The organism is Affinundibacterium amnicola, assembly GCF_014284275.1.
GTDB classification, from domain to species: Bacteria; Pseudomonadota; Gammaproteobacteria; order Burkholderiales; family Burkholderiaceae_D; genus Undibacterium; species Undibacterium amnicola.
This window is the reverse complement of record NZ_JACOFU010000001.1, coordinates 807,402-922,744: the sequence shown is the minus strand read 5'-3', so window position 1 is coordinate 922,744 and position 115,343 is coordinate 807,402. Positions and strand designations below refer to the sequence as shown.

The 115,343-nt window shown below is 44.9% G+C and carries 95 protein-coding genes and 1 tRNA gene (2 of these 96 cut by a window edge); 61 read left to right on the top strand and 35 right to left on the bottom strand.

Annotated features, from left to right (window positions below; all coding sequences use genetic code 11):
- From H8K33_RS04115 to rarD, 5 genes are all read right to left on the bottom strand, one after another.
- A protein-coding gene (locus tag H8K33_RS04115) for a DUF1501 domain-containing protein (RefSeq protein ID WP_186889673.1) crosses the window boundary here: on the bottom strand, positions 1-178 show its beginning. The gene continues 1,268 nt to the left of window position 1, outside the view; only the first 178 of its 1,446 coding nucleotides appear in the window; the start codon lies at positions 176-178; its stop codon lies off the left edge, out of view.
- 10 nt (positions 179-188) lie between these two features.
- Positions 189-2,651: a DUF1800 family protein gene (locus H8K33_RS04110; protein WP_186889672.1), complete on the bottom strand. Its 2,463-nt coding sequence runs from the start codon at positions 2,649-2,651 to the stop codon at positions 189-191.
- 111 nt (positions 2,652-2,762) lie between these two features.
- Complete coding sequence (locus H8K33_RS04105; protein ID WP_222613259.1) at positions 2,763-3,647, bottom strand: flagellar brake protein; 885 nt, start codon at positions 3,645-3,647, stop codon at positions 2,763-2,765.
- A gap of 256 nt (positions 3,648-3,903) precedes the next feature.
- Positions 3,904-6,174 (bottom strand): arginine/lysine/ornithine decarboxylase, encoded by a 2,271-nt coding sequence (locus H8K33_RS04100; RefSeq protein ID WP_186889670.1) that lies wholly within the window; start codon positions 6,172-6,174, stop codon positions 3,904-3,906.
- Positions 6,175-6,422: 248 nt separating this feature from the next.
- Positions 6,423-7,301, bottom strand: a complete 879-nt coding sequence (gene rarD, locus H8K33_RS04095) for an EamA family transporter RarD (protein WP_186889785.1) — start codon at positions 7,299-7,301, stop codon at positions 6,423-6,425.
- Between the two features lie 165 nt (positions 7,302-7,466).
- Between rarD and H8K33_RS04090 the strand changes: the two genes are divergently transcribed.
- Positions 7,467-8,273 (top strand): M90 family metallopeptidase, encoded by an 807-nt coding sequence (locus H8K33_RS04090; protein WP_186889669.1) that lies wholly within the window; start codon positions 7,467-7,469, stop codon positions 8,271-8,273.
- An 83-nt stretch (positions 8,274-8,356) separates the two neighbouring features.
- Positions 8,357-9,100, top strand: coding sequence for a hypothetical protein (locus H8K33_RS04085; protein ID WP_222613258.1), 744 nt, complete (start codon positions 8,357-8,359; stop codon positions 9,098-9,100).
- Positions 9,101-9,142: 42 nt separating this feature from the next.
- On the opposite strand, the gene mutS is transcribed toward H8K33_RS04085, so the two are convergent.
- The 3 genes from mutS to H8K33_RS04070 all read right to left on the bottom strand — a co-directional run bounded on the left by mutS (position 9,143) and on the right by H8K33_RS04070 (position 14,331).
- Entirely contained in the window at positions 9,143-11,791 is a 2,649-nt protein-coding gene (mutS, locus tag H8K33_RS04080; RefSeq protein WP_186889667.1) for a DNA mismatch repair protein MutS, read from the bottom strand.
- A gap of 204 nt (positions 11,792-11,995) precedes the next feature.
- A complete protein-coding gene (locus H8K33_RS04075; protein ID WP_186889666.1) occupies positions 11,996-13,381 on the bottom strand; it encodes a DEAD/DEAH box helicase in 1,386 nt (461 codons plus the stop codon).
- A gap of 155 nt (positions 13,382-13,536) precedes the next feature.
- Entirely contained in the window at positions 13,537-14,331 is a 795-nt protein-coding gene (locus H8K33_RS04070) for an inositol monophosphatase family protein (RefSeq protein ID WP_230408581.1), read from the bottom strand.
- 193 nt (positions 14,332-14,524) lie between these two features.
- Here H8K33_RS04070 and H8K33_RS04065 point away from each other — a divergent pair, with 193 nt between their 5' ends.
- The 3 genes from H8K33_RS04065 (at position 14,525) to purL (ending at position 21,738) form a co-directional block, all read left to right on the top strand.
- Entirely contained in the window at positions 14,525-15,298 is a 774-nt protein-coding gene (locus H8K33_RS04065; protein WP_186889665.1) for an RNA methyltransferase, read from the top strand.
- A gap of 212 nt (positions 15,299-15,510) precedes the next feature.
- Complete coding sequence (locus H8K33_RS04060; RefSeq protein ID WP_186889664.1) at positions 15,511-17,439, top strand: type IV pilus assembly protein FimV; 1,929 nt, start codon at positions 15,511-15,513, stop codon at positions 17,437-17,439.
- A gap of 297 nt (positions 17,440-17,736) precedes the next feature.
- Entirely contained in the window at positions 17,737-21,738 is a 4,002-nt protein-coding gene (gene purL / locus H8K33_RS04055; protein ID WP_186889663.1) for a phosphoribosylformylglycinamidine synthase, read from the top strand.
- Positions 21,739-21,824: 86 nt separating this feature from the next.
- Here purL and H8K33_RS04050 read toward each other — a convergent pair whose 3' ends face one another.
- Positions 21,825-22,061, bottom strand: coding sequence for a hypothetical protein (locus tag H8K33_RS04050; RefSeq protein ID WP_186889662.1), 237 nt, complete (start codon positions 22,059-22,061; stop codon positions 21,825-21,827).
- A 256-nt stretch (positions 22,062-22,317) separates the two neighbouring features.
- A complete protein-coding gene (locus tag H8K33_RS04045) occupies positions 22,318-24,114 on the bottom strand; it encodes a GGDEF domain-containing protein (protein WP_186889661.1) in 1,797 nt (598 codons plus the stop codon).
- Between the two features lie 463 nt (positions 24,115-24,577).
- On the opposite strand from H8K33_RS04045, the gene H8K33_RS04040 reads away from it, so the two are divergent.
- From H8K33_RS04040 to H8K33_RS04020, 5 genes are all read left to right on the top strand, one after another.
- A tRNA-Ser gene (locus H8K33_RS04040) sits at positions 24,578-24,668 on the top strand.
- Positions 24,669-24,935: 267 nt separating this feature from the next.
- Positions 24,936-25,226 (top strand): hypothetical protein, encoded by a 291-nt coding sequence (locus H8K33_RS04035; RefSeq protein WP_186889660.1) that lies wholly within the window; start codon positions 24,936-24,938, stop codon positions 25,224-25,226.
- Between the two features lie 237 nt (positions 25,227-25,463).
- On the top strand, positions 25,464-26,051 hold the full coding sequence (locus tag H8K33_RS04030) for a hypothetical protein (RefSeq protein ID WP_186889659.1): 588 nt from the start codon (positions 25,464-25,466) through the stop codon (positions 26,049-26,051).
- Between the two features lie 232 nt (positions 26,052-26,283).
- Positions 26,284-27,285, top strand: a complete 1,002-nt coding sequence (locus tag H8K33_RS04025) for an ATP-binding cassette domain-containing protein (protein ID WP_246443280.1) — start codon at positions 26,284-26,286, stop codon at positions 27,283-27,285.
- A complete protein-coding gene (locus H8K33_RS04020) occupies positions 27,282-28,016 on the top strand; it encodes an ABC transporter permease (protein ID WP_186889658.1) in 735 nt (244 codons plus the stop codon). The genes H8K33_RS04025 and H8K33_RS04020 overlap by 4 nt, the downstream gene beginning before the upstream one ends.
- A 117-nt stretch (positions 28,017-28,133) precedes the next feature.
- Here H8K33_RS04020 and H8K33_RS04015 read toward each other — a convergent pair whose 3' ends face one another.
- Positions 28,134-28,883, bottom strand: coding sequence for an SAM-dependent methyltransferase (locus H8K33_RS04015; RefSeq protein WP_186889657.1), 750 nt, complete (start codon positions 28,881-28,883; stop codon positions 28,134-28,136).
- A gap of 29 nt (positions 28,884-28,912) precedes the next feature.
- Complete coding sequence (locus H8K33_RS04010; protein WP_186889656.1) at positions 28,913-29,533, bottom strand: Maf family nucleotide pyrophosphatase; 621 nt, start codon at positions 29,531-29,533, stop codon at positions 28,913-28,915.
- Positions 29,534-29,680: 147 nt separating this feature from the next.
- On the opposite strand from H8K33_RS04010, the gene H8K33_RS04005 reads away from it, so the two are divergent.
- From H8K33_RS04005 to H8K33_RS03930, 16 genes are all read left to right on the top strand, one after another.
- A complete protein-coding gene (locus tag H8K33_RS04005; RefSeq protein WP_186889655.1) occupies positions 29,681-30,214 on the top strand; it encodes a YceD family protein in 534 nt (177 codons plus the stop codon).
- A gap of 148 nt (positions 30,215-30,362) precedes the next feature.
- Positions 30,363-30,545 (top strand): 50S ribosomal protein L32, encoded by a 183-nt coding sequence (gene rpmF / locus H8K33_RS04000; RefSeq protein WP_162018712.1) that lies wholly within the window; start codon positions 30,363-30,365, stop codon positions 30,543-30,545.
- Between the two features lie 218 nt (positions 30,546-30,763).
- Complete coding sequence (plsX, locus tag H8K33_RS03995) at positions 30,764-31,831, top strand: phosphate acyltransferase PlsX (RefSeq protein WP_186889654.1); 1,068 nt, start codon at positions 30,764-30,766, stop codon at positions 31,829-31,831.
- Positions 31,832-31,846: 15 nt separating this feature from the next.
- Positions 31,847-32,833: a beta-ketoacyl-ACP synthase III gene (locus tag H8K33_RS03990; RefSeq protein ID WP_186889653.1), complete on the top strand. Its 987-nt coding sequence runs from the start codon at positions 31,847-31,849 to the stop codon at positions 32,831-32,833.
- Between the two features lie 50 nt (positions 32,834-32,883).
- Positions 32,884-33,828, top strand: coding sequence for an ACP S-malonyltransferase (gene fabD, locus H8K33_RS03985; RefSeq protein WP_186889652.1), 945 nt, complete (start codon positions 32,884-32,886; stop codon positions 33,826-33,828).
- A gap of 126 nt (positions 33,829-33,954) precedes the next feature.
- Complete coding sequence (fabG, locus tag H8K33_RS03980; protein WP_186889651.1) at positions 33,955-34,707, top strand: 3-oxoacyl-ACP reductase FabG; 753 nt, start codon at positions 33,955-33,957, stop codon at positions 34,705-34,707.
- Positions 34,708-34,838: 131 nt separating this feature from the next.
- Positions 34,839-35,078 carry an acyl carrier protein gene (acpP, locus tag H8K33_RS03975; protein WP_186889650.1) on the top strand — a complete coding sequence of 80 codons (240 nt, stop codon included), beginning with the start codon at positions 34,839-34,841 and terminating at the stop codon, positions 35,076-35,078.
- 37 nt (positions 35,079-35,115) lie between these two features.
- Positions 35,116-36,357: a beta-ketoacyl-ACP synthase II gene (fabF, locus tag H8K33_RS03970; protein ID WP_186889649.1), complete on the top strand. Its 1,242-nt coding sequence runs from the start codon at positions 35,116-35,118 to the stop codon at positions 36,355-36,357.
- Between the two features lie 87 nt (positions 36,358-36,444).
- Entirely contained in the window at positions 36,445-36,942 is a 498-nt protein-coding gene (locus H8K33_RS03965) for a protein YgfX (RefSeq protein ID WP_186889648.1), read from the top strand.
- 78 nt (positions 36,943-37,020) lie between these two features.
- Positions 37,021-37,623 carry an RNA polymerase sigma factor RpoE gene (gene rpoE / locus H8K33_RS03960; RefSeq protein WP_186889647.1) on the top strand — a complete coding sequence of 201 codons (603 nt, stop codon included), beginning with the start codon at positions 37,021-37,023 and terminating at the stop codon, positions 37,621-37,623.
- 68 nt (positions 37,624-37,691) lie between these two features.
- Positions 37,692-38,339 (top strand): sigma-E factor negative regulatory protein, encoded by a 648-nt coding sequence (locus tag H8K33_RS03955; RefSeq protein WP_186889646.1) that lies wholly within the window; start codon positions 37,692-37,694, stop codon positions 38,337-38,339.
- A 4-nt stretch (positions 38,340-38,343) separates the two neighbouring features.
- Positions 38,344-39,345, top strand: a complete 1,002-nt coding sequence (locus H8K33_RS03950) for a MucB/RseB C-terminal domain-containing protein (protein WP_246443277.1) — start codon at positions 38,344-38,346, stop codon at positions 39,343-39,345.
- A gap of 30 nt (positions 39,346-39,375) precedes the next feature.
- Positions 39,376-40,914 (top strand): DegQ family serine endoprotease, encoded by a 1,539-nt coding sequence (locus H8K33_RS03945; RefSeq protein ID WP_186889645.1) that lies wholly within the window; start codon positions 39,376-39,378, stop codon positions 40,912-40,914.
- 231 nt (positions 40,915-41,145) lie between these two features.
- A complete protein-coding gene (locus H8K33_RS03940; protein ID WP_390319801.1) occupies positions 41,146-41,346 on the top strand; it encodes a glutaredoxin family protein in 201 nt (66 codons plus the stop codon).
- Positions 41,339-41,983 (top strand): ribonuclease HII, encoded by a 645-nt coding sequence (gene rnhB, locus H8K33_RS03935; protein WP_186889643.1) that lies wholly within the window; start codon positions 41,339-41,341, stop codon positions 41,981-41,983. The genes H8K33_RS03940 and rnhB overlap by 8 nt, the downstream gene beginning before the upstream one ends.
- Positions 41,984-41,985: 2 nt before the next feature.
- Positions 41,986-42,777, top strand: coding sequence for a TrmH family RNA methyltransferase (locus tag H8K33_RS03930; protein WP_186889642.1), 792 nt, complete (start codon positions 41,986-41,988; stop codon positions 42,775-42,777).
- A gap of 89 nt (positions 42,778-42,866) precedes the next feature.
- Here H8K33_RS03930 and ppsR read toward each other — a convergent pair whose 3' ends face one another.
- Positions 42,867-43,712: a posphoenolpyruvate synthetase regulatory kinase/phosphorylase PpsR gene (gene ppsR / locus H8K33_RS03925; RefSeq protein ID WP_186889781.1), complete on the bottom strand. Its 846-nt coding sequence runs from the start codon at positions 43,710-43,712 to the stop codon at positions 42,867-42,869.
- Between the two features lie 297 nt (positions 43,713-44,009).
- Here ppsR and ppsA point away from each other — a divergent pair, with 297 nt between their 5' ends.
- The 4 genes from ppsA to H8K33_RS03905 all read left to right on the top strand — a co-directional run bounded on the left by ppsA (position 44,010) and on the right by H8K33_RS03905 (position 49,271).
- The gene (gene ppsA, locus H8K33_RS03920; protein ID WP_186889641.1) at positions 44,010-46,427 is read left to right on the top strand and encodes a phosphoenolpyruvate synthase; all 2,418 of its coding nucleotides are present in this window, start codon (positions 44,010-44,012) and stop codon (positions 46,425-46,427) included.
- A 277-nt stretch (positions 46,428-46,704) separates the two neighbouring features.
- Complete coding sequence (locus tag H8K33_RS03915) at positions 46,705-47,139, top strand: NfeD family protein (protein WP_186889640.1); 435 nt, start codon at positions 46,705-46,707, stop codon at positions 47,137-47,139.
- 56 nt (positions 47,140-47,195) lie between these two features.
- Positions 47,196-48,113 carry an SPFH domain-containing protein gene (locus tag H8K33_RS03910; protein ID WP_186889639.1) on the top strand — a complete coding sequence of 306 codons (918 nt, stop codon included), beginning with the start codon at positions 47,196-47,198 and terminating at the stop codon, positions 48,111-48,113.
- Positions 48,114-48,308: 195 nt separating this feature from the next.
- On the top strand, positions 48,309-49,271 hold the full coding sequence (locus H8K33_RS03905; protein ID WP_186889638.1) for a DNA ligase: 963 nt from the start codon (positions 48,309-48,311) through the stop codon (positions 49,269-49,271).
- Between the two features lie 373 nt (positions 49,272-49,644).
- Here H8K33_RS03905 and H8K33_RS03900 read toward each other — a convergent pair whose 3' ends face one another.
- The 7 genes from H8K33_RS03900 to dapC form a co-directional block, all read right to left on the bottom strand.
- Positions 49,645-51,663, bottom strand: coding sequence for an ATP-binding cassette domain-containing protein (locus H8K33_RS03900; protein ID WP_186889637.1), 2,019 nt, complete (start codon positions 51,661-51,663; stop codon positions 49,645-49,647).
- Between the two features lie 131 nt (positions 51,664-51,794).
- Positions 51,795-52,697 (bottom strand): 50S ribosomal protein L3 N(5)-glutamine methyltransferase, encoded by a 903-nt coding sequence (gene prmB, locus H8K33_RS03895; protein WP_186889636.1) that lies wholly within the window; start codon positions 52,695-52,697, stop codon positions 51,795-51,797.
- 1 nt (position 52,698) lies between these two features.
- Positions 52,699-53,835: a succinyl-diaminopimelate desuccinylase gene (gene dapE / locus H8K33_RS03890; protein ID WP_186889635.1), complete on the bottom strand. Its 1,137-nt coding sequence runs from the start codon at positions 53,833-53,835 to the stop codon at positions 52,699-52,701.
- Positions 53,836-53,841: 6 nt separating this feature from the next.
- Positions 53,842-54,225, bottom strand: coding sequence for an arsenate reductase (locus H8K33_RS03885; RefSeq protein WP_186889634.1), 384 nt, complete (start codon positions 54,223-54,225; stop codon positions 53,842-53,844).
- Entirely contained in the window at positions 54,225-55,364 is a 1,140-nt protein-coding gene (locus H8K33_RS03880; RefSeq protein ID WP_186889633.1) for a PilT/PilU family type 4a pilus ATPase, read from the bottom strand. The genes H8K33_RS03885 and H8K33_RS03880 overlap by 1 nt, the downstream gene beginning before the upstream one ends.
- A gap of 76 nt (positions 55,365-55,440) precedes the next feature.
- Complete coding sequence (gene dapD / locus H8K33_RS03875; protein ID WP_186889632.1) at positions 55,441-56,268, bottom strand: 2,3,4,5-tetrahydropyridine-2,6-dicarboxylate N-succinyltransferase; 828 nt, start codon at positions 56,266-56,268, stop codon at positions 55,441-55,443.
- Positions 56,269-56,325: 57 nt separating this feature from the next.
- Positions 56,326-57,558 carry a succinyldiaminopimelate transaminase gene (gene dapC, locus H8K33_RS03870; RefSeq protein WP_186889631.1) on the bottom strand — a complete coding sequence of 411 codons (1,233 nt, stop codon included), beginning with the start codon at positions 57,556-57,558 and terminating at the stop codon, positions 56,326-56,328.
- A 436-nt stretch (positions 57,559-57,994) separates the two neighbouring features.
- Between dapC and smc the strand changes: the two genes are divergently transcribed.
- The 5 genes from smc to def all read left to right on the top strand — a co-directional run bounded on the left by smc (position 57,995) and on the right by def (position 66,260).
- Positions 57,995-61,507: a chromosome segregation protein SMC gene (smc, locus tag H8K33_RS03865; protein ID WP_186889630.1), complete on the top strand. Its 3,513-nt coding sequence runs from the start codon at positions 57,995-57,997 to the stop codon at positions 61,505-61,507.
- Positions 61,508-61,527: 20 nt separating this feature from the next.
- Complete coding sequence (locus tag H8K33_RS03860; RefSeq protein WP_246443274.1) at positions 61,528-62,607, top strand: cell division protein ZipA C-terminal FtsZ-binding domain-containing protein; 1,080 nt, start codon at positions 61,528-61,530, stop codon at positions 62,605-62,607.
- Positions 62,608-62,637: 30 nt separating this feature from the next.
- The gene (gene ligA / locus H8K33_RS03855; RefSeq protein ID WP_186889628.1) at positions 62,638-64,704 is read left to right on the top strand and encodes an NAD-dependent DNA ligase LigA; all 2,067 of its coding nucleotides are present in this window, start codon (positions 62,638-62,640) and stop codon (positions 64,702-64,704) included.
- Between the two features lie 105 nt (positions 64,705-64,809).
- Positions 64,810-65,694, top strand: coding sequence for a UTP--glucose-1-phosphate uridylyltransferase GalU (gene galU / locus H8K33_RS03850; protein ID WP_186889627.1), 885 nt, complete (start codon positions 64,810-64,812; stop codon positions 65,692-65,694).
- Positions 65,695-65,726: 32 nt separating this feature from the next.
- A complete protein-coding gene (gene def, locus H8K33_RS03845) occupies positions 65,727-66,260 on the top strand; it encodes a peptide deformylase (RefSeq protein ID WP_186889626.1) in 534 nt (177 codons plus the stop codon).
- 720 nt (positions 66,261-66,980) lie between these two features.
- Here the strand turns inward: def and H8K33_RS03840 are convergent.
- From H8K33_RS03840 to map, 3 genes are read right to left on the bottom strand one after another with little or no spacing between them, the layout of a single operon-like run.
- Positions 66,981-67,727: a pseudouridine synthase gene (locus H8K33_RS03840; RefSeq protein WP_186889625.1), complete on the bottom strand. Its 747-nt coding sequence runs from the start codon at positions 67,725-67,727 to the stop codon at positions 66,981-66,983.
- A gap of 35 nt (positions 67,728-67,762) precedes the next feature.
- A complete protein-coding gene (locus H8K33_RS03835) occupies positions 67,763-70,324 on the bottom strand; it encodes a [protein-PII] uridylyltransferase (RefSeq protein WP_186889624.1) in 2,562 nt (853 codons plus the stop codon).
- Positions 70,324-71,154, bottom strand: a complete 831-nt coding sequence (gene map / locus H8K33_RS03830) for a type I methionyl aminopeptidase (protein WP_186889623.1) — start codon at positions 71,152-71,154, stop codon at positions 70,324-70,326. The genes H8K33_RS03835 and map overlap by 1 nt, the downstream gene beginning before the upstream one ends.
- A gap of 372 nt (positions 71,155-71,526) precedes the next feature.
- On the opposite strand from map, the gene rpsB reads away from it, so the two are divergent.
- From rpsB to H8K33_RS03730, 20 genes are all read left to right on the top strand, one after another.
- Entirely contained in the window at positions 71,527-72,270 is a 744-nt protein-coding gene (rpsB, locus tag H8K33_RS03825) for a 30S ribosomal protein S2 (protein ID WP_186889622.1), read from the top strand.
- Between the two features lie 139 nt (positions 72,271-72,409).
- The gene (gene tsf, locus H8K33_RS03820) at positions 72,410-73,291 is read left to right on the top strand and encodes a translation elongation factor Ts (RefSeq protein WP_186889621.1); all 882 of its coding nucleotides are present in this window, start codon (positions 72,410-72,412) and stop codon (positions 73,289-73,291) included.
- Positions 73,292-73,490: 199 nt separating this feature from the next.
- The gene (pyrH, locus tag H8K33_RS03815) at positions 73,491-74,207 is read left to right on the top strand and encodes a UMP kinase (RefSeq protein ID WP_186889620.1); all 717 of its coding nucleotides are present in this window, start codon (positions 73,491-73,493) and stop codon (positions 74,205-74,207) included.
- Between the two features lie 108 nt (positions 74,208-74,315).
- Positions 74,316-74,876: a ribosome recycling factor gene (gene frr, locus H8K33_RS03810; protein WP_186889619.1), complete on the top strand. Its 561-nt coding sequence runs from the start codon at positions 74,316-74,318 to the stop codon at positions 74,874-74,876.
- 43 nt (positions 74,877-74,919) lie between these two features.
- On the top strand, positions 74,920-75,675 hold the full coding sequence (gene uppS / locus H8K33_RS03805; RefSeq protein WP_186889618.1) for a polyprenyl diphosphate synthase: 756 nt from the start codon (positions 74,920-74,922) through the stop codon (positions 75,673-75,675).
- Positions 75,676-75,718: 43 nt separating this feature from the next.
- Positions 75,719-76,543 (top strand): phosphatidate cytidylyltransferase, encoded by an 825-nt coding sequence (locus tag H8K33_RS03800; protein ID WP_186889617.1) that lies wholly within the window; start codon positions 75,719-75,721, stop codon positions 76,541-76,543.
- A gap of 38 nt (positions 76,544-76,581) precedes the next feature.
- Positions 76,582-77,769, top strand: coding sequence for a 1-deoxy-D-xylulose-5-phosphate reductoisomerase (ispC, locus tag H8K33_RS03795; protein WP_186889616.1), 1,188 nt, complete (start codon positions 76,582-76,584; stop codon positions 77,767-77,769).
- Position 77,770: 1 nt separating this feature from the next.
- Positions 77,771-79,144, top strand: a complete 1,374-nt coding sequence (gene rseP / locus H8K33_RS03790; RefSeq protein WP_186889615.1) for an RIP metalloprotease RseP — start codon at positions 77,771-77,773, stop codon at positions 79,142-79,144.
- A 70-nt stretch (positions 79,145-79,214) separates the two neighbouring features.
- Entirely contained in the window at positions 79,215-81,569 is a 2,355-nt protein-coding gene (gene bamA / locus H8K33_RS03785) for an outer membrane protein assembly factor BamA (protein ID WP_186889614.1), read from the top strand.
- Positions 81,570-81,636: 67 nt separating this feature from the next.
- Positions 81,637-82,155 (top strand): OmpH/Skp family outer membrane protein, encoded by a 519-nt coding sequence (locus H8K33_RS03780; RefSeq protein WP_246443271.1) that lies wholly within the window; start codon positions 81,637-81,639, stop codon positions 82,153-82,155.
- A gap of 2 nt (positions 82,156-82,157) precedes the next feature.
- Positions 82,158-83,252: a UDP-3-O-(3-hydroxymyristoyl)glucosamine N-acyltransferase gene (gene lpxD / locus H8K33_RS03775; protein ID WP_186889613.1), complete on the top strand. Its 1,095-nt coding sequence runs from the start codon at positions 82,158-82,160 to the stop codon at positions 83,250-83,252.
- A 1-nt stretch (position 83,253) separates the two neighbouring features.
- Positions 83,254-83,772, top strand: a complete 519-nt coding sequence (gene fabZ, locus H8K33_RS03770) for a 3-hydroxyacyl-ACP dehydratase FabZ (protein ID WP_186889612.1) — start codon at positions 83,254-83,256, stop codon at positions 83,770-83,772.
- Between the two features lie 2 nt (positions 83,773-83,774).
- On the top strand, positions 83,775-84,563 hold the full coding sequence (lpxA, locus tag H8K33_RS03765; RefSeq protein ID WP_186889611.1) for an acyl-ACP--UDP-N-acetylglucosamine O-acyltransferase: 789 nt from the start codon (positions 83,775-83,777) through the stop codon (positions 84,561-84,563).
- 14 nt (positions 84,564-84,577) lie between these two features.
- Positions 84,578-85,726, top strand: a complete 1,149-nt coding sequence (lpxB, locus tag H8K33_RS03760; RefSeq protein WP_343043779.1) for a lipid-A-disaccharide synthase — start codon at positions 84,578-84,580, stop codon at positions 85,724-85,726.
- A gap of 68 nt (positions 85,727-85,794) precedes the next feature.
- Positions 85,795-86,580: a TatD family hydrolase gene (locus tag H8K33_RS03755; RefSeq protein WP_186889610.1), complete on the top strand. Its 786-nt coding sequence runs from the start codon at positions 85,795-85,797 to the stop codon at positions 86,578-86,580.
- Between the two features lie 15 nt (positions 86,581-86,595).
- Positions 86,596-87,282 carry an ankyrin repeat domain-containing protein gene (locus H8K33_RS03750; RefSeq protein WP_186889609.1) on the top strand — a complete coding sequence of 229 codons (687 nt, stop codon included), beginning with the start codon at positions 86,596-86,598 and terminating at the stop codon, positions 87,280-87,282.
- An 8-nt stretch (positions 87,283-87,290) separates the two neighbouring features.
- Entirely contained in the window at positions 87,291-87,809 is a 519-nt protein-coding gene (locus H8K33_RS03745; protein WP_186889608.1) for an energy transducer TonB, read from the top strand.
- Between the two features lie 252 nt (positions 87,810-88,061).
- Entirely contained in the window at positions 88,062-89,306 is a 1,245-nt protein-coding gene (locus H8K33_RS03740; protein WP_186889607.1) for a sensor histidine kinase, read from the top strand.
- A 1-nt stretch (position 89,307) separates the two neighbouring features.
- Positions 89,308-90,093 carry a LytR/AlgR family response regulator transcription factor gene (locus tag H8K33_RS03735; protein ID WP_186889606.1) on the top strand — a complete coding sequence of 262 codons (786 nt, stop codon included), beginning with the start codon at positions 89,308-89,310 and terminating at the stop codon, positions 90,091-90,093.
- A gap of 7 nt (positions 90,094-90,100) precedes the next feature.
- On the top strand, positions 90,101-91,621 hold the full coding sequence (locus H8K33_RS03730) for a DUF4407 domain-containing protein (RefSeq protein ID WP_186889605.1): 1,521 nt from the start codon (positions 90,101-90,103) through the stop codon (positions 91,619-91,621).
- A 230-nt stretch (positions 91,622-91,851) separates the two neighbouring features.
- Here the strand turns inward: H8K33_RS03730 and H8K33_RS03725 are convergent, their stop codons facing one another.
- Together H8K33_RS03725 and H8K33_RS03720 are read right to left on the bottom strand one after the other, a co-directional pair.
- A complete protein-coding gene (locus H8K33_RS03725; RefSeq protein WP_186889604.1) occupies positions 91,852-92,658 on the bottom strand; it encodes an alpha/beta fold hydrolase in 807 nt (268 codons plus the stop codon).
- A gap of 1 nt (position 92,659) precedes the next feature.
- Positions 92,660-93,970, bottom strand: a complete 1,311-nt coding sequence (locus tag H8K33_RS03720) for an O-acetylhomoserine aminocarboxypropyltransferase (protein WP_186889603.1) — start codon at positions 93,968-93,970, stop codon at positions 92,660-92,662.
- Between the two features lie 279 nt (positions 93,971-94,249).
- Between H8K33_RS03720 and H8K33_RS03715 the strand changes: the two genes are divergently transcribed.
- Positions 94,250-94,702 carry a CBS domain-containing protein gene (locus tag H8K33_RS03715; protein WP_186889602.1) on the top strand — a complete coding sequence of 151 codons (453 nt, stop codon included), beginning with the start codon at positions 94,250-94,252 and terminating at the stop codon, positions 94,700-94,702.
- A gap of 155 nt (positions 94,703-94,857) precedes the next feature.
- On the top strand, positions 94,858-95,850 hold the full coding sequence (locus H8K33_RS03710) for an NAD(P)/FAD-dependent oxidoreductase (RefSeq protein ID WP_186889601.1): 993 nt from the start codon (positions 94,858-94,860) through the stop codon (positions 95,848-95,850).
- A 917-nt stretch (positions 95,851-96,767) separates the two neighbouring features.
- Here H8K33_RS03710 and H8K33_RS03705 read toward each other — a convergent pair.
- The 3 genes from H8K33_RS03705 to H8K33_RS03695 form a co-directional block, all read right to left on the bottom strand.
- The gene (locus H8K33_RS03705) at positions 96,768-97,880 is read right to left on the bottom strand and encodes a YbdK family carboxylate-amine ligase (protein WP_186889600.1); all 1,113 of its coding nucleotides are present in this window, start codon (positions 97,878-97,880) and stop codon (positions 96,768-96,770) included.
- Position 97,881: 1 nt separating this feature from the next.
- Positions 97,882-99,069 (bottom strand): cation:proton antiporter, encoded by a 1,188-nt coding sequence (locus H8K33_RS03700; RefSeq protein WP_186889599.1) that lies wholly within the window; start codon positions 99,067-99,069, stop codon positions 97,882-97,884.
- 370 nt (positions 99,070-99,439) lie between these two features.
- Positions 99,440-100,750 carry a hemolysin family protein gene (locus tag H8K33_RS03695; RefSeq protein ID WP_186889598.1) on the bottom strand — a complete coding sequence of 437 codons (1,311 nt, stop codon included), beginning with the start codon at positions 100,748-100,750 and terminating at the stop codon, positions 99,440-99,442.
- A 290-nt stretch (positions 100,751-101,040) separates the two neighbouring features.
- Here H8K33_RS03695 and H8K33_RS20055 point away from each other — a divergent pair, with 290 nt between their 5' ends.
- Both H8K33_RS20055 and H8K33_RS03685 read left to right on the top strand, forming a co-directional pair.
- Positions 101,041-102,678, top strand: a complete 1,638-nt coding sequence (locus H8K33_RS20055; protein ID WP_186889597.1) for a methyl-accepting chemotaxis protein — start codon at positions 101,041-101,043, stop codon at positions 102,676-102,678.
- A gap of 236 nt (positions 102,679-102,914) precedes the next feature.
- A complete protein-coding gene (locus H8K33_RS03685) occupies positions 102,915-104,837 on the top strand; it encodes a diguanylate cyclase (RefSeq protein ID WP_222613257.1) in 1,923 nt (640 codons plus the stop codon).
- 156 nt (positions 104,838-104,993) lie between these two features.
- Here the strand turns inward: H8K33_RS03685 and H8K33_RS03680 are convergent, their stop codons facing one another.
- The 7 genes from H8K33_RS03680 to nosZ form a co-directional block, all read right to left on the bottom strand.
- Positions 104,994-105,617 carry a nitrous oxide reductase accessory protein NosL gene (locus tag H8K33_RS03680; protein ID WP_186889595.1) on the bottom strand — a complete coding sequence of 208 codons (624 nt, stop codon included), beginning with the start codon at positions 105,615-105,617 and terminating at the stop codon, positions 104,994-104,996.
- A 3-nt stretch (positions 105,618-105,620) separates the two neighbouring features.
- On the bottom strand, positions 105,621-106,154 hold the full coding sequence (locus tag H8K33_RS03675) for a nitrous oxide reductase accessory protein NosL (RefSeq protein ID WP_186889594.1): 534 nt from the start codon (positions 106,152-106,154) through the stop codon (positions 105,621-105,623).
- Positions 106,151-106,966: an ABC transporter permease gene (locus H8K33_RS03670; protein ID WP_186889593.1), complete on the bottom strand. Its 816-nt coding sequence runs from the start codon at positions 106,964-106,966 to the stop codon at positions 106,151-106,153. Before H8K33_RS03670 ends, H8K33_RS03675 begins: the two co-directional genes overlap by 4 nt.
- A gap of 21 nt (positions 106,967-106,987) precedes the next feature.
- Positions 106,988-107,935 carry an ABC transporter ATP-binding protein gene (locus tag H8K33_RS03665; protein WP_186889592.1) on the bottom strand — a complete coding sequence of 316 codons (948 nt, stop codon included), beginning with the start codon at positions 107,933-107,935 and terminating at the stop codon, positions 106,988-106,990.
- On the bottom strand, positions 107,910-109,178 hold the full coding sequence (locus H8K33_RS03660; protein ID WP_186889778.1) for a nitrous oxide reductase family maturation protein NosD: 1,269 nt from the start codon (positions 109,176-109,178) through the stop codon (positions 107,910-107,912). The genes H8K33_RS03665 and H8K33_RS03660 overlap by 26 nt, the downstream gene beginning before the upstream one ends.
- Positions 109,178-111,820 (bottom strand): NosR/NirI family protein, encoded by a 2,643-nt coding sequence (locus tag H8K33_RS03655; protein ID WP_246443268.1) that lies wholly within the window; start codon positions 111,818-111,820, stop codon positions 109,178-109,180. The genes H8K33_RS03660 and H8K33_RS03655 overlap by 1 nt, the downstream gene beginning before the upstream one ends.
- A 105-nt stretch (positions 111,821-111,925) precedes the next feature.
- Entirely contained in the window at positions 111,926-113,845 is a 1,920-nt protein-coding gene (nosZ, locus tag H8K33_RS03650; RefSeq protein WP_186889591.1) for a TAT-dependent nitrous-oxide reductase, read from the bottom strand.
- A gap of 279 nt (positions 113,846-114,124) precedes the next feature.
- On the opposite strand from nosZ, the gene H8K33_RS03645 reads away from it, so the two are divergent.
- Positions 114,125-114,520 carry a c-type cytochrome gene (locus H8K33_RS03645; protein WP_186889590.1) on the top strand — a complete coding sequence of 132 codons (396 nt, stop codon included), beginning with the start codon at positions 114,125-114,127 and terminating at the stop codon, positions 114,518-114,520.
- A gap of 144 nt (positions 114,521-114,664) precedes the next feature.
- A protein-coding gene (locus H8K33_RS03640; RefSeq protein ID WP_186889589.1) for an FAD:protein FMN transferase crosses the window boundary here: on the top strand, positions 114,665-115,343 show its 5' portion. 353 nt of this gene lie beyond the right edge of the window; the window shows 679 of its 1,032 coding nt (coding positions 1-679); its start codon is at positions 114,665-114,667; the stop codon falls past the right edge of the window.

Below are 115,343 nucleotides of genomic sequence, written 5' to 3'. Positions count from 1 at the left end.
CGCCATATAAAAATAAACAAACTAAGGCTTTGTAGTCGCTGACATTACTTTGTGCCGCGGCAGATGCAACTGTGGCTAGATTGATCGCAAATGGGGTAGCAACACCAAATGCTCCAGCGGAGCCAAGCAGGGACGAGATGCGCATAAATTCTCGTCTGGATACGTTAAAATTTGACATAGCGCTATCCTTATTTTTGTACCAGATATTCTGGGGATGCCATCGTCAGATAGATGCTCATATAGACACGATTGAGTTTGGCTGTATCGATTGCTGTTTGCGTTGTCGTGGGAATTGCGATTGAATTGACTGCTGCAATAATCTGCCCACGCAAGGTACTGCTCATTTGATTTGCCATCAGTAATAAATTGACTTTATCGAGCAGTTGATCTGGCGTTGTGGCTAATGCAGCCAAACTTGCGTAATCACCTTTGACATCGCGACTACTACCAGTGCCATTGGCAATTGTATCGCGCATAAAATTCAGATAGCCAACCACGGAAGTTTCGGCAGTAATCTGCATTTCTGGTGAGACTAATTGTGCGCTTGCAATACTTGAATTGGGTGGCACATAGCCAGGTCGATAGAAATTAAATACCGATGGTGAACGCATTGGGGTTTGCCCTAAGCCAGATAAGGGATCATCGAGACTGGTTATGCGATAAAAACCCGATGTAGATTTCGCTCCAAAGGCACGTAACCAATTCGCGAGTCTTAAAATTGGCTCACGTAATTTTCCGACGCCAGCATTTCCTAAAGAGGGATCATTTCGCGCTTCGACGTCAAGTAATATGGCTTTAATGACTGCTTTCATGTCACCACGCACTCCTTGTCCATTATTGTTAAACGCGGCTGATACTCTCGCAATATACTGAGGGCTAGGATTGCTGGTGACTAATCGCTGGATAAGCTGTTTGCCGATAAACGGAGCGACATTTGGGTGGTTAAATAATGCATCTAAAGCAATCTTGAGGCTTGCTTCAGGATTCGCTGGTGCTTGATTTGGAATCGTTATTCCAATAAAGGATTTAGGGCTAGTCGAATGGAAGCTTGGATAGCTTTGCATAGGCTGCCAATCACGGTTGACATCCGCAGATCCACCATAAAAACGATTGCTTGTTTTGTCTGGGCCCGCCCAACTCCAGCCAGTAAACACCTTAGCAAGCCCGCTGATGTCTGCATTATTATAGGTTTCTACGGGTCTGCCATTTTCAATCACATAGCTGCCATCTTGGTTAAGTTTGTACAGTCCGGTTGTAAATAGCTGCATTACTTCACGTGCATAATTTTCATCAGGTATGCGGGTACCTGATTCTTTCTGATTGCGTAAAGATGTCAGGTAAATTCCCATCATCGGATGTAGGCTTACAGCCTCAAGTAATTCACGAAAATTCGTAAATGCGTGGGTATTTAAGGTATCGTAATAACTTGCAACGCCGCGTGGGTAGTTCGCCACGGTGCTGTCTTGAAAGGATACAACCATAATTTGTGATAGCGCAAAACTAACCCGTTGTCGTAATTGATCGTCACCTTTTACTACTTGCTGCCAAAACGATTCAAAGAAGTGGTTTTGATTCAAATCGCTCAGACCTCGTGGCAAAGTGGCCGCTACTGAATCCATATAATGTCGGTGCAAAGTTTGTGGTGCGATAAATTGAGTATTAATCCAATTTCTAAATCCCAAGTTGCTTAAGTTTGTAATAGCCGCATTGTTTGCACCAAATGTACTTTGATGTAGAAATCTTGCTGCTTGTGCTGCTGATGGTTGAACAACATCAGTATTAGATACTCCAATTAAAGCGTCAATAAGGCCATTCGCGACGCTGATATCATTGGGAGTAATTGTCGCAGCGATCGACATACCTTTGGTAATGGAGTCGCTTGGACTGATATAGCTAATGCCCTTGGTTATGGCGAAATCTTTACTGACAATTGTTTTATTTTCTATCAGTTGTGCAACCCATCCAAAATTTGCATCACCTTTGTAAGTGTGAGCTGCATCGAGCATGGTGTGTATCAAGGTTCCTCGGGTCGCTTCTCCATTATCTAATCGCTGAGTCCAATAGTCCAAGCCACTTTGATCTGGATTTGGTCTTCCTAGGACGTTTTTATAAATGATTTTAACGAATTCATTATTCGTTAACGAAGCGGAGTATCCAGTTTGAGCTGAGTAAAAAATTGCGGCAGAGTAGAATGATTCACCAATTTCATTCAGAGACATTCCAGCCTTGAATCTATCAATCCAATAACTCAGGCCTTCTGCATCGGGGACACGATTAAAATAGGCAATGTAGAGTTCTATTAACGCGCTTAGTTCTACTTCTGTAATGGTTTTTGCCTTGACTGGAATCGTCAGGTTGATTGAAATATCACTAAAATTGAGTAGTTGAATGCTGGTGGCTAGTCGAATATCCCCATCGTTTCCGACATTATCGATTACTTTAATTTCGCTAGTGCCGATGGTGACCGTGTAGTTTGATCGCGGACCGTTAAAGCTGGCAATGCTAGTACCGACGATAGGCGGTGCTTGATACTTTATGGGGGTTGGATTCAGTGATTTTTGTTCACTAGTCGGATCGCTGCATGCGGTCAATAAAATGACGCAAAGTGCAGTAAAGAAATGATTGCGACTTAGTTTTTGTAGAGTAATCATATTGCATTCCTTGCAAATTTCAGCATGAATAATGATATTTCCAAGTAGTCGCCCTTAAGGTGACGCTATCTGCGATGAAGTCTGGCCGATCTATATTGGTTCTGATAGTTTTTACTCGATTTCAGCGAGTGTTTGATGTACGAAAGACGACAAGATGATTTTTGATTGTGTAGGCATCTCTACAAACTCAAATCCATAACGAAACTCTTTTGAGTTCTCCGTTTCGACGATTGATCTAATGACAATGGGTAAACTTAAATACGCATCTTCACCAGCGGTAGTTACCTTAAACTTAATAACTCCGGTATCATTTTTTTTGCCGACCTGGTTTTTAATCAACCCGGAAGTGCCTCCCATGCTGATGTCGCTCAGCACAGCTGCTGCGGTTTGTTCAGGATCACCTATCGTGATTGATGCGATGATTTTGACTATCGCTCGTGAGCTTTTGCGAATCGCTGTGCAGCGAACGATTTTTGGATATGACAAGTGCAGATAGGCATGTGGTGTGTAGACTGATTTCAATGCTGACGCGGTGAATGCATATGCCTTCTTACCTGGAAATGCGCGTACGATGAATGTTTGCCCGTCTCGAATGAGCGCTCCGCGACCATCAATTTTTGGTGATGTCACTAGAATCGATTGATTTTTTACATAACCGATCAGCTTTACAGTGTAGCGAAGTGATGGATTATCGTGAACTTGTAGAAAAAAAGTTTCTCCAACATGCCAACGTACGCTATCTAAATCAAGCATTACTGACTCTTTGTTTAAGTCAGTATTGTTAGTGTTTTGGTCCGCAACAGCGGGCGATAAGACGGGATCAAGTTGTGTATTCGTTTTTGCTGTTGGCTGTGAAAAAGAATTTGCCTGGCTTGCTTTTGGAAGTGGTTTTGAATTTTCGGGAGGTATATCTGGCGATGATTGCTCTACATAACCATCTTCAATAATCTGATTAAATTCGTCCAAGCTGGTAATGACTGCTCCAGCGTCGTGCATAGTATTTCCCCAAGCATCTAAAATTGCCTTTGGTAATGCATGCCCAAGTTTAATTTGTTCCTTATCAACTGGAGTTAATGTCCCTAGGTGGTTCATTGTTTCACTTTGCGGAGAGTCTTGAGTAGAGGTAATTGTATCTCGGATATAGGGTTGCTAAAAAGAAAAATGCTTAAAAAAAAGCCGCACTTTGGACTGAGTGCGGCTTTTTTCTGATAATCGGTATGTGGCTGTATACATTTACCCACGAACTGTATCGTTACTCTACATTTTCTGCACCCTGAGGAACGCAATCTACGAAGTAGCCACGTTTGCCGTCAACTTCAGCTTTAACTAATCCATGGCAATCCGTCTCGAAGCCAGGGAATTGTTCATTGAATGCACGTACGAATTTTAGATAATCAACAATTGTCTTGTTGAAGCGTTCGCCTGGAATAAGCAAAGGAATGCCCGGTGGATAGGGCGTTAACAAAATTGCTGTAACTCGACCTTCCAATTCATCAATCGACACGCGTTCAATTTCACGATGGGCCATTTTCGCAAAGGCGTCAGAAGGTTTCATTGCTGGTTGCATATCGGATAAATACATTTCTGTCGTCAAACGTGCAACATCATGCGCTTTGTAAACTTCGTGAATGCTTTGGCAAAGGTCACGTAACCCCGCGCCTTCATAGCGTGGGTTTGCTGTAGCAAATTCCGGCAAGATGCGCCACATCGGTTGGTTCTTGTCATAGTCATCTTTGAACTGCTGCAACGCAGTCAATAAAGTATTCCAGCGGCCTTTAGTAATGCCGATGGTAAACATGATGAAGAACGAGTACAGGCCGCATTTTTCAATGATAACGCCGTGCTCAGCCAAATACTTCGTGACGATAGAAGCTGGAATACCAGTTTCGCCAAATTTACCTTCGAGTGATAAACCTGGGGTAACGATAGTGGCCTTGATCGGATCGAGCATGTTGAAGCCCGGTGCGAGCTTGCCGAAACCATGCCAGTCATCTTCAGCATGGATCATCCAGTCTTCTTGCGTACCTACACCGTTTTCGGAAAGGTCTTCTGGTCCCCAAACCTGGAACCACCAGTCTTGTCCCCATTCCTGATCAACTTTGCGCATCGCACGACGGAAGTCTAGCGCCTCCAAAATAGATTCTTCTACCAGCGCTGTGCCGCCCGGTGCTTCCATCATCGCTGCGGCGATATCGCAAGAAGCGATAATCGAATATTGTGGCGAAGTTGACGTATGCATCAGATAGGCTTCGTTGAAGCTATCCTTGTCCAATTTGACGGTCTCAGATTCACGCACCAAGATTTGTGAAGCTTGTGAAATACCTGCCAGCAATTTGTGTGTAGATTGCGTCGAGAAAATCATCGATTTCTTCGCACGTGGGCGTTCTTTGCCAATCGCGTGCATGTCTTGATAGAAGCTGTGGAAGGTCGCGTGTGGCAACCAAGCTTCATCAAAATGCAGTGTATCGATCTCGCCATCGAGCATGTCTTTTAAAGTTTCAACGTTGTACAAGACGCCATCATAAGTTGATTGTGTAATCGTCAAAATACGTGGTTTCTTATTTTTTGCTTTGCTCGCAAACGGATTTGCTTCAATTTTCTTGCGTATGCTTTCCATGGAAAATTCTTCCAATGGAATTGGTCCAATAATACCGAGGTGATTGCGAGTCGGCATCAAGAAGACAGGAATAGCGCCGCACATGATGATGGAGTGCAAAATCGATTTGTGGCAGTTGCGATCCACCACCACGATATCGCCAGGTGCTACGGTCGAATGCCAGACCATCTTGTTCGAAGTCGACGTGCCGTTGGTGACGAAATAGCAGTGATCCGCATTGAAAATACGTGCAGCATTACGCTCAGATGCCGCGACTGGACCTGTATGGTCAAGCAATTGACCGAGTTCCTCCACCGCATTGCAAACGTCGGCGCGCAACATGTTCTCACCAAAGAATTGATGGAACATTTGACCGATAGGTGATTTTAAAAACGCCACACCACCTGAGTGACCTGGGCAATGCCAAGAATAAGAGCCATCGTTTGCATAATGAACTAATGCGCGGAAGAATGGTGGTGCCAAGCCATCTAAGTAAGATTTTGCTTCACGAATAATATGGCGAGCCACGAACTCCGGCGTATCTTCAAACATGTGAATGAAGCCATGCAATTCGCGCAAAATATCATTTGGAATATGGCGTGAAGTACGCGTTTCACCATACAGATAAATTGGGATGTCGGCGTTCTTGTAACGGATTTCTTCAACGAAAGCGCGCAAAGGTTTCAGAGCAAAATCGCTTTCTTCATCGGTGCCTTCACCGAACTCTTCATCATCGATGGATAGAATAAAAGCAGAAGCGCGCGATTGCTGTTGGGCGAACTGAGATAAGTCGCCATAACTGGTCACACCCAGAACTTCCATACCTTCTTTTTCCATCGCATCGGCAAGTGCACGAATACCAAGGCCAGAAGTGTTTTCAGAACGGAAGTCTTCGTCAATGATGACGATGGGGAAGCGGAATTTCATTTAGGTCTCCAAAAAGCCTGTTACGGGAGACGCCTGGGCCAGTGTGTTAAACCGCTTGCGCGCCGAAAAAATAAAGATGCGAATTTTCGCAGAAATGCTGTTGCAGATGTCAAAAATATTGTCACATTTTGCGCAGATCGGCTGTAAATCCGACAAATTTCATCCTGCTGTCATAATATCTGCAAGATGTATTTCAAAATTATCATTAAAAATAAAGATTGATGTGGTCTTTGCTCGAAAAACATTAGTTATGAATGTTTCCGTGAAAAGTTGTTATGCAGACTATCCGCAGAGTAAATCAGTAAGCCTAGCCAAATTCCCAAAAAAACCAATAATCGTTCATGGCTAAATTGTTCGTTGTAGAGCCACACGCCAATGAATAATTGTATGGTCGGTGATATATATTGCATCAATCCTAGAGTCGCTAAGGGAATGCGGCGCGCTGCTGCGGCAAACATTAAAAGAGGAATTGCCGTTATTGGGCCTGCTGCGATAAGTAGGCTTTGCGTGTAACTTGTCTCTTGCAAAAACGCGCTTTGCCCTTGCCACATCAGATAGCTAAGGTAAGCAAGTGCAAACGGAAATAAGATCATGGTCTCCAGCGATAAGCCTTCCAAGGCTCCGAGTGCTGCGGTTTTTCTGAGTAGGCCATACATGCCAAAAGTAGATGCCAACACTAAGGCGATCCAAGGTGGGTGACCCGTTTGTATACTCAACCAGGCAACGCCAATTCCAGCGCAGGCGATCGCAAACCATTGCACCGCGCGCATACGTTCTTTGAGTAAAAGAAAGCCGAGAAAAACACTGACCAAAGGTGTCATGAAATAACCCAAACTGGCATCGACAATTCGGTCATTATTGATTGCCCAAATGTAGAGAAACCAATTTGCGGAAAGCAGCAAGGCGCTAGCTGTAAAACCCGCCAATAATTTGGGCTGGCGCAGAAGCTCATGTAGCCAAGCCCATTGCCGACGTGCGCTCAAAACGAAGAGTAGAAAAACTAAAGCCCAAATCATGCGATGCAATAGAATTTCTATCGATGGAATACTTTGTAGTGTTTTAAAGTAAATGGGAAATAAACCCCAAGCCGAATAGCAGGCTGCGGCGTAAAGTATGCCTTTGCGCATCATGAGAAAGCTTTTGAAATTGAAAGAAGCCAAGATTATCGCAGTTAAGCGAATTCGCTGCTGCCGATGTTTTGCTATGCGTTCAGCTATTGAGTTCAGTGGAATGATACCCAACTGAGAGTCATCGCGTGGTATTGACCACTCTATTGATGAACAAGGATTGCCATGTGGTTGTTAGCTTTTATTATTCTTGCACTGATTGTTGGTTTCTTTGTGTTACCAAGAATACGTTTGCATTATGTTTTGACCAAAGCTTTTCCTTCTGCGTATTCGAAAATATTGCGACAGAATGTGCGTGGCTATAGCCGCATGCCAACGCATCTTCAGATGCAATTGAAACGGAAGATTCGTCAGTTCTTGCATGAAAAGACTTTCGTTGGATGTGCCGGTTTGGAGATAACGGATGAAATTCGATTGACGATCGCAGCAAAGGCATGCCTGCTGTTGTTGAATCGGGAAATCGCGGTTTATCCTAAACTTACACATATCCTAGTCTATCCCAGCGCCTTCATTGCACCAAGGCAGCAGCTTGCTGCTGGTGGAATTGTCACGCATACCAATCAGACTCTTAGTGGCGAGTCTTGGAGCGATGGTCGTGTCATTTTGGCGTGGGATCAGATCATCACGAATACATTTCAGGATGATTTTGAGCATGATGTGGTGATTCATGAATTTGCCCATCAACTTGATAGTGAAGATGGTAGTGCAAATGGCGCACCTGTATTGCAAACGACAGCGGCGTATCGTAGTTGGTCGCAAGTGATGGAGCAAGAATTTACACGATTGCAAAACGCCTTAGCAAATAATGAAATGACCTTGATTGATCCTTATGGTGCGACCAATCCAGCAGAATTTTTTGCAGTAAGCAGTGAAACTTTTTTTCAAAAAAGTCACCAGCTAGCGCAGTATCACCCAGCTTTGTTTGCGCTCTTGAAAGCCTATTATTGTGTGGATCCACGCGAATGGGGTTAATCATTGTTTCTTCGCTTAAACCTAGCTTGTGAAATTTTACTATTCTCCAGATAATGAGATTTTTTGCAGATGTGGAATCGAAAGTGCTTTGTAAATCCCAAAATAATTTTAAGCTCGTCTTTGGCGAAGCTTGGATCGCTTCTGTCGTGTTATCGGTTTTTGTCATCGTATTTACTTGTGCTGTTAAGGCAGCGCATGCGCAATCTTTGCCATGCCCAAAATCACTGAGTTGGAAAGATGCGACACGGCTACAAAGAAGCTCTGTTCAGGGGACGGTCACCACTAGGACGGAATGGAAGAAATACAGTAATGCAACTACCGCGGAGCGACAAGTCGATGGTGTGAAAATGCAATTGATTGACTTAGGTAAGGGCACTTATTTAACGTTTGGAAATCCACGTCCAAGTCCGAAAGATTTTGACCAATTTCTGAACAGTGTTGCTTCGCCGATGTGGGAGTCTGATACCGCAAGTTTGCCGCGATTTGCAACGCCATGCGTATTAAAGAGCAACGAAAGCGTGCCGTTTAATGAAAAGGATTTTATCTATTGGAAGAACGCGGTGGCGCAATCTGATATGAAGATCTTTGGTTCGCTGAAACGTCAGGGCTTTACCGTCGTCTATGCAATGGAAATTCAGCGTGGAGCAAGCAGTGATCAACTCAGTAGTTTATTTGGTACTTGGGAATACCAAGCAAAGTTGGATGCATTTCCCGATACTCATGCTGTGCATGGTTGGCATCTTTTTCGGGACGCCGAGTTCATTGAAACGATATCCTCGACAAGCAAATTAACGCTAGGTGAGCTGCTGTCGCGGTTCACAAAATAAAAAGCTGAGCGGCTTTACAATAGAGTCGCAAAGCCGGATAACTTAAACGATGGATTTTGCCAGAGCCTTGAGTTTGTACAAGGCATCAAGTGCCTCACGTGGCGTCATCGCATCTGGGTCGATTTCGTCAACAGCAAACAATAAAGCGGAATCTAGTGTCGAATTGACGAGGCTTGCTTCAGCTGAAGAGTGTTCCTCAATGGCTGCACCAGAGCTGCTTGAAAATAAATCAAACTGCGGCGTACTCTGTAAAGATTGTGCTTCCAAATCCGCTAGATGCTTACGTGCTGCGCGGATTACTGGTTGCGGAATTCCTGCCAACTGCGCAACCTGTAGACCATAACTTTGGGATGCAGGGCCAGCTTGTACCGCATGTAAAAACACGATATTTTCTTTGTGCTCGATTGCTGATAAATGCACGTTTTCTGCACTAGGATGTATATCTGGTAACTGCGTCAATTCAAAATAATGGGTCGCAAATAAAGTAAAGCTTTTTGATGTCATGATCAGATGCCGTGCGATCGCCCATGCCAATGCCAGACCATCAAAGGTCGACGTACCACGGCCGACTTCATCCATCAAAACCAAAGAATTTTCTGTCGCGCCATGCAAAATCGCCGCCGATTCTGTCATCTCCACCATGAAGGTAGAACGTCCACCGGCAAGATCATCGGCCGCACCGATACGTGTGAAAATACGATCAATGGGTCCAATAGTCACTTGGGTTGCGGGCACATAACTACCGATATAAGCGAGTAAAGTGATCAGCGCAGTTTGGCGCATAAAGGTCGATTTACCGCCCATGTTCGGACCGGTGATCAATAACAGTTTGCGTTCAGCAGATAGCTGGCAATCATTCGCAATAAAGCGTTCGATCTGATTTTCAACCACAGGGTGGCGACCTTGTACGATATCTAAAGTCGGTTCGCTGACTAACTGCGGTGCGCACCAGTTATTTTTCATCGCGTGATCGGCCAGACTGACCAAAGCATCCAATTGCGCGATTGCATGTGCAATGGTTTGCAAGGTTTGAATATGCGGCAACAAATCTTGTAGCAGTTTTTCGTACAACACTTTTTCACGAACTAGCGCACGTTCTTGCGCAGACAATGCCTTGTCTTCAAAGGCTTTCAGTTCAGGTGTGATGTAACGCTCGGCATTTTTTAAGGTCTGACGACGGCGATAATTATCGGGCACTTTATCTGCTTGACCATTCGTGACTTCAATGTAAAAACCGTGCACTTTATTGTATTCAACCCGCAAATTCGCAATGCCAGTACGCGCGCGCTCCGAGGTCTCTAGATCAATCAAAAATTGACCTGCGTTTTCTGAGAGCGAGCGCAGTTCATCGAGTTCAGCATCAAAGCCTGTCGCTATCACGCCACCATCGCGTACCATCGTTGCGGGCTGTGGCATCAGCGAACGTTCTAGTAACTCTAGACATTCACTTGGTGTTGCTAGATTGCTCAAAGATTGCGCCAGTAACTGAGGTTCATTATTCTTCAAACACATCGACACATAAGTTCGAACGGTGCCAAGATGCTGAACGCCATCACGTAAAGCTGCAAGATCGCGTGGACGTGCAGAAAGCAGGGCGATGCGTGTGGTGATGCGTTCTATGTCAGGTATTGACGTTAAGGTGTTCGATAGGCCCGTTGTCGCATCTGCTTGCAATAAGGCATCGATAGCCTGATGCCGGCTGCGCGCGATTTGCTGGTCACGTCGTGCATGATGTAACCAATGACGCAATAAGCGTGAACCCATCGCAGTGCGACAGTGGTCAAGCAAAGAAAATAAAGTCGGTGATTCTTGACCGCGTAAAGTTTCGGTTAATTCCAGGTTGCGACGTGTGGCAGTATCGAGTCCGATAAACTCGTTTTCAGACTCCACACTAAGTGAATTGACGTGTTTTAAACCGCGCCCTTGAGTCGATTCGGCATAACGCAAAAGTGCGCCAGCAGCACCCAAAGCTGCGCCAAAATTCTCAACGCCAAAACCCGTCAATGTGGAAGTCGCGAGTTGATCTTGTAAAGACTTTTGACCTTGCTTCAAGTCGAAATGCCAGTCAGGTACTTCAGAAAATTTTCCCGGCAATTCATGACGAAATTCTTCCAGCATTAAACCACCAGCAGAGACTAAAACTTCGGCAGGTGAAATGCGTTCTAATTCTTGTTGCAAGCGCGCTTGTAGCGATTTTTCATCAGTACTAAATTCCATCAATTTCAAAGCACCGCTAGCTAGAGACAACCATGCCAAGCCGATGTTGACAGTCTTGCGTTGGCTTATCAGACACATCGCCAATAAAGGACGTTCTGCTTTTTCAGGTAGTAAATCAGTATCGGTTAAAGTGCCTGGTGTGATGACGCGCATGACTTTGCGTTCTACCGGACCTTTACTTGTGGCAGGATCTCCAACTTGTTCACAGATCGCCGCTGATTCACCTATTTTTACCAATTTGGCCAGGTAAGGTTCTATAGAATGAAAAGGAATGCCCGCCATCTTGATCGGCGCTCCATTCGATGTCCCGCGTTGCGTTAAGGTGATGCCTAATATGCGAGAAACTTTTTCTGCATCTTCAAAAAACAATTCATAAAAATCGCCCATGCGATAGAACACTAGGGTATCGGGATAATCCGCTTTGATACCTAGATATTGCTTCATCATTGGGGTGTGGGTTTCGGTGGTAGCCATATTTTATTGATGTTTTGTAAGTTGAATGCGAGAAAAATCGAATTCTTTTTGAAATTTCTTGAGGTGCGAAATCATAGCGCAAATACGCTCGAAGTCAGTGTAATTGACATGGTTTTTTTAAGCTTTGGCTTTATTAATGAAAAACGGGCAATGCTCACACATTTGCCCGTTTTGTCTTACTAATTACTGCAACACAGCTACCAATTAAGCGCCGCCGCGACCGCCTGAACGACGTGGTGTACTTTGCTTAAATGCGGGTTTTGCGCCAGCAGGTTTAGGGCCTGCATTGCGTGCGACATTGCTACCAGCTGCCTTCGGCGCGCCTTGTGGGCGGCTTGGCGTTTTGCCGCGATTGCCCCCGCCATTGACACCACTGCGGCCATGACCCTGCGCAGGATTTGGGAAACTGCGCAATTGTATTGGTTGTGCTTTTGCGTGTGGGTCGGGAATGAAACCGTCAATAATTTCCTGTGGAATTTGGCGTTTGATAAATTTCTCAATATCGGCCAAGAGTTTGAATTCATCGACGCAGACTAATGACACGGCCTCACCAGTAGCACCTGCGCGACCTGTACGGCCGATACGGTGTACATAATCTTCCGCGACGTTTGGCAAGTCGTAATTGACGACGTGTGGCAATTGATCGATGTCGATACCACGGGCGGCGATATCGGTTGCAACTAAGACCGTTAAGCTACCATCTTTAAATTCTGCCAAAGCTTTGGTGCGCGCGGATTGACTCTTATTGCCGTGAATCGCCATCGCATTAATTTCGTCGCGAATTAATTGTTCCACCAATTTATTCGCGCCATGTTTGGTGCGAGTAAAAACCAAAACTTGCGTCCACTTATGTGTCTTGATTAAGTGCGCCAGCATCGCTTGTTTTTTATCGCGATCAACCGGATGGACTTTTTGTGCAATCACTTCGACGGTGGAATTGCGGCGAGCAACTTCTATCATTGCGGGATTATTCAATAATTTATCCGCAAGCGTTTTGATGTCATCAGAGAATGTGGCAGAGAACAATAAATTCTGACGCTTCGCAGGAAGTATCGCTAATACTTTTTTGATGTCATGGATGAAGCCCATGTCGAGCATGCGATCTGCTTCGTCCAATACCAAGATTTCGATATGGCGTAAATCTATCGTGCCTTGCTGATGATGATCGAGTAAGCGACCTGGTGTTGCTACCAAAACGTCGACACCTGTTTTGAGTAATTTGACTTGTGGATTGATACCGACGCCGCCGAAGATAACGCCAGAATTGAGTGGTGTATGTTTGCCATAAGTGGCGACGCTTTCTTCAACTTGTGCCGCCAGTTCACGGGTTGGTGTCAAGACTAAAACACGGATATTGCGGCGATCGGTTTTATTTTTTGGAGCAGGTGAGCTGCGCAACAATCGTTCTAAAATTGGCAGAGTAAAGCCAGCAGTTTTGCCTGTGCCGGTCTGCGCGCCAGCAAGTAAATCACCGCCTTTGATGACCGCAGGAATTGCCTGCGCTTGTATCGGTGTAGGAATGGTGTAGCCGTGTTCGCTAACAGCGCGAACGATGGACTCGGAAAGACCGAGATCTGAAAATGTGGTCATGCTAATTTCTATATGAAACAAACTTCCCGCAGGGAGCGGGAAAGGTTTGGGTGCTGCTTGTAATAATTTTTATGCTGCGCTGTGATGTCGCTGCGATGCTTATTTTTGCATTTACACATCGTTTTCTGTTTGAAAACGATGTGTTGAAAGTCGTTTTATTTTGCGAAGGCTTGTAAGGCATTGACCATTTGGCCGAATACTTTTGGTGTGCCTGCTAATACGTCACCTTTGTACAGATAATCTGATTCGCCAGAGAATGTGCCAACGATACCGCCAGCTTCAGTCACGACTAAAGAACCTGCAGCGATATCCCATGGTGCTAAACCTTTTTCAAAGAAACCATCTAAACGACCCATGGCGACGTAAGCCAAATCCAAAGCGGCAGCACCTGGACGGCGCAAGCCTTGGCATTTTTGCGTCATGATTTTGTACATTTCCATGTATTCATCAAGACCAGCCATGTCGCGACCAGAGAAGCCAGTGCCGATTAAGGCATCAGCGATCTTGTCGCATTTGGTCACGCGGATACGTTTGTCATTTAAAAATGCGCCGCCGCCTTTGGATGCAGTGAACATTTCATTGCGGCTAGGGTCATAGATAACAGCTTGTGTGATGACGCCTTTTTGTTGCAGGGCAATGGAAACGCAATACTGTGGAAAGCCATGGATAAAATTCGTCGTACCATCGAGCGGGTCAATGATCCAGACATTTTCATTGTCGTCATGCAGATTTTTGGATGCGCCGGATTCTTCAGCAAGAATCGCGTGATCTGGATAAGCGGAAGTCAGCACCTCAATAATCGCAGCTTCGGCAGCGCGATCAACTTCAGTTACGAAATCGTTGTATTGCTTTTCGCTGACTTGGACGCGGTCCACATCAAAAGAAGCACGATTAATAATAGTCGCGGCACGACGAGCGGCTTTAATTGCCGTATTGAGCATTGGGTGCATAGAGTTTCCGTTAAAATGGCGGCAGCTCAGCCTTGAGTCTGGACTAGACCAAGGTCGTAAAGTTGTCGCACAAAGATGAATTAAAGAGCGGGGCGCTGTGAATTACGATTGAGTCATTGTAGAATTGATCACATAAGCAAATCGCATCAGCAACATAAACAACAAAAATTAACGCGCAATCGCGCTATTTTAAATGAACTTAGCTATTTCTGATACATCTGTTTTTAGTCGCCTGCGAATTATCTTGGTCGATACTAGTCATCCCGGCAATATTGGTGCAGTAGCCCGCGCTATGAAAACCATGGGATTTTCTGATTTGCGTCTGGTTAATCCACGCTTTGACGATGCTCTCACCAATCCTGATGCGATCGCTTTTGCGAGTGGGGCGCAAGATATTTTAGCGTCAGCAAAAGTGGTCGATAAGATAGAAGACGCTTTAGTGGATTGTCACTTTGTCGCTGCTGTAAGTGCACGTTTGCGTGAATTTTCGCCTCCAGTTATTGTTCCTCGCGATTTTGCCGATAAATTAGTTGGCACGACTCAGCAAAATGTCGCTTTAGTATTTGGTAGCGAACGCTACGGCTTACCGAATGAAATCGTGATGAATTGCAATGTCTTGATTAATGTGCCTGCTAATCCTGATTATTCTTCTTTGAATCTTGCACAAGCGGTTCAAATATTGGTTTATGAATGTCGAATGCGCGCAATGGAGACAATGTTGCCTCAAGGACAAAACCAGGTAATCGGCTTTCAAGGCGAAATGGCATCTTCTGAGCAGATTGACGGAATGTATCAGCACTTAGAGAAAGCGCTGATTGCGATTGAATTCTTGAATCCGGATAATCCGAAAAAGTTAATGCCAAGATTGAAACGCCTATTTTCTCGAGCTCAACTAGAAACTGAAGAAGTGAATATAATGCGCGGAATTGCAAAGAGAATCTTGGATTGGAAGAAAAATCCAGACTAGCTTTTTAGGCAGTAAAGAAATTGCTTGAAAGAATAGTTGATTTGATTAAGTAATTGATTTTTGCAGTATTTTTGTTTGAAATTTGACTATTTTTAAACAAAAAACGATGCAATTTACTTTGAATCTCAATGTAAAAGAAGTAACATCGAAGATAGTTAAACTCAATCGTGCTCTCGTAAAGCGTTTAACTTGGCTATATATATATAAAGGACATGATTATTTTTCATTGTTGGCGTCAGTTTTTTCAATGCTTATTGATGGTTGCTTGCCTGTTTGGAGCGACTACGTCTGTGTTCGCGCTTGGCTTAGGTGAATTGCGTGTGCGCTCATCATTGGGACAGCCATTATTGGTTCATTCCAATGTGATGGGCGCTGAAACCGAGAGCTTAAATCCAAGTTGTTTGCGTGCGCGTGTTGTATCGATGGATGGTGCATTTATTGCCAGTGCAACTATTTCTATTCATCAAAAGCAGAAAATGCGTGCGCTCAGTTTCTCAACGCAGCAGGCGATCAATGAGCCGGCGATCAATTTAATCATTGATATTAATTGTGAAACGCAGTTGCATCGTGAATTCTCGATATTGCTTGATCCACCTAATGTCTCAGTTGATTCTGCCAGTATTGCGCGTGATCCTTCTCCGTTTGCTAGGACCGATACGCCACAGATCTCTTCCCAGACTTTTACCGATGTAGCGCCTACAAATGCATCGTCGTTGAAGTCCACAGAAAAAAAACAAAAACAAAGAAGCGCAGAGGCTTTGCCAAAAGCATTGAATGAAGAAAGCCCAGTTCCGCAGAAAAAGAGTAAAAATCGAGTCGAGAAGAGCATCGCATCGAATGTTCCAGCTAAAGATGTGCTGAAGTTGTCTGATGACATCGTTTTACCGGATTTTCCGCAGGGATTAAGAATGAGCGATATTCTGAGCTCCTCATCTGGTCAGCAGTTAGTGGAAAATAACCAGGAATTACGCGCTGCACAGGCACGTATGGCGGCAATCTTGCGTGATGAAGTGGCACCAGTGGCGCCAGCACTTCCGAACGTAGTCGATAGCTCGGAAATTGCAAGTTTGAAGCGAGAAACAGAGAAGTTGCGTCAGCAAAATTTACAAGATAAATCGGCGCTTGCGCAGTTGCAAAGCAAATCTGGTTTTGATTATTGGGTTGTGATACTTGGATTGATTGCGATTTTGGCTATTGGCATTATTTTGTTTTTGCTCGTCTATATCCGGAAAAATTTGTCGGCACAAAACGCTACATGGTGGGAAGATAGTGAGCAAACTTTGGAGAGCCAGCCAGAGAAAATTGAAGACGTGATTAATAGTTTGCAGGCTAGTTATGATGGCAAATCAGGTAACACAGCACCTAAATCTGAACCATTAAGTAAACAAGTTAGCGATGTGAAGGTCGTTGCAGAATCTACCGAATCGGAACAAGTGAATGCTCAGGAAAGTCAAGTTGGTAAGCCGGTGAGCCGAACGCCGAGTCTTGAAGAAACAAACAGTAGTATTTTTAATTTCTTTGCGCCACGTGGAAATTCTGTCAAGGTTGAGGAAATTTCTGATGTTACACAAGAGGCAGAGTTTTGGATTTCAATGAATGATCCGCAAAGGGCGATTGAAATTTTAGCCGCGCAGGAACAGCTTGAGCATCCAGATTCACCAGTACCTTGGCTATTTTTGTTGGATTTGTATCGCACAGTAAATGATCAGCAAAAGTATGATCGCTTGCGTGATCGTTTTATTGTGTTCTTTAACGCAAATATTCCTGAATTTGAGACGGATTTGTCGACATTGCCAAGTCGCCACTTAGAGGATTTTCCGCATTTAATGCAAAAAATCTGTGAAGCTTGGAATGGAAATAATATTATTTCTTATCTTGAGAGTTTGTTGGTTGATGATAGGGAAGGAAAGCGGGCAGGATTTGATTTGCCCGTTTATCGCGATATCTTGATGTTGTTAGGTATTGCCCATGAACTCGATAGAATTATGGCAATTGAAGGCCCGGTGAAAGAGATGCGAAGTGAAGTCGACGTGAAGCTTCCGTTGGAGGAAAATGTCACTGATCCGATAGCAGAAACTGAGTTTGGGACGATAGAATTTGAAACGATTGATTTTCCACGTATGGAAGTGAATAAGAAATAGAGTAAGTGGAGAGGGTATTTTTGAATTGCCCGTTTGTTATCTTCTGATTGTTTTTTATGATTTAGATAAAATTTATTTTCCATAGATGAGAAAACGAAAAGCGACCGAAATGGTCGCTTTTTTTATGGATTGAATTTGACCAGCGTCGAAATCCATCGCAGATCTCGCTGGAGCGAAAACCGACATCAAGGTATAATCGCGCTTTCCGTTTCAACCCGCGATGTGTCTGAGCTCTTTCGTGATATTGCTAGCGCGAACTTCAGAAACCAGCCACTTTGCCTCAACTACATTCACGCCATGTTGATATTGCCAGGCTCTAACGCCCTGTCTGCTTTCCGAACTAAGAATTTATTGTCCCGCTTGCAAGCTGTCGATGCCAACGTCGTTGGGGTTACTGCGCGCTACGCTCATTTCGTCGATACATCTGCACCTTTGAGTGAGATTGACGTCAATCGCCTCAAAGCACTTTTGGTCTACGGTGATGCATTCACAGGTAGCGAAGAGGGCGATAGTTTTGTCGTGATTCCGCGCTTCGGTACGATTTCACCATGGGCATCGAAAGCCACAGACATCACACACAATTGCGGCATGCAGCAGATCAAGCGCTTAGAGCGTGGTGTGCAATATTTTGTACAAGTTAAGTCTGGATTGTTAGGTGGTGCAAAAAAACTCGCCGCTGATTCTAAGCAAGGTGTGATCGCTTTACTGCATGACCGTATGACCGAAATGGTATTGGAAGATTTGAATGCTGCCAACGGTTTGTTCACAGAATTAGAAGCGAAGCCTTTAGAGCATGTTGATGTTTTAGGTGGTGGTAAAGCAGCTTTGGTTGATGCTAACACCGCATTAGGTTTGGCTTTGTCAGATGATGAAGTTGATTATCTGGTTGACGCATTTACGACCGCAAAGCGCAATCCAACCGATGTCGAATTGATGATGTTTGCACAAGCGAATAGTGAGCACTGCCGCCATAAAATTTTCAATGCTGATTGGACTATTGACGGTGAGAAAAAAGATATCTCGCTATTCGGCATGATCAAGAACACGCATTTACTGCAACCAAAAGGCACGATCGTTGCCTACAGCGATAACTCTTCCATCATGGAAGGTGCGACGGTTACACGCTTCTATCCAAACGGTGCTGCGAACGGGAATGAATACCAAGCTTCAACTGAGTTGACGCATACTTTGATGAAGGTGGAAACACATAATCACCCAACCGCGATTTCTCCATTTCCAGGCGCATCGACTGGTGCTGGTGGTGAGATTCGTGATGAAGGCGCGACTGGTCGTGGTGCAAAACCAAAGGCTGGCTTAACTGGCTTTACGGTTTCCAATTTGAATTTGCCTGGCAATGTACAAGCTTGGGAAAACGCAACGGATGTATTGAGCGGTAACGCAACGACACAGCAATATGGCAAACCAGATCGTATAGCCTCACCTTTGCAAATTATGATTGAAGGCCCGATCGGTGGCGCTGCGTTTAGCAATGAATTTGGTCGCCCAGTTTTGGGCGGTTATTTCCGTACTTACGAACAAAATGTTGGTGGTACCGTTCATGGCTACCACAAGCCTATTATGATCGCTGGCGGTATCGGTAGCATCAATGATAAGCACACGAAAAAATTTGATTTGCCTGTCGGCAGTTTGTTGATTCAACTCGGCGGCCCAGGTATGCGCATCGGTATGGGCGGTAGTGCCGCTTCATCGATGGCGACAGGTACTAACACCGCGGATTTAGATTTTGATTCTGTGCAACGTGGCAATCCAGAAATGGAACGTCGTGCGCAAGAAGTAATTAACTCTTGCTGGCAACTCGGTGACAATAATCCTATCTTGTCAATTCATGATGTGGGTGCAGGTGGTTTGTCTAATGCCTTCCCAGAAATCACGAACGACGCAAAACGCGGTGCGATTTTTGATTTGCGTAAAGTACCTTTGGAAGAAAGCGGCATGGCGCCGAAAGAAATCTGGAGTAATGAATCGCAAGAACGTTATGTGTTAGCGATTGCGCCAGAAAGCCTGCCTTTGTTCCAGTATTTCTGTGAGCGCGAACGTTGTTTATTCGCTGTCGTCGGTACTGCAACCGAAGAGCGTCAACTAAAAGTCATCGATCCTCTGAACGACAATGCGCCAGTCGATATGCCGATGAATGTCTTGCTCGGCAAACCACCAAAAATGCATCGCGAAGTTGAGCATGTCAAACGTGATTTCCCAGCGATAGATTTAACGGGTATGGATTTGAAAGTCGTTGGCGAGCGCGTGTTGAGTTTGCCGACGGTCGGCGATAAATCTTTCTTAGTTACGATTGGCGACCGTTCAGTTGGCGCGATGTCGGTACGCGATCAAATGGTCGGCCCATGGCAAGTACCAGTCGCGGATTGTGCTGTGACCGCGATGAGTTTAGAAGGTCATTTAGGTGAAGCAATGTCTATGGGTGAACGTACACCATTGGCAGTTATCGATGCGGCTGCATCGGGTCGTATGGCTGTGGGCGAATCGATTACGAATATCGCTGCAGCACCTATCTCCAGCATTGAGAGCATTAAGCTCTCAGCGAACTGGATGGCCGCTTGTGGTCAACCTGGTCAAGATGCGGCTTTGTTTGATACGGTCAAAGCCATCGGTATGGAACTTTGCCCTGCGCTGGGTATCAGTATTCCGGTTGGTAAAGATTCTTTGTCCATGCGTACCACATGGAAAGATGAGGGCGCTGATAAGTCTGTCACATCCCCTGTGTCTTTGATTATTTCTGCATTTGCGCCCGTGTATGACATCCGTAAATGCTTAACGCCACAAATCAAATTGGACGCTGGCGATACTAGCTTGATTTTGATCGATCTTGGTCGTGGCAAGAATCGTTTGGGAGCATCGGCTTTTGCACAAGTTATGCAAAAGCTTGGTGATCAGACACCGGATGTGGATAGCGCAGATGATTTGAAAGGCTTCTTCGCGGCGATTCAAACTTTAAATCAAGACGGCAAAATTTTGTCTTACCATGATCGTTCTGACGGCGGTCTGTATGGCACATTGTGCGAAATGGCGTTTGCGGGTCGTAGCGGTTTAGCGATCAACCTCGACATGCTGACGATGGAAAGTGAACACGCAGCGGATCAAGGTGATGCGAAAAATTGGGCAGGGCAGGTTGCTGAACGTCGTAATGAATTAACTTTACGCGCTTTGTTTAACGAAGAGCTTGGTGCAGTTATTCAGGTACGCACTGAACAGCGCAGCGAAGTGATGGACGTGTTACGTGCACATAATCTGGGTGCATGCAGTCACGAAATTGGTAAGCCAAATAATAGCGGTATCATTTCTTTCATGCGCGACGCGAAAGAAATCTACAAAGAATCTCGCAGTGCTCTGCATCAAATCTGGAGCAAAACCAGTTGGCAAATTGCCCGCATGCGCGACAATCCAGATTGCGCCGACGCCGAGTATGCACGTTTGGCGGATGAATCCGATCCAGGCATGCAACCGAAAGTGACTTTCGATGCGCAAGCAGATGTGGCAGCACCGTTTATTGCAACAGGCGTACGTCCGAAAGTCGCCATCTTGCGTGAGCAAGGTGTGAACTCACATATTGAAACCGCCTACGTGATGCACAAAGCAGGCTTCACTGCGGTTGACGTTCACATGAGTGATCTGATAGCTGGTCGCGCTAAGCTTTCCGATTACAAAGGCTTGATCGCGGTCGGTGGCTTCTCATACGGTGACGTCCTGGGAGCTGGTGAAGGTTGGGCGAAGACGATTTTGTTCAACGCTATGATGTCCGAGCAGTTCTCTGAATTCTTCCATCGTAACGATACCTTCGGTATGGGTATTTGCAACGGTTGCCAGATGATGAGTAATTTGAAGTCCATCATTCCAGGCGCGACAGCTTGGCCGAAATTCACCAAGAATAAATCCGAGCAATTTGAAGGCCGTTTCTCGATGGTTGAGATTCTCGAATCTAAATCGATTTTCTTCCAAGGTATGGCGGGCACACAAACACCAATCGCAGTGGCGCATGGCGAAGGTTTTGCAGATTTTTCAACCACAGGCGATATCAATGCTGTACACGCAGCGATGCGTTTTGTTGATCATCATGGTCTGGCAACGGAAGCTTATCCTTACAATCCGAATGGCTCACCACGCGGCTTAACTTCCGTTACGAATGATGATGGTCGTTTCACAGTGATGATGCCGCACGCAGAACGTGTATTCCGCAGCGTTTTACATTCGTGGGCACCAGAATCCTTTGGTGAAGATTCACCTTGGATGCGTATGTTTAGAAATGCGCGGGTTTGGGTAGGCTAAATTTCAAGGTGATGTAAACGCAGAACAAAAAACGCAGAGTTAGCTGGAAAGCGCTCTGCGTTTTTTATTGGTGGTGATGCAACTACTTACTTTTTGCCTAAAGGGTCGTTCGGCGTTGCTGCACGTGGCATATTGATTAAATCATCTGATGAAACGGTTTTTACGTCAGACGTTGAACGCGCATTCTTTTTCTGTGGAATTGTGCTGCCTACACGATATTCTCGTTCAACAGCGACTTTTGGCGAATTTGGATCTTCGGTTTCAACACTAGCACATGCGGTGAGGGTGGAAAGTAATAGAAGGCTAAGTAAAGTTTTTGTCATAGCAAATTCGCTTTATAGAAGGAAGAATATTAAACTTTTCTGCGTTGTTTTATGAGATTCGCTGGGACACCTCGGTAACAACATCGCGTAAGGCTATTGCTGTCACAGAAGCTTGTCAATAGTTTTAGGTAAATAGGAAAAATTACGAGGAAAAATAACGACAGCTCAGTAGATATGGCTGCGAATTTGTGTATATAAATCTTGATTTATATTATTTACTTCTGTCCGATTCTGACAATCTGTAAAACGAATTTTTTTATGGGTGGACTGTCGTTTCCTGCCGGCGGTCAATAAACAAGCTATTTCCTGGCAAGCGCTTCGCTTGTTTTTTTGCTTCAGCCGCAGCAATCGCGATTTGATGATGTGAAACATACTGTCCGATGTTCGCATTAATGACCCCTAATGACAAACTAATTAAGGGGTAAAAAACTTTTTTCCCTTGCCGGTCTTCACTGATGTAGCCGCCTCGATCCCGGTCTTCATTGCTATAAAAGTCGGAAATAGCGGTTTCAAATGCGCGTAAAATATTCCTGCAACGTAGTTCCCAATCTTTACTTTGAAACACAATAATGAAGTCATCTCCTCCGATATGTCCGATGAAATCTTTATCGCTGGAGCAGTGTTGAACAATAATTTTACTGCTCATTTGAATGACTTCATCACCGCGTTGGTAGCCGTAGACATCATTAAATGGCTTGAAATGATCGAGGTCGCAATAACATGCCGTAAATGGAATTTCTTGCTGAATTAATTGGTCAATATGACGATTGATCGCCACATTCCCGGGTAATTGCGTCAATGGATTTGCATAGCGTGCCGCCTCGATTTGCATTTTGGTGATTTCCCGCATGAGATCGGGTCCCGTCGCTAACCCAACATAGCATCCATTATCGACAACAATGATCCCATTGATAAGATGTTCGGGATCTGCTTCAACAATCATATGGCTGACTTGTTGAAGACTAGTATTTTGCTCGACGATTAATGGATTGCAATCCATGAATACTTTGCAGGGTTTTTTGCCATAGAGTTCACGTTGAAACGGCCTTGAAAATCGGTCAATCATATTGTGGCGATTAATGATGCCAATAGGCAGATGGCCGTCAACAACCGGTATGATTTTTAATTTTGGATCTGCTAGGAATAAATTTTCAACTGCATTATTGAGCGTGGTGGAGCTAATAGTTGGAGGTGTTTTAATTAAATTTTTAATTGTCACTGCTATTTCGCTTGTATCAATCAAGATCGACGGAGTTCTATTTTTCTTTACGGAAATCGTTTTCGCCACTTCCGCTGAAATCGATTTTGCTGGGCTCGCATGAGGTTTTGCGATGTGATATCCCTGCCCACAGGCCACGCCTAAGTCCAATAAAGTCAAAAGCTCGGCCTGCGTTTCAATTCCCTCAGCAACTACTTTTGAACCAGATTTTTCTGCAATGCTTTGAATTGAACGGACGAACTGACGTTTGACAGAGTCTTTATCAATTCCTTGAATGAAATGCATGTCTATTTTGACGAACTCTGGTTGTAGTTCTGACCATAGACGCAAGCTAGAAAAGCCTTCTCCGAGATCATCAATCGCAATCTCAAATCCCATGTTTCGGTAGTGTAAAACTGCTTCGTACAGCAATGCGTAATCGTGCGTTGGTTGATATTCGGTAAGCTCAATGATGACACGTTCAGGATTAATTCCTATCTCATGTATGTAGTCTAAAGTCTCACCATGTTTTGCATCGCGTTGAAGCAGACATTCAGGGCTCACATTGAGAAATAATTTCCCTGGGAGGTTCAATGCTTGAAATTGTTCAAGAACAATGCGTCGGCAAAGATGTTCAACAGTCACACTGAGCTTGTGCTCGGCAGCTGCTTGAAATAAGTTGATCGGTGAGTGCAAAGCACTGTCTGATGGCCCCCTAATTAGACCTTCATATCCAAGAATATGACCACTTTCCATGTGAATGATGGGCTGGAAGCGTGCGCTGAGTTGTCGTTCGCGAATAATTCGATGTAATTGAAATAAGACCGTATTTTGCGTATGGACCTGATCAATCATGGGGAATATCTTTGCTTCATAGCAAAGAGTGGTGTCGGAAATAAGGCTTAATCCGTGTTCCATAGAATAAATATTTGCCGATTGGAAATTGCCGAGTCAAATTTAACTTTCGGTTCAAATAGCTTAGCGAGCGATTGTGACCGGGATATTTCATCCTATTAAGTTAGTTAAATTTTTTGAATAAATATTTCCATCGTTTCATACAAATGCAGTTTTTTCTTACATCAGAAGCTTGCGAGAGATTTGTTTGTACGATAGCTACGGCGGTTTAGAAGCCAATTTCTAATGATTAAATAGGTATTATTTATGTGGGGAAATATTCTTTATAGCCTTATATATCTAAGATATAAAAAGAAAGATCTAATGAAATCGCGGCTTTTCAGAGGGAAATTGCCAAAAAAACAGGCTACCAAACAGTTTTGAACTTTGCTACAATCGCGAGCTTGACTATGTTTGGTAGTTTGGAAAGATGGCAGAGTGGTCGAATGCACCGGACTCGAAATCCGGCATACGTTTATGACGTATCCAGGGTTCAAATCCCTGTCTTTCCGCCAAAACACATCAGTCGATTATTTGGCGAAGATCAAAAGTCGTGTGAGAAGGTCAAGCTAGAATGAATTTTTCGTTAAAAAACTAGGATAGTGAAGAAAATGATTCTGATGGAGTCACTTCTAAAAAGTTGCTTGGCGTAAAATTGTTCAGGAGTAAGGAGCATGCGTAAACATGCTTTATGCATGCAAAATTATAAATAACAACCAAACCGATTTGGTCTTGGTGCATACAGATAATTTTTAACTGTATTTTGTGAAGAGTGAGAAAAAATGGCAAACCTTTTAGACTTAAAGTCAGATGATTTTGACTATAACCCAAATAATCTTCTAGATACTTTGATTAAGCAATTGCATTTAAAAAATGACGCTGCTTTGTCTAGAGCTTTAGAAGTTGCTCCACCAGTAATTAGTAAAATCCGTCATCACCATCTGCCAGTTGGCGCATCGTTGTTGATTCGTATGCATGAAATCAGTGATTTGAGTATCAAAGATTTGCGCGCATTGATGGGCGATCGCCGGGAAAAGTTCCGTATTGGCGATCAGGTAATTCGCGTCGATTAATTCGATTGCGCTGTCGCCAGCACGGGGTTAAATCTGAATTGATTTAACCCCGTTTTCATTGATGGCCGTTCATTAATGATTGATGGCGATACAGTGTTTTAAGAGTCGCCAGACTTTGTGCAGTTTTGTGTACAAATTTTGCTATCACCGATAGACATTGTTTTACTCGTTAATTCGATGTGTTAGCATGTGGAAACATATCGATGCAAATGATGTTACTTCTCTATCGAGGTCATTATGTCTGTTCAAGTCACAGGAGCTTCCCGTCTTAGTCAAGAGCACAAGATGCGCCTTTATCCTACCAAAATTATCAATATCATCGGTGGTCCGGGTTGCGATAAGTCGCTTTTTTCATCTGCAATTATTCTAAATTTAAATTTACGCAATAAGTCAGTAGAGCAAATTCCTGATTATGCAAAAGCTTTGGTGTGGCAAAAGAATTTTGATGCGCTTAAAAATCAATACCAAGTTGCGCAGCGACAATTTGAAATGCTTGACCTCTTAGATGGGCAAGTTCAGTACTTGGTTACGGAATGTGCATTGATGCAGGTACTGTATTACAACGAAACATATACTGAAAATATTTGTGATGTCACCAAGACACGTCAGCAGATACTTAGTTGGTATAACAAGCACGATAATATTAATATCTTGGTTGAGCGTGGAGATAAAAAGTACGTGCAAACAGGACGTTTTCAGAATGAAGAAGACGCGCGTAAAATTGACCAAGCTTTACATGAAATGCTTTTGCGTGAACAAATTCCGTTTATCGCTATGGCACCTGATATTGCAGTCATCAATAATTTCGCAAGAGCTTTGCTTTGATGTGATTGAGTCATTCGAGTATTTTTAACCCTGGCTCGGTTTGAAGAATCAATGTCCTTAAGCTAAAACGTGGCAGCCTTCTTTTCGCCACGTATTTCCTATCTCTCAAGGTGCGTGGAAGTTGTCCGCCTTGGTCTCTGATTTTTATTTCATCGCGTATTTTCTAATACTGATCGCATTTTTGCGATCATTCATCACTTTTTACCAATTCATATTCCTATCAATTTACTATTTGGCTAGTACATTGAAGCATTTGGTTTTAGTCGCACTCAATGGCGTTCAATTGCGTTTAAACGTATTTTTAGTGGAGATGAATATGGTGGGTGACTTAGCGATACAAATGACTAAGGTGCGGAAGCGATTTGCTTCTCATGAAGTGCTTAAAAATCTTAACCTAGCAGTGCCACAAAAAAGTATCTTTGCATTTCTTGGTAATAATGGTGAGGGCAAATCAACGGCGATTCGATTAATGGTCGGACTATTGCGACCCGATAGTGGCGATATTCAAGTTCTAGGGCGTAGTATTTTCTCTGATCGCCAATCGATATTGCGAGACATTGGGTGTCTAGTTGAGGCGCCTAGTGCTTATCCAAATTTAACTGCAACTGAGTTCCTAAAAATTGCTTGTCTAATTAAAGCGCTGCCTAATCAGGAAATTGATCGGGTCTTAGAATTAGTTAGTTTACGCACTGACTCGGGGCGTTTGATCCGGCATTTTTCTTTGGGTATGAAGCAGCGTTTGGCTTTAGCCCACGCTTTGCTTGGGCGTCCACGTCTATTGATTTTGGATGAGCCAACAAATGGTTTGGACCCCGCAGGAATACAAGAGATTCGCCATTTAATTAGTAGCTTGCCTGAGCAGGCGGAATGCACCGTGTTCGTATCGAGCCATCAACTCGATGAGGTGGAGAAAATCGCGAGCCATCTCGCTCTACTGAAAGACGGTGAGGTGCAATTTCAATGTAAGTTGGATGAGATTTATGCGACGCAGGTTGGCGCGCTCTCATTGAATGTGGATGACGCAGTGCAGGTGGCGAGCCTGCTTCACACGAACGAGTTTCGCACGCAAGTGATAAGTGCAACCCAGCTTTTGGTGACCGAGATCTCACAAGAATTTGCATATCGCGTTAATGCCTGTGTTGTTCAAGCAAATTTTCGCTTGCATGGATCTAGTTTCGAAAAACCGTCATTGGAGCAATGGTTCCATCAACAAACGCAGGCGAGGGTAGCATGATTTTTACTTTGATTCGGGTGGAACTCTTAAAGGTGAAGCGCTCTTTAGCGTTATTGATGATGCTGGCCTGTCCATTGATGGTGGCGATTCTTTGTTTTGGCGTGCAATTAAAAACCAATAAAACGGGCGTGATTCGATGGGATATGTATTGGGCTGGAAATACCGCAATTTGGGGGTATTTTATGTTCCCACTGTATTTGGCATTAATTACAGGTTTATTGAATGGGAATGAGCATAAAAATGCAACCTGGCGTTTGATGTTGACGCTGCCGATTCAATCCCGTCAATTATTCTTGGCGAAATTTGCGCTTGCTGTGATTTTTATGTTTGGTGCAAATTTGGCCTTGATATTGATGACCTCGTTGGCGATTTTTGTGTTTGGATTATTAGGATTTTCTACTTTGCAGGCTTTTGAATTTGATTTCTTGCGGTTTATTTTCTTTGCCTGTGTTAGTGCGCTGCCGATTTTGGTATTTCAGCATTGGATTAGTTGGCGTGTGCAAAATATTGTCGCACCATTAGCCGCAGGAGTAATTGCGACGATGGGAATCGTTCAGATTGGGCAGTCAGAAAAATGGGTCTATTATCCTTGGAGTTATGTTATGACAGCCTTAAACGCGACATCAATTGATGTACGTCATCAGGCGATTATTTTGGCAAGCACGGTTGCAGTTTGCCTGCTTGGGATATTGACGTATTGGATAGGGCGCCGCGGCGTGGAATTTGAGTAAAACTGTTGCGGAAAGATGTGTGTGGATAAGGTCGAATATGAGCTGGTACAGCTAATGCAGTTAATCTAGCTACTGTAATTTAATCATCTCGATCTTATCCATGAGCATTGCCGGAACTTAGGCTAAAAATAAAAATACTGTCGGTTTTTTATGAAAGTCTGGTGCTGCTTTTGTTTGTAATTGTTTTTTCCAATCGCCAGCAGATTTGGTTTGAATTGATTCAGTTGGTAGACTCAAATCTGTGGCAACGCAGATCAGTGTTTGCTGATGGCAAGTGCCGGCAAGTGCTTCAAGCATTGGCGTGTTTCGATAAGGTGTTTCGATGATTAGCTGTGTCTGCTTTTCTTTTCGTGAACGGTCTTCGAGTTCTTTAATGCGTTTTGTTCGTGCCGCAGAGTCTGTCGGTAAATAACCGTTGAACGCAAAACTTTGCCCGTTTAGTCCACTTCCCATTATCGCGAGTAGAAGAGAAGACGGACCGACCAAAGGGCTAACCTTGATGTTGTGTTGATGAGCGAGTCTAACCAGATTGGCTCCCGGATCGGCAACTGCAGGAACGCCAGCTTCAGATATTAGCCCGATGTCATTTCCAGCGAGTAATGGGGCTATCAATGTTTGTAATGCTTCGTTTGGTGTATTGACGTTGAGTTCGCTAATGTGTAATTCTTGGAGGGGTTTGGCGAGCGGGTGAAATTGGTTGAGGATTTTTAAGTAGGCGCGAGTGGTTTTTGCGTTTTCTGCGACGAAGTACTGTAATTGCGAACTCATCCTTTGCACAGTTTCTGGAATGATGTGCGCTAGTGGGTTGTCTTGCGAAGTTTCAGATAATCCGAGCGTATTTGGAATGAGGTAAAGGGTGCCAGTCATATTTTCCTTGTTCTTGCTGTAATGTCAGTCTATTTAAAAAAATCCACTTTGAGATTGCGTAACATGCTAGTCAATGCAATAAGTGGTAGGCCTGTCAATGCTGTGGGATCATTGCTTTGCACTGATTCTAATAAGGCGATCCCCAGTCCTTCATTTTTTGCGCTGCCCGCACAGTCGTAGGGTTTTTCGATATGGAGGTAAGCATTAAGTTCGGCGTCACTTAAATTGCGAATCTGGACGATGGTTTTGCAGTTTTCGATTTGTATCTGATGGTGTTGATTTTCCGCATGATTGTGCAACACGCAAAGAGCGGTGTGGAAAATAACCGTTTTGCCACGCATGGACTGTAGTTGGCGTAAAGCGTTGTGATGATCGCCAGGTTTGCCAATTTGTTCTCCATCAAGTGTTGCTACTTGGTCAGATCCGATAATTATGGCGTCTGGATATTGCAGGGAAATTGCTTCCGCCTTTTCTTGTGCTAATCTGATGGCAGTTTGATCAGGGCTCTCGTACTCTTTGGGGCTCTCATCAATATTTGGGGTGATTGAAATAAACGGCAGATGTAATCGAGCCAAGAGCTCTTTGCGATAGACGGAACTTGAGGCAAGTATAATTTGTTGTTTTGATACGTTTGATGATATTTCGGCCATAATTTGTATTTATTTTTGTTTGAAAAACGCTATTTTTTTGAAAATCAAAGAAAATTTCACAGCCTTAGCTAGGCTAAATGCGCTAAGGCTTTGACTAATAAGGTGTAATCCTGTTATTATCGCAGGTTTTCTGGGTCTAGAAATCCTATGCAAGCATTTGTCATCGACGCTTTTACGTTTTGTCAGCACCGTGAACAACGTGAGGGTAGTACAAAAATTGCTGATTTTCCGCGTTTATCAGTGGAATGTGCAAATGGTGATGGCGCCTTGAATTGGTCTTTGCAGGGCAGTGTTAATCAATTGGGTTTTCCTCAATTGACACTGACAGTCAATGGCCAACTTCAATTGATGTGCCAACGTTGCTTGACACCATTTGATTTCGCAATAGACTCACAAGCAGAATTAATTCTCGCCAAAGACGATGATCATGCCGACGAAATTGAAAGCATGCTCGAAGATGACGAGATTGATGTAGTAGTAGGCAGCAAAACATTTAATGTCATGGATTTGATTGAAGATGAAGCGTTGCTGGCAATACCCCAATCGCCCAAACATGCAGTATGCCCTGATGTAGTTGGTTCATTCAATCAATCAGAGGCAGCGAACGATGTAAATGCGGTAGATACAGCGAGCACAAGTACTAAAGTGTCTCCATTCGCTGTGCTGAAAAAGTTGCAATGAAAAGTAAGTGGGCGTACCTAGTGGCATTATTCTGAAAAAACACTCAGGTCGAAGTATTGTTAGGGATTCTTGAGCGGCAAAAAAGATTTGATTGTCGATTCAAGTGTGTTAAATTTTAGAAACATTTTTTGAAGTATTAGGAGTTATCATGGCCGTTCAGCAAAACAAAAAATCACCATCCAAACGTGGTATGCACCGTTCACACGATTTCTTGACTGCACCACAGTTAGGTATCGAGCCAACAACAGGTGAAACACATCTGCGTCACCACATCAGCCCAAATGGCTTTTACCGTGGTCGTAAAGTATTGAAAACTAAGAACGACGAGTAATTTGTTCTTAGCGATAAAGCGGCGTTGCGAGTCTCGTACTTGACGCCGCTTTTTTTTATTCTAAAAAATGTTCAAAACCAGCATTAGTTTTTGTTCATTTCCATCTTTCATTTTTTTCTTCGGACGTAAATCGCACGTAATTCGTGCCTAATTGGGTGATTGTTTGCCACATTCTTGATAAGATTAGTCTCTTGAAGTGAAAAAATAGTAACAAATACATGACAATAAAAATTTCAATTGATTGTATGGGCGGTGATTTTGGCCCATCAGTCACTGTAGCGGCAGCAGTTTCATTTGCGAACCGCGAGCCTGATGTTGAATTTGTTTTGGTAGGGCAGGAAACTGTCTTGCAAGCAGAATTAAAAAAACTAGGCGCGCTAAATCATTCACGATTATCGATTGTGCATGCGAGTGAAATGGTGGAGATGGATGATCCCATCGAAATTGCCTTGCGCAGAAAAAAAGATTCCTCCATGCGGGTCGCTCTAAATCAAGTGAAAGAAGGGCTGGCGCAAGCTTGCGTTTCGGCTGGTAATACCGGCGCCTTGATGGCGGTGTCTCGCTATGTCCTTAAGACCATGCCTGGCGTTGATAGGCCTGCGATTTGCAGCATTTTGCCGAATCAAAAAAAACTACCCACTTATATGCTGGATCTGGGGGCGAATGTCGATTGCGAACCTTTGCATTTGCATCAATTTGCGATTATGGGTTCTGCATTAGTCGCCGCACTTGAAAATAAGCCACGCCCCACAGTTGGCTTGCTGAATGTTGGTGAAGAAGATATTAAAGGTAATGACGTGGTGAAACGCACGGCGCAATTATTGCGCGCGGATCATGAGCGCGGCCTTTTGAATTTCTACGGCAATGTTGAGGGTAACGATATTTTCAAAGGTACTACTGACATCGTGGTGTGTGATGGATTTGTGGGTAATGTCACCTTGAAAGCCGTAGAAGGTTTGGGACGTTTTGTTAAAACCACGATGACGGACGCATTTAAAAGTAATCCGCTGAATATATTGGGCGCTTTGATCGCACGTGGCGCTTTGAAGCATATTTCAAAAACCATGAATCCGTCGAATTATAATGGCGGCAGTTTATTGGGCTTGCGTGGTGTTGTGATTAAAAGCCATGGCGGTGCAGATAAATATAGTTACGAGTGGGCGATACAACGTGCATTCGATGCAGTAAAAAATGATGTGCTTGCGCGCATCACAACATCCTTGGCGGAATTAATGCCAGTGCCCGCAGAGGCAAGTACAGCTAGTTCCGGTTCGACTGAACAATAAAACAGATAAAGACGCATGACTTTCTATAGCAAAATTATAGGCACAGGAAGCTACCTGCCACCGAGAAAAGTAACGAATCACGAATTAGCAGCGCAGTTGGCTGAAAAGGGAATTGAAACTTCCGATGAATGGATCGTATCGCGCAGCGGTATTTCGGCGCGTCATTATGCCGAGCCGAACGTCACCTCCAGTGATATGGCAGTTGAGGCTGCCAAACGGGCACTTGATGCTGCTGGTTTGCAAGCTAATGATATTGATCTCATTATTTTAGCGACTTCGACTCCAGATTTTTTTGGCGGATTCCCAAGCACGGCTTGTGTTGTACAGAATAAATTGGGCATCACTAACGGTGCTGCTGCGGTTGACGTGCAAGCAGTGTGTAGTGGATTTATCTATGCGATGGCGATGGCAGATAGCATGATCAAATCTGGTTCGCATAAAAAAGCGTTGATTATTGGTGCTGAAGTATTTTCGCGTATTCTCAATTTTGAAGACCGCACTACTTGTGTTTTATTTGGTGATGGTGCTGGTGCTATCATCATGGAACAGTCTGAAGAGCCTGGTGTGCTAGCGACAAAATTGCATGCCGATGGTAGTCATGGACATATTTTGTGTGTGCCCGGAAGTGTTAACGCTGGCGTGATAGCTGGCAGCGCTTTTCTGTATATGGATGGTCAAGCAGTCTTTAAATTGGCTGTTAACGTACTGGAGAAAGTCGCTAATGAAGCTTTGGAAATTGCCGGCATGGATGCCAGTCAAATTGATTGGTTGATTCCGCATCAGGCCAATATCCGTATCATGCAAAGTACGGCAAAAAAACTGAAGTTACCTTTGGATAAAGTTGTTGTTACTGTTGATCAGCATGGCAATACTTCGGCCGCTTCGATACCCTTGGCATTAGATGCTGCAGTACGCGATGGTCGCGTCAAAAAAGGTCAGATTGTGATGCTAGAAGGTGTTGGTGGTGGCTTCACGTGGGGTGCTGCTCTAGTCAAGATGTAACGTTGATAGCATTGTTGTTTTCATTTAAAAATACGTAGAGTAAAAATATTATGACGCAATTTGCATTTGTATTTCCAGGTCAAGGTTCACAAGCAATCGGCATGTTAAATGGTTTTGCTGGTAACCCTGTGGTTCAAGACACGATTGCAGAAGCTTCTGATGCTTTGCAGATGGATTTGGGAAAATTGATTTCCGAAGGTCCAAAAGAGGATTTAGATTTAACGACGAATACACAGCCGGTGATGTTGACTGCAGCTGTCGCGACTTATCGTGCATGGATCGCTGCTGGTGGTAAGCTGCCTTCTATTGTTGCTGGCCATAGCTTGGGTGAATATTCGGCTTTGGTTGCAGCTGGCGTGATTGCGTTTAAAGATGCCGTGCCTTTGGTGCGTTTCCGTGCACAGGCTATGCAAAGTGCAGTGCCAGTAGGTCAGGGCGGTATGGCTGCTATTTTGGGTTTGAGCGATGCAGATGTGATTGCTGCATGCGTAGAGGCTGCCGCCTCAACCTCTGAGGTTGTCGAGGCGGTGAATTTTAATGCGCCAGCACAAGTGGTGATTGCTGGTAGTAAAGCTGCGGTTGAACGTGCTTGTGAACTGGCAAAAGCAAAAGGTGCTAAACGTGCTTTGCCTTTGCCTGTATCTGCACCATTTCACTCTTCGTTGCTGAAGCCAGCTTCGGACCAGTTGCGTGGGTATTTGGCGAATGTTTCATTCTCCGCACCCGCGATTGCATTGATTAATAATGTTGATGTCGCGATTGTCACTGACCCAGCATTGATCAAAGATGCGTTGGTGCGTCAAGCGGCAAGCCCTGTGCGTTGGGTTGAAACGGTAAATGCGATTGCTGCATCAGGCATCACGCAATTGATCGAATGCGGCCCAGGTAAGGTGTTGGCGGGTTTGACTAAACGCATCAATGGTGATTTGCTCGGTGATGCGATCTATGATCAAGAAACACTGGAAAAAGTATTGGCATCTTTAGGCTCGAACTAAGTTTCAATTAGGTTTTAATTGAGCTTCAGCTAAGTTCGAGCTAAGTTCGGGTGAATAATTAAATTCATTAAATAACAAACTGTGACAGCAGCATAGCTGCCAAGTCTGAAAAAATAGTGAGGGAATATGACGCAGCAATTAGCAAATCAGGTGGCATTGGTAACAGGCGCTTCTCGTGGAATTGGTAAGGCAATCGCGATTGCTTTAGCGCAAGCGGGCGCAAAAGTCATTGGCACTGCAACTTCGGAATCAGGTGCGCAAGCGATTACAGCCTATCTGCAAGAAGTAAATCCTGAGGAAGGTAAGGGTGTCGCATTTAATGTCAATGACGTAGAGCGTTGCAGTTCATTGGTTGATGAAATTCAAAAAGAATTCGGATCTTTGTCAATCTTGGTCAATAATGCGGGCATCACGCAAGATCAATTGGCGATGCGTATGAAAGAAGATGATTGGGATAGTGTGATTTCTACCAATTTGAACTCGGTCGCACGTTTATCTCGCGCTGTTTTGCGTGGCATGATGAAGGCCAAGCATGGCCGCATTATTAACATTACTTCCGTGGTTGGCTCCTCTGGCAATCCAGGTCAAATGAATTATGCTGCTGCAAAAGCGGGGGTGGCTGGTATGAGTCGTGCCCTTGCATTGGAAATTGGTAGTCGTAATATTACCGTTAATTGTATTGCGCCTGGTTTTATCGATACGGATATGACTAAAGCTTTGACCGATGATCAGAAGGCAGCGATCCTGAGCCAAATTCCTATGGGTAAATTGGGACAGCCAGAAGATATTGCGGCTGCAACGGTATTTTTAGCTTCACCACAAGCTGGTTATGTCACAGGAACAACAATTCATGTGAATGGTGGCATGTATTTGTGTTAATATAATTGTTGTAAATTAAGCGAATTTCGCTGAAATTGAGCGGAGTTGGCGGTGCGGCATCTAAAAATGCTCTTTTCGCGCGCAAACCTGATAAAATGCGCGCACTTTCTGTAACCACTAATGGAGACCACATGTCTGATATCGAACAACGCGTTAGAAAAATCGTCGCTGAACAATTAGGCGTCGCTGAAGCTGACATCAAAATTGAATCTTCCTTTGTAGATGATTTGGGCGCAGACTCACTCGACACAGTTGAGTTGGTCATGGCTTTGGAAGATGAGTTCGAAATGGAAATCCCTGACGAACAAGCAGAAAAAATCACGACTGTTAAACAAGCTATCGACTACGCAACTGCGCACGTCAAAGCTTAATTCTGTCGGATTGCTTTATTAATTCCAGGAGAGACGCTTGAGCCTTACGAGTAAACGTCGAGTTGTAATTACTGGCCTTGGTTGTGTGTCTCCTGTCGGCAATAATATTGCCGACACATGGGTAGCCATCCTCGCTGGTAAATCTGGTATTGCCACGATCACCAAATTTGATGCGACGCCATTCACCACCCACTTTGCTGGGGAAGTGAAGGGTTTTAATATCGAAGATTATATTCCTGCCAAAGAAGCGCGCAATATGGATACTTTTATCCATTTTGGTATCGCTGCTGGCGTGCAAGCTTTTCAAGATAGTGGCATCACCGTCACTGAAGAAAATGCGGAACGTATTGGTGTGATTGTCGGTTCGGGTATTGGTGGCTTGCCATTGATCGAAGAAACTAAAGAAGTCTTGATTGCGCGTGGCCCACGTCGCATTACGCCCTTCTTTGTGCCAGCATCTATCATCAATATGATCTCAGGTAATTTGTCGATCAAGTATGGATTGAAAGGTCCTAACTTGGCGATTGTTACTGCTTGTACCACAGGTTTACATTGCATAGGAAATGCTGCACGTATGATTGAATACGGTGACGCGGACGTGATGATTGCTGGTGGTGCGGAATCAACGATTTCTCCTTTAGGCTTGGGCGGCTTTGCTTCTGCCCGCGCTTTATCTTCTCGCAACGATGACCCGTCGACAGCTTCACGCCCTTGGGATAAAGACCGTGACGGTTTTGTCTTGGGCGAAGGTGCTGGCGTGATGGTGTTGGAAGAGTACGAACACGCAAAAGCGCGCGGTGCCAAGATTTATGCAGAAGTGTTAGGTTTTGGTATGAGCGGTGACGCTTACCATATCACGACACCGACGGTCGATGGGCCACGTCGTAGCATGGTCAATGCATTGAAAAATGCGGGATTAAATACCGAGCAAATTAGCTATTTGAACGCACATGGTACTTCTACGCCTTTAGGTGATAAGAATGAAACTGATGCGATCAAAGCAGCATTTGGCGATCATGCCTATAAAATGACGATCAATTCGACTAAGTCGATGACGGGTCATTTGTTGGGTGGTGCTGGTGGTTTGGAATCGGTTTTGTCTGTATTGGCTGTGCATAATCAAGTTTCGCCGCCGACAATCAATATCATGAATCAAGATCCAGAATGTGATCTCGATTATTGTGCGAATACGGCACGTGAAATGAAGATTCAATACGCAATGAAAAATTCATTTGGTTTTGGCGGTACGAATGGTACTTTGATTTTCGGTAAAGTTTAAATCCAAAAATCATCGTTCTTTGCTAGCTGTCATTAAAAAAACACCACATAATGTATGTGGTGTTTTTTTTTTTTGATAAGGCATTCTATGCGTGTGCTTGCTTCAGTTCTGGTTAAGCCTTCCATCCAAATAATGTGGATAGTTCGCTTTATGCTCGTGATGTCTTTCGGCAGCGTTTTTTATCTTGCTCTGGTGAGTAATCAGGAGCAGATGATTTATCTTTTTTTTGCGCTATTAGTGGCAATTTTTGTGTTGTTTTTGCGGTCTTTGCATCAGGGTGTTGGTGTGGCACGACCGTATCATCTTGAAATTGACGATTGCGGAAATGTTTTGATTCGTTCCATCGATGTGAACTGCACTTCTCAATTTATGGCTGCGAGGATGAAAAAATTTGTTATTGTTTGGAGGCAGCTAATTGTTTTGTGCATCGAAAGTGAATCTGGCGTTCGTAAATTTCTGTTAATTTCGCGGGACTCGGTTGTGGATGATGGTTTTCGTCGGCTGACTGTGGCGGTAAATTACTGCGCACATCGAAATTTGAACTCCGTTGATGGTTTGAATAATTTGTCTGATGGGAACTTTTGAGTACGAATTGCGTCAAACCAATAGTAGTAATTATCTAACCGAAAATAATTAAGAATTCAGCAAAATGGGAATGTTTGTGTGACAAGTGAACGCGATATAGATCAATTATTGGTTGAGCGAGTTCAGCGTGGAGATAAAAAGGCATTTGAGCTTCTGGTTTCTAAATATCAAAGGAAACTTTATCGGCTCGTGTCTAGACTCGTCCATGATCATGCCGAAGCTGAAGATGTAGTGCAAGAAGCGTTTATTAAAGCATATCGCGCGCTGGCGAATTTCAGAGGGGATTCTGCATTTTATACTTGGTTATATAGGATAGGAATTAACACAGCGAAGAATTATCTAGTAACGCAGGGACGGCGAGCTCCCACTTCAACAGATGCCGATGTGTCTGAAGCAGAGAGTTTTCATGATGCAGACGGCTTGCGAGATATTAATACGCCAGAATCTCTGATGGCTAGTAAGCAGATCGCTGCAACAGTAAATGCGGTCATGATGTCTTTGCCTGAAGAGTTGCGCAATGCGATTACGCTGCGTGAAATTGAAGGATTAAGTTACGATGAAATTGCAGAAGTGATGCTTTGCCCGATAGGGACTGTTCGTAGTCGAATTTTTCGAGCAAGAGAAGCGATCGCAGAAAAATTGCGGCCTTTAATTGGTACCTCGATAGATCAACGATGGTGAATTTTTGTGTCGAAATTAGCATGGTAATGAAGTTAAAAAAATAAATGAAGTTGAACTGGGAAGAAAAAATGAATAAGCGCAATCATGACGAACTTGTATCTAGCCTGCTAGATGGGGAAATGTCTGATACTCAATTGGATGAGTTGATGGCTCAATTGAAAACGGATGAGGGTAGACAAATTAGACAAGCATGGGATAACTATCATCTGCTCGGTGATGTTTTGCGATCTGATGACCTGGCTGTTTCTTTTAGCGCTGATTTTTCTGCAAAAATAGCCGCGTCACTGGATGCCGAGCCGGTGCTTGTTGCACCGAAGTCGCTTCAAACGTCGATTAGCGATGCAAGTCGCTTGCAAAAATCCCGATACTGGGCACTTACTAGTGTAGCGGCAACCATCATGTTAGGTTTTTTGATGGCTCCACAAATTATTCCTTTACTCCGCTCCTCTGGTGTGCCTGATTCCTCCTTGGCGAAGCAAGACCAGGCTGATCAGTTTGCCGCACCGGGACTAAAGTTGGCATCGAATTCAAATGCAACTCAGATGTCTAAGGACGTTGAATTCGCCCCTAAACTGGAGAATCAAGTGGAAATGTTGCGTGACCCACGTTTAGATAGTTATTTGTTAGCGCATCAAAAGGCATCGCCGAGTTTAGATAATGGTGCTCGTTATATTCAAAGAGCTAATGTTACTTCTTCCACTGAGTCGGAAAAATAATCTTATGTGGTTTCGACATTTTCTTTTGGTAGTCGCCCAGTGTCTATTGTTATTGCCATATTCTGCTGCGCATGCCAATACTGGTGAAGAGCGTGAGCTCATGAAAATGCTGCAATCTGTTCAAATTGCAGCAAAAAAAACCAGCTATTCCGGCACCTTTGTTTATCAGCAGGGAAATCAAATCCGAACTTCTAGAATCACTCATGGATTTGATGGTGAAACGGAAGTTGAAAAGTTAGAAATTTTAGATGCGAAGCCTAGGGAATACATACGTCGTGATGGTGAAGTTTCTTGCTATCTGCCTGAAAGTAAGCTGATACAGGTCGAAAAAAATCTTAGCCAGGAAGAGTTTCCAGCTCTATTAAATCAAAATGTGCATTTGTTACCCGAATCATATTTGATCAAAAAAGCGCAGATGAGTCGTGTGGCTGGCGTTGAGTGTCAGGTGATTAATTTTCAGCCTAAAGATAGTTTGCGTTACGGTTTTCGCTTATGTGTCGAAAAGAACTCGGGGCTTCTATTAGGAATGCAAACACTCAATCCTCGCAGTGAGGTCATTGAACAAATCGCTTTTACGCAGGTTTCTCTCGGTGAAGTTGATAAGCCAAAGTTGAAACCCAGCTTTGGAAATGTATCACAGTGGCGAGTGGAAAATATGACGGTTCAGGCGAATGTGAATTCCGGATGGATAGTTAAGAATTTACCCAATGGATTTAAAAAGACTCTTGAAACTAAACGATTCATTCCTATCTCAGGCAATGCGTCTGGCACAGATGCAAATCAAACAAAATCACACCAAGTCGTTCAAATGATGTTCTCAGATGGTTTGTCGACAATCTCGGTCTTCATTGAGCCCAATAGTGGTAGTCGAACTGAAGGAAGTTTACAACAGGGCGCAATGACGATTATGGGGAAACGTCTTGGTGAAAATTGGTTGACTGTGGTTGGGGAAGTGCCAAATGCGGCAATTAAACAAGTGATCAATTCAATCCAATTTAAAAAATAGTCCAACGCAAATCAGATTCATGGTGACAATATGAAAAAATTACGGTCTTTTCCTGTTGAAAAACATATTTCTATATTAATTTCTTCTGTACTGATTAGCGCCTCCGTTTTTACGGCCGCTAGTCTTTTAAACACATCAAATAATGTCAATGCACATGCTGCGATTACGCCACAAGCAACCGCAGTGGCGCCGACTGCTGCACCTGCTCCTGTCTTAGTCACCGGCTTGCCCGATTTTACGCAGTTGGTTGAGCGTACAAGTCCTGCTGTTGTTAATATTCGCACGACGCAGAAAATCTCACAAATGCAAGGTGACCCATTTAGTGGTGACGATCAGGCCGAGGAATTTTTCCGTCGTTTCTTCGGTATGCCCGTACCTCAACAAGCACCAAGAAATCGTCGTCAAGCACCTCGCCAGCAAGAACAAGAAGTACCGCGTGGTGTTGGCTCTGGCTTTATTGTGAGTCAGGATGGCTATATTTTGACCAACACCCACGTCGTCGAGGATGCGTCTGAAGTTTATGTCAAATTGACGGATAAACGTGAATTCAAAGCGAAAGTGATAGGAACTGATCGCCGCACTGACGTTGCAGTGTTGAAGATAGAAGGTAATAAATTGCCTAAAATAGCTATCGGTGACTCTGACAAAATTAAAGCGGGTGAATGGGTCATCGCGATTGGTTCGCCATTTAATCTCGATAACACCGTGACTTCGGGAATTATTTCATCCAAGGCGCGTGACACGGGCGATTATCTGCCTTTGATTCAAACTGACGTTGCAGTCAATCCGGGAAATTCCGGCGGGCCTTTGATTAATATGCGCGGTGAGGTAATTGGTATTAATTCGCAAATTTATAGCCGCTCAGGCGGATACATGGGTATCTCGTTTGCGATTCCTATTGATGAAGCGATGCGCGTAGTTGAGCAGTTGAAGACCTCTGGTGTTGTTTCTCGTGGTCGAATCGGTGTGCAGAGAGGCGAGCTAAGTAAGGAAGCCGCTGAAACGCTTGGTCTGAGTAAGTTGCAGGGTGCGCCTGTGGCGAAAGTGGAACCTGGTGGACCGGCGGAAAAAGCGGGTATCCAGGAAGGCGATGTGATTTTGAAGTTTAATTCCACCACGATAGAAAAGAGTAGCGATTTACCGCGCATCGTTGGTGCTGCCAAACCTGGAAGTAAGGCGACCGTGACCGTCTGGCGTAAAGGTGCTGCGAAAGACATTATTGTTACAATTGGTGAAGCCGAAGCGGATAATCCATCTCAAAAAATAGAGAAGAAAGCAAAGCGCGAAAAAGCTGACAATTATCTGGGGCTGTCTGTGTCAGATTTATCTGATGCGCAGAAACGTCAAATGCCAGGTGGAAATGGCGTCGTTATTGATAACGTTGATGGACTTTCATTGGTGAGTGGTTTGCGTCCAGGTGATGTTATCTTGATGATGAATAATGTCGAGATAAAAGACGCCAAACAATTTGATGCTATGGTCGTCAAGCTTGATACCAAAAAATCCGTGGTTCTTTTGGTGCGCAGAGGCGAGGCGTCACAATTCCTTGTGATTCGACCTGCCGGTTAGTAAATAATGTAATTCTAAGCTAGCCTAAGTCTACTTTTTAGGCGCAATTTACGTTGAGGTAAATGAAGCCGTGCTGTAATTTGCAGCGCGGCTTTTTGCTTTATACGCAATTCAACTGGAAACATCATTGAAGGCGATATAATCTGACTTTATCGCTTTGCTGTTTTTTGAGTTAACTCCATGCCATCTTTCACGCTTTATTCTCGCAGCTACTGTCATTTGTGTGATGACATGCTGCTGCAACTAAAACAGTATTTGGATGACGTCGACATTTCGATAGCTATCTTGGATGTGGATGCTGATGAAGAATTACTGACACGATTTGATGAATTAGTGCCAGTACTGTACGGACAAAAAGAGGGCGCAGAAGCAATACAGATCTGCCATTATTTTTTGGATGTGGAAAAACTGAAAGCCTTCTTGCATGACTAAGAAAACAAAAGAAAACGCCGATCAAAAACAAGAAAATCTCTCTTTGTTTTCCTTATTTGATGACGAAGGCGAAATTATTTGCGGTGTCGATGAGGCAGGAAGAGGTCCTTTAGCTGGGCCAGTGACTGCTGCTGCGGTAATACTAGATCCTTCACGTCCGATTATCGGCTTACGAGACTCAAAAAAACTCAGTGAAGTACAACGTGATGCGCTAGCAATCGAGATTAAAGAGAAGGCATTAGCGTGGGCAATCGCAGAATGTTCAGAGCAAGAAATTGATACCTTAAATATCCTGCAAGCGACCATGTTGGCGATGCGACGCGCGGTCGAGGCTTTAAAAATCACCCCTACATTAGCTTTGATTGACGGTAACCGTTGTCCGGTCATGGCGGTACGATCTGAAGCTATCGTTAAAGGTGACGATAAAGTTCCTGCGATTTCTGCTGCATCAATTTTAGCTAAAACTGCGCGCGATCACCTATTGGCGCAGTTGCATGTGCAGTATCCAGAATATGCCTTAGATCAGCATAAAGGCTATCCGACTGCCTTGCACTTAGAACGACTCAAACAGCATGGCGTGTCGCCCATTCATAGAAAATCCTATGCGCCTGTGAAAGCGCTTTTGAAAGACCTGTGACGATGAAACAAATTAGTTCACGCGATAACGCTTTATACAAAGAGCTCAAACAGTTAGCAGGTAGTGCTAGTGCACGGAAAAAAGCCGCAAAGACTATGCTCGATGGTGTGCACCTTTGTCAGGCGTTTTTGCAGCATCGTGGTGCACCTGAGTTATGTGTCGTCTCTGCCAGTTGTATTGATCATCATGAAGTCGCTGGTATTGTCGCACTATGTGAAGAAGACGGTGCTGATTGCATCGTATTGCCGGATAATTTGTATCAGGCTTTGAGTCAGGTGGAGAATGGCGTTGGTATTCTTTTTGTGATTGCAGCGAATCAGGAGCAAGCGCCATTGCGATTATCCGTGAATGCGGTTTTACTCGATAATTTGCAAGACCCTGGGAACCTTGGATCTATTTTGCGTAGTGCTGCTGGGGCCGGAATTCAGCAAGTATTTTGCAGTCCTGGCAGCGCTTCTGCATGGTCGCCAAAAGTTTTGCGGGCAGGTATGGGAGCTCATTTTTTAGTGGAAATATTTGAGAATGTCGATTTACACGCTTTGATCAGTGCGTCGGATATTCCAGTATTGGCGACCAGCTCGCATACCGAAACGACGATTTATCAAATTAACTTAAATCGCCCGCTTGCTTGGTTGTTCGGACATGAAGGGCAGGGTGTTGATCCTGAATTAATGGTCTTAGCGACTGACACCGTAACAATCCCGCAAAAGGCCGAAATTGAATCTTTGAATGTGGCTGCGAGTGCGGCGATTTGTTTTTTTGAGCAAGTCCGGCAACAGATTGCAGGTGCTTAAAAATAGATCCGCTAGATTTGCTAGATTTGCTTATAAAGATTTCTGTAAAAAGCTTGAAGTAGAAAACGCTACTTCAAGCTTTTTTATTTTTACAATCGAGAATCAGGTTTTACTTCTTGCAAAATCGTGGTGGCGATTTCTTCTATGGATTTTGCGGTAGAAGACAACCAGCGTATACCTTCTCGTTTCATCATCGCCTCGGCTTCATTTACTTCGTAGCGACAGTTTTCTAAAGACGCATATTTACTGCCCGGGCGGCGCTCATTACGTATTTCAGATAAGCGTTCTGGTGCGATACTGAGACCAAATATTTTTCCTTTAAATTCAGGTAATGCTGATGGTAATTTGCCGCGCTCAAAATCGTCCGGAATTAAGGGATAGTTCGCTGCTTTAATGCCATATTGCATCGCTAAGTAAAGCGTAGTTGGCGTCTTGCCTGAACGCGAAACTCCGACCAAAATCACATCGGCTAGCGAAAGATTTTTATTCGATTGCCCATCGTCGTGTGCCAGCGAGAAATTGATCGCTTCAATTCGGTTTTTGTATTCTTCAGTATCTGCAATATTGTGGCTACGCCCCACTGTATGGGTAGACTTAATACCTAGCTCTTCTTCTAAGGGAGCAACGAAGGTTTGAATCAAATCCATATGCAAGCCTTTGGATTTGAAAATCACATTTGCTAAATCTGGCTTAACCAAAGTGGAGAAAACAATAGGGCGATTCCCTGTCAGTTCAAAAGCTTCATTAATGCGGCGTACTGCATCTTCCGCTTTTTCAATGTCATCAATGAACGGCAAGCGAACTTGTTTAAATTTTAGATCAAATTGCGTGATGACTGAATGTCCGAAGGCTTCGGCCGTAATGCCTGTTCCGTCAGAGACAAAAAAGACAGTACGATTGGCAACAGGAAGAACAGGTGCTTGGTGATCTGGCATAGGGGAATTGGTCAAATGTGTCGTCAAATTGTGGGAAGAAATTGTACAGTAATCCATCCAAGCAAAGGGAAATGTATGGCGAATTTGACAGGGTAGATATATCAATTAAAAAATCCACAAATTTTATAAGCTAAATGTGAATTTTGCAGCGCACAAGGTAAAATGCTATCCCATATAAGCGTTGGTGCTGGTAACAGAATAATAAAACAAGCTTGCATAACAACGAATCAATGCGCAAATAGCTGGTGCGCAACGAAGCAGTGCGAAAGATTTCTTATCATCAAAAAAGAGGTTGTTATGTCTAACGCAGCAAATACCGAAGCAACTTATGTTGCCTCGTTCGAAAACTTACGGATGACCGATGTTGATTCCGTCGGTGGTAAAAATGCTTCACTTGGCGAAATGATTAGCCAGCTTGCTTCTGCAGGCGTGCGTGTTCCAGGTGGTTTCGCCACCACGGCACAAGCATTTCGTGATTTCTTATCGCATAGTATCGATGGTGGTTTGCCATTGGCGCAGCGCATTGCAGATCGTCTTGCTACTTTGGATATTGAAGACGTCAAAGAATTGGCGAGAGCCGGTGCTGAAATTCGTCAATGGATTATCGACACACCTTTCCAGCCACGCTTGCAAAAAGAAATCGAAGAGTTCTATAACAAACTCGTCGCAGACTCAACTGCAGAAATGTCGTTCGCAGTACGTTCTTCGGCAACCGCTGAAGATTTGCCAGATGCCTCTTTCGCAGGTCAACAAGAAACTTTTCTCAACGTCGTTGGTATCGACAATGTGTTAGAAGCGATGAAGCATGTATTCGCGTCTTTGTACAATGACCGTGCAATTTCTTATCGTGTACACAAAGGCTTCACGCATGCGGAAGTCGCTTTGTCTGCTGGTGTGCAACGCATGGTACGCTCAGATTTGGGCGCGGCTGGTGTGATGTTCACGATAGATACTGAGTCTGGTTTTAAAGATGTGGTGTTTATTACTTCTAGCTACGGTCTTGGTGAAACGGTCGTGCAAGGTGCGGTGAATCCGGATGAATTCTATGTGCATAAACCAATGCTGGAATTGGGGAAATTGCCAGTGATACGTCGTAATATCGGTTCCAAATTGATCAAAATGGAATTCACCGGCGAAGCCAAAGCGGGCCGTTCTGTGAAGACGGTCGATGTGCCCATCGAACTGCGTAATCGATATTCTTTGAACGATACTGAAGTGGTTGAATTAGCGAAGTACGCTGTGATCATCGAGAAACACTATGGCCGTCCTATGGATATCGAGTGGGGCAAAGACGGTCGCGATGGCAAACTCTATATTTTGCAAGCGCGCCCAGAAACGGTGAAATCACAGCAAAAAGCAACCGACGCACAGCAACGTTTCAAACTCAAAGGTACGGGCGCAGTATTGGTCTCAGGTCGTGCGATCGGTCAAAAAATTGGTGCCGGTCGTGTACGCGTCATTCACGATCCATCCGAAATGGAACGCGTACAACCAGGCGATGTACTGGTCGCGGATATGACCGATCCCAACTGGGAGCCAGTCATGAAGCGTGCTGCCGCCATCGTCACCAATCGTGGTGGTCGTACTTGTCACGCGGCGATTATCGCGCGTGAACTCGGTGTGCCAGCGGTAGTTGGTTGCGGTGATGCGACGGATCTTTTGAAAGACGGCACCTTAGTCACTGTGTCTTGCGCTGAAGGCGACGAAGGTAAAATTTACGACGGGTTGATTGAAACCGAAGTCACAGAAGAAGTTCGTGGTGAGTTACCGAAGTTGCCATTGAAAATTATGCTGAACGTCGGTAATCCACAATTAGCATTTGATTTCCAATCGGTACCGAACGAAGGTGTGGGCTTAGCGCGTTTGGAATTCATCATCAATAACAATATCGGCGTGCATCCAAAAGCAATTTTGGAATACCCAAATATTGATCCAGACTTGAAAAAAGCGGTTGAATCTGTGGCACGTGGTCACGCATCACCAAAAGCCTTTTACGTTGATAAATTAGCCGAAGGTGTCGCAACCATCGCCGCAGCTTTCTGGCCTAAAAAAGTCATCGTACGTTTGTCTGATTTTAAATCCAACGAGTACAAAAAACTGATTGGTGGTACACGCTACGAACCGGATGAAGAAAATCCAATGTTAGGTTTCCGTGGCGCTGCACGTTATCTCGCCAGTGATTTCGCCGAGTCTTTCAAGATGGAATGCACGGCAATGAAACGCGTGCGTAACGACATGGGTTTGACTAATGTCGAAATCATGGTGCCTTTCGTACGAACTCTAGGCCAGGCAGAAAAAGTCGTGAATCTGCTCGGTAAGAATGGTCTCAAACGTGGCGAAAATGGCTTGCGTTTAATCATGATGTGCGAAGTCCCTTCGAATGCGATTCTTGCTGAAGAGTTCTTAGAATTCTTCGACGGTTTCTCTATCGGTTCCAATGATTTGACGCAATTAACTTTAGGTCTAGATCGTGATTCCGGTATGGAGCTGTTAGCAGCAGATTTTGATGAGCGCGACCCTGCAGTCAAAGCAATGCTGTCACGTGCAATTTCTGCTTGTCTCAAAGCAGGTAAGTACGTTGGTATTTGCGGTCAGGGACCTTCTGATCATCCAGATTTTGCGGAATGGTTGATGCAAGAAGGGATAGAGTCAATTTCGCTCAATCCTGATTCTGTGATTGATACTTGGAAGCAGTTGGCTGTGGTTGCTAAGTAAATTATTGAAGTAACTTCTCAGTAAATTCGGGCGCGAAGATTCAATTGAGTCTTCGCGCTTTTTTGTTGAGTAAAAATGATTTCATCATCACGTCATTTTTTTAAAGTAGAGTGAACTCATCAAAACAAGAAAAAACACAGAATTAGTAACTCCTCGAATTACCTGCAAAAAACCCTCCACATCTTCGATGTCGAGGGTTTTTTTGTCTGTGAAATACCGATGACAATTTGTTAGTTATCGGGCAAACTGTTGCAATTCTTTATAAGGAGAATATCAAATGGAAGCGTGGACTTGGTGGTTAGTATTGGCTGGCGTGGTGATTATTCTTGAGTTGTTCACAGGGACTTTTTATTTGTTGATGTTTGCGGTTGGTTTGGTCAGTGCTTCAATAGCGTCGTTGTTGATCAGCTCAGTGCAATTTCAAATGTTGATTGCTGCAGTCATCGGCAGTGCGGCAACATTGACGCTGCATAATAGTAAGTATGGTTGGAAAGAGCGGCGCGAAACAGCAAGCGATCCGAATGTGAATATCGATATCGGTCAGCAATTAAAAGTTGATGATTGGCAGGATCAGGGAAATGGTGTTTTTGTTGCCAGAACAAAATACCGTGGTGCCATGTGGGACGTCGAATTACGCCATGCTGCTGGTGAAGTTGGGATGTATGAAATTGAAGCAGTTGAAGGAAGTCGCTTAATTGTTCATCCAGCCTGAAAAACGGATGTAAGTTTTCTCTACAAAGAATTAAACAAAACAATAAAGGAAATAAAATGGAAAATTCTAGCTTTGTCGTGATGGTGTTGTTTGTCTTGGCCTTGGTCTTTATCATGAAGACAATCAAGGTCGTACCCCAACAAGATGCATGGGTGGTCGAGCGACTCGGTAAGTACCATGCGACCTTAGGCCCAGGCTTAAATATCGTTGTGCCATTTGTCGATCGTGTTGCTTATAAACATGTGTTGAAAGAGATCCCACTCGATGTGCCGCCACAGGTTTGTATCACCAAAGATAATACGCAATTACAGGTCGATGGTATCTTGTATTTTCAGATTACCGATGCAATGCGTGCTTCTTATGGCTCGTCTAATTACATCGCGGCGATTACGCAGTTGGCACAAACCACGCTGCGTTCTGTGATCGGTAAAATGGAATTGGATAAAACCTTTGAAGAGCGTGATCACATCAACACAACGATCGTGAATGCGATTGATGAGTCTGCTGCGAATTGGGGCGTAAAAGTTTTGCGTTATGAGATTAAAGATTTGACGCCACCAAAAGAAATTCTGCATGCGATGCAAGCACAGATCACTGCGGAACGTGAAAAACGTGCCCTGATCGCTGCTTCGGAAGGTCGTAAGCAAGAGCAGATTAATATCGCAACTGGTGAACGTGAAGCATCCATCGCCAAGTCTGAAGGTGAAAAGCAAGCGTCGATCAATCGTGCTGAAGGTCAGGCAGGCGCGATTTTGGCAATCGCAGAAGCAAGTGCTGAAGCGATTCGTCAAACTGCCGCAGCGATTCGTGAGCCAGGTGGTGCAGATGCGGTGAATTTGAAAGTGGCTGAGCAATATGTAGCGGCATTTGCGAATTTGGCGAAGACGAACAATTCCATTATCGTACCTGCGAACATGAGTGATATGAGTGGCTTGATTGCTAGTGCAATGCAGGTGGTGAAGGCGCAGAAGTAATTCTCATGGTAAGACAACTTAGCTAAGCCATTTTTGTTCTGCCAGATTAATTCAGGCAAAAATGAAAAAAACAAAACCACCGACTTCATTCATGATCGGTGGTTTTGTTTTTTTGCTACAGAATATGAAGTTTTAGTGTTATTTAATCTAAATATTTTTATACTTAAATATCTTAAAACACCTTAAGGTAAAGATATGAACGCGTATAAAAAGAAGTTAGTTAAGAGAGTAAACAGCTCGCAGCCAGTACGTCGTCAGCTTTTACTCCTGTCACTTATACCTTGGAATTTATTGACTGCTTCGGCATCTGCCAAGACGCATTCTGCTATAGAACCAAATACTAATTCGCCAGAAAGTGATGCGCTCAAGAGAACTAACTTAGCCTTAGTTTTGCCGCAAACTTTATTGGACGTACGCCAGCTTGGTGCAAATATTTCCGATTATTTAATGAGTGAAAAACTGGATGGTGTACGCGCTTATTGGGATGGCAAGCAACTTTATTTCCGCAGTGGGAGAGTCATTAACGCACCTATTTGGTTCATCGATAAATTTCCTACACATGCTTTAGATGGTGAACTGTGGATGGGGCGCGGGCAGTTTGAGCGTTTATCCGGCGCAGTGCGGCGTAGTCAGGCAAATGAGGATGAGTGGCGCCAAATTCGATATTGCTTGTTTGAGTATCCCTTAGCGCAAGGTGATTTTGATCAACGTTTGCAAAGATTGAGCGGCATAGTGGAAAAACTACAAATTCCGTGGCTGCAAGTCATTCCGCAAGAAGCCGTTAAGTCAGTGGAGCAAGTCGAGACCAAACTCAAACAGCTAACACTACAGAAAGCAGAAGGCTTAGTCTTACATCTGGCCAGTGCCGAGTTTCAATCGGGGCGCAGTGACTTCGTCTACAAGCTAAAGCCACAATTTGACGCAGAGGCCAAGGTAATTGCCATCATCGGCGGGCAAGGAAGACTACAAGGCATGATGGGGGCTTTGCTGTTAGAAACGCGAGATGGCAAACAATTTAAACTGGGCACCGGATTTGATGATGAGCAAAGAAAAAAACCACCAGTGATCGGTACTTGGGTGACATACCGATATCGGGATTTAACATCAAATGGCCTGCCTAAATTTGCTAGTTTTGTACGTGAATATCAATCTGAGTAGCCGCTACTAAAATTCCCTCCCTTTCAAGGCATAGGTATCTACACAAGTTGGCGTGCGATGAAATAACCCTTCCCCCTATCAATTGTTTGGGGAAGGTTGGGATGGGGATGAGTTTTAGTTGTCCGATAAAAACTACTGATTGCGTCACTATAACCCATCTCCACCCTAGTCCTCCCCTTGAAAGGGAGGGGACTTTTAGTGATGCTCCGACTTCTGTAAATACCTACGCCGTGAAGGTGAAGGCGCTAAATGCACAAATTTTTAGCATCAAAACTAAAGTTGGCGCTTTTGGAGTCAGGTTCGGCATGATGGTGAATGTGTTTTGGTCTTGTTCAAAAAGTCGTCATTTCACCGCGGCTAACTAATACAAGCCTTATACTGCAGCTTCCAAAAATTCTTGTTGTTCCAGCCAATCGATTTCTAATTGATTAAGCTCTTTCACCACATAGGCTTGATCCAATAAGAGATTTTTTAGTTTCTCTTTATTCGCCTCGTCGTAGATGGCGCTGTCTTCCAAGTGCTTGCTATAGTCGTCCTTCTTCACATTTAATTTAGCCATTTGTTCTTCCAGACGTTTGATTCTGGCTTCGATTGGCTTGCGCAATGCGGTGATGCGTTGGCGCTCTTCTGCGTCACGACGTTTGCGTTCTTTTTCATCGACTGGTGCACTTGGTACAGGTTGTGCTTGGGGCAGTGCAGCGGCTTTCTCTTTGGATTTGACGGGAAGGCCTGCAGTACTCGCGTTCGTATTTGCATTCGCAGCTGCGGCTGCTTGTTCTAGTTTGGTTTTGTAGAGCCAATCTTTGTAATCGTCTAGATCACCGTCGAAAGGTAAGAGCTTGCCATCGGCAACGATGATGAATTGATCAGTCGTGGCGCGTAATAAGTGACGGTCATGTGATACCACCACCAGCGTGCCTTCGAATTGCGCTAAAGCTTCGGTTAAAGCTTCGCGTGTCTCCAAATCTAAGTGATTGGTCGGTTCATCGAGCAGTAAGAGGTTAGGGCGCTGCCACACAATCATTGCCAATGCTAGTCGTGCTTTTTCACCGCCTGAGAAAGGCGCGATTGGACTCGTCACCATACTGCCAGGGAAGTTAAATCCGCCCAGGAAATTGCGCAATTCTTGTTCACGCACATCCGGTGCGATGTGGGCTAAATGCCAGAGTGGAGATTCATCGTGACGTAGCATTTCGACTTGATGCTGGGCGAAATAACCAACCGATAAACCTTTGCCCGTCGTGATCGTGCCCGTTAATGGCGGTAACTCGCCCATGATGGTTTTGATCAATGTGGATTTACCTGCACCGTTAATCCCTAACAAACCGATACGTTGACCGATTTGCAAAGAAAACTTCACATCACCAACGATTTTCTTTTCGGTAAAGCTATGATCAGTTTGTGACTCGATGCGATAACCGCAATCGACGTCATCCATGACCAGCATAGGATTTGGCGCACTCAACGGTTCGCGGAATTCAAATGAAAACTCTGCGGCTGCACGCAAAGGCGCCAATTCTTCCATTTTTTCCAAGGCTTTGATACGGCTCTGCGCTTGTTTTGCTTTGGACGCTTTGGCGGCAAATCGATCAATGAAAGACTGCAAATGAGCACGCTTGCGGCTTTGTTTTTCGATGGAACTTTGCGCGAGGATTAATTGCGCTGCGCGTTGACGTTCAAACGCAGAGTAGTTGCCTGAATAACGCTTGAGCTTGCGTTCATCAATATGCACGACAACATTCACGACACCATCTAAGAAATCTCTATCATGCGAAATGATAATGAGTGTACCGGCATAACGTTTGAGCCAGTCTTCCAACCAGATAATCGCATCCAGATCCAAGTGATTGGTTGGTTCATCAAGCAGCAGTAAGTCGGATTTGCACATCAATGCCTGTGCCAGATTTAAACGCATACGCCAACCACCAGAGAAGCTGGCAACTGATTGCTCCATCTGCTCAATCGTGAAGCCTAATCCCAGCAGCAATTGTTCGCCACGTGAACGCACGGTGTAGGCGTCAGCATCCGACAAGGCACCGTAGACTTCACCAATCGCAATCCCATTATCATGTGACTCTGGCTGCGCTTCGAGTTCGGCTAATTGTGCCTCTAGTTTTCGTAGTGTGACGTCACCATCAATCGCATAATCAATCGCGCTGCGTTCCAGAGGTGGCGTTTCTTGCGCGACATGCGCTAATTGCCATTTAGCTGGAAATTCGATGCTACCTTGATCCGGATGCAGCTCACCGCGCAGCATGGCAAACAGACTGGATTTGCCAGCGCCGTTGGAACCAATCAGACCGATTTTATCGCCTGGATTAAGTGTGACATCGACGCTGTCGAAAAGGGGTTTAGTACCGCGGGCGAGGATGACCTGTTGAAGACGTATCATTATTGACTAACAAAAAAATGGATATTAAAAATCGGGTATAAAAATAAAAATGCTCAAAACGCTTTTTTTGCCAGCGTTTTGAGCGATGAAGCTTTTGCGTAACGAATCTAACGCGAATTGATTGGTGCGCTTTAATTGCCCTCTTGTAGCTGTTCAGCGGTGAGCATAAAAACCATGTCATCACCGGCACTGGTAGACAACCAAGTCAGACCATATTCGGCAAACGCCTCATCAGCGAACACGCGTTCATTGCCAATTTCGACCATCAAGATACCATTTGGTTTGAGGCGTGATGCGGCACCCGCTACAATCTTGCGGACCAAATCCATGCCATCGTCGCCACCTGCCAGTGCAATTTGCGGTTCATGCAAATATTCTTTCGGCAGTTTACTCATCGAGCTGGAATTGACATATGGTGGATTGGTAATGATCATGTCGTACAGCTTGTCAGGAACATTGTTGTACAAATCGGATTCGATCAAGGTGATACGATCTTCCAGTTCGTAAGTCGCGACATTTTTCCGCGCGACTTCTAAGGCATCTTTTGAAATATCAACAGCATCCACTTGCGCGTTTTCAAAAGCATCTGCCAACATGATAGGCAGGCAGCCAGAACCCGTGCATAGCTCCAAGATGTCGGTGACTTCTTCAGGATCTTGTACCCAAGGAGTGAAGCGTTCTGGAATGAGTTCTGCGATAAAGGAACGCGGTACGATGACGCGTTCATCGACATAGAAATTATAGGTACCCAACCATGCTTCATTCGTAATGTAAGACGCTGGAACGCGGTCGGTGGCGCGGCGTTCAATCACGGCAACTGCCGCATCAATTTCATGCGGTAACAGGCGCGCATCCAAGAATGGTTCGATTTTATCGAGCGGCAATTTCAAGGTGTGCAGCAGCAGGTAAGCAGCTTCGTCTAAGGCATTGGCGCTACCATGACCGAAGAATAATTGCGCCGTATTGAAACGTGTCACGGCATAGCGCAACAGATCGCGTAGCGTTTGGAAAGGGAGTGTATTTGCGTTCGTCATGTTAATTGGTGCCTAGTAAGAGATTTTCTAATGCGCGGCGATAGATGTTTTTGAGTGGATCAATGTAACGCACCTCGATGTGCTCATCGATTTTGTGGATGCTGCCGTTCGGCGGACCAAACTCCACGACTTGTGGACAGATTTTGGCGATAAAACGTCCATCGGATGTGCCGCCTGTGGTGGATAATTCTGTCGTTACACCAGTTTCATCTTTGATCGCTTTTGCCAGCGCATCACTTAAATTGCCTTTCGGCGTTAAGAATGGATGACCACCTATAGTCCACTTTAAGTCGTAATTAAGTTGATGTTTGTCGAGAATGGCATGCACGCGTTGTTGCAAACCTTCGGCAGTGCTAGCTGTGGAGAAACGGAAATTGAAATCGATCACAACTTCACCCGGAATGACATTGGATGCACCAGTGCCGCCATGAATGTTCGACATCTGCCAGGAGGTTGGCAGGTAGTAGTCATTGCCTTGATCCCAAACTTCGTTCACCAGTTCTGCCATCGCCGGTGCTGCTAAATGGATAGGATTTTTTGCTAGTTGTGGGTAGGCGATGTGACCTTGTACGCCTTTAACTATAAGTTTGCCGGACATCGTGCCACGTCGCCCGTTCTTGATGGTGTCACCGAGAACATCGCTCGAAGTTGGCTCGCCGACGATGCAGTAATCGAGTTGTTCACCACGTGCTTTGAGTTGATTGCAAACGATGACAGTGCCATCTGTTGCCGGGCCTTCTTCATCGCTGGTGATCAAGAAGCCGATGGAGCCATTGTGATCAGGATGGGCTGCGACGAATTCCTCCGTCGCGACAACGAAGGCAGCGATTGAGGTTTTCATATCGGCGGCACCACGACCAAATAGCTTGCCATCTCTATGCGTAGGGGCAAATGGTTCTGATTGCCATTGCGTTACCGGACCAGTCGGTACCACATCGGTGTGGCCTGCGAAAACGACTAAAGGCTGGGTCGTACCGCGACGTGCCCACAGATTCGTGACATCACCAGATTGGATGGTTTCGCAAGTAAAACCTAATGGTTTCAACAAATTGATTAAGGTGTTTTGACAGCCTTTATCCTCTGGCGTGACAGAATCCAATGCGATTAGTTGCTCAGTGAGTGCGAGAGTTTTGCTCATGAAAACTTAGATTTCTTTAAAAATGGTTTGATAGAGTTGATCATTGAAACCAACGCTGACGTATTGACGTTCATCGTCATTAATTTGCAAAACAGGGCGCTTAACTAAAGACGGATTTTCTAGTATCAAGGCAATGGCATCGTCTCGGTTATCGGCGCACGATTTTTGTTCGTCGGAGAGAGCACGCCAAGTTGTGCCTTTGCGATTGATTAAGGTATCAAGCTCAATTTTTTGTAGCCAGGTTTCAACTTGCGCTTGGGTCAAACCATCCTTTTTGAAATTATGAAATTCAAATGGAATCGCTTGTTGTTCTAACCAAGTGCGGGCTTTTTTTACCGTGTCGCAGTTGGGAATGCCAAATAAGCGGATATTGATGTTTGCAGTCTTCATTACATGTTTAAATTAAATTCGGTAAAAGTCGCGTCGGTGTTCTTTTCTGGCTCAGCTTCTTCTTTTGCTTTTTGCGCTAAAGCCGTGTCATTGTTCAGCAACCACAATAAGTTATTGGCCGAGTCGGCATTGGCTAAGCCTTCCTCTTGTGTAATCAATCCGTCCTTGATTAATTGCAGTAGAGCGCGTTCAAAAGTTTGTGAACCTGGCGCCAAACTCTTCTCAATCGCTTCTTTGATTTGGAAAATATTTCCCTGCTCAATTAATTCGCCCACATAGCGTGTGTTCAACATGATTTCTACTGCAGGGCAGCGACCACCATTGACTGCTTTGATTAGGCGTTGTGAAATAACTGCCTTGATCGCTGAAGCCAAATCTAAGAGCAGAGCGCTACGGTTTTCGATTGGGAAGAAACTAATAATACGGTTTAAGGCTTGATAACTATTATTTGCATGTAAGGTGGCGACCACTAAGTGACCAGATTGAGCGTAAGCGATTGCTGCCATCATGGTTTCTAAATCACGAATCTCACCGATCAAAATAACATCGGGCGCTTGACGCAATGAGTTGCGAAGTGCCGTCTTTAAACTATCGGCATCTGTTCCGACTTCACGTTGATTGACGATGGATTTTTTGCTTCTGAACAGATATTCAATCGGATCTTCAATCGTTAGAATATGTCCCGTCTTGGTCTCATTTCGGTAGTCGAGCATGGACGCAATCGAAGTGGATTTGCCGGAACCTGTAGCGCCAACAACCAAAATCAAACCACGCTTTTCCATTATTAGCTCGGCCAATACTGGCGGCAGATGTAATGAGGTAAATGCTGGGATATTACCCGGAACAAAACGAAACACGGCGGAAGTCGAGCCGCGTTGTTTAAATGCAGAAAGACGGAAGCGGCCAACGCCTGCCATGCCAATACCAACATTGAGCTCACTATCACGCTTGTATTGAGCAATCTGTTCAGCGGAAAGAACTTCCGCCAGCAAAGCCATAATATTTTCTTCATCCATCTTCTGCTGATTGATGGGGAGGAGATTGCCATTGATTTTCAGATGTATCGGTGAGTTGATCGCGAAAAACATATCCGACGCGTTTTTGTCTTTCATCAATTGAAACAAACGATCCATTGCCATGATAATTCCTCTGTGAAGATAAAAAGGTGTAATCCTAATTTTTTTAAAATGATGACTTTGCTCTAGTGCGATCTAATTAAGCACCGCGTAATAATTCATTGATGCTGGTTTTAGAGCGTGTTTGTGCATCCACACGTTTCACGATGACAGCGCAATACAAACTGTATTTGCCACATGCTGATGGCAAATTGCCAGATACCACGACAGAACCTGCCGGAATGCGACCATAAGTAACTTCACCAGTTGCGCGATCATAAATCTTAGTGGATTGGCCGATATACACACCCATAGAAATCACAGAATTTTCTTCGACGATGACGCCTTCGACGACTTCGGAGCGCGCACCGATGAAGCAATTGTCTTCGATGATGGTTGGATTGGCTTGCATAGGTTCTAATACGCCACCGATGCCAACGCCACCAGATAAATGCACGTTCTTACCGATTTGCGCACAGGAGCCAACTGTTGCCCATGTATCGACCATGGCACCTTCATCGACATACGCGCCGATGTTGACGTAAGAAGGCATCAACACGACATTCTTACCGATAAAACTACCGCGACGTGCGACCGCTGGTGGGACTACACGGAAGCCACCTTTAGCGAAATCTTCTGTGGTGTAATTCGCAAACTTCGTCGGCACTTTGTCGAAAAATTGCATGTGCTCGCCAGATGGCATCACGATATTGTCTTCCAGACGGAAAGACAGTAATACGGCTTTCTTTACCCATTGATTGACATGCCATGCACCGTCAATTTTTTGCGCAACGCGTAGACTACCGGAATCAAGTTGTTCTAATACATGCGCAACTGCTTCACGCAATTCCGCTGGTGCATTTTTTGGTGAAAAACTAGCGCGGTCTTCCCATGCCTGATCGATGATGTTTTGTAATTGCTGAGTCATGACGTTATTTGAGTAAAGTGAAAGTAAAAAATTGAATACGAAAATGATGATCTGGAACTATCGGGTGTGATTAAGTTCCATTAATTGTTTTGTGTAAGCAGCGATTCTTTGCGCCGCTTCCATGCATTCCTCAACTTCGGCGACCAAGGCCATGCGAATGCGATTACTGCCCGGGTTGATGCCATGTGCTTCTCGAGCTAAAAAGCTCCCCGGCAACACTGTCACATTATAGTCTCGGTAAAGACCTTGCGCGAACTCCGTATCAGAGATTTGAATATGCTTATCAACGCCTGCCCACAGGTAAAAAGCAGCGTCTGGTAAAGCAACATCAAGGACTTCTTGTAAAACAGGGGTGACCTGTGAAAATTTCTTGACGTATAAAGCACGATTTTCTATCACGTGTTGTTCATCATTCCATGCCGCGATCGACGCTGCTTGTATGCTAGGCGACATGGCACCGCCGTGATAGGTGCGATATAGCAAAAATTGTTTAATGATATTGGCGTCACCGGCAACAAAGCCTGAGCGCATGCCAGGAACGTTAGAGCGTTTGGAGAGACTGGATAAGGTGATTAAACGCGGATAATCATCGCGACCTAATGCACGTGCTGCAGCCAAACTACCTAGCGGTGCTGTTTCACCAAAGTAGATTTCTGAATAACATTCATCGGCAGCAATCACAAAATTATAGCGATCCGATAATTCAAATAATTCTTTCCAGTCATTCAGTGTTAACACTGCGCCAGTCGGATTGCCTGGTGAGCAGACATACAGCAATTGTGTGCGTTGCCAGATAGATTCAGGAATTTGGCTAAAGTCCGGCGCGAAATTTTTTGCCGGATTCGCATTCGCAAAATAGGGCTCCGCACCAGCCAAGTAGGCCGCACCTTCATAAATTTGATAGAAGGGATTTGGGCACATCACGATAGGTGCACCGTGGCTATTCTTGCTTGGATCAATCACCGCTTGCGCTAATGAGAATAGCGCTTCACGTGAGCCATTGACGGGCAAAATCTGCGTTGCAGCATCTAAAGCGGGAATGTCATAGCGTTGCGCTAACCAATTGCTGATCGCGATGCGCAATCCTTCGATGCCATTAGTCGATGGATAATTGGCTAAACCATTCAAATTGGCAATTAAGGCATCTTTAATCAATTGAGGCGTGGCATGCTTAGGTTCGCCTAAGCCAAGACTGATAGGGTTGTAATCGGGATTGGGGGTAATGCCAGCAAACAGGCGTTTTAATTTTTCAAACGGATAAGCTTGTAGTTTTTCTAAATTGGGATTCACGGAGAAATTCACTTAAAAATACGGAGAAAATAGGATTTCAAATTAAAACGATAAAAATGTGGCAAGCTAATTAAGAGTTTCCAGCTTTGAGCGACAGATGCCTACGCATTTTTAGATTGCAGCAGAGACGTATTATAGCCGCGCTTGGCTTATGCTAAGCGGGCAAGTTCAAGGAAGTTTTGCCATTCCTTCACTTAAAGTGTCAAGACCGAAGTTTTTTAGCGTCGCCTACTTGCCAAAATCTGCAAAACTAGGCCGTCAGAATGTTATGATGTGCAGCCTTACTTGTTCGAACAATAAGTAAATCGTCATCTATTATGATGTTTTTTGTAAAAGCAAAAGACAAGTTGATAGCATGTCAGAAGCGGATTGAATTTGTGCATCTTGGTCTAAAATTGGTCTAAAATTGGTCTAAAAATCGATAAATAAAAATAACGTGCGCTTAACTTCTATTAAATTAGCTGGATTTAAATCCTTCGTAGATCCCACTCACTTTCATGTTCCTGGCCAATTAGTCGGTGTGGTTGGCCCGAATGGCTGCGGCAAATCGAATATTATCGATGCCGTGCGCTGGGTCTTGGGCGAATCGAAAGCCTCTGAATTGCGTGGGGAATCCATGCAAGACGTTATTTTTAATGGTTCAACGCATCGTAAGCCTGCCGGACGTTCCTCAGTCGAACTGATTTTTGACAACAGTTTAGGCAAAGCGGCCGGACAGTGGAGCCAATACGCCGAGATCGCGGTCAAACGGACATTGACGCGTGACGGTACGTCAACCTATTACATCAACGGTCAGCCAGTGCGCCGCCGTGATATTCAGGATATTTTCTTAGGAACTGGCCTGGGGCCGCGCGCTTACGCGATTATCGGTCAGGGTATGATTTCCCGCATTATCGAATCTCGCCCGGAAGAATTGCGCGTGTTTTTGGAAGAAGCTGCCGGCGTGTCACGGTATAAAGAACGCCGCCGCGAAACTGAAAATCGCATTCACGATACGCACGAAAATTTGGTGCGGGTTGAAGATATTCTGCGCGAGTTAAATAATAATTTAGAAAAGCTCGAAGCGCAGGCTGTCGTCGCCAACAAATATCATTCTTTACAGGCAGACCAAGAAGAGAAACAAAAATTATTGTGGATGTTGCGTAAGCGCGAAGCTGCAACTGAGCAAAAGAAGCATTTCGCTGAAATTGAGAAATGCCAGCTTGATCTGGAAGAACAAACGGCCAAGTTACGCCATGTCGAATTAGAACTCGATCAAATGCGTCAGACGCATTATGCCGTCGGCGACAAGATGCATCAGGCGCAGGGTAATTTGTATCAAACCAATGCTGAGATTGGCAGTCTTGAAGCGCAGATTAAATTCGTGATTGAATCTCGCGCACGTTTGCAATCACAATTAAATTCCCTATCAGCGCAACGCGATCAATGGCAGCGTCAAGGTCAGCAATTCCAAGATGATTTATCTGATGCCGAAATGCACGTCGAAGAATTGGCGATGCGTAGCGAACAAGCACAGGAAACAGTAGCGCAACAAAACGAAAAAATCCCGGCGCTAGAGCAAGTCTGGCGTGATGCGCAACTCAAATCGACCGAGTCGCGCGCCAAAATCATGCAGATGCAACAGCAGATAGAACTCGAATCTGCGCATCAACGCAATGCTTCGAATATTCTGAACACTTTAGCGGTACGCCGTGAGCGTCTGAATCAAGAGAAGCAAGGCTTGGTCATCCCGGACTCTTCGCATTTACAAAATCTGGCACTGCAACTCGAAGAAAAAAAGCAGATGCTAGAAGAAACGACGATGCACCTGGAAGAGGCGCAAGAGCGCATGCCACAGTTGGAGGAAGAACGTCGTTCGTCACAAGAACAAGTCAATAAAGACACCACACAATCTGCCCAACTCGATGCGCGTTTGGCGGCCTTGAAATCGCTACAAGAAAAAGTAGAAAGTCAAGGCAAGGTTCAACCTTGGCTGGCAAAACATGAATTAGAAAAGTTGCCGAAGTTATGGCAAAAAGTGCAGATAGAAAACGGCTGGCAGACTGCATTGGAATCCATCCTGCGTGAGCGTACTTCCGCCTTGGAAATGTCGAATTTGGAATGGGCGAAAGCCTTTTTCAATGATGCACCGCCAGCGAAATTGGCACTGTATGCGCCACAAGTCATCGCCCCCGTAGCTGTGGTGGAAGGCTTGAAGCCTTTACTCAGTCTGTTGCAACTCAATGATGCGGGTGTCCGTAGCGTGATGCAAGATTGGTTGCACAATGTGTATATCGCGCCAGATGCACCAACCGCATTTGCCGAACGTGCGAAGTTGCCAGCGGGTGCTAGTTTCATTACCAAAGAAGGTCATTTAATCAGCGCGAACAGTGTGCGATTTTACGCTGCAGATTCTGAACAAGATGGCGTACTCGCACGTCAGCAAGAAATTGAAAATATTACCAAGCAAGCTCGCGCTCAACACTTGTTGGCCGACGAAGGTAAAACCCGTGCAGTGCGTGCGGAAGCCTTATTAAGTCAGGCGACTCAGGCTTTGCAAGAACTACGCGTACGCGTCGCTGGTTTGACGCAAGCGGTGCATGGTCTGCAAATTGAGTACATGAAATTAGCTGAAGTCCAAGAGCGTTTCAATCAGCGTAGCACGCAGATTCATTCAGACTTGGCAGAAATTGCAGAACAAGAGCAAGAGCAACAAACAGCACGTGCAGAATCGGAAGCGAAATTCGAAGAGCTCGATATCGCCCTAGCGGAAATGCAGGAAACGCATGAAGATGGCCAGACTGCTTTCCTTGAAAAAGAGCAGCATTTGAATGATGCACGTTCTCGTCTGCGTGATCTGGAATTAGCAGCGCAAGAAGCAAGTTTTGCCGAGAAAACCCATCGCGTCAAAATGGAAGAACTCAAGCGTAGTATTGCCACCGCTTTAGAGCAATCTTCGCAATTGTTCGCGAACATGCAGCAAGGCCAGCTCGAACTAGAAAGCATGGATGAGCAAACCGCGCATGCTGGTTTGCAAACTCTGCTGGAAAAACGTAGCGATCAAGAACGTATTTTGGCTGATGCACGTCATGAGCTCGATCAATTAACACAAAAATTGCGTCATGCAGAAGAATCGAAAATGCAAGTTGAGCGCAGCTTGCAACCACAGCGTGATCGCATCGTCGAATTGCAATTGAAAGAGCAAGCGGCACGCCTCAATCAAGAGCAATACGAAGAACAATTGCGTAATTTTGAAGTCGATGAAGCAGCGCTCGAAGAGAAGTTGCATGACGACTTGAAGCCATCGTATTTGCAAGGCGAGGTCACGCGTTTAACCAATGCGATCGCAGCACTTGGCGCAGTCAATCTGGCGGCGCTCGACGAGTTGGCGCAAGCAACTGAACGCAAAACTTTCCTCGATGCGCAGTACGCCGATTTGACGGAAGCGATCACGACTTTGCAAGATGCGATTCACAAAATTGACATCGAAACTCGTGACTTGTTGCAAGACACTTTCAATCGTGTGAATCATCATTTTGCTGAATTGTTCCCGATTTTGTTTGGCGGCGGTCAGGCAAAATTGATTATGACAGGTGACGAGATTCTTGATTCCGGTGTACAGGTCATGGCGCAACCTCCAGGTAAAAAGAACGCGACGATTCATCTGTTGTCGGGTGGTGAAAAAGCATTGACAGCGACAGCTCTAGTGTTCTCTATGTTTCAATTAAACCCAGCGCCATTCTGCTTACTCGATGAGGTCGATGCGCCTTTGGATGACTCAAATACTGAACGTTTCTGTAATATGGTGAAACGTATGTCTAGCAATACACAGTTTTTATTTATCTCCCACAATAAGATTGCAATGGAAATGGCGCAACAATTGATTGGTGTCACCATGCAAGAGCAGGGGGTTTCTCGAATCGTTGCGGTCGATATGGAATCGGCGGCAAGTTTAGTTGGTGAGGGTTAAGCGGTATGTCAGAGTTAACGATGAGTTTGATCATTGCAGGTGTTGCATTTGTAGTGGTGGTTTATATTTATAGTAAATGGCAGGAATATCGTGCACGGAAAAGCGTAGACCGCGCCTTTTCTGGCGGACATGATGATGTCTTAATGAGTGCGCGTGATGACGCGGATTTGATTCGTCAAGAACCGCAATTTGATCAAGACGATTTGAGTGGCATTGGCGACACGGACGAAGACGCAACTGCTGACACTTCCAATGCCGATCAGGTTTATAACAGTAAGCCGGACTTTGATGCCACGATGTATGGTAAAGAATTATCGGTGGATGATCTGATCGATTGCGTTATTCCACTCGAATTCGAAGCACCGATTCGTGGTGAGAAATTGCTTAAAGAAATCAGCGATTTGAAATACGTGGGACGTAAGCCAGTGCATTTCATTGGTTTAACCCATGATGGAAAACGCGATGAAATCGCGCATGGCGGTATTTACACTGCGCTGTTTGCTGGCGTACAAATGGTCAGTCGTAGCGGCCCTTTGAATGAATTGGAATATTCCGAATTCGTCAGTAAGCTGCGTGAGATCGCCGATCGCTTCAATGCGCATTCCGATGTGCCCGACATGAATCGTGTGATGTCGAATGCGCGTGAATTACATCAATTTGTTGCGGAACACGATGCACAACTGAGTGTCAATGTCTTATCCAATGGCGCACCTTGGGATATCACGACTTTATTGGGCGCTCTAGAAAAGCAAGGATTTGATGTACGTCCAGATGGTCGCTTGGTAATGCCGGATGGTGATGTCGGTAATTTGTTTACGCTGTCGACCAATGTTAGTGCCAGTGAAACTGTGACCTCTAAATTGACCTTGTTACTGGATGTGCCTTGTGTATCGCCAGATTTAGAAGGCTTTGGTGTGATGGCAAAATGCGCACGATCCTTAGCGTCACGTCTGGGCGGAACAGTCGTTGACGATGGAAATAACCCAATTTCTGATCAAGCTTTAGCAGAAATCGCCGATCAAGTGCGCGATTTTTGTAATGCGATGGCGGTGGCCGAGATTCCGGCTGGATCACGTCGCGCCAAGCGCCTGTTTAGTTAATTGAGTAGTTAATTAGTAGAGCGCTTCATCATGCAAAATGATTTATTTGCTGGCAATGCAGCTTCGCAGGCTGGGCGAGAACAAGAGTCATTGCCAGACTTGGCACAGCGTTTACGTCGCGAGTTGACGCAACATGGCTATAACTATTACACCCTCGATGCGCCCACGATACCCGATGCGGAATACGACAAGCTCTTTCAGCAATTGCAAACGCTAGAGGCACAACATCCTGAATTAAAAACGAGCGACAGCCCTACCTTGAGAGTGGGCGGCGCGATATTGCCGGAATTCTTCCAGGTTCAACATGCGGTAGCGATGTTGTCTTTGAATAATGGTTTCGAAGACGACGATGTGATCGCGTTTGATCGTCGTGCGCGCGAGGGATTAGAGATCATCGATCAAGATATCGAATATGCGATAGATCTAAAGTTTGATGGCTTAGCGATTAATCTGCGTTATGTGAATGGCGTATTTACGCAGGCGGCGACGCGCGGTGACGGCTATACCGGTGAAGATGTTACCGAAAATATTCGAACAATCCGTAGTGTGCCTTTACGTTTGCGTTGTGAGAATCCACCGGCAATTCTGGATGTGCGTGGCGAAGTTCTCATGTTTAAGGCTGATTTTGATAAATTGAATCAACGTCAACGCGATCTTGGTGCAAAAGAATTTGCTAATCCACGGAATGCGGCTGCAGGTAGTTTGCGCCAACTCGATTCAAAAATTACTGCACAACGTAGTTTGCGTTTTTTTGCTTACGGTATCGGTCTGTTAGAGGGGGCCGATTTGCCTACTTCGCATCGTGCTTTGCTCGATTGGTATCAGAGCATGGGCATTCCAACGTGCGAAGAAAAAGCCGTTGTTAATGGCGCGCCAGCATTGTTAGATTTTTACCGCAGCATACAAGAGAAGCGTGCGCAATTACCGTATGAAATTGATGGCGTTGTATACAAAGTCAATCGCTTCGATCAGCAAGCAACATTGGGATTTGTGTCCCGCGCACCGCGTTTTGCGATTGCGCATAAATTTCCCGCAGAAGAAGCTTTAACTACGGTACTCGATATTGAAGTGCAAGTTGGACGCACGGGGGCGATTACGCCAGTTGCGCGTTTAGCGCCGGTTTTTGTGGGCGGCGTGACGGTAACGAATGCGACGCTGCACAATGAAGAAGAAATTCAACGTAAAGACGTACGCGTTGGCGATACGGTGATTGTGCGTCGCGCCGGTGATGTGATTCCCGAAGTCGTTGCCAGTGTTCTAGAAAAACGCCCAGAACAAACTAGTGTGTTTGTGTTGCCGAAACAATGTCCGATTTGCGGCTCTGATATCGTCAAGTTAGAAGATGAAGCGATTGCCCGTTGCTCCGGTGGTTGGATCAAATGTGCGGCACAGCGCAAAGGCGGCTTGTTTCATTTCGCCTCACGTAAGGCCTTGAATATCGAAGGCTTGGGCGAGCAATTGATTGAGCAGTTGGTCGACAAAAACGTAGTGACGACAGCAGCGGATTTTTATAAATTGGGTTTGATGGCTTTGGCTGAACTTGACCGTATGGCAGAGAAATCGGCGCAGAACGTGTTGGATGCACTAGAGACCTCCAAATCGACTACCTTGCCGCGCTTCATTTATGCGCTAGGTATACGCCATGTCGGTGAATCGACGGCCAAAGATTTAGCCCTGACATTCGCTGATATGGAAGCATTGATGGCTGCGACAGAGGAGCAACTATTACAGGTCAATGATGTAGGCCCTGTCGTTGCGCAATCGATCATCCGGTTTTTTGCCGATCCTTTTAATGTCGAATTGGTGCGTCAGCTGATTGCTTCGGGAATACACTGGCCCGTGATAGAAAAAATGGATTTGAGCACAGCCATATTTGCAGGTAAAACTTTGGTGCTGACTGGAACCTTACCGACTTTGAGTCGCGAACAAGCAGGTGCCTTGATCGAAAAGAATGGTGGCAAAGTGGCTGGCTCGGTTTCCAAAAAAACCAGTTATGTCGTAGCTGGTGAAGACGCTGGTAGCAAGCTATTAAAGGCTCGTGAGTTAGGCGTTGCTGTTTTGTCTGAGGAAGAATTGCTTGCGCTTTGTAATGCATGAAGATCAGTGACTAGTAGCTTGGTGCTGAGCAAAGCGAAGCCCATCAATAAGTAGTATCGAATTCGGTAAAAATATAAAAAGTAAAATTATAGGGAAAAGACATCCATGCGAAGAATTAGAAAGGCCGTTTTTCCAGTTGCGGGATTTGGCAGCCGATTTCTACCAGCGACCAAAGCGCAACCTAAAGAAATGTTGTCGGTCGTTGATAAACCATTGATTCAATATGCTGTTGAAGAAGCGGTCGAAGCTGGTATCACGGAAATGGTGTTTATTACAGGTCGAAACAAACGCGCGATTGAAGATCATTTCGATACGGCGTATGAGCTAGAGCATGAGTTAGAAGCTGCTGGTAAAAACGCGCTCTTGGATATTGTTCGCAGTGTTATTCCAAGCAATATTAATTGTATTTATATTCGCCAGCCCGCAGCCTTGGGTTTGGGGCACGCGGTATTATGCGCCCGTCCTGTGGTTGGTGAAGACCCTTTCGCTGTTTTGTTAGCGGATGATTTGATGGATGTTCGACCAGGACAAAAAGGTGTTACCGCACAAATGGCTGCACTTTATGCGCAAGAGGGTGGCAGCATCGTTGCGGTACAAGAGGTATTGCGTGAATTTACCAATCAATACGGCATTGTAAGTGGCGAAGCCTATAAACCCAATTTAGAACGTATGTTGGGCATTGTTGAAAAACCGAAACCAGAAGAAGCGCCGTCGACACTGGCAGTAGCTGGACGTTATGTTTTGTCGGCGAACATTTTTAATTATTTAGAAAATCTCGGCAAGGGATCTGGCGGTGAGATCCAGTTGACTGACGGGATTGCCGCGATGCTCAAAGATGAACCTGTGTTTGCTTATCGCTGTGACGCAAAACGTTACGATTGCGGTTCTAAATTGGGTTACCTCAAAGCCAGTGTTGCGCTCGGCTTAAAACACCCAGATGTGGGCGATGAGTTTGCCAAGTATTTGCATGAATTGATGGGTTCGAAGTAATTATTTTTGACGCTAATCGGAGATAGGTAGCCATGATTAATCCAATTTTAAAAATGGGTGACCCACGCTTACTCAAGGTGTCGGATGTCATTCAAGAATTCGATACTCCTGCTTTACATCAGTTAATTGCGGATATGTTTGAAACGATGCAGCACGCCAACGGCGCAGGTTTGGCAGCACCACAAATTGGCATCAATCTGCAATTGGTGATCTTTGGATTCAAACAAAATCCACGTTACCCCGATGCGCCGAATGTGCCTGAGACGGTTTTGATCAATCCTGTGTTGACGCCTTTGTCGGATGAAACTGATGATGCTTGGGAAGGGTGTTTGTCGGTGCCGGGTATGCGTGGCTTGGTGCCACGTTGGAGTCGTTTGCGGTATGAGGGTTTTGATCAGTATGGTCAGAAAATTAGTCGTGATGTGGATGGTTTCCATGCGCGGGTTGTGCAGCATGAGACCGATCATTTGAATGGTGTTTTGTATCCTATGCGGATTAAGGATTTGACTAAGTTTGGGTTTACTGAGGTTTTGTTTCCTGAGTTGGATCCTGGTGAGGATGATTGAGGTTCTTGTTGCTTAGAATTCCTTGTCGATTCTAATTGATTTTACTGTTTTCATAACGTTCGCAGGTCGGGTGTGGCCCGACAGCCAATTACCTTTTTTGCTTTGCCAAAAAAGGTAATCCAAAAAAGGCGACCGTAGACTCGCCCTGCGGGTGCTTACGCTACGCTTCGGCATAATTTGTGCATCCCAAAAAATGGGAAAGTGTTGAAACTCGCTACGCTCAGACAACAACACTTTCTTATCCATTTTCTGTGAAGCACAAATTACATCGTCTCAAACGGGGGTAGGTCAAAAACAAAATCAAAAACAACGACTTACAACTGTTGTTGGAAGAATGAACGACCGTAGGTATTGATTGTTTTGGTGTTGCTGTTGCTTTTGACATTCATCCACTTCTGACACTGCCAATTGTGCAGGACAGAAAATGGATAAAGAAAGCTTCGTTGTTTGAGCGTAGCGAGTTTCGAAGCTTTCCCATTTTTTGTCCTGCACAATTGGGAACCCGAAGGGCAGTGGCAGCGTGGTCGCCTTTCTTTGCTTCCTTTCTTTGGCGAAGCAAAGAAAGGGAGTGGCTGTCGGGTCACTCCCGACCTGCAAACGATGAGCTAGAGTGAAGTCAAAAAAAACCAAGACACCCTTAGTTAGTAGACTTCAAAAAACAAAAAAAGGAGCCAGCAATTTAAGCCAGCTCCTTCATAAAAAATCCAAAAAAACAAAAAATCAAAACGGTTCATCATCCCGCAAATACCGCCATTGCCCTTCAGGCAAATGCCCCAAACGTACTTTACCAATACGCACACGTTTCAATCCAACAACGCGTAATCCCACCATCTCACACATACGACGAATCTGGCGTTTTTTGCCTTCTTTGAGGATGAACTGTAATTGGTCTTCATTCATCCAGCGTACCTTCGCGGGAATCAGTTTCTTTCCATCTAAGCTTAAGCCGTGATTCAGCAAGCGCAAATCGCCAGCAGGTAATTTGCCTGGTTTGGTGTACTCAACGCGTACCAAGTATTCTTTTTCAACATCGGTATTTTCACCAATCAAGGTCTTGGCAACGCGGCCATCTTGCGTCAAGACCAGTAATCCAACCGAATCAATATCCAGTCGTCCTGCTGGTACTAGGCTGCGCAGTTGTGTTGGGTGAAATTCGTTTTCGACTTTGCATTCGCTCCAGCGATTTTCTGCTTTGACTAAAGCGATCGCTGGTTCATAGCCGTCTTCTGCTTGGCCACTGACATAGCCAACAGGTTTGTTGATGAGTATGGTTACGCGCTTAGATTGCTCGGCTGCGGCTTGGCGTTCTACGGTAACTTTTTGATCCGGAAAGACTTTGCTGCCAAGTTCGGATATTACCTTGCCATCAACGCGCACCCAACCTTTAGCGATCCATTCATCGGCTTCGCGGCGTGAGCAGAGTCCTAGTTCGGACATGCGTTTAGAGAGTCTTAATTGTTCTGTCATAGCGAATATTTCTTTTTATTGATTTGAGTGTTCATCTAGATGCGTAGTGCATCTAGTAATTCAGATTCAAATTGAATTTGATTTTTCGGATTCTGCAACGCTGCACCATCGACCAGAAATACATCTTCTACACGTTCGCCCAAAGTCATGACTTTGGCTGTGTGTAAATTGATTTTGTATTTGGCGAGGACGCCAGCGACTGAGTACAGTAAGCCATTTCTATCGTTTGCGGAAATCGATAACAGGAAGTATTGTCCTTTGTCGTCGGGACGCAATTCCACTGTCGGCACCAAAGGAAAATTGCGTGACAAACGTGACAGTCGACCTTGATTCGGTGTGCTCAATGGAACCTGCTTTGCCAATACTTCTGCCAATTCATGCTCGATCAAATTAATGATGTCACGATAATTACTGGCGAAAGCCGGCTCGGTCACCAAAAAGGTATCGAGTGCATAGCCACTTTTTGTTGTATGAATTTTTGCATCGAGAATCGCAAAATTTTTACTGTCGAAATAATTGCAAATCCGCGCAAAAAGATCCGCTTGATCTGGCAAATAAACCGTGACTTGCAAGCCTTCACCGATAGGTGCGACACGGCACTTGACGATGGGTGTCGGGCTGCTGATTTTGTCGTGTAATACGCGCGTTTGCCATGCGATATCAGACGCGTCGTGACGTAGGAAGTAGACGATATCTAGTTCATTCCACAGCTTGGTATGCGCATTGTTTTCTATGCCAACTAAGCGCAGTGCCTTGAGCGCTTCTTCCTGACGGTTTTTTAGTTCACGGTCGGTCGACGGTGTTTCCCCACCAAGTACGCGTAAGGTAATTTTGTACAAATCTTCTAGCAACTTGCCTTTCCAGGCATTCCATACTTTTGGACTGGTGCCACGAATATCGCATACTGTGAGTAAGTACAGAGCGGTTAGGTGACGTTCATCTTTAACCAAATTTGCAAATGCCTGAATCACATCAGGATCGGAGAGATCTTGTTTTTGTGCGACTTGCGACATTGTTAGGTGCTGCTGCACTAAGAAAATCACTAACTCGGTATTGTCTTTGGAAATGCCGTGATCAAAGCAAAACTTACGTGCATCGCTCATGCCTAAAACAGAATGATCACCATTTCTTCCCTTGGCGATATCGTGAAATAGTGCTGCGATATACAAGACCCAAGGCTGATTAAAATTCGCCATTAATTGACTGCAAAACGGATATTCGTGCGCATGTTCGGTCATGGTAAATCGACGCAAATTACGCACGACCATCAGAATATGCTGATCAACGGTATAGGCATGAAATAGATCATGCTGCATTTGTCCGACTATGCGACGGAAGTTGGGCAAATAGCGACCAAGAATACTAGTTTGATTCATGCTGCGCAGTACGTGCGTAATGCCACGTGGCGACTGCAGAATTTGTAAGAACGTGCCGCGATTGAAAATATCGTGACGGAATTCTGCATCGATCAGATTGCGTGCATGCCATAAAGCGCGTAGTGTCTTTGCGGTCATGCCTTTCAGGTTGGCGTTTTGTGATAACAGCAAAAACACTTCCAGCATGGCGGACGGTGTTTGTTCAAACACATTTTCTTCGACGATATCGATTAAGCCGTTGACTTCGTTAAAGCGTTCGTTAATGACTTGCGCCTGGTGCGGCAAGGGAAATAGTACCGCTTCGATATTTTGGAGCAAGATGGTATTGAGCTGCGTGACTGCCTTGGCGGCCCAGTAATAGCGCTGCATCAAATATTCACTAGCGCGGCGCGATTCAGTGGTTTCAAAACCAAAGGTGGCGGCGATCGCGTTTTGCAGATCAAAAACCAAGCGATCTTCACGACGACCAGCTTGTATGTGCAAGCGCACGCGGATGTCTTTGAATGCGCGTTCATTGCGTTTGAGTTGATGCGCTTCCGTCGCGGTGATCAAGCCATGCGCGGCAAGTTCAGCCCATGAGTCACCTAGTTTAGCGGCTTTTGCTACCCATAAAATGACTTGTAAATCGCGTAGTCCGCCTGGACTTTCTTTGCAGTTCGGTTCCAGGCTGTATGGTGTGTCTTCGTATTTGACGTGACGCTGATGTAATTCCAGTAGTTTGGCCTGAAAAAACTGTTGAGGATTCATTGCCTCATCGTAGCGATTTTTCAGCTCACGAAAACTATTGCGGCTGCCCGCCAAAAGACGTGCTTCGAGCAGCGCTGTTTTGACGGTGATGTCGGCGGCCGCTTCGGTCATGCATTCGTCTATCGTACGTATGCTATGTCCGATGTCTAGGCCAATATCCCAGAATATTTGCACCAGGCTTTCGAGTTTTTCTCTGAGTGCTTTATCCGGATGATCGGCCAGCAGAATCAAGACATCGACATCGGAATATGGAAATAGCTCGCCACGGCCATAACCGCCGACTGCCACCAAGGCGAGCTCTTTTGGAAAATTAAAACTTTTCCAAATTTCACCTAGGTTAGCATCGACGCAGCGACACAAATCTTTGAGCAGAGTTTCAGCCTTCGGTTTATCTTTGAAGGATTGAATAATGACTTGTTGTTCAGCCTTGAGCTTTGCTTTGAAAGCCATGGCATTCGCGATGGCTGTTTTCATTAGGCTGTGGCTTGTGCTGTAGCTTGTTTGGTGATGAAGGCAGGTGGAGGTGGTGAACCAGCGGATAAGGTCAATACTTCATAACCAGTTTCCGTCACCAAGATCATATGTTCCCATTGCGCTGACAGGCTGCGATCTTTGGTCTTAATCGTCCAGCCATCGTTCATTTCACGAATTTCGCGGCGACCTGCATTGATCATCGGCTCAATGGTAAAGATCATGCCTGGTTTCAATTCATCCAATGTTCCAGGGCGGCCATAATGCAGAATTTGTGGCTCTTCATGGAAAACCTTACCTATGCCATGTCCGCAGAATTCGCGTACTACGCTGTAGCCAGCTTTTTCTGCATGTTGTTGGATGGCATAACCAATATCGCCTAAATGATTGCCGGGTTTGACTTGTTGTATACCCAACCACATGCATTCGTAAGTAATTTCGCTCAGGCGTTTCGCCAAAATGGATGGCTCACCGATGAAAAACATGCGGCTATTGTCACCGTGGTAGCCATCTTTGATGACCGTAATATCCAGATTAACGACGTCGCCATTTTTTAATACTTTATCGCCCGGAATGCCGTGGCAGATTACATCGTTGACGGAGGTGCAAATCGCTTTTGGATATGGTGTGTAGCCAGGAGGGCAATAATTTAATGGTGCGGGAATAGATCCTTGTACATTCGACATGTATTCATGGCACAAGCGATCAAGTTCACCAGTGGTGATGCCCGCTTTGACGAAGGGTGTGATGTAATCAAGTACTTCAGATCCTAAACGACCGGCAATGCGCATGCCAGCGATATCTTCAGCGGTTTTAATAGAAATAGATGACATGCGTTCTCTGCAATCAGAAGGTGAATAGGGGAATTAGTGGAATTTAAGAGTGAATTATAGACGAGGAGTAACAAGCGCGCTGTGATGGCTCTAGAATAATCCTTATTTTTTTGCGAATTTATTTCTCGTGTTTTTGAATACGTGGCGTGTTTATGAGCCCGAGTGAAGCTGGAGTTTATTGCTAGACTTGATTAATGTCGGCATTTCGAGTTACAATAGATGGTTAGCTTGATCAAATTGCATGCTAATAAAAAGTAGCCGTAAATAAGTTTGTTTCTTAAAGAACGAATCTGGTCGAAAAGGGTGTTTCTCACTCGATATAAAAAGTTGAGGAATCACTGACTCGATTCAAGACCTAACCCTGGAGTTATTATGTCTGTAACAATGCGTGAAATGCTAGAAGCTGGTGTCCATTTCGGTCACCAAACCCGTTTTTGGAATCCAAAAATGGCACCGTACATCTTCGGTCATCGCAATAAAATCCATATCATGAATTTGGAAAAAACATTGGCGATGTATCAAGAAGCAATGAAATTCATCCGCCAATTGTCCTCTAACCGTGGTACGGTTTTGATGGTTGGTACTAAGCGCCAAGCGCGCGAATTGATCGCTGCAGAAGCAAACCGTGCTGGTATGCCTTTCGTTGATCAACGTTGGTTGGGTGGTATGTTGACTAACTTTAAAACAGTTAAAACATCTATCAAGCGTTTGAAAGATATGGAAGCATCTGTGCAAGATGGTTCTGTAGAAAAATTGTCGAAAAAAGAAGGCTTGATGTTCCAACGTGAAATGATCAAGTTGCAAAAATCTATCGGCGGTATTAAAGATATGGGTGGCGTTCCTGATGCAATTTTCGTGGTTGACGTTGGTTACCACAAAGGCGCGATCACTGAAGCTGCTAAATTGGGTATCCCAGTGATTGGCGTAGTTGATACTAACCATTCTCCAGCTGGCGTTACTTACATCATTCCTGGTAATGATGATTCTTCTAAAGCGATTGCTTTGTACGCTCGTGGCGTAGCAGATGCAATTTTGGAAGGTCGTGCAAATGCAGTGAATGAAGTGCTTGAAGCTATTAAACCAAGCGACGAGTTTGTTGAAGTAGAACAGGCTTAATTTCACACCGCGACTTTTTATTGATATTAAGCGCGGTGTTTGAAAAGTAAAAAAGGGGCCAACGCGTGTTTGCCCCTTTTTTTAAATCGAATTTATATTGAAATGTGCATCTTGTGATGCAATGAATTAGGAGAGAAACATGGCAGCAATTACAGCAGCGATGGTGGGCGAATTACGTGCAAAGACAGACGCGCCAATGATGGAATGCAAAAAAGCATTGACGGAAGCAGAAGGTAACATGGAGCGTGCAGAAGAGATTTTGCGCGTTAAATTGGGTAGCAAAGCTTCTAAAGCAGCTTCCCGTATTACAGCTGAAGGTGTTGTTGCATCTTTCATCTCTGGTGGTGTTGGTTCTTTGGTTGAAGTTAACTGTGAAACTGACTTCGTGACTAAGAATGATGACTTTATCGCTTTTTCAAACAAAGTAGCGAAATTGATCGCTGAAGCAAATCCAGCTGATTTGGCAGCATTGGCAGCATTGCCATTGGAAGATGGTACAGTAGAAAGCGTTCGTGCTGGTTTGATCGGCAAGATCGGTGAAAACATGTCTATCCGCCGTTTCCAACGTTTTGAATCTGCAGCTAAAGTAACTTCATACCTGCACGGTACACGTATAGGCGTAGTTGTTGAATTTGACGCGGCTGATGAGCAAATCGGTAAAGACGTAGCGATGCACATCGCAGCGATGAAGCCAGTATCTTTGTCTATCGAACAAGTTCCTGCAGAATTGATCGAAAAAGAGCGTTCAGTTGCTTCTTTGAAAGCAGCAGAATCTGGTAAGCCAGCTGACATCGTTACGAAGATGGTAGAAGGTTCTATCCAGAAGTTCTTGAAAGAAGTTTCTTTGTTGAATCAACCATTCGTCAAAAACGACAAGCAAACAGTTGAGCAAATGTTGCAAGCTGCTGGCGCATCTGTAAAAGCATTTACGATGTTCGTCGTTGGTGAAGGCATTGAGAAGAAGCAAGATGACTTCGCTGCAGAAGTGGCGGCGCAAGTTGCTGCTGCTAAACAAGCGTAAGCAGACTTAAAAAGAAAACGGGCCGTAAGGCCCGTTTTTTTAAGAGCCGTGTTTGTAATGCCATAAATAACAAATCTTGCCAGTGCAAGCGATTATCGCAAGTGTTTTACACCGAGACTTTTCTTTGGTTTCTAGAATCAGAGTTGACCTCACAGAATTTTTGCAATAATGTCTTCCCAACTTTAAAGGAGCCCAGATCGTGACTAAACCAGCTTATAAGCGTGTGCTTTTAAAACTCTCTGGTGAGGCTTTAATGGGTGATGATGCCTATGGCATTAATCGCGCTACCATTGAGCGTATGGTGGCTGATGTCGCCGAAATTTCCCGTATGGGCGTTGAATTAGCCATCGTGATTGGTGGTGGTAATATTTTCCGTGGCGTTGCGCCTGGTGCGCAAGGCATGGATAGGGCGACAGCTGATTACATGGGGATGTTGGCCACGGTGATGAATTCCCTTGCTTTGGGCGATGCGATGCGTCAGGTTGGTATCACTGCGCGCGTCATGTCTGCTATCGCGATTGAACAAGTGGTTGAGCCTTATGTACGTCCTAAAGCTTTGCAATATTTGGAAGAGGGGAAGGTTGTCATTTTTGCCGCTGGCACAGGCAATCCCTTCTTTACTACGGATACAGCGGCTGCCTTGCGTGGTTCGGAAATCGGTGCTGAATTAGTCTTGAAAGCCACCAAAGTTGACGGCGTCTATACAGCAGACCCGAAAAAAGACCCAACCGCGACTCGTTACACGACTATTTCCTTCGATGAAGCGATTTCGCGTCATTTGCAAGTCATGGATGCGACAGCTTTCGCTTTATGTCGCGATCAGAAGTTGCCGATTAAAGTATTCTCTATCGTTAAGCCGGGTGCTTTGAAAAATCTGATTCTGGGTGGAGACGAAGGTACCTTAGTCCACGTATAATGCGCGGTTTCGGATTGCAAGGTGATCTTTGCTGATTCACCAAACTTAATTTGTTTTGAGGTCAATGAGAGCGTAAGCTCTCATTCTCATTTAGTTCAGGAGTAAATCATGACAGTTGCCAGTGTTAAAAGTAGCGCCGATCAGCGCATGCAAAAATCTATTGAAACCTTGAAGGCAGATTTATCCAAGGTTCGTACCGGCCGTGCTCATCCAGGCATTCTGGATCACGTGATGGTGGATTACTACGGTTCACCGACGAATATCTCGCAAGTCGCCAACATCACTTTGATCGATTCTCGTACCATCGGTGTACAGCCTTGGGAAAAGAAAATGTTAACTGTGATCGAAAAAGCGATCCGTGAATCTGATTTGGGTTTAAACCCAGCCTCACAAGGCGATTTGATTCGTGTGCCAACGCCACCGTTGACCGAAGAGCGTCGTAAAGAGATGGTGAAGCTGGTTAAGACGGAAGGTGAAGACGCTAAAATCGCTGTGCGTAACATCCGCCGTGACGCGAATGAGTCATTGAAGAAATTGGTCAAAGATAAGGATATCTCTGAAGATGATGAGCGCCGTGCGCAAGATGATATTCAAAAATTGACAGACAAGTTTGTCGCGGAAGTGGATAAGCTTTTGGCTGAAAAAGAAAAAGAAGTGTTGACCGTTTAAGCTTCGGCGTCTTTTCTTCTTTTTTATCCAATCCCGGAGTTTCATGAATCATTCAAGCTCAACGAAAACAGTCCCTGATGCGGGACTGATGCCGAAACACATTGCCATTATTATGGATGGCAATGGGCGTTGGGCTACTAAGCGTTTTTTGCCGCGTGTCGCCGGACATGTTAAAGGCGTTGATGCGGTGCGTGGCATCGTTGAAGCCTGTATCAAACGTGATATTCAGTTTTTGACTTTATTTGCATTCAGCTCTGAAAATTGGCGACGTCCTGCGGATGAAGTTTCTTTGCTCATGCGTCTGTTTGTAACGGCTTTGGAAAAAGAAGTTAAGAAGATGCATGACAATAATATTCGTTTGAAAATTGTCGGCGATCTTTCACGTTTCGATCTTCCATTACAACAAGCAATTCAGCAGGCACAAGAATTGACTGCTGCGAATACGCGTTTAACTGTAACGATTTGTGCAAACTACGGTGGCCGCTGGGATATTGTTCAGGCGGTTAATAAATTGACGTCAAGCGGCCAATCTCCAACTGACGTTACCGAAGAAATGCTGGAGTCACAATTGGCTATGGCTTACGCGCCAGAGCCTGACTTGTTTATTCGTACAGGTGGCGAAACGCGGATCTCTAATTTTCTGTTGTGGCAGCTCGCCTATACGGAACTGTTTTTTACTGATACCTTTTGGCCTGATTTTAATGGCAAGTCTTTAGACGAGGCAATTGCCTCTTACCAATCGCGTGAACGACGCTTCGGCCGCACTAGTGCGCAACTAGTAGAAGGTACACAAGCTTGAAGGCTTTGGTATTTAACTTTTTTAATCATCACGGATTGCTCCTATGCTAAAAACAAGAATTATCACAGCCATTGTGTTGCTAGCTATCTTGGTGCCCATCGTATTTTCTGGATCTAGCCTTGCATTTACAGCAGCAGCGGCGATTTTTCTTGCTGCTGCGATGTGGGAGAGTCAGCGCTTGTTTAATAAACCAGGTGCCATTCTTATCTCTGCGGTCTGGGCTTTTGCATTTGCCTATCTGACTCTGCAAAATACTAATTTTTCATTGCAAACGCTTTTTACTGTCTGCGTTTTATTCTGGGTTTTTGGCTTGATTCCGAGCTTGAAGTTCGGCCTACCAGATATCAATAGCTTCGCCAGTGGCTTGATTAGTGGCGTTTATGCGATCGCTATTTTTGGATGTTTCGTTGCAATGAGTTACCTGTTCGGCAAATCAGCGAAGCTGTTGCTGTCGGTTTTGGCCTTGGTTTGGATTGCTGATATCGGTGCGTATTTTGTTGGTAAGGCGATTGGTAAACGCAAACTTGCGCCAACGATTTCTCCAGGTAAATCATGGGAAGGAGCCATTGGCGGTGGTGTATTGGTACTCTTGTTCGCACTTCTTTGCGTTGCCGTTCCTTCGCTATCAGAAACCTTGCCAGCTCGAATCTACACGGATCAAGGGCCAGTCGCATTAGCTATTTTGATGATATTCATCGCCATTGCCAGCGTCATCGGTGATTTGTTTGAATCCTTATTGAAGCGTCGTATCGGTATGAAGGATAGCAGTAGTTTGTTACCTGGACATGGCGGCGTATTGGATAGAATTGATGCACTTATTCCGGTATTGCCTCTCGCTGCGATGTTTGTGGCGCTGTGGAATTTGTGATCAAACACAGAATTAATTAATCAGCCTCGTCGAATTGTATGCAAAAACAAAGTATCTGTATTTTGGGATCGACCGGGTCCATCGGGATTTCCACATTAGATGTGATTGCCCGACATCCTGATCTTTATCAGGTTTTTGCATTAACTGCACACACACAAATTAATAAGCTGGCTACTCAATGTCAGCAATTTCAGCCTCAGTTTGCGGTCGTTGCGAATGAACAATTGGCGCGAGATTTACGTGAGTTACTAGCGCAGTTTTCATCGAAAACACAGGTCTTGTGCGGTGCCGAAGCTTTGTGTGAAGTCGCTAGCGCTACTGACTGTGATGTGGTGATGGCGGCAATTGTTGGTGCCGCAGGTTTGCCTGCTTCGCTCGCCGCAGCACAAGCAGGCAAAAGAATTTTGTTGGCGAATAAAGAAGCCTTGGTCATGTCTGGGCAATTGTTTATTGATGCCGTTGCTAAAAGTGGCGCGACCTTATTGCCAATTGATAGCGAACATAATGCCATTTTTCAATGTCTGCCTTATGGATACCAACGCGATTTAAATGCTAGTGGCATTTCCAAAATCATCTTGACCGCTTCCGGTGGTCCGTTTCTTCATCGTGAAATTTCTACCTTGTCACAAGTGACTGCAGCGGAAGCAATAGCGCATCCTAATTGGGTGATGGGGCGAAAAATCTCGGTTGACTCTGCCACCATGATGAATAAGGGGCTGGAGGTCATCGAGGCACATTGGTTGTTTGGCGCTGCGATCGATAAGATAGAAGTCTTGATTCATCCGCAAAGTTTGATTCATTCTATGGTTTCTTATGTCGATGGTTCCTTGCTCGCGCAGTTAGGTAATCCCGATATGCGTACACCCATCGCTTATGGCCTTGCCTATCCAGAACGAATTTCGTCTGGGGTCGAGCCATTAGATTTAAGTCAATTTTCGCAGTTGAATTTCTTTAAGCCTGACTTTGAGCGGTTTCCGTGTCTGCGTTTGGCCTATGAGGCATTAAGAGCAGGTGCATCGGCGCCTACCGTTCTAAATGCAGCAAATGAAATCGCCGTTGATGCGTTTTTAGCAGACAGACTTGGTTTTATGCAAATTGAAACGGTGGTTGCAGAAGCTTTATCGCGTGTTCCAATGCAGAGTTTGTCAGATTTAGAGTCAATTCTCGAAATTGATCGTCAGGCACGTGTTTTTGCAAGTAGTTACGTTGCAAAATTAAGGGCATGAGATGACTTTTCAATTTCTTCAGACAGTGCTGGCATTTGTTTTCGCGCTTGGCATCCTCATTATCTTTCATGAACTTGGGCATTTTTGGGTCGCTCGGCTATGCGGGGTCAAAGTTTTGCGATTCTCTGTTGGAATGGGTAAGCCGCTGTGGATAAAAAAGTTTGGTAATAGTGAAACTGAATGGACTTTGTCAGCTATTCCATTAGGTGGTTATGTTAAATTTTATGATTCGCGCGAAGTTGATGGTTCTCAAGCGACTCCACAAGACCTAGCCGGTGATTTCTCACGTAAATCGGTGTGGCAGCGTATTGCGATTGTCGCTGCGGGGCCAGTTTTTAATTTCATTTTAGCCATCGTCTTATTTGCCGCCTTATTTTTACATGGCACACCAGATCCTGTCGCAAAATTGCGTATCGCTTCTGAATCATCCATTGCTTATGTCGCTGGATTACGGCAGGGCGATTTGGTGCAAAGTATTAATGGTGAACAGATTCAATCGTGGTCAGATATGCGATGGAAATTATTGCAATTGGGCTTGGATAAACAAGAAGTACGTATACAAGTGACGCGCAAGAATCTCGACCGAAGTTCTAGTCTTGACCAATTGGAATTTAAACTACCTTTATCGCAGTTAGATTCTGCTGATTTTGAGTCGGATTTTTTACAGAAATTAGGCATGGAATTTTTCCGCCCTCCAGCGATACTCAATGACGTCGTTGTTGGTGGACCTGCCAGTAAAGCCGGCTTGAAACCTGGTGACCAAGTCATTCAAATCAATGATCAAGCGGTTTTAGATAGCCAGGCATTTCGGGACATCGTCAACGCATCTCCGAATAAACCGTTGACGATGTTAGTGCTTGGCTCTGGGCAAGAATTTGAGGTGGTAGTAACGCCTGAAGCTGTGGAAGAAAATGGTAAATTGATTGGTCGGATTCAAGTCGCTCCGCGTGGTCAGTTGGAAATGACAGTGTTATCGTATTCTGCTTCAGAGGCGGTCTATCGCGGAGCAGTACGCACTTGGGATACTAGTGTTCTGACGTTGAAAATGATAGGTAAAATGCTGACCGGCGAAGTGTCGTGGCGCAATATCACAGGTCCAATTACGATCGCTGATTATGCGGGACAGACTGCAAGAGTTGGATGGATTAGCTATCTACAATTTATTGCATTGATCAGTATTAGTCTGGGCGTCATGAATTTGCTACCTATACCTGTGTTAGATGGCGGTCATTTGTTGTATTATTCGCTGGAAGTTTTAACGGGGAAAGCAATCCCTGAGAAATATGTAGAGATGGCACAGCGAGGAGGGCTAACTGTGCTGTTGTGTTTAATGCTTGTCGCTTTTTTTAATGATATTGTCCGACAGATGTCATAATACGCAGCTTATTCATTGCTGTATTGTAAAAGCTGCAATCAAGTAGAAATTTGAGACTGAAAAAACCCCAATGAAATTACCATTAGAGAATTTAACTTTGCCAGCATTTCCTCGTCACCTCCTCGCCACAGCAGCCTTAGCTTTGTGTTCCGGTCATGCCCTAGCAATTGAACCATTTACAGTCAAAGAAATTCGTGTCGAAGGTTTGCAAAGAACTGAAGCTGGAACAGTCTTTAGTTATTTGCCCGTTCGCGTTGGTGAAGTTTTTAATGATGCGAAAAGTATTGCGGCGATTAAAGCCTTGTTTGCAACAGGCTTTTTTAAAGATGTACAAATCGAAGTGGAAGATGGTGTATTGGTGGTTTTGTTGGATGAGCGTCCAACCATTTCAACTGTTGATTTCACAGGTACAAAAGAATTCGAAAAAGATCAACTGGTCAAAGCGCTAAAAGATATCGGCGTTGGTGAAACCCGTATTTTTGATAAAGCGACAGTTGATCGTGCTGAGCAAGAATTAAAGAAACAATATTTGTCACGTGGCCTATATGGCGCACAGATTACGACTACGATTACGCCAATCGAACGTAATCGTGTGAATGTGACGTTTGCGGTGGATGAAGGTGATGTCGCCAAGATCGCGCAAATCAATATCATCGGTAATAAAGCATTTTCTGATGGTGAATTGAAAGAAATGCTCACCTTAAGTACACCAACTTGGTTTAGTTGGTATTCGAAAGCAGATCAATACTCTAAACAGAAGTTGTCTGGCGACGTCGAGACAATACGTTCGTTTTATCAGAATCGTGGTTATTTAGAAATGCAAGTCACTTCGACACAAATTTCGATTACACCAGACAAGAAACAAGTTTATATCACGGTGAATATTGATGAAGGTGACAAGTATAAGGTCACTGATGTCAAGATTGAAGGTGAAACCTTTGGACGTGAAGATGAACTAGCTTCTCTCATGCTTTTGAGAAAAAATGAAACCTACAATGCAGGTTTGTTGACAGCAAGTACTAAGCGCATTTCTGATCGCATGGGTAATTTTGGTTACGCATTTGCTAACGTGGTTGCAAACCCATTGGTTGATAAAGAGAAGAAAGAAGTTGCATTTACAATCTTTGTTGATCCGGGAAAACGTGTCTATGTACGTCGCATTAATCTTGCTGGCAATACACGTACGCGTGATGAAGTCATTCGTCGCGAATTCCGACAATTTGAAGGATCTTGGTATGACGGTGAAAAGATCAAAGTATCTCGTGATCGCGTCGAATACTTAGGCTTCTTTAAGGAAGTTACCGTCGATACGCCTGAAGTGCCAACCAGTATTGATCAAGTTGATGTGAATTTGAGTGTGACAGAAAAACCGACTGGCAATATTATGATTGGTGCTGGTTACTCCAGTGCTGAAAAAGTCACAATTACCGGCTCGATTCAGCAGGTTAATGCATTTGGTAGTGGCGATACGATTGGTTTAGATATCAATACCAGTAAATATAATCGCACTATTGCTTTGACCCACGTTGATCCTTATGTAACCGATGACGGCATTAGCCGCAGTATTGATGCCTTCATTCGTACTTCTTTGCCGCCAATTGGTGCTTATGGTTATTACCGTATTCAATCTTCAGGTGGTAATCTGCGTTACGGTATTCCTTTCTCTGAACTTGATACGGTATTTTTTGGCGTTGGTTTAGAGCGTTCAAAAATTGATACTTATACAGATAGTCCTTATCGCTACTTGAAATATGTTGCTGATTTCGGTGGCAATGATATCGTTAAAGATCCTGCTAACCCATTGTATGGTGTCGGTAGTGCGACGAATGATTCCATTCCCTTATCCGTGGCATGGCAACGTGATAGCCGTGATAATGTACTGACGCCGTCAATTGGTCGTTATCAAAGGATTAATCTTGAGCTTTCTGCTTATGGTGAGTTCAAATACTATCGCGCGATCTATAAGCACGAATATTACAAACCAGTTTATCGTTCGGTAATTTTGGCGATGAATGGCGAGATTAATTACGGTCATGGTTTAGCAGGCAAGCCTTACCCCGTGTTTAAGAACTTCTACGCAGGTGGTATCGGATCTGTCCGTGGCTATGAACCTGGTTCTTTGGGGACGAAAGATCCTCGCGGCGATACTTTAGGTGGTGCCACGCGTGTCGTCGGTAATGTAGAATTACAGATTCCTTTCCCGGGTGCAGATAAATCTTTGCGTTGGTTTACATTCTTTGACGTTGGTAATGTCTTCGATGAAGGTCAGAAAATTCGCGCTCAGGATATGAAGACTTCTATCGGTATGGGTATTAGCTGGATTTCTCCGATGGGGCCTTTGAAATTGAGTTTTGGTAAAGCTTTAAATGCTAAACCTGATGATCGACGTCAGGGCTTCCAGTTCACGATGGGAACGGGTTTCTAAAATTGGTTTGAGATTGCGTTTGCGATTTGCTTGTTGGTAATTTGAAGTTCGTAATGTGGAGAATATTTTGAGTCACATATCTAATCCGTCCAAATTGATGCGCAATTTCTTTTTCGGCGCAGCTTCTTTACTAGCTTTTGCGCAAGCGCAGGCGCAAGATTTTAAAGTCGCATTTTTTAATGGACAGCGTGTCTTAGATGAATCCGTTCCTGCAAAAATTGCGTCTTCGCGTATTGAGCAAGAGTTCTCAAAACGTAAAAAAGAACTGGATGAAGTCAACGAGCGTTTCCGTAATGCTTATCGTAAATACGAAAAAGATGCACCAAGCTTGTCGGAAGTTGAACGCTTGCGTCGCCAACGTGAGTTGACAGAATTAGATCAAGACTTTAATCGTAAGCAGAGAATTTATAACGAAGACTTGGCACAGCGTCGTCAAGAAGAAGCAATCGCTTTGGGTGAGCGGGCTTTGAAAATTGTGCGACAAATTGCAGAAGCAGAGAAAATTGATATCGTGGTGCAAGACGCTTCTTATGTGAACCCACGTATCGATATTACAGATAAAGTACTGAAAGCACTTTCCAAATAAAAATGACAAATAAAAGCATTCGACTAGGGGAGTTAGTCGATCGCTTCGGTGGTCAGTTAATTGGTAATCCTGATATTCAGGTCGTCGGCATTGCCCCATTAAGTGATGCGAGCGATCGTCATGTCACCTTCCTCTCAAATTCAAAATTCAGATCGCAAGCAGAAAAGACGAAAGCGATCGCTTTGATCTTGTCTGAACAAGATCATCAGCAACTTGGTGATACTTACGCCGGCGCTCGTATTGTTACCGCGAATCCTTACGTGTATTTCGCAAAGGCCGCGCAGCATTTCTTCGACTTGAATTCTATCGCTGTGCAGCTCGGAATACATTCTTTGGCATGGGTTAGTCCGCAAGCGGAAGTTGCGGCAACCGCCAGTATTGCAGCCCATGTATCGATTGAGGCTGGTGCTGTCATTGGTGAGCGTGTAGTGATTGCTGCAGGTGTTTCCATTGGTCGTGGTGTTGTGATTGGTGATGGTAGCCAGATCAATGCCAATGTCAGTATTTATAATGACTGCATCATTGGAGAGCGCTGCGTTATCCATTCAGGTGCGGTGATAGGAGCCGATGGGTTTGGCTTTGCGAATGAAAAAGGCAAGTGGATTAAGATTCCACAAACAGGTCGCGTGGTGATTGGTAATGATGTTGAGATCGGTGCGAATACCAGCATAGATCGCGGCGCATTGGCTGACACTATTATTGAAAATGGCGTTAAGCTCGATAATCAAATTCAAATCGGCCATAACTGTCATATCGGTGAAAACACTGCAATGGCTGGCTGTGTCGGTGTGGCGGGTAGTGCCAAGATAGGCAAAAACTGTACGTTTGGTGGTGCTGCAATGGTGCTCGGACATTTGACGATTGCAGATAACGTCCATATTTCATCCGGCAGCATGGTGTCGCGATCTATTCACGAACCAGGTCAGTACACAGGTTTTTATCCTTTGGCAAAGAATGCCGATTGGGAAAAGACTGCTGTGATCGTACGCAATCTCGATAGTATGCGCGACAAGCTTAAACAATTAGAAAAGACTGTCAAAGCACAGACATCACAAGTAATTACGCAACATTTAAATACCTCTAACTCAGAAGAATAGTATGGAAAACATCGATAAGACCCTGGACATCAATCAGATTAAACAGTATTTGCCACATCGCTATCCGATGCTGTTAGTTGATCGCGTATTGACATGGGAAAGTGGTAAGACGATCACTGCAATTAAAAATGTCACCGCTAATGAGGAATTCTTCAACGGCCATTTCCCAAATAAACCGGTGATGCCTGGTGTATTGATGGTGGAAGCGATGGCGCAAACTGCGGCGATTTTGTCATTTTTAACGATGGGTAAAAAGCCCGATGAAAACACCATCGTGTATTTTGTCGGTATCGACAATGTTCGCTTTAAACGTCCAGTAGGTCCTGGTGATCAATTAAAAATGGATGTTGAGATTCTGCGCGTAGCGCGTGGCATTTGGAAATATAAAGCAGTGGCAACAGTCGACGGTCAATTAGCGGTAGAAGCGGAATTGATGTGTACTTTGCGCAGCACTGGTGATGACGTCAAGGTCGCAGCGCCAACAGCAGAAACTTCTAGCGAAACTCCTGCAGGAGCTTAAACATGGCTATTCATTCCACCGCAATCATTGATCCTAAAGCGCAGCTCGATTCCAGTGTGGAAGTCGGCGCTTATTCAATTATTGGTCCGAATGTTCGTATTGATGCAGGTACTAAGATTGGACCGTATGTCGTGATCGAAGGGCATACGACAATTGGTAAAGATAATCAGTTCTTTCAATTTTCTTCGATCGGTGCTGCACCTCAAGATAAAAAGTACGCAGGAGAACCAACGCTCTTGACGATTGGTGATCGCAATGTGGTGCGCGAATTCTGTACTTTTAATTTAGGTACGGTACAAGATGGCGGCGTGACTAGTATTGGCGATGATAATTGGATCATGGCCTATGTGCATATCGCGCATGATTGTCACGTCGGAAATCGCACAATCTTTGCAAATAATGCGGCTTTGGCCGGGCATGTACATATTGGTGATTGGGTTATCTTAGGTGGATTTTCTAATGTTCATCAATTTTGCAAAATCGGTGCACATGCGATGGTTGGAATGAGTACCAGCTTGACACAAGACGTACCACCATTCGTCATTTTGAATGGCAATCCAGCGGCGGCGCATGGTATCAATATTGAAGGATTGAAGCGTCGTGGTTTTAGTCGTGAGCAGATATCTGCGATTCGTCAGGCCTACAAAACATTGTACAAATCAGGATTGACTTTAGAGGAAGCAAAAGCGACTTTGGATCAGGAAATCGCTGAGCAAGTGCCGGAAATTGCTGAGCATATTTCTGCATTCCGGAATTTCTTAGATACCTCAACGCGCGGTATCGTGCGTTAATTTTTAGGGCAAACGTGACGCGTCCTATTATTTCTATGGTCGCCGGAGAAACCTCTGGTGATATGTTGGCAGCCCGCTTATTGTCGGGCTTACGTCCCCAATTGCCATCGTCTCTTATGCATGGCATTGGCGGTAAGCACATGGCCGAATTTGGATTTCATAGTGATTTTCCTATGGAAAAATTGTCTGTGCGTGGCCTGTTTGAAGTATTGATGCACTACCGTGAGATTTCAGGCATTCGTCAACAACTGATGGCGCAGCTATTAGACGAAAAGCCCGATGTATTTATCGGTGTCGATGCACCTGATTTTAATTTGGATTTAGAGGTTCAACTCAAACGTGCTGGCATCCCAACGATGCATTACATCAGTCCATCAATTTGGGCTTGGCGTGGCGGCAGAATTAAAAAGATCGCCGAAGCCGTCTCACATATGTTGGTGATCTTTCCTTTTGAGGAAGAAATCTATCGAAAAGCGGGTATTCCCGCGACTTATGTCGGACACCCTTTGGCGCAGGTGATACCGATGCAACCTGATGTGGAAGCTGCACGCGAGGAGTTAGGCTTAGAAGCCGATGCTCGTGTGGTGACGATTCTGCCAGGTAGTCGTATGTCAGAATTAAAGTACAACACGACGGCATTCATCGCCACCGCAAAGCTGTTGCTACAACGTGACCCGCATTTACAGTTTTTAGTGCCGATGGTGGGGCCAAAACAGCGTGCGTATTATTCTGAATTGGTCTTAGCCGCTGAGTTAGATGAAGTGCCTATTTTGTTGATGGACGGGAAATCTCATACAGCAATCGCAGCGGCGGATGTCGTTTTGGTGGCGTCAGGCACAGCTTCATTAGAAGTTGCCTTGTACAAAAAACCCATGGTCATCGCTTATAAAATGATGGCGGCATCTTGGCATGTGTTAAAGCATATGGGCTATCAGCCTTGGATAGGCTTGCCAAATATTATGGCGGAAGAGTTTCTGGTGCCAGAATTTCTTCAGTCAGCAGCGACACCACAACATATGGCGGACGCACTTTGGCAGCAACTTAATGATGTCGCTCTGCAAAAGCGCTTGCATCAGCGCTTCACGGATATGCATCACGATTTATTGCGTGACACAGCAGGTATTTCCGCTCAAGCGGTGCTTAATCTTATTCACGCTGTTTAAGCGTATCTCACATTATTTGAACACGCAGTTTCATCATTGTTGTTCAAGCTCTGCAGGAATTTTCTACCATGTATATCGACTCTCACTGTCATATCAATTTTCCGGAATTAGCCGAACGTATGCCGGAGTTATTGCAGCGTATGCAGGATAACGGCGTCACACATGCGCTCTGTGTATCAGTTGATTTACCTGATTTTCCGCAGGTGTTGGCCTTAGCTGAACAGTATCCACATATTTATGCTTCAGTTGGCGTACATCCCGATTACGAAGATACAGAAGATCCAAGTGCAGAACGTTTAGTGGAATTGTCGCAGCATCCAAAGATTATTGCGATTGGTGAAACTGGCTTAGATTATTTTCGTTTGAAGGGGGATCTCGAATGGCAGCGGGAACGTTTTCGTCAGCATATTCGCGCTTCACGTATCAGCCGCAAGCCTTTAATTATTCATACCCGTGCCGCTGCCGAAGATACGATACGAATTATGCGGGAAGAGGGCGCAGGCACTAACCAGGGCGGAGTTGCAGGTGTGATGCATTGTTTTACTGAGTCGCTCGATGTTGCAAAAGCGGCAGTTGATATGGGTTTCTATATTTCTTTCTCTGGTATTTTGACGTTCAAGAGCGCAAAAGATTTGCAGGCGGTGGCAAAAGCATTGCCTATCGAACGCATTTTGATAGAAACCGATTCACCCTATCTGGCACCAGCGCCACATCGCGGCAAAATGAATGAACCTGGATTTGTGAAACATGTGGGTGAGTTTTTGGCCGACTTGAAGCAATTGCCGCTCAAGCAGGTGCAAGAACAAACGACACAAAACTTTTTTGATCTCTTTAAGTTCGCACAAGTCAATTAAGGAGCATGAAAATCCATGCGCTACTTTAGTCAACTTAGCCAAGTTACTGTTTGGATTTCTTTATTCTTCTTCGCGCTATCTGCGTGGGCGCAGTCATCGTCATCATTTTCGGTAGCAGAAAAAATTATTCGTGCAGCTCGATTTGATGATGTGAGTACGATCAAAAAATATGCAGATCAACAAGGTGATATCAATCTTGCTGAGGCTGTTCGTGGCGAGACTTTACTGATGATTAGTGTGCGTGAAAATTCGCAGCGGGTTTTTGACTACTTGTTGATGCATCCGAAAATTCATCTAGATCAACGAGCCAAGAATGGCGATACGGCGATCATGTTAACGGCGTATCTTGAACAAAAAGATAAACTACAACGTTTAATTGACGCGGGTGCCCAAGTTAATCAAGCGGGGTGGACAGCATTGCACTACGCAACGGTTGTAGGAAATCTTGAGATCGTTAAGATCTTATTAGAGCACTATGCTTACATTGATGCTGAAACCCCCAATAAAACCACACCATTAATGCTAGCAGCGCGTCGTGGTGAAATGAGCGTGCTTAAGTTATTGATTGATGAAGGCGCGGATATTTCTTTGAAAAATATGCTGGGTTGGACTGCGCATGATTTTGCAGTGGAGTCAGAACGACGCGATATCGCAGCATTGTTGCAAGAGTTGATGCAGGCAAAAACAAGTGAGCGCAAATAGGTGTGAGAATGGCAATCAACTATAAACCATACCGATTTCTGTTGATGCTTAGCTTATTCTTGACAGCATGTGGAGCCCCTAAGACGGATCCCTTGAAGACAGATACTGCGGCAGAAAAAACAAAAGGCGCAGAGCAAACTCCCAATAAGCTTGATTCTCAAGTAGGTGTGAAATCTAATGCGAAAACCTTGGCTGCCTATCAGGTGGAATTGGCCAATCATCTTTCTCGCGTGAATGTCGCGAAAGTCTATGCAGGTAATCCTCAAGCCTTATTGCGCTCTGTCATCGTGTTGAGATTTTCTCTCAACTCCCAAGGAAGTTTAATGAGTAAGGCCATCGTGCGAAGCAACAAAGATAGAGAAACCGAAGCGACTGCTTTATCTAGCTTGGTCAAGGCGCAACCATTTCCTATGCCGTCGGCACTACTCTTAAAGCAAGGTAAGCTCGATTTAGTTGAAACTTGGTTGTTTAATTCAGATGGACGTTTTCAATTAAGAACGATCGCTTTGCCACAGGCGAATCAATGAGTATCTAAATCTGAACTGTCAATCAATGAGAATTCATCTCGCAGTCGTTGAATGATCCGCTGGTACAAAAGGCGTGACATCATTTCTCTGCGTTAGTCGCCTGACAAACTCTGTACAGATTGAGCACTAGTTGAACTTTTTTACGCCAATAAACACTGGTTTTATCTCTATTTTTTGTCTTTCATCGGATAATACGCGCACTTTATTTGATGTTTACTTATGCTGAACGACATCTAATCTACGGAGAAAAATATGTTAACCAGTCTGTTTTTTATTGCACGTATCAGCTTTGGTTGGGGCATGGCTGCCCTCATTATTATAGTAACTTTAACTGAGGTGATTTTTCGGGTTGGTCATTTAAACGGCATCGAAATTTTGCCTTTAGGTGCCGGCTTTTTTGCAATGATAGGCGCGTTTTCGCATATCCGTCGCGTGCGTCTGATTACCATGGACGTGAACGCTGCAACGCTGTCGAATCGTCAACGCCGTCAGATCGAAATTCCTTTAGATGCCAATGCGGCATTTGCTTTGATCGAAGCGGCGATCAAAGAATTACCAGGAGCGGAGCGTTTAGAAAGCGCGGCAGATAGCTTACAACTGCGTGCCAAAGTAAAACGTATTCATCCCTATCACAATGATTTTTTAAGTGAAACTAAGTTGTTTCAATGGTTGGAGAGCGGTAATAATCAAATTCTCGCAACCGTGTCACCAGGCACAGAAACTTGCAGTGTTACTTTGATTTGCGAACCAGATCGTGCGGCTTGGACCGATTGGTTTTTGGTCGATAACGGTACCAATCTCGAAAACGCTGAAGCGCTGGGACGTGCTATTTCACGTCGTATTGCCGATAGCCGAAAACAAGAGAAAGCAAGCACACAGCAAACTGTTACAGAGAAAGAACTGACCGTCGCTAAATTGAATCTCTTGCACGCACAAGTGGAACCGCACTTTCTGTACAACACTTTGGCCAGCGCCCAATTGCTAAGCCGTTCTGATCCAGCAAGTGCGGATGTCATGTTGGGTAACTTGATTACCTATTTGCGCCATTCTTTACCGAAAACTGAAGATGCGCCATCAACCATCGGTGCTGAGCTTGAGCGCGCTAAAGCCTATCTCGACATCATGAAGATTCGTATGGGTTCACGTCTCAATTTTCAGATCGAAGTGCCAGAGTATTTGAAACCAGTTTTATTCCCCACCATGATGATGCAAACGCTGGTCGAGAATGCGATTAAGCATGGATTGGAACCAAAAACGGGTGGTGGCACGATTTGGATCTTGGCGCGTGCGCATGAAAATAATGTGGCCGTCACGATCGCTGATGATGGTCGTGGTTTTAGTGCGGAAGGTGCGGGGACTGGCATAGGATTAAGAAACGTACGTGAACGTTTGCGCCTGGCTTATGGGAATAACGCCAACTTCCATATTGTGGCGAATTTCCCAAGCGGTGTGGCAGCGACGATCACAGTCCCAACCAGTTTTCTGCAGGGAGAATAAGATGCCTAAATGTGTCGTAGCCGAAGACGAAAGTCTGTTGCGCGAAGCCTTGCTAGAACAACTGAATAAAGCCTGGCCGAATTTAGAAATCGTTGCAGCATGTGATGATGGTGCAAGTGCACTAGAAGCCATCGTCGAAAATCAACCCGATGTCGCTTTTCTGGATATACGCATGCCGGGCTTGACCGGTATAGAAATCGCAGAAGCAATGAAGGAAAGCAGCCCGCATACGCAGATTGTTTTTGTCACAGCGTATGATCAATATGCGATTGATGCCTTCGACAAAGGGGCGGTTGATTACTTGTTGAAACCGGTGACTTACGATCGCCTCTCGGCCACCGTGCAAAGGCTGCAAAGTCGCGCGATGAAAGACTTCAATGCGGTAGCTAGTTTGCTGCAACAATTAAACCTTGGCGACACTAAAAATATGCAAGCCGCATTTCAAGGAACACAAAAAAGTGATCCGCTAGTTTGGCTAACCGCGAGTTCAGGCGCAGAAACTAAACTCATCATGGTTGATGACGTTGCTTATTTTAAAGCCGACAATAAATACACAGTCGTGATGACTGCCGAAGGTGAATCCCTGTTACGCAAACCTATACGTGAATTACTAGAATTGCTCGATGCAAATATCTTTAAACAAATTCACCGTTCCACCATCGTTAATCTAAAAGCCATCGCCTCGATTGCGCGCGACGATACAGGTAAGGGCATCGTCAAGCTGAAAACGCGGCCCGAGACTTTAACCGTCAGCCAGCCCTTCATGGTTTTATTCCGCAATATGTGAGGTCACTATGTATGCATCAGTGAATTCTGCCGCCGCAACTCAGCGCTGGCAGTGGCAGCGTGCAGCCCTAAGTTTTTTGGCCTTGTCCGCTGCAGTGCCGTTGGAAGTATTGGAAGAACGCGATCAGCAGGGCGCTTATCGTTTTACCCGTGGACGGCATAAGTATTACGGGATCGGATCGCTAGTCATCTTCTTCGCGATTTTTTCTGGCTATGGCATGGGACATATGCTGGCGACCATGAGCACAATCTCTGCTTGGGGGGCGGTACTGGCTGGTGTTATTTGGGCGATATTCCAATGGTGTTTAGAACGGCAAATGTTGATTAGCATTCGTGCCGATGCAATTTGGTGGAAGAAGTTGTTCGGTTTAAGTTGGCGCGGATTGTTAGCATTACTCTCTGCGTCGACGATGGTATATCCCTTTTTTGTCGAGAGTAATCGCGCCGAGATTGATGTCAAAGTCGGCGAGATGGCGCGCACTCGGATGATTGATAATGTGCAGTCGGCGCAATTGGCGGTTGGCTTGCCAGCTTTGCGTAACGATGCAACAAGGGTGGAAGGTGCAATTAAACAAGTTGATTTGCTGTTGGCAAGTGAGCCACCTGATTTAGCAGCGTATCGACAAAAAGCCAGAGCCTGCTGGCAAGCGTTTGCTAAAACAGATTTTTCATTGCAACGCCAATTACGCCCTTTATTGGCGCAGAAGAATTCCAATATTCCAGACGCCTTATTAGAAGCAAAGATTGATGCATTGAATCAAAAGTTGAGCGCTGCCAAAGCACCATGTCAAGCTGCAGACGGTGTCGTGATAAATAAGCTGCTGGAATGGAAGCAACAGAAAAACGCTGAAAAGAAGATCCTGCTAAATGAGCAGAAGCAAGTGCAATCACATATTAGTGAAGCGAAGCAAAAAGAGATGGCACTGAGTGAATCGCAAGAGAAGAAAATTACACTTGCCGCACAATCAGGCTTTGCTGCTGATTTTGCCGCTGTCGCTGATTTAGTGCGCAATGATGCGAATCGACGCTTTCAATTAATCTGGTGGTTGACCTGGTTTTTCGCGATTGAAATGGTGGCGATTTTGGTGAAGTTTACGTCAACGACCGATGTCGATTTAAAATTCAATAGCATGGAAATGGCAACCCAAGAGCAGATTGCCGAACAGCTGCAAACACAACAAGAACAAATCGCGACCAAACGTTTGCAAGCAAGTATGCAAGCGAAAGGTGAACAAGCGTTGTGGCTGGCAGATGATGGTCAAATGGCGCTAGCTCGGGTTCGTTTGGAACAAGAACTTGAGATGCAGTTACATCAGCAACTAAGAGCAATGGATGTCGAATTACGTTTGAATGTCGAAGCATTGAAATTGCATCTGTTGCAGCTCGAAGCGATACAGCAATTGAAGAATGCATCTAGTATTTTGAACGCGGGAAGTGTTGATCCGCGCATTGAAAATATGGTGCAAGAAACGATTAAGAGGATATTAGATAGTCTATCTGGTTTGCAGGCTTCAACAGTCAAGGTTTAATTCTCCCTTCTCCCGCTAGCAGGAGAAGGGGCGGGGATGAGGGACGTTCAGATTCGGAAGGGGTCTTGAGAATGCTGTTGGACGTGCTTCAGTAATGTGATTCAGATGTTGTGCCGTATGCTACAATTTAATCGTTCTGTCGTCACGGCACTATTCTCACCCTAACCCTCTTCCGTATGCAGGAGAGGGAATGTTGAAACCACGGGCTTGCTCATCAGTTTTATAGCATCTCAAGTCTTCATAAATCCATACAAAGCATCCAACACCGCATCAGCCTGTTCACTCATCATAGAATGCCCACAATGTTCAATGATGTGAATCTGCTTGTTGTTGATTGCGTTTGATAACAAAGAACTTGCTTTGACAGGCGTCATCATGTCCTGACGTGCCAGCAAAAACAGCGTAGGGCATTGCACTTTCTTTGCTGCTTCTTCACCGTTTAAATACGTATTGCAGGCAGTGAAATCATTGAAGAAAACTTGCTCGGGATTGATAGCAGAAATTCTTTGCATCAAGCGCATGCTGCCATTCATTACCGAGAAACCAGGTCCCGGGCAAGATGGTTTGTGTGCCATGCTGCTATGTGAAAAAATATTCACCATATCAATCGCCGATTGTTCATCATGCTGTGCTGAGAATAGCAAAGCATCCGAGACTTTCATAGGGAATGCTGTGCCGAGTAAAGCGAGTTTTTGTATGCGCTCTGGCGCCATGCTGGCCGCTTCTAAGGCGATCAATGAACCCATGCTATGACCTGCAACATAGGCTTGCTGTACGCCGCTGAGTTCGATTAATTCCAGCAACCAACTTGCGAGTTTCTCCACACTGCTTAAAGCCGGACCTGCGCTGCGACCGTGACCGGGCAGATCAACTGCCAATACACTAAAACCATGATGTGCTAAATAGCGTGACTGTAAAGCCCAAACCGAATGGTCATTTTGCGCACCATGCACCAAAATGATGGTCGGCAAATTAGGATTAAATGCTTTGCCACCTGTGTACGCATAGACTTCTTTATTCTGTATCGTGAGGTGCATCTTATTTGCCTTTCTGAGCCATTTTTAAACCACGCGTCAAATCTTCAATCAGGTCGTCGACATTTTCTAAACCAACAGAAAGACGTATCGTTCCTTCACTGATGCCTGATGCCGCCAATTGTTCGGCTGGCACACGGAAATGCGTAGTCGAAGCTGGATGAATTACCAAAGATTTTGCATCACCGACATTGGCAAGATGTGAGAATACTTTGAGCGATTCGACAAATCGTTGACCCGCAGCACGATCACCTTTGATATTGAAAGAAAAGACCGAGCCACAACCTTTGGGCAACAGTGTTTTCGCCAGTTCATAATCGGGATGCGATGCCAATTCTGGAAACGCGATAGACTCTACAGCGGCATGTGAAGACAAGAATTCAACGACTTTACGGGCATTCGCAACATGTCTGTCCATACGCAACCCCAAGGTTTCTATTCCCTGCAAGATGGCGAAGGCATTGTGTGGACTCATGCACGCGCCAAAGTCACGTAAGCCTTCACGCCGTGCACGTAATGAAAAAGCGCCAACTGTCGATTCTTCACTAAACACCATGCCATGAAAACCTTCATATGGCTCACATAGCTCGGCAAAACGTCCGGTTTTCTCGTAAGCCGCTTGCCAGTCGAACGTGCCACCATCAACCAAAACACCACCGATTGCCGTACCGTGTCCGCACAGAAATTTGGTGGCGGAGTGATACACCAAATCGGCGCCGTGTTCGAATGGTCGTAATAGGTAGGGCGTGGTAAAGGTCGAATCGAGCATTAAGGGCAGATGATTTTCATGTGCGATTTCTGCGATGGCGGGAATATTGAAAACATCCAGTCCAGGATTGCCTAAGGTTTCACCAAAGAAAACTTTCGTATTCGGGCGTATCGCATTGCGCCAGGCATCAAGATCACGTGGATCGACAAAGCTAGTCTCGATTCCGAAGCGTTTCATGGTGTAGGCCAGCAAATTATGCGAGCCACCATAAAGCGCAGGTGATGCGACGATGTGCGATCCAGCCCCTGCAATCGTCGATAAACCAAGATGCAGCGCGGCTTGTCCGCTGGCGACAGCGATGCCAGCGACGCCGCCTTCCAGCGCAGCCATACGTTCTTCTAGTACAGCGTTGGTGGGATTGGTAATGCGGCTATAAACATGGCCCGCGCGTTCCATATTGAAAAGCGAAGCCGCATGATCGGAATCTTTAAATTCAAATGAAGATGTGAAATAAATTGGGGTGGCTCGCGCACCGGTAGCTGGATCGGCTACGGCGCCGGCATGCAATGACAAAGTGTCAAAGCCTGGGTATTTTGGACCGCTCATAAACTGGTATTCTCCCTAATTGGATGCCGACATCCTACGCACTTGCCATGTTTTTGAAAAGACCTGACGTGTTAATCAAGGCAGTAATCATTTTCGGCAAACCACAGATCCCGTGAGATCTTGCAATAAATCAAAAATACTTGTTCTTAATCACTAGATTTTTCTTGGTGCTTGCGATACATTAGGTGAAAGAAAGCAAAGATTGCCCTGAAAGTTTTAACTGCTAGGTGATGGCTGAGCCTTTAGGCTAGATTAGGTAGATCAGATCGGAGGAATAAGATGAAGGTTTCAGAAATTCTGCAGGTAAAGGGAAATATTCTTTTTACGATTACGCCTGATACACCAATGAAGGATGCGGTCAGCTTCATGGAGGAAAAAGATATAGGCTCATTGATCGTCATGGAATTTGGTGATCTGGTGGGAATGCTGACTTTTCGTGAAGTGATTCGTGCCATTCATAAAAACGGTGGCGCCTTAGGTGACGGAACAGTTCGTAAATACATGGATGATCATCCCATGACAGTGACTCCAGAGACCGAAGTTAACGAAGTGCGCCGTATGATGCTGGAAAAACATTCTCGTTATTTGCCAGTGATGGATGCGAAGACTTTAATGGGCGTGATCTCTTTCTACGACGTCGCACGTGCTGTGCTAGAAGCGCAAAGTTTTGAAAATAAAATGTTGAAGGCCTATATCCGCGATTGGCCAGTTGAAGATGAAAAAGAATCGTAATAGTGCGAAACCCACGATGTGAATTGTGGGTTTTTTTTTGCCTGGTGAATTTGAATTGGAATTTAAATTAATGGATGCTTCATGTTGAAGGTTGACGATGTTTTTTGTGTTGGATGAAAGTTTGATTGAAGTTCGATAAAAATAAGGAGAAAAGTATGCAGGTAGCCATCATCGGTGCTGGTTTAGCTGGATTAACCGCAGCCCGTCAATGTCAGGCACAGGGACATCATGTTACTGTGTATGAAAAAAGTCGCGGTGTGAGCGGACGTATGAGTACACGACAAACCGAACTCGGTGGCTTTGATCACGGCGCGCAATATTTCACCGCGAGTTCAGATCGATTCAAAAAAGAGGTCGCAGATTGGCGTAAATTAGAATGGGTGGTTCCTTGGGAAAGTAAGCTAGTGAATCTCGATCACGGTAAAACTACTGCAGCTGGAAAGAGTTCTCAGCGTTTTGTACCTGTACCTGGAATGAGTTCCTTAGGCAAACAATTGGCACATGGTTTTGACGTACGTTTGGAACAGCAAGTGGTCGCCTTGGAAGCCCATGGTGAACAATGGATATTGTCAGTAAAAACCGATGAGATTCCTGTTGCCGCATCTGCGGGACCATTCGATGCGGTGATTATGGCGATTCCACCAGAACAAGCCTCTGTATTATTGAAAGACCATGCGAGCTTTAGTAAACAAGTAGCCAGTGTTCATTTGCAACCATGTTGGGTATTGATGCTGGGGTTTCAGCATCCATTAAATTTGGATTATGACGGTGCTTGGGTTGCAAATTCTCGTTTGGGTTGGATTGCGCGCGATACATCTAAACCTGATCATCGTGCCGGTGAACGCTGGGTCTGTCATGCAACTGCGGCATGGAGTGTCGAGCACTTAGAGGATGACCATGAACGCGCTAAAGAGAAATTGTCGAAGGCTTTTCATGAAGCCACTGGATCGCCAATTCAGGCTATTCACGCTGTAACACATCGTTGGCGCTTTGCACAAGCGGATGCACCTTTAGCAGAGTCATTTTTATGGGATCCTAAAGCCAAGATCGGTGTATGTGGAGATTGGTTTGCAGCAGGCTTGGATGGAGCGGGGCGGGTTGAAAATGCTTTCCTAAGCGGTTTAGGAATTGCCAACGCATTAGCTTAAATCTTGTGGCGTATGAACTTAGTGCGCTGATATGTTGATCTAAAAACTCTATTTGATTTTGTTTGTTTCTATCTGAAGCCTCAATAAAAAACTCCATGTAATTGCATACATGGAGTTTTTTTATATTTGGAAAATCAAAATAGACGTAATGCTAGCTTGCTTTTTAAAGTTAAACGAAGCGCTTGTCCAACTGGGACTTTATAACTACGCCATTCTTTGTAATCTTTAATCGCGGCTAACATTTCAATTTTCCTTTGGGGTGGTGATTATTCAAAACAATGTCAGCATCTTAATTTGAACGATACATAATTTATGTGATGGCCAGCACAAAGGGGTGATTTAATTTCATTATTTCGTACAAAAAATGAAGGCTTTAGTGGAAAGTTGAAAAAAGTATCGCGAAACCTGCTATCAATGAAGTGACGCCGATCAATTTTAGAAAACGATTCGCATGTGGTACTACATACAACGTGAATTGTCGATGTGATTGCCATGGCACTAAAAATAAGCACGCCGTTGTGCTGATGAGAATCCAGCCAAACCAGTGAAAGATGTCAGTCAAAAGCATATTGGGACTATGCAATACAAAAGCAAAGCCTATCGCGAGTCGCAAGAACAATTCCGTATAGTGGAGAAACATACTATTTGCAAATCCGAGCAAAAATCTCGCTGCCGTTGCAGGCTTGGTTAGTGCAATCATCCCCAGAGCTACGCAGTAAACTGCAGTAAGACAGATCAAGATCAATGGTAACAAGTGAAGGATTTTCATATGAGCCTAGGGCTTAGCTTAAGCATAATTGCGCCAGCTAGGGGCGAATTATTCGAGGAGGCGACTGCGACGACGTCAAATCTGTTTTGCATAAGTCTTAATTGCTAATCGTGTTAAGTTTCGAGCTATGCTGTATTGATTGATGGTTTTATCTAAATCTTTGTATAGAAAAGTCGACCATTCCTTCGACGCTGCCGCGGTTCGAATATTCATCGCGTAACAGACTGGCATCGCTGCGGGTATGTGTCGCTTGGTAAATATGTTCCAGAGCATCGCCTGCACCTAAGCTATCGGCGTGGGTTTGTATTTTACGTACAGTCGTCAGAATATCCTCGCGCAGCGGCATTTGTTCGTACGATTTTGGATGGACGATGGTGCCATCTAATCCAAACCGGCAAGCTTGAAATCGATTGTAGTTGTAGACTAGGTAGTCATCTTCTGCTGGTTCGGGTTCATTTCGTTCTAATAAATATTTACATAAGGATTGTAAATAACATGCCAATCCTGCAGCACGTTCGACAGTTAGTGGCGTGTCGCAAACACGTAATTCAATCGTGCCATATTCCGGTTTTGGTCGGATATCCCAATAAAAATCCTTCATACTTTTTACTACGCCGGTGTGCTCCATTTTCTCAAAATAATGTTTTTCAAATTCTTCCCATTTGAGAAAGAACGGTGCGCGGCCACTTAAAGGGAAGGCAAAAACAGAGTTTAATCGCGCAGAATTAAATAAAGTGTCATGTCCTTGCACGAAAGGCGAGGAGGCTGACAAGGCAATAAAATGTGGTACGTAGCGATTGAGTGCATGCAGTAGAAAAAGCGCCTCATCACCATTGGTGCAACCAATGTGAACATGTTGTCCGAAGATCGTAAATTGTTTGGTCAAGTAACCGTATAGAGCCGAAACTTCTTGGAATCGGGGCTTATTGAAAATGCGTCGATCCGACCAAATCTGGAATGGATGTGTGCCGCCGCCGCTGATGCCAATATTTAGGCGATCAGCTGCACGCACTAAAATATTGCGCATCTGTTCTAGTTCTGTGATTAAGCCACCATACTCAGTATGAATGCTGGTGGCGATTTCAATCATGCTCTCGGTGACTTCGGGTGTAACAACACCAGGAAAATCGTTACGTGACAATAGTTCCAGCATATCTGGGCTGGCCGCTACCAAATCAAAGTTACTTAAACTGATCAACTGAAGCTCAAGTTCAACGCCCATACTCAGCGCTTGTGAGTTCTTAAATTTCTCTAAGGCCATCTTAGTTCTCCTTGATTTCAGGTACTTCGTGTGCCCAAATTAACGCTCTTTGAATGAACAAGGGACCGATAATTTCCAATGTGAGTGCTGCGGCGGCCAAAGGCGCAAGTTGATCTATCAAATCAATCCCGATATACCTCGATTGCTCTAGCACCAAAATCACAAATGCAGAAATTGGCATGGTTGCCATCCCAATTAAGGCACCTTTGCGCCATGAAATACCACTGACACGCGCGAAAATACCAATTCCAATTATTTTTGCAAATTGACGAACGAAAATAATTGCCAAGCCTAATCCCACTCCCGCAACAACTTGTCGCCATTCGATGGTGGCTGCGATGAAGACAAATAAAATAACCGACAGTAAATCACCGAGTGCGCCGAATCCATGCTGAGATGCATTTAAGATGATCCGTCGATGGCGAACCACCAGCCCGAATGTGAGTGTGGCTAACACGGGGGACAACTTTAAACTGTGCGTAAGTGCGACGATGAACACCACGGCGATCGTGAACGCTAAGGTCCCATCTTGATGCAGTCGTTTAGTTTTGCGTAAAACAGCAGGAATAAAAATGCCGAAACCAACTCCCAAAGACGCAGAAATAATGAGAACCACAAGACCGTTATAGCTCGCGTCCCATAAATTACCTGAGGTTTTAAAAATAACCAGTCCAACAATGATCTTAAAAACCAACACGGCAAAAACACAGTTGAGTACGGAGAGATGTAAAACACGTTCAGTGACTTGACCAGAACTTTTATGTTCGTTAATCACCCTAAGTATGGTTGCTGGTGATGTCGCCATTGATAAAGCGGCCAACAATAGTGCTGAAGTTGTTGATTGTCCGAACGCGAGTACAAGAAAATAAACACAAATAAAGGTCAGCGCAGCCTCGGTCAAGCTGCTTACGGCAATCCACGGATTATTGCGCAACCAACGTAAATTAATTCGATAACCACTTTCAAATAAGATCAAGCCAAAAGCAATGTTAGCCATTAATAACATGGTGGGCGATTGAGTAACGGGTAATAATCCAAGCTGCGATGGTGCCAGCAGAAAACCGACGATGGCATAAGCACTAATGCGAGGTAACTTGACCCAGCGATGAGTAAATTCGCCGGCCATCCAAGCGATTAAAATCGCGAACGGCCATGCCATATCATTTTGAAGTATCGTTAATTCCATCATACGGATTCCTTGGTTTGCTTAACATCTAGTTTCAACTCGCATGCAATTCAATTTTTATGAGCATGCAAGGCGATTGCTGTGGATTCTTAACATGGTGTACGGCGCACATACAAAGGTATGGCATCACATTGATCAAAGAGTTCAATGCGGCTTTAAGCGAAAGGAGATGAGATAAATGCAAGGTATCGCAAAATAATTCGCGAAAATAGGGGCGAGTGAGGGCTTGTCCATTGGTATCTTAGGCGGCAAAATAGGCGAGGCGGCCCGACCTTCGCTATACCTGCCGCATTCTAATTAATGGGCACCCATTTGTATTTTAACTTGTGACGGTTAAAGAAATCAATTAAATTTCGGATGATGGAAAAACATGTCAGAGTAGGGTAGTCGGCAAAATTTCTGCAATCAATAATCGATCGATTCGATTCTTGTCCATATCAACAACTTCGATACGAAAACCTTGCCACTCGAAATACTCGGATTCTCTTGGTATATAGCCAAAATGGGTGAGCACAAAGCCAGCGAGAGTGTGGTACGAGCCTGAGGCTTCTTCGGGAAATTTGACGTCACTATCCAAGATTTCACGAAATCGGTCAAACGAGATACCGCCGTCAATCAACCAAGAGCCATCTTCTCGTTGTGTTGCATCCGATTCCATGTGATTATCGACTGCGACAACATCGCCAACTAATGCGCCGAGTACATCGCTTAATGTAACAATTCCCTCGATTTCGCCATATTCATTCACTACCAAGGCTAACTCGGCCCGGTTTTTCTTTAATGCCTCGAGTAACTGCATGGCACTGAGTGTTTCTGGGATATATAACGGAGGTCTCACGGCTGCCGCGATATCTACAGCTTGTAAAGATTTTGCTTCAATTGCCTGATCAAACAAATGTCCGCCGTGAATAATTCCGATCACATTAGATAAATCTCCTTTGCAGACAGGAAAACGGCTGTAATGACTTGCTTTTATTTTCGCCAAGTTTTGTTCCAGAGATTCCTCAATATCGATAAAATCGATGTCCATCCTTGGCGTCATTAATGCGGCAACCCGTTGATCATCGAGGCGCAGTGCGCGCGATACAATATCGTGCTCAGTTTTTTCGAATAAACCAGCATTTGTTCCTTCTTGCAGCATGCCGGTAATTTCTTCTTCTGTCACAGCATTATTTTTTGCCTGGTGCAAGCCCATGAGTCGCAATAGGGCTTCTGTTGTGAATGTCAGGATTTTTACAAAAGGTCCCATTACGCTCGACAGCCACTGCATTGGTGCTGCGATCAGTGATGCCACGGTCTCGGGATATTGCATTGCAATTCGCTTCGGCAGTAATTCACCGAGAATAAGGGATGAGAACGTAATCCCAACCACCACAATTGCTAATGCAATTTCTCTGGCGAATTCGCTAATTAGAGGAATGGTTTCTAATTTGGGGCTAAGTTGTGCAACTAACGATGCTTCACCAAAAGCACCATTAAAAATACCAATCAAAGTAATGCCAACCTGAATCGTTGAAAGAAATCGGCTTGGACTATCGGATAGCTCTAAAGCAGCTTGAGCGCCACGACTACCATTCTCCGACATTTTTTGTAAGCGAATGCGCTTTGATGAAACAACTGCGATTTCAGACATGGCGAACAAACCATTGACCAAAATCAGACCTAGAATAATCAGTATATCCATTATGAGAGGGCAAACCGTTTTATTGGTAGCCCCCATTAATTACGGGAAAAGTATTGTACCCAAAATTTTTCGCTTTGGATTATTTGGGCTTGAAATCCTCACCGCCATAAGCTTGGCTTCCGCCTTTGTAGTAAGTAATAAGGCCTTCAAGTGTTTACTGATTGACCTCAGTCAAGAAAATTAAATTTCGGATTCATTATTGTTAGTTCGATCTTCTTTCTCCTCATTTATAGGCGCAACATTGCTTTGTGGGAATGTTTTTTTGCGTTTGACTTTATGAGAGAAATGAAATGAATGACTTGAAAATATCCACCAAGCTGTTTGGTGGATTTGGTGTAATGGGGGTTTTATTAATGTTGATCGTTGCGATTGGTTTACATCATCTTTCCAGTGTGAACGACAATGTCAAGGACATTATTAGCGACAAAGTTCCAGCGACTCAGCTGTCGACCGAGACTTTGAGACAAGTCGATGTCATTGCGATTGCGCTTCGTAATATGATGCTTAATCATGACAACGTGGACCAGCAAAAGCAACTAGATACTATCGAAAATGCCCGTCAATTGATACAAAACTCCACGGAAAAATTAGCAAAAATTACCCTCTCGAATGAAGGTAAGGAATTGTTGCATCAGGTAAGCGAAACGGGTAAGAAATATGCAAATGGAACTACGGCATTATTAAAACTGATTACGAGCGGTAAAGAGGATGAATCAAAAGTATTTCTGGCAAATGAGTTGCGCCCGATTCTTGCTGTCTATAAGGACGCGACAAATAAGCTGATTCAATTTCAGTTCGCAGCTATTGCAAAAAAAGGCGAGCAGTCGGAGAGCACATATGTTGAGTCCAGAGTTTTATTGATTGGCTTGGGTATGATAGCGATATTTCTGGCAACGATTGTTGGCGTACTAATTACTCGTAACTTGATGAGTGCACTTGGGGGAGAACCTAAAGAGGCATTGGATATGGTAAAGGCCGTCGCAGAAGGTGATTTGAGTATTCAGATTGCAGTAAAACCGGGCGACCAGACAAGCATTATCGCAAATCTGCAAACGATGCAAACAAGTTTGTTAAAAGTCGTTTCTGACGTCAGGTTGGGTTCCGAAAGTGTCGCCACAGCAAGTGCCGAAATCGCACAGGGAAATATGGATCTGTCTGCTCGCACGGAAAGTCAGGCAAGTGCATTGGAGGAAACTGCCGCATCAATGGAAGAGTTGATGTCCACTGTAAAACAAAATGCGGATAACGCGAAACAAGCAAATCAGCTTGCTCGTAGTGCTAGTTTGGTGGCGTCACAGGGGGGAGCGGTGGTGACGCAAGCTGTTGGAACGATGAGAGAGATTAGTGAGTCAAGTGTGAAAATAGCTGACATCATTAGCGTCATTGATGGGATTGCTTTTCAAACGAATATTTTGGCACTAAATGCCGCAGTAGAAGCTGCTCGAGCAGGTGAGCAGGGTAGAGGATTTGCCGTTGTAGCTTCAGAGGTTCGATCTTTGGCTGGAAGGTCTGCAGAGGCGGCAAAAGAAATTAAATCGTTGATTAATACAAGCGTCAATTGTGTGCGTAATGGTACTGAGTTAGTGGATCAGGCAGGCGTAACAATGATTGAAATTGTCAATTCGATTAAACGCGTTGAAGACATTATGAGTGAAATTAGCGCATCGAGTCATGAGCAAGCCTTAGGTGTTACGCAAGTCGGTGAAGCGGTCACGCATATGGATGAATCGACTCAGCAGAACGCGGCATTGGTCGAAGAAATGGCTGCCGCTGCCAGCACTTTAAAATTTCAGGCGACTGAATTAGTGCAAACGGTGTCTGTATTTAAGATGATTTCAGGTGCTGATGACGTTAAGCGTAATGCAAACAATAAAGATTCAAAGCATATTAATTTCAGGAGCGAAAGAGATCTAGTTTTATTGTCTTAGTTTTAGGGGTTATACGATGTTTTTGAAATTATTCACTCATGTAAAGATTCGTGTGACGTAAATAAGACTGACTAGCCATAAATGAAGTCTCACCTGATGTTGCTGGTATTGTGAAAGTTGCTGCGTTTTAAGTTATGATTTAAGACTTTGCTCACAATAATTTTACCGCTATTTAAATGATCAATAAGTCTGTAGTATCCAATGAAGGTATTCGACCGACACTGTTGCAGCGCCGAATGTCTTTATTGAAAATACTTTTCTCACTGTTCGCAATATTTACACTTTTGGGCTTATGGTTAATCTTTGAATTAAGAGACGGTTATGATCAAGTTCTGAAGCAGGCAACCTACAGGGCAGCACAACGTAGCCAAATTTTGGGACAAAGTTTGCGCACTCAAATTTTGGCATCCGACTATGTGTTACGTGATGTCGCTAGTAGAATTCAAATCATAGATGGCGTCTTTGTAGATACGGGTCTTAATCAAGGTAAAACCTTGTCGACTTTATTAAAGGAGAAGGGTGACACTGTCCCTGACTTTTTTAGTATGGTTTTATTTGATCGAGATTGTAAATTTATTGCGACAGCGACCGGGCAGAATATCGGCATACGCTCAAAACCTGAACTGTGTGAAGCTCGAAAGAAATTCAAAGGTTCCGGACCCATGGTTGAGTATGTGGCGGGTAGTAAATCTGCATCGGGTCGATCAGCGCTCGTAATTTCAAGGCACTTCATTAACACCAATGGTCAATTTGTGGGTGGTGTGTTGGGAGTCATTGAGCTTGAACGAATGCAACGCTGGTTTGATTCACTGGATATCGCCAACTATGACTCCGTTTCTTTGATCGACAATTCTCAAATACTATTGGCTCGCAGACCTACGATGCATTCCTACTTGGAAAAGCAGATGATGAGCGAAGCGGATATTAATTCGTTGAGTGAGAAGTTTGCGAAATCAGGTATTGCCACCGCAATTGACATCGATGGACTTGAACGTCTTTTTGGTATGTATAAGATAGAAGATTTTCCTTTCACTGTTGTTTACGGATTTGAAAAGCTCGCGATTTTAAAACAATGGAGGAAACGGGCGATTGATTTGAGCGTTGGATATTGCACCTTATTGCTTTTGGCAGGATTTGTCGTCCTCTCACACATCACCGTATTGCGTCAACATAATGAAATAAGCAAGAACAATGCATTATTGCGTTCAAGTGAAGCAAACTTTCGTATGTTGGCTGAGAATATGGCCGACATCGTTTGGCAAATCAATTCATTCTTTAAAGTCACATACACTAATGCTGCTGATGAAAGAGTGAGGGGGTATTCCAACAGTGAAATCGTTGGTATTGACATTCGTGAGCAATTTACCGAATGTGGGCAAGAAATTTTTCAGCAAGAAATTGATAAGCGGTTTGAGCTTGAGAGATCCGGTAACAAGGGGCTGGCGATGAAGTTTGAGTTACCGATGCGTTGTAAGGATGGTCGTGAACTGTGGATGGAAATTTCTTCAGTGCCAATTTATGGAGAAAATGGCGAGATCGATGGGTACCAAGGAGTGGCTCGCGATATTAGTCTGCGAAAGCTGCACGAAGAAAAACTACTTCAAGCACATCAGGAAATGGAAAACCGACTGTTAGAGGCTGCTGAAGAAAAAACAGCATTACAAGAATTAGCCTTACATGATGCGATGACCGGTTTATACAATCGACGATTTCTCGATGCTGCAATTGTGCGAGAAATTGCACTTTCGGACCGAGAGCAAAGACCACTTGCTGTGATTATGTTGGATTTGGATCATTTTAAGAATGTCAATGATCGATTTGGACATAGCGCTGGAGACCAAGTCCTGAAGGCCCTCGCAGACATCATGCGACAAACATCGCGTGAAAGCGATTTAATTTGCCGCTATGGCGGAGAAGAGTTTATCGCAATTATTCCAAACATGTCAGCTTCTCAAGCATTCGAAAGAGCCGAGATATGGCGTAAACAACTGGAAAAGAATACGGTGAATTACGGCGGAAATGAAATAAAAATCACATTATCTGCAGGCATAGCTATTTATCCCAATCATGGTAAAAATGGTGAAGAGCTTATTTTGAGTGCTGATGAAATGCTTTATCAATCTAAACGCTCTGGGCGGAATCAAGTGAGTATCGCTTAATACTATTCTTATTAGTTAAATCGAATCACACAGATCGAAAAAATACCACGTTAGTAAAAGAGACGGCCGACCAGGTACGTGAGTTAAAAATGCAATCAAATGAATTGATTTGAACTGTGTTGATTATCAAATCTGACGCAAAGTCGAAATCAAGCGTTAGTCTTTCAGATGCAAATGCTGACGTGAACGATGAAGATCATGCAGTGACTGAGACTTGATTTGATCTGCTTTTATTACTGTTCCGCCGCGTTTTTCGGTAAAGCTTTGCGCGTCTTCTAGGTGTGAAAATACCGGAAAATTGCCAGCGCGCATGGGTCCCAGTACGCCAGATCCGGTCACAAAAAAAGCCTCGCTGGTTTTAATCCATTCGCCTTGGGACGTGTCCGTGACATAACTAACGGCGATTTCACTAGCATTGCGGCCACGGCTATATTTTGACGGGTCTAATAGATAAATAAATAGTGTTAATGGCGAATCAAAGAAGTGGGTATCGCCATTCTTGAAGATCACTTGCGCGGCCCATTCGCTGGTGCGCGCTGGATACATACCACAAACCGGGCAACGCGCATCGTTGGGTATCTTACGTGGTGCGAGTAGGCTGATACCCCAATTTGGATCAAACGGCGTTGCGGGAGCGACAATGCAGATGTCGCCGCTGGTGATGGTTTGAACCTCCGTTACGGTAGCTTGCCATAGAACAAATTTGGTCAGCGTCAGCGCGATCAGCAAGGCGCCAGTTATCCCAGCGACTAGTTTAGCTGAAGGGATGTGTATCAACATCGTCTACATCCGCGTATCGTGTAAGGCACCGCCACTCAAATCCACCATGTCAGGTTTGATTTCGGCATAGCGCAGGAATTTTCCTCCCCATTGTCCTACAAATTTTTTTGCATCCGCCTCATGGGCAAAACTGGCAATGGTGGGGCCCATAGAACCATGTCGTTTGCTGCCCAAAACATAGCATCCCTCTTTTGCAGGTATCCAGTTGCCACGCGGTTGATCCCAATCCGCTTTGCCCATGTCTTGTACGTATGCGGCGCTAACTGCCTTGACCTGTTCAGGTGACAATAGGGTATTAAACATTTCTACCGTATCGCAAAAAAACGTGGGCGACTCTTTGCCCTCATAAAAAATCTGTGCTTTGGGGCCTGGATAGTCGGCCAGTAACATGCCGTCGAGATCGCAGGTGGTGTGTGGATCAATTTCTACCGGGGTGATGGATTTGCTGGTCGTTGATTGACCGCAAGCCATCAAGGCACTTCCCGCGACGGCGGTGATGAGTGTATTGATGATAAATTGTCGACGATTAATGATCATGAGTTAAATCTCCAACGTGCCAACGCCAGCGGCACAACGATCCAGGCAAACATAACGGAACCCATAAGCCAGGGTTTGGCTAGGGCAGGGGGAACGATGCTTGATAGCCCGTATAGGGTGCGTACATCATCCATAGAAAAGACATTCAGAATACGAAATACATCGGTCGGATTGAGTAACAGTAAGTAGGCGAAAATATCTCCACCATAGCTCCCGCCAGTACCGACCAGCGCACCCAGTAATAAAAGATCAAAGACTAAGACAAAGAAAAACCAGAGTGCGATTGCCAAGCCTGATGCACGGGTACGTTCGCGTGCAATCACTGACATGAAAATGGCAAGACTGAGAAAGGCTAGACCAAGTAATACCGAGCTGATCATGAAGCCGAGGTAATGAAAGAGTCCCGCCCATTGAAATTGTTGGTATAGCAGTGCCGCCACCAATGAAAATCCTGCGACTGTGGAGAGTGTTAAAGCCCCTGCTAGTCCTAGATATTTACCCAGTAAGAATTCAGTACGAGTAATTGGAAAAGACAATAATAAGTCTAGCGAACCGCGTTCACGTTCGCCGACAATCGCATCGAAGCCGAGCAGTAGGGCAATTAAGGGAATCAAATAAATCACCAGACTGACCAAACTTGTGATGGTCAGCTCTATCGATTTGAGACCAATCTGGCCTTGTTGCGCACCACCGAGATAGGTGATCACTAGCGAAAATACGGTAAATACCAGCGCTACCGCCAGTACCCAACGATTGCGAATCCGGTCGCGAAATTCTTTCGCTGCCAGGGTAAAAATTTGATTTATTTCCATCATGGTTTCTTTTATCCTGGTTTAATTTGAAAACCCAAAAAAGACATCTTCCAGCGATGCTTCTTGTATGTTGAGGTCGATCAATTTGCTGCCAAGACGACTGACTATGGAAAGCACTTCCATCTTGCTGCTACGTGGACAATTCACTGTTAAGCCATCACCGGTTACAGTGCAGCTCACACTAGAAAGAGGGCTGAGTGCATCTTGAGCAAGCGGAATATCATTTGCTGCCAGACGGAGAGTAATGACGAGTGGCATGTGCATTTGCTCGCGTAATTGCGCCACGCTGCCTAGGGCTTGTATTTTTCCCGCCGACATAATGGCTAGGCGATCCACCCGTTCTTGCAACTCTGCCAGAATGTGTGAGGTAATAATGATGGTAACGCCGGTATCGCGTAACTTATGCAGCGTAATATAAAAGTCTCTTATCGCTTGAGGATCAAGGCCATTGGTTGGTTCATCGAGAAATAGCACGCGTGGCTTGCCGAGCAAAGCTTGTGCAAATCCCAAACGTTGGCGCATTCCCTTGGAATATTCGCGCAAGGGGCGATTGAGTGCGTGAGCCAAGCCAACTTGTTCTAACATAGGCGCACATTGTTCTATCGGTGCACCTTTGAGTTTGGCAAAGAATTTTAAAGTTTCGATACCGCTGAGATTGTCATATAGCACCACATTTTCGGGGAGATAACCGAGCTGACGACGGGTATGACGAAAATCGCTACCCGTCACCGCTGTGCCATTAATTAACATCTCCCCAGCGCTCGGTTCCGTCAGACCCAGCATCATTTTGAACAAGGTACTTTTACCAGCGCCGTTGTGACCGATGAGGCCAAAAATCTCGCCATGTTTTACAGTCAAATCAACGCCATCAACCGCGTGTAAGGCGCCATAATGTTTGCTGACACTACGTACCTCGATAGCACTGTCTTCAGTGTGAGACCTGTTATTGGCCGGGATAGTGCTTGCCATGCCATTGCCTCCATTGCTTATTGGTTGGTTGCATACGCGGCTTGGGGTCGACCACGCTCGGTACACGTAACACGGGAAATTGTTGTGAAACCAGACGCAATGCTTGCACTGCCGGGCTGGCGAGTAATAATTGAGTGCTGGGGTATCGCCAATTTAAGCGGTCAACCATATCATTGGCCTCGTAAGAAACATCGCCAATACCATCGGCATTTCTATCCCAGCCTAAATAATTGCTCCAGTGATTTCCACTTTGCACGCCCCATTTTTCGTCTTTCGCACCTACATATCGTATCTGTTCACGATTGCCGATGAAATCATTGCCTTCGACTTGATTGCGGGTAGAGCCCGCTGATAGATGCACACCGACGCGATTATCTACCACCAGATTATTTTTAATGCTGACGTACTCAACATCGTAAATAAACAAGCCTCGGCTATTGCCTGCAATGACATTGTTTTCAACTAGCGAATCCTGCATGGTGCGCAACATGATGCCGTGATCAGAGTTCCCCCAAGTACGGTTATTGCGTACTACTTGGTCACGTACTTCCATCAATGCCAGACCACCCCGATTGAAGTAACTATCGTTGTCTTCCCATAAGTTGTAATAAGAATTCATGTAGTGACTGCCGTAACGGCTATGATGCAATTTGTTGCCGCGAAAAATGGCATGATGTGAGACGTCGACATATAGTGCATCGCGTACAAAACTGATGTTGTTGCCGATGATGCGCGCGCCTTTGGTGTTGTAGAGTTGTACGCCATTTCCACGTTGAGAGGAATTGTATTCGCGCTTGCCCGTGATCAAATTGTTTTCTATCAACACATCGTTGGATTTTTCTATCCACAGACCAAACAGGTTGTAAGTGATGTCGCAATTTTTGACGATGGTGCGGTGCGCGCCGGGAAAAATATAGATACCTGCATTTTGATCTTTCAGACTGTCGCCAGAGTCTCGTACTATCAATCCTTCAATAACCACGTCGGGTGCGATGATACGGATAGTATCGCCACGATTTTCTCCGCTAATCGTGGGACGATTGATTCCTCTTAAGGTCAGTTTTTTATCGATTAAAAAATTACCTTGATACCGGCCACGCGTGATTTCTATCGTGTCACCAGCTTGCGCTTTCGCGATCGCCTGTTGTAGTGACTCACCTGGTTTTACCAAGATGGTCGCTGCGTCGCCAAAGGCGGGAACAGCCATCATGCATGCTAGTAGTAATCCCTTTATCGCTGTCATCATACGATTAGTAAGCCTAGCGTTTTTAGTGATAAAAATAATGCGGCACCAATGAGTAAATTTTTGAAACTCACATAACTGATCATGTCCATCACACTGGCGTAACGATAATTGTCCTGCCACCATGGACCGTCCTTGACATAACGTTTTCCTGATAGACGGATCAATACTTCATACACACTCCAGCCGAACCACCAGGCGATAATCGCGGCGGATGAAAGCTGACCAATCGCCGTTAATATCCAAGCCAGGCTAGCGGCAATCGCCAGCGCGACGCCAGCGATTTGCAAGCCGCGTTGCGATGACCAGGATTTCGCATTCCAAGGCCAGACATGATCGACAATCTCTAAAATTATCCAGCGCAATCCAGTGGCGTTCGTCTTATATGTGGGCTTCACGGGGTCAGTTGGCATACGCGGATCGAGGCCAGCTTTGATCGCCTCGGATGCCGGAGTTGCTGGTATCGGATAAATGGGGATGAAGTAGCCATCTTTGCCTATGGCTTTAATTTCTAAACCTTCTCGGTCGCGTCGTTTGCGTTCTTTAGATAGCGGCGGGCAGCCTTTGACGTCGGTGTACAGCACCATACAGTCTAAGCAGTGCAAACATTCACGGTGATCAATTCGTCCTGCCTTATCAATGGCCAGTGAACCGCAACCGACCGCACAAGCTTTGCAGCTATTGCAGTCTTGTTTGCGCTTCAAACCAAACCAGCGGAAAGTGCTAGGCATAGCTAAGGCGGCTCCCAGCGGGCAAATGTATTTGCAATAAGGCCGTTCGATGAATAAAGAGATGCCGAGTATGAGTGCGACAAACAATCCATAAGGCCAAGCACGATTTGTGATGCCGACTAAGAAAGTTGTTTTGAAAGGTTCGACCTCGGCTAGTTTTTCCGCTAAACCCATGGAAAACATCGACACCGCTAGTAATCCAAAAAAGATTGCATATTTGAGCCACTTTAGCTTGTCATGTACGGCTTGGGGTAAATGAGTTTGGAAACGTTTAAGTCCAATTTTTTCGCCGACCTTGTAGATCGCTTCCGACATCGATCCAAATGGACACATCCAGCCGCAGAACAAACCACGCCCAAATAGGAACACCGTAATAATGATGAAAATCCAAAAGACAAAAATAAAAGGATCGGTTAAAAACAGTGACCAAGTCCATTGAAATAATAGCGAGTGAAACCAGGTCAGCACTTGCGTAATCGAGGGTTGTGCCATCACGCCAAAACCCACAAAAGTGATACTCAAGATCCAGGCGCTGTATTTGAAAATATTCACTGGCCATTTGTTTTTGTGAGTCGACATACGCGTGAGTTTTTCTCTATAGGCGTAGGCGATACTGACCACGATTAGCAGAAGACAAAATAAGCCAATTTCGATGGCACGTGATTTCCAGATGCGAACATAGGGTGCTGCCGCTTCTTCGACCACCGGTCTGCCGCCTTGTAATAGCGCGTCTGCTAACCAATATTTAGCATCAAAACTAGCAAAACTGCGTGTGCCCGTGGCGCGGTCAACCCGATTGCCGAGGAAAGACAATTTCCATGGATAGGCATTTGAAAACGCTTTGGAGCGAATGATGAAAATGGCGGATTCGTTGTAAGTCGGCGCGCCATCGGCGACGATGCCATACAGATTGAGATAATCGAGATCGCGGAAGGTATAGGAGTCTGCATCTTGTTTTACTTGTATTCGGTCGTACATGCCACCACGCACAAATCCTGAGCCTTTGAAGGATTCTATGCCATCGGTGCGGATGATGAACAGCGCGTGTTCGTCGGGCTTTAGCTGAGAACGTAAATTATTAAAACTGTTTTCCCCTAACAGGCTGATGCCTACATCTGGGTGATTCAGATCACCAAACCAAAGTTCGATAAAAGGTACGACATTTTTTTCTAAGCCCACTTGTTCTGGTTTAACTAGCAGGCGTTGTACACTACCTTGCTTGACTAACTCAGCCCATGTCAGACGGCGGCCAGTGACTAGGTATTTGGCTGCTTCACGGACAGTCGGTGCGACGATACCAGTCTGTCTGGCGATCGCCATGCCAGAAGTCATCATGACCTGGTTCTGCACGATGACGGTGACGGTCGCGCCAGAGATGGCGTCCACACCCAACACTCCTTCGTCAGGGCGGGATTGACCTACTTCAATTTTATCGGTGACCGATTTACCAAGATATTGCTTATTGAAATTGAGCAGAGCCGATTCGGGGATGCCCAGCAAAAGAATCGGTTCAGAGTGTTTGAGCACTTTGATCCCAACGAAACGGCCTTTGAGATCCATGCCCATCAGTGTCACGACAGGTTTGCCAGAATAGGCTGGGGTGTCGGTAATGTCGGTTGAGAGCATGACATAACCAAGTAAGTTTTTTTTGCCAGCGATGGGGGCGCCATAGGCCTCAACATAAGGCGGTTGTCCCATGCGTTCTGAAAAGCTTTTTGCACCAGGAAAAACTTCCGTGCAAGCGACTAATGCGCACATGTTTTTGGCTGTTTTAAGTTCTGCAGGTAGCGCTGCTTCATACGCGCTCGATCGTGCACGCGCCGGATTGGCGATGCAGCTTAGCAGTAACAGAAAAAATGCGACCAGGTAGAACACTACACTGGCCGCCAAGTTTTTACGCATGAAAGGCATTTTTATTCCTACTTATTCCTACTTGGCGAGACATTTCAAAATGCCATCACTGGGATGGTGACGCCCAGAAAAAATCCAGACGCCACCGGAGCTGCAACTACCGGGTTAGGCTTCCACGATCATGCGAGTGCGCATCTCTAAATGCAAAGCGTGGCAGAAATGTGTGCAATAACACCAGTACACGCCTGGATTGCCAGCGATGAACGTGACAGAGGCAGTTTCTTGTGGATTGACAATGAAATTGACGTTGTGGTTGGGAATAGCGAAGCCGTGTGTCAAATCCTCGATCTTGTCCAAATTGGTCAAAATCAAAGTGACTTCATCACCTTTCTTAACGGTGAATTCACGCAGGCTAAATGCTGGGGCCTGTGATGTCATTTTGACGGTCACTTTTTTGCCGTTACGTACCACACCAGATTCTTTTGGATCTTTAATTGCATTTGGGAAGTCGTTCAAATCATAAACTTGTTTTGGACGAACCAGATCGCGTTTGAAGATGATGAAATCATGTGGCTCGCCACGTACTGGGTGATCTGCCATCAAGACCATTTTTTCACCAGAGATGTCGATCATTTGTTCATTTTCTGGATGCAAAGGACCTACTGGCAAGAAGCGATCTTTGGAGAATTTGCAACCAACTGCAAGGTATTTGCCATCAGCCGCTTTGGTTTCGGATTGCGATGCATTCAAGTGGCCTGGTTGATACTGGACATCGAGGCGATCCACGACATATTTTGCAGTCTTATCGCCAGCGTGGAACTTGATCGCTGCTTCGACATTCCACTTCACTACTTGGCTGTCTAGGAACAAAGTCGTGAACGCATTACCACGACCATCAAAGGCGGTGTGCAAAGGACCCAGACCGAGTTCAACTTCAGCCACAATTGCAGCATCTAATTTTTCTAATTTGCCGTCAAACCAGTCCAACACTTTGGATAGATCAATGACCGAGCCAGTAGGGGAGAGCTTGCCCGCACAAATGAAATATTTTCCATCTGGACTCGCGTTAACACCATGCGGATTTTTTGGCACGGACACATAAGCGGTGAGGGCGGTTTTTGGATCTTTGTTGGCTTCGTGCGTGCCATCCACTACGGGTACTTTGGAGTCACCAATGGTTTTGAATTTGCCTGCTTTGACCGCGGCTTCAATACGCGCCACGTTATAGAACAAGCAGGCATCACGTTCGGACGACATCATGTCTTCATAGTGCGCGCCCATTTCCGTGTTGTACTGATTGGTCGCGGCTAATTTTCCGTCGTAGGAAGTGGCTACCAAATCGCAATTGCCGTCGATCAGCACTTGCCAGCGCACTTCCATCGTTTCGGCATCGACGCAGCTAAACATAGAGCGATATTTGCTACTGTCTGCGCTACCTGCATTTGGCAAAGGAGTCGCAAATTCACCTCCGCAGAAAACACGGGTTGTGTAGTTGATTTTCTCATCAACCGGATCACGCTTGTCTGGGAAAATACCGTGAAAACCCTGAACATTCGGCAATTGTGTGATTTTGTCGCAGACGAAGTAATCAAGGCGAATACGCGCGATACGGCTATTGATCTTGTCATTGATCCAAGCATAACGTCCATCGTAGTTTCCGTCTTTGTAGGAAGCGTGAGTATGGTGCGTATCTGCTACGGTGTACTTTAGGCTACCGTCAGCTTTAGTACCCATGATCTTTTTAGATTCGTTGGTGACACCCCAACCAACCAACGCATCCGGTACGAAGCAAGGAATACGGTGAATCTCGCGACCAGAAGGAAGACCCAATACGCGCATGTCACCGGTATGGCCGCCACTCCACAGACCGTAATAAGTGTCTAGTTCGCCAGGTTTTAAATGTGATGCATTGCTACTCGCATGACTGCCACCAGCTGAGGCGGAAGCAGAGGGGATCGCCCCCGCTGTACCAGGTTTTTCGTTACATGCGACCAATGTTCCTATGCTTGCGATGGCGGCGGTATTGAGAAATCTGCGACGACCTAAAGCAGGTGCTTCGGTTTCTTTGATTTTGTCTTGACTCATGATGTGATCCTTATTGGCTGGCCGTGGTTAATAGATACTAGATGGATGCTAGATATGACAACGGTTTCTATAGTGCAAGGTTTTCTTGAAAATTAAATTGATGCTGGTCAAGAAAAAAAGGTGGAGTAATTGTTTGTGACGCATGTTTGTTTTAGCGCAACTTACAATAGGCGGGACGATTTTTGTCGAATGTTATTGAATATAATCATATCCATGCGTGTCGCCAATCTTCTGTCTTTCGTCTCTGGTTTTTTATACCTTACTCATTCAAGGAAAAACATGAAATTATCTACTCAATTGTTGAGTGCACTCACTCTGGCAAGTCTGGCTTTAGTCAGCGGCTGCAATAAAAAAGAAGCAGAAGTGCCAGTTGCTTCCGCTAGCGCCGCAGTGGTTGCCGCTGCGCCAGCTGCTGCAGAAAATGTGATTGGTAAAACGACTTATGGAAAAACCTGCTCAATGTGCCATGCGGCCAATGTAGCTGGTGCGCCAAAACCAGGCGATAAGGCTGACTGGACACCACGCATTGCGCAGGGAATCGATGTCTTGTATAAGCATGCTTTAGAAGGATATACCGGTGCGAAAGGGCAGATGCCTGCGCGCGGAGGGGCGGCAAATTTGAGTGATGACGATGTGAAAGCAACGGTTGACTATATGGTTGCCCAGTCTCGCTGATCTCTGTTGAATTAAACGACATAATTTTGGATTTATGCATGTTGTGTGTGGTGAACATTTGCTGCACACCTAGCTTGAGTCAGCGCACATAACTGATATAGTTTTGTGAGAAGTTTGCCCTCTTTGTGAAGAAGATTTCAATTCATGACTACTTTATCTGCCAAACTAGCATCGCCTAAACGCCGCCAACTGGCGATCGGTCTTCCTTTGTTTGCTTGTGGTTTGTTGATTGCTCCGGTGCAGGCAAAATCTGATATACACCAATTTTCCAAAACAATGATGGGCACCCGCCTTCACTTGACTTTGCAAGGTGCAGATGCAAGTTTGATGAACACTGCAGCGGGTGCAGCTTTGAGCGAAATGGCACGGCTCGCTGATATGATGAGCCGCTACCGCAGTGATAGCGAGCTTAACGCCATTAATTTGGCTGCAGGCTTGCAAGCGGTGCAGGTATCGGCTGAATTATTGGAAGTACTTGAGATGGCACAGCGTGTCACGAAAATGAGTAAGGGAGCCTTTGACGTTACCGTCGGTGCCTTACGTGATTGGAACTTTGATGCAGCGTCTCCTTCTATCGCCAGTGCTCAGCAAATTGCGGCACAATTGCCGCTAATTGGCGCTAAGGGCTTAATTCTTAATGCTCGTCAAAGCACTGCTTTCCTTAGTCAACGAGGTATGCGGCTCGATTTGGGAGGTATCGCCAAATTACCGATTATGCAGGCGGGCATGCGTCAACTTTTAGCACATGGTGTGGTCAATGTCATGATCAATGGTGGTGGAGATGTGCTGGTGAACGGCCAACTGAATGGACGAGATTGGCGGG

Bases quoted from the DNA above. Each gene is read 5' to 3' on its own strand.
- H8K33_RS04110 (WP_186889672.1), bottom strand. From the start codon at position 2,651: ATGATTACTCTACAAAAACTAAGTCGCAATCATTTCTTTACTGCACTT.
- H8K33_RS04105 (WP_222613259.1), bottom strand. From the start codon at position 3,647: ATGCACGACGCTGGAGCAGTCATTACCAGCTTGGACGAATTTAATCAG.
- H8K33_RS04100 (WP_186889670.1), bottom strand. From the start codon at position 6,174: ATGAAATTCCGCTTCCCCATCGTCATCATTGACGAAGACTTCCGTTCT.
- rarD (WP_186889785.1), bottom strand. From the start codon at position 7,301: ATGCGCAAAGGCATACTTTACGCCGCAGCCTGCTATTCGGCTTGGGGT.
- H8K33_RS04090 (WP_186889669.1), top strand. From the start codon at position 7,467: ATGTGGTTGTTAGCTTTTATTATTCTTGCACTGATTGTTGGTTTCTTT.
- mutS (WP_186889667.1), bottom strand. From the start codon at position 11,791: ATGGCTACCACCGAAACCCACACCCCAATGATGAAGCAATATCTAGGT.
- H8K33_RS04075 (WP_186889666.1), bottom strand. From the start codon at position 13,381: ATGACCACATTTTCAGATCTCGGTCTTTCCGAGTCCATCGTTCGCGCT.
- H8K33_RS04070 (WP_230408581.1), bottom strand. From the start codon at position 14,331: ATGCACCCAATGCTCAATACGGCAATTAAAGCCGCTCGTCGTGCCGCG.
- H8K33_RS04065 (WP_186889665.1), top strand. From the start codon at position 14,525: ATGAACTTAGCTATTTCTGATACATCTGTTTTTAGTCGCCTGCGAATT.
- H8K33_RS04060 (WP_186889664.1), top strand. From the start codon at position 15,511: ATGATTATTTTTCATTGTTGGCGTCAGTTTTTTCAATGCTTATTGATG.
- purL (WP_186889663.1), top strand. From the start codon at position 17,737: ATGTTGATATTGCCAGGCTCTAACGCCCTGTCTGCTTTCCGAACTAAG.
- H8K33_RS04050 (WP_186889662.1), bottom strand. From the start codon at position 22,061: ATGACAAAAACTTTACTTAGCCTTCTATTACTTTCCACCCTCACCGCA.
- H8K33_RS04045 (WP_186889661.1), bottom strand. From the start codon at position 24,114: ATGATTGATCAGGTCCATACGCAAAATACGGTCTTATTTCAATTACAT.
- H8K33_RS04035 (WP_186889660.1), top strand. From the start codon at position 24,936: ATGGCAAACCTTTTAGACTTAAAGTCAGATGATTTTGACTATAACCCA.
- H8K33_RS04030 (WP_186889659.1), top strand. From the start codon at position 25,464: ATGTCTGTTCAAGTCACAGGAGCTTCCCGTCTTAGTCAAGAGCACAAG.
- H8K33_RS04020 (WP_186889658.1), top strand. From the start codon at position 27,282: ATGATTTTTACTTTGATTCGGGTGGAACTCTTAAAGGTGAAGCGCTCT.
- H8K33_RS04015 (WP_186889657.1), bottom strand. From the start codon at position 28,883: ATGACTGGCACCCTTTACCTCATTCCAAATACGCTCGGATTATCTGAA.
- H8K33_RS04010 (WP_186889656.1), bottom strand. From the start codon at position 29,533: ATGGCCGAAATATCATCAAACGTATCAAAACAACAAATTATACTTGCC.
- H8K33_RS04005 (WP_186889655.1), top strand. From the start codon at position 29,681: ATGCAAGCATTTGTCATCGACGCTTTTACGTTTTGTCAGCACCGTGAA.
- rpmF (WP_162018712.1), top strand. From the start codon at position 30,363: ATGGCCGTTCAGCAAAACAAAAAATCACCATCCAAACGTGGTATGCAC.
- plsX (WP_186889654.1), top strand. From the start codon at position 30,764: ATGACAATAAAAATTTCAATTGATTGTATGGGCGGTGATTTTGGCCCA.
- H8K33_RS03990 (WP_186889653.1), top strand. From the start codon at position 31,847: ATGACTTTCTATAGCAAAATTATAGGCACAGGAAGCTACCTGCCACCG.
- fabD (WP_186889652.1), top strand. From the start codon at position 32,884: ATGACGCAATTTGCATTTGTATTTCCAGGTCAAGGTTCACAAGCAATC.
- fabG (WP_186889651.1), top strand. From the start codon at position 33,955: ATGACGCAGCAATTAGCAAATCAGGTGGCATTGGTAACAGGCGCTTCT.
- acpP (WP_186889650.1), top strand. From the start codon at position 34,839: ATGTCTGATATCGAACAACGCGTTAGAAAAATCGTCGCTGAACAATTA.
- H8K33_RS03965 (WP_186889648.1), top strand. From the start codon at position 36,445: ATGCGTGTGCTTGCTTCAGTTCTGGTTAAGCCTTCCATCCAAATAATG.
- H8K33_RS03955 (WP_186889646.1), top strand. From the start codon at position 37,692: ATGAATAAGCGCAATCATGACGAACTTGTATCTAGCCTGCTAGATGGG.
- H8K33_RS03950 (WP_246443277.1), top strand. From the start codon at position 38,344: ATGTGGTTTCGACATTTTCTTTTGGTAGTCGCCCAGTGTCTATTGTTA.
- H8K33_RS03945 (WP_186889645.1), top strand. From the start codon at position 39,376: ATGAAAAAATTACGGTCTTTTCCTGTTGAAAAACATATTTCTATATTA.
- H8K33_RS03940 (WP_390319801.1), top strand. From the start codon at position 41,146: ATGCTGCTGCAACTAAAACAGTATTTGGATGACGTCGACATTTCGATA.
- rnhB (WP_186889643.1), top strand. From the start codon at position 41,339: ATGACTAAGAAAACAAAAGAAAACGCCGATCAAAAACAAGAAAATCTC.
- H8K33_RS03930 (WP_186889642.1), top strand. From the start codon at position 41,986: ATGAAACAAATTAGTTCACGCGATAACGCTTTATACAAAGAGCTCAAA.
- ppsR (WP_186889781.1), bottom strand. From the start codon at position 43,712: ATGCCAGATCACCAAGCACCTGTTCTTCCTGTTGCCAATCGTACTGTC.
- ppsA (WP_186889641.1), top strand. From the start codon at position 44,010: ATGTCTAACGCAGCAAATACCGAAGCAACTTATGTTGCCTCGTTCGAA.
- H8K33_RS03915 (WP_186889640.1), top strand. From the start codon at position 46,705: ATGGAAGCGTGGACTTGGTGGTTAGTATTGGCTGGCGTGGTGATTATT.
- H8K33_RS03910 (WP_186889639.1), top strand. From the start codon at position 47,196: ATGGAAAATTCTAGCTTTGTCGTGATGGTGTTGTTTGTCTTGGCCTTG.
- H8K33_RS03905 (WP_186889638.1), top strand. From the start codon at position 48,309: ATGAACGCGTATAAAAAGAAGTTAGTTAAGAGAGTAAACAGCTCGCAG.
- H8K33_RS03900 (WP_186889637.1), bottom strand. From the start codon at position 51,663: ATGATACGTCTTCAACAGGTCATCCTCGCCCGCGGTACTAAACCCCTT.
- prmB (WP_186889636.1), bottom strand. From the start codon at position 52,697: ATGACGAACGCAAATACACTCCCTTTCCAAACGCTACGCGATCTGTTG.
- dapE (WP_186889635.1), bottom strand. From the start codon at position 53,835: ATGAGCAAAACTCTCGCACTCACTGAGCAACTAATCGCATTGGATTCT.
- H8K33_RS03885 (WP_186889634.1), bottom strand. From the start codon at position 54,225: ATGAAGACTGCAAACATCAATATCCGCTTATTTGGCATTCCCAACTGC.
- H8K33_RS03880 (WP_186889633.1), bottom strand. From the start codon at position 55,364: ATGGCAATGGATCGTTTGTTTCAATTGATGAAAGACAAAAACGCGTCG.
- dapD (WP_186889632.1), bottom strand. From the start codon at position 56,268: ATGACTCAGCAATTACAAAACATCATCGATCAGGCATGGGAAGACCGC.
- H8K33_RS03860 (WP_246443274.1), top strand. From the start codon at position 61,528: ATGAGTTTGATCATTGCAGGTGTTGCATTTGTAGTGGTGGTTTATATT.
- ligA (WP_186889628.1), top strand. From the start codon at position 62,638: ATGCAAAATGATTTATTTGCTGGCAATGCAGCTTCGCAGGCTGGGCGA.
- galU (WP_186889627.1), top strand. From the start codon at position 64,810: ATGCGAAGAATTAGAAAGGCCGTTTTTCCAGTTGCGGGATTTGGCAGC.
- def (WP_186889626.1), top strand. From the start codon at position 65,727: ATGATTAATCCAATTTTAAAAATGGGTGACCCACGCTTACTCAAGGTG.
- H8K33_RS03840 (WP_186889625.1), bottom strand. From the start codon at position 67,727: ATGACAGAACAATTAAGACTCTCTAAACGCATGTCCGAACTAGGACTC.
- H8K33_RS03835 (WP_186889624.1), bottom strand. From the start codon at position 70,324: ATGAAAACAGCCATCGCGAATGCCATGGCTTTCAAAGCAAAGCTCAAG.
- map (WP_186889623.1), bottom strand. From the start codon at position 71,154: ATGTCATCTATTTCTATTAAAACCGCTGAAGATATCGCTGGCATGCGC.
- rpsB (WP_186889622.1), top strand. From the start codon at position 71,527: ATGTCTGTAACAATGCGTGAAATGCTAGAAGCTGGTGTCCATTTCGGT.
- tsf (WP_186889621.1), top strand. From the start codon at position 72,410: ATGGCAGCAATTACAGCAGCGATGGTGGGCGAATTACGTGCAAAGACA.
- frr (WP_186889619.1), top strand. From the start codon at position 74,316: ATGACAGTTGCCAGTGTTAAAAGTAGCGCCGATCAGCGCATGCAAAAA.
- uppS (WP_186889618.1), top strand. From the start codon at position 74,920: ATGAATCATTCAAGCTCAACGAAAACAGTCCCTGATGCGGGACTGATG.
- H8K33_RS03800 (WP_186889617.1), top strand. From the start codon at position 75,719: ATGCTAAAAACAAGAATTATCACAGCCATTGTGTTGCTAGCTATCTTG.
- ispC (WP_186889616.1), top strand. From the start codon at position 76,582: ATGCAAAAACAAAGTATCTGTATTTTGGGATCGACCGGGTCCATCGGG.
- rseP (WP_186889615.1), top strand. From the start codon at position 77,771: ATGACTTTTCAATTTCTTCAGACAGTGCTGGCATTTGTTTTCGCGCTT.
- bamA (WP_186889614.1), top strand. From the start codon at position 79,215: ATGAAATTACCATTAGAGAATTTAACTTTGCCAGCATTTCCTCGTCAC.
- lpxD (WP_186889613.1), top strand. From the start codon at position 82,158: ATGACAAATAAAAGCATTCGACTAGGGGAGTTAGTCGATCGCTTCGGT.
- fabZ (WP_186889612.1), top strand. From the start codon at position 83,254: ATGGAAAACATCGATAAGACCCTGGACATCAATCAGATTAAACAGTAT.
- lpxA (WP_186889611.1), top strand. From the start codon at position 83,775: ATGGCTATTCATTCCACCGCAATCATTGATCCTAAAGCGCAGCTCGAT.
- H8K33_RS03755 (WP_186889610.1), top strand. From the start codon at position 85,795: ATGTATATCGACTCTCACTGTCATATCAATTTTCCGGAATTAGCCGAA.
- H8K33_RS03750 (WP_186889609.1), top strand. From the start codon at position 86,596: ATGCGCTACTTTAGTCAACTTAGCCAAGTTACTGTTTGGATTTCTTTA.
- H8K33_RS03745 (WP_186889608.1), top strand. From the start codon at position 87,291: ATGGCAATCAACTATAAACCATACCGATTTCTGTTGATGCTTAGCTTA.
- H8K33_RS03740 (WP_186889607.1), top strand. From the start codon at position 88,062: ATGTTAACCAGTCTGTTTTTTATTGCACGTATCAGCTTTGGTTGGGGC.
- H8K33_RS03735 (WP_186889606.1), top strand. From the start codon at position 89,308: ATGCCTAAATGTGTCGTAGCCGAAGACGAAAGTCTGTTGCGCGAAGCC.
- H8K33_RS03730 (WP_186889605.1), top strand. From the start codon at position 90,101: ATGTATGCATCAGTGAATTCTGCCGCCGCAACTCAGCGCTGGCAGTGG.
- H8K33_RS03725 (WP_186889604.1), bottom strand. From the start codon at position 92,658: ATGCACCTCACGATACAGAATAAAGAAGTCTATGCGTACACAGGTGGC.
- H8K33_RS03720 (WP_186889603.1), bottom strand. From the start codon at position 93,970: ATGAGCGGTCCAAAATACCCAGGCTTTGACACTTTGTCATTGCATGCC.
- H8K33_RS03715 (WP_186889602.1), top strand. From the start codon at position 94,250: ATGAAGGTTTCAGAAATTCTGCAGGTAAAGGGAAATATTCTTTTTACG.
- H8K33_RS03710 (WP_186889601.1), top strand. From the start codon at position 94,858: ATGCAGGTAGCCATCATCGGTGCTGGTTTAGCTGGATTAACCGCAGCC.
- H8K33_RS03705 (WP_186889600.1), bottom strand. From the start codon at position 97,880: ATGGCCTTAGAGAAATTTAAGAACTCACAAGCGCTGAGTATGGGCGTT.
- H8K33_RS03700 (WP_186889599.1), bottom strand. From the start codon at position 99,069: ATGATGGAATTAACGATACTTCAAAATGATATGGCATGGCCGTTCGCG.
- H8K33_RS03695 (WP_186889598.1), bottom strand. From the start codon at position 100,750: ATGGATATACTGATTATTCTAGGTCTGATTTTGGTCAATGGTTTGTTC.
- H8K33_RS20055 (WP_186889597.1), top strand. From the start codon at position 101,041: ATGAATGACTTGAAAATATCCACCAAGCTGTTTGGTGGATTTGGTGTA.
- H8K33_RS03685 (WP_222613257.1), top strand. From the start codon at position 102,915: ATGTCTTTATTGAAAATACTTTTCTCACTGTTCGCAATATTTACACTT.
- H8K33_RS03680 (WP_186889595.1), bottom strand. From the start codon at position 105,617: ATGTTGATACACATCCCTTCAGCTAAACTAGTCGCTGGGATAACTGGC.
- H8K33_RS03675 (WP_186889594.1), bottom strand. From the start codon at position 106,154: ATGATCATTAATCGTCGACAATTTATCATCAATACACTCATCACCGCC.
- H8K33_RS03670 (WP_186889593.1), bottom strand. From the start codon at position 106,966: ATGGAAATAAATCAAATTTTTACCCTGGCAGCGAAAGAATTTCGCGAC.
- H8K33_RS03665 (WP_186889592.1), bottom strand. From the start codon at position 107,935: ATGGCAAGCACTATCCCGGCCAATAACAGGTCTCACACTGAAGACAGT.
- H8K33_RS03660 (WP_186889778.1), bottom strand. From the start codon at position 109,178: ATGACAGCGATAAAGGGATTACTACTAGCATGCATGATGGCTGTTCCC.
- H8K33_RS03655 (WP_246443268.1), bottom strand. From the start codon at position 111,820: ATGCCTTTCATGCGTAAAAACTTGGCGGCCAGTGTAGTGTTCTACCTG.
- nosZ (WP_186889591.1), bottom strand. From the start codon at position 113,845: ATGAGTCAAGACAAAATCAAAGAAACCGAAGCACCTGCTTTAGGTCGT.
- H8K33_RS03645 (WP_186889590.1), top strand. From the start codon at position 114,125: ATGAAATTATCTACTCAATTGTTGAGTGCACTCACTCTGGCAAGTCTG.